The following is a 115,343-nucleotide window of genomic DNA, read 5'->3' on the forward strand; positions in this document are numbered from 1 at the left end:
ACAACTCTCCGATATTTCGCTGGACACACCAAGTGATACATCAATACAGAAACATTGTGGCTTTTATGTATGTACTGACTCATTCCTCATCATATCAGATCGCAGCAGAGCTGCGGGGAATTAGACCCTAAGAGATTAAACGCGCTATGGCAGATTCAATGGAAAAACATTACCGGACGCTATCGCATTGGAAGCTGTTAGCGCTGTCTTACTTTTTCGGAAATAAGCCCTTCATCCCTTCAGTCACAAAATCCAGAGGCACGGCTTCGATTCTGTCGTCCAGCAAATACCGCTTATTCCCTGGATAGACCACAGCTATACGTTCGAGCTTTAAATCATTCAGCGCAGTACGTACAGACGGTGTTATGCGCGGAGCATCCATGCGCTTGCACTCGACGCCGAACATGCGCCCGTCTTTCACCAGCACCAGATCGATCTCAGCGCCGCTGTGTGTCGCCCAGTAATAGACTTCATCGGGCCCTGTTGCCTTAATGATTTCTTCAATCACATATCCTTCCCATGATGCACCGCATTTCGGGTGATTGAGCAATTCCTTCTCAGACCGGATACCCAGCAGATGATGCAGTATGCCTGTATCGCGGAAATATATCTTGGGTGATTTGACCTGTCGTTTCTTCAGGTTGGCATGCCAAGGCAAAAGCTGTCGGATCATAAAGACGCTGGATAAGATATCAAGATATCTCCTGACGGTCGGCTCACTAACGCCGAGTGAGCGTGCAGGCTCTGCCGCGTTCCATATCTGGCCGTGATAATGCGCCAGCATTGTCCAAAAACGCAATAAAGCCGGAGCTGGAACTCCTATGCCCCACTGTGGCAGGTCTCGTTCCAGAAAGGTCTGAACAAAGCTCTTCCGCCACGCCAGGCTGTCCCCTTCTGTCCGGGCAAGAAAGGAAGGCGGAAAACCGCCCCGCATCCAATGACGCGCCTGTACCACGCCGCCAACTTCTGACATGCTGAAGCCGCTCATAGGTACAGCTTCTATTCGCCCTGTCAGAGATTCCGAGGACTGGCGGAGAAGTTCTGGAGATGCGCTGCCGAGGATGAGAAAGCGGGCCTGCAAAGGCATCCGGTCAGACAGGACACGCAGCACCGGGAACAGATCCGGCTTTCTCTGGACTTCATCTATGACCACAAGCCCCTTGAGCCCTCGCAAAGAAGTCATCGGCTCGTCCAGCCGTGAAAGACTGGATGGGTCTTCGAGGTCAAAATAATTCGGAGAATCGACAGCAAGAAGCTGCCGCGCCAGCGTGGTTTTGCCGCATTGTCTCGGGCCGATGAGCATTACTGCCCGGCTCCGCCGCAGAGCCGAGCGCACATGACGAACTAAATCTTCCCGATCAATCATGCTGGTATTATACCATGAAAATCGAACATATGACTTTCGATTTTCAATATTGTCTCCTTAACAGGCAGGCCAAGGGCTACGGCAGATTCAATGGAAAAACATTACCGGACGCTATCGCCTTGGAAAGTCTTTTCGCAAGGTTAGGCATCACCTACAACTCCCACGGATATACCTGAAATTCGTTCTTCCGCTTTCCATCAAGGCCGGCAACCTTGTACTTCTTAAGACTGTATTTCTCATTGAAATAATTGACCGCAGTCGGCCTGAACTGCTCAAAGTTCAGTTTTACCTCAACCGGCAGGAGACTCTTTTTTATCCTGAGAATGAAGTCTATCTCCTTCCCGTCTTTAGTCCTCCAGTAATAGACCGAATCCTTATCATATTTTTTCACAAGTTCGGCAAAGATACCGGTTTCAAAAACACTGCCGATAAGCTCCTTCTGCAATCCTTTCAACCAGAGCATCTGCATGATGCCGGTGTCATAAAAAAATATCTTGGGCAGCTTGAACAGCTCAGAACGTATGTTGCCGCTGTAAGGCCTGAGCAGTTTCAGGATGTAGGTGTTCTCCATAATGAAAAGATACTTCTCTATCGTCTGCTTGGCGATACGGGTTGTATTCGACAGTTCGGCAATGTTCAGAACCTGCCCGCTCTGGCCTGCGAGCGCCTCAAGGAGTTTATTGAACTTCTCAATGTCCTTGATGCTCGCAAGGTCTCTGATATCTTTTTTTACATAGGTGTCGATGATCTGCTGAAGGTACTTCTCCTTCATCCCGGCTTCGGGCGTCAGGACGATCTTCGGATAACCTCCATAGAGTACGTATTGTTTGAAAAGGCCTCTCAACTCATCCACCTTCCCTGCTGTATATGTCTTGCTCTCTTTAAAGGCATAACCCCTGAAGGTCAGAAACTCCCTGAATGAGAGGTTGAAGATATCGAAATCAACCGTCCTGACTACAAGAGAGTCTTTGAATTTGGACTTGATCGCAAAGCTTGATGAGCCCGAGACGATAAGTTTAATGCCTTTGTGATGGTCGGCAATGAGCTTAAGAAACGATGACGGGTTTGCCAGATACTGTATCTCGTCGATAAAGACAAAGACCTTTTTTTTTGGGCGGGCAGCCTTAATACCTTCCTCCTCAAGGTGCTTCAGAAACTCCACAACCCCGGCGTCCAGGATCTTCACATACCGTGAATCCTCAAGGTCAATGAAATAAACCGTTTCTCCTTTCGCCTTAAGCTCCGCCTCAATATACCGAAGAATGGAAGTCTTGCCTACCTGTCTGGCTCCATGCAAAACAATGATGTCTCCAGTCCGGAGGTACTTCCCTATCTCATCAATTACCTCTCTTTTATATATCGTAGATCTCATGTTGTTACTTTACTTTAAGTTCAACTTAAAGTAAAGTGCATATTGCTTTAGTTCAGACTGCCTCAATGGTATTAATTAAATAGGTTATGGCAGATTCAACGGAAAAACATTACCGGATGTTATCGCTTTGGAAAGTCTTTTCGCATATCCGGTCTCTAATTTGAACTGATATTTCTCAGCGAGTTTTATCGCCTTTGAGGCTGTTGCCTCAGCCTTCTTCTTCCTGCCTGACAGATAATCAAGTTCAGAAAATCCGAGCATGCAGTAGATCCTGCCTCTGGGGTCTTTTGTCTCTATGAAAAAGGTGTCGGATTCATCAAAGCTCTTCTTTGCTTTTTCAAAATCACCTAACATGATATTGGACACGCCCACGCTCCAGAGTGTGTAAGCGTAGCTGACCCTGTCGCCTATCTTATTGTATAAGACGCCTGCCTTTTTAAAATACGCGAGAGCCTCTTTGTAATTGCCGTGCATCCTCTGGACATTCCCAAGCCCGCAGTAGGAATACGCCATGCCGAAGCGGTCGTTCATCTCGGTGAAGTTCTTGTTCGCGAGCGTGTAATACTTCCCGGAGTCGCTGAAATTGTTAGAGACCCTTGAAGAGCCGCCAAGCCCGCAGTATGAATACGCTACGCCTGACTTGTCTTTGAGCTTTCTAAAACGGCCAAGCGCTTCATGAAATGTCTCAACAGCCTTTTTGACATCACCTTTAATCCTGTATGTCCCTGCCTTTGCCCATATGGAAAATGCCTCTCCATACCTGTCACCCAAAGTGCCGTACATCCTGTTTGCCTTCTCTATAAGACGCATCGCCTCTTTCCAATCGCCTAACGCCCTTATGGAGAGCCCGAGTCCCGTCATCGCGTCCGCCTCAGATGCCCTGTCATCAAGCGCCTCTGCTATGCCCAGCCCTTCTTCATAAAAAACCTTTGCAAGAGTGAAATCGCCTTTCGCCCTCAGCGTATCGGCGATCGCGATAGTGCAGTTGAGTATGCCTGCGGGGTCTGATGCCTCTTTAAAAATATCAAGGGCGGTTATGTAGGAAGCAACCGCCTTAGCGTATTGAGCTGACCTTCTCTGCTTCTCTGCTGCTTCAAAATATTTCATTGCTGAATCATTCATTTGATTTCTCCTTCTCTTATTTTGTCATTCCGGCGGCTCCGTCCAGCCTACTGTTGGCTTGTCCGGAATCTGCTTTTAAAAAAGATGCTGGACAAGCCAGCACGACAGTCCTCAGCTCTCTTTTCCAAACTCTTTCAAAACATTCTTGACCTCATTATCGGTATTCTTTAATTTCGTCTTGCAGTATTTGATAAGATAGGCGGCACGCTTGACCTTTTCCGCAAGTGCGTCTATGTCTATGCTCTCGTTCTCAATCTCTCTTACAATTGCGTCAATCTCTTCAATTGCTTCCTTATAACTTGGCATATCATCCATGAGCCTTCCTCCTGCTTTGCTTTTCAACTATGCTTGTCAATTCGCCCTTATGCAGAACTGTCCGCAATACGTCTCCTGCCTCTGCGTCAGATGCTGAGCTTATCGCTTTGCCGTTGTGGTATGTAATACTGTATCCCCGTTTAAGCACATTAGCCGGATTGAGATGGCCCACATTGTCCTCTCTGGAGCGGAGCCTTTCCTTTTCAGACTGTATCAACTTGAGTGAATATTTTAAACCTTTCACAAAAAGATCAAGTTTAAACGCGTTATCAAGCTGCTCTTTCCTGACGGCTGCCTCAAGGTTTTTTGAGAGAGTAGATATCCTCTCTCTCTCATCTGATGTAAGCCGCTGAGCGCCGTGAACAAGATTATGCGTCAATGAATCAAGCCTGTCCTCAAAATCTTTCACCCTTGTGATTATCAAGTCTGCTACGGCGGTCGGCGTCTTGGCGCGCATGTTTGAGACCTCGTCAACTACGGTGATGTCACGCTCATGGCCTATGCCTGAGATAACCGGAACAGGAAGAAATGCGATAGATTTTGCGATCTCGTAACTGTCAAAACACTGGAGGTCAGCCTGTCCGCCGCCGCCTCTCACTATGACGACAACATCCAGATGTGAAGCGTCTGAGATGCACTTCTGAAGCGCGGCCACAACCGACTCTTCAGCCCTGTCGCCCTGCATCAGCGCTTCGTATAATCTGCATGTGAATTTATATCCATAAGAGTTGTTGGCCAGGTGCGTCATCAGGTCTTCATAACCCGCTGCTGTTGATGAAGAGACGATGCCTATCTTCTGCGGGACAAGCGGGAATTCAAGCTCTTTGTTCCTGTCTTTTATCCCCTCTTTGACAAGCCTCTCCAATATCTCTTTCCTCTTTACAGCCATCTCGCCGATGGTGTAGGAGGGGTCTATGTTTACTATATTGAGCTTGAGCCCGTATCTTTCATGAAAACCTATCGAGGCTTCAAAGAGTATCTTGATCCCCTTGGTAAGCCCTGCGCCTGTGGCCTGCGTGAATGCCGCGGAGAGCTTCTTGTATTTATCAGCCCAGATGACAGCCTTGATCTCAGCGCGGATTACATCATTCTCTTTATCCACAAGAGAGAGGTAGCAGTGGTTCTTTACATCGCATGAGGCTATCTCGGCAGTGACAAGGAACGTCTCAGGAAATGAACCTTCAAGAACAGACCTGATGAGCTGATTCAGTTCGTATAGAGAAAGTATCTCCACAGCTCACTTGCACCTTTCCCTGACAAGCCTGACTGTCTCAGCGTAGTCCTTTGAATTGTAGAACGCGCTTCCCATGACGACTATATCCGCGCCTGCCTTGTGCACTTCAGCCACATTATCAACAGTGACACCGCCGTCCACCTCTATCTCAGCCTTTGAATCCCTGTCAAGCAGTATGTTCTTCAGCATCTCTATCTTCTGCAAGGACTCGGGTATGAACTTCTGCCCGCCGAACCCGGGGTTGACAGACATGAGAAGCACCATGTCAAGGTAAGGCAGTATGAACTCCAGTTCGTGCAGAGAGGTCGATGGGTTAAAAGAGACGGCTGCCTTCACCTTGCGCTCCTTTATCTTCTGTATCGTCCTGTGCAGGTGCACGCATGACTCCGCATGCACGGTTATGATATCCGCCCCGCTGTCAGCAAAGTCATCAATATATTTATCAGGGTCTTCTATCATGAGATGCACATCAAGCGGCAGGGATGTGCTCTTCCTGGCAGCTTTTACAACAAGCGGGCCTATGGTGATATTAGGGACAAAATGCCCGTCCATTACATCAATGTGAATGAGGTCAGCCCCTGCTTTCTCAGCAGCCTTTATCTCATCTCCAAGCCTTGCAAAATCAGCGGACAATATTGACGGCGCTATCTTTATCATGTTTTTTCTCCTTCCGATTTTTCGTCATTCCGGCTTGTCCGGAATCTTTCTTTATAAGGATTCCGGACAAGCCGGAATGACAGTATATATGTCACCATATTATTTTTAAAACCAAACACCCTCGCGCCGTCCAAGCGTAACCTCAATTGAATCGCCCCTCCTGATAGCGGCTCCTGCCTCAGGTTTCTGGAATATTATGATACTGCCCTCTTCCTGTTCGACAAGATCTATGCCTAACATATCAGCCAGTTTTCCGGCATCATAAAGGGTCATCTTGATAAATGAAGGGCATAAGTAGGAAACCTCGTACGGCCCGAGGCTCACAAGAAAGTTCACCTTGCTGCTCTGCACATTGCCGGGCAAAGGCCTCTGCGCGATTATCATGCCCTTTTCCACAGAGTCAGAATGCACCTTTGTAACCTTGCCGGCATTCATCCCGAGATTTAGAAGCGTCAGCTTCGCGTCTTCAAAAACCTGCCCTTCAAAAGAGGGCATGGAATACATTTCAACCCCTTTGCTTGTGATGGCCTTTATCTCGCTTCCCGCCTTGACCTTTTCTCCGGCAGGAATGTCCTGCCGGATAATATGACCTTTCGGGATGTCGGCATCATATTCCTCGCCCTCGATCATGAGCGACAATCCTCCCGGCTCAAGAAGTTCCCGCGCCTCGGAAATGCTCCTGCCTGTGAGAGACGGGAGAATGACCTTGTTGAAATTCAGAAGCTTATATACCAGAAAGAAGGCCGCTGCCGCAAGGAGGATAAAACCGGTGAAATATGAAAGAAGCCTGATGAAATTTTTAAACATAGATAAGATTAAAATAATTACCTAAACATTGCAAGGCAAACCAAACGGGGAAGAAGCTGAAGCTGCGGGAGCTTTTCAAGCATTGATTACCCGGCGAAAAAAGCTATAGCCTTCCTGACAAGTTCTATATCAACCCGGGTATTAAAACACGGGCCGAAAGGCCTCTCGTTAAGCACACCGAGTGTGGGCAGAGGGTGGATGTCCCGTATCCCGCTTATGAGGTCGCGTTCGCAGGCAACAGCCACCACGGCATCGGGTTTGACATTGTCAACCGTTCTCCTTGCGATGCCGCCGCCGGTTGCGACCGAGAGCTTCAGGCCATGCTTGTCAGCGACATCGATAAGCTCTGACACCGGGCATTTGCCGCACCGTTCGCAGTTGTTGACGTCAAATGTGATCCTTATGCTGCATTCGCTTCTCTGCAGGCAGTGGGGGAGCAGAAGAAGGAGCGTTTTGACAGGCCCTTTCCAGCACTTCCTGACAAGACTATTATTTATCCTTATCAATATCCCCTGCACCCTTCTGCTGTCTATCCTGAAGAGCCATCCCCATATAACTATCACGGGAAACCCTGCCTTAAAGAAGAGCCATCTAAGCAGCCGGTTTGTCATGAAACCTCACCCCTTCCTGAATGCGCCGGCCCTGCAAAAAAGCCATTATATCCATCGGACGTTTGCCCGGAGCCTGAACCTCGATTATGGAGAGCAGCCCTTTTCCCGTTCCTACAAGCATCTCTTTCTTGCTGACCCTGAATATCACCCCTGCCTCTCCTTCGCCGTCGATTCTTTCTGATCCTAATATCTTTATCATATCATCTTCAAGAAAAGTGTAAGCGCATGGCCACGGGTTCATGCCCCTTATAAAATTGTACAGCTCCGCTGCCGGCCTTTCCCATTGAATGATGCCGTCGCTCTTTTTAAGAAGCGGCGCGAAAGAGGCTTCCCCTGTCTGAGGCTGCGGCGCGATGCTGCCTTCCTCCAATTTTTTCAGGGTGAGGATAAGGAGTTCAGCGCCGACAATAGAGAGCCTCTCAGACAGGCTTCCTGCTGTGTCATGCGAAAATATCAGAGTCCTTTTCTGAAGCAGCATATCACCCGTATCCATCCCTTCATCCATCATCATGGTTGTTACGCCTGTCTCTTTGTCGCCATTGATGACAGCCCGGTTGATCGGTGACGCGCCGCGGTATTTCGGAAGCAAAGACGCGTGAACATTGATGCATCCTTTCTCAGGCAGGTGCAGTATTGCAGGAGGCAGTATCTGGCCGTACGCCGCGGTAACTATCACATCAGATCCGACCTTACTCAGTTCTTCAACAAAACCCGGATCACGAACCTTCTCCGGCTGGATAATTATAAGCCCTGCTTCATGAGCCGCAGCCTTCACGGGAGAATGTGCGATATGCCTTCCGCGTCCGCAGGGCCTGTCAGGCTGGGTTACTACGGCGAGCACCTGATGTTTATTATCCAGAAGTGCCTTAAGTGACGGGACTGCGAATTCAGGTGTGCCGAAAAAAACGATATTCAAGAGATCACCTTTAAAGGCCTGCCTTCTCTTTCTTTCTCTCTTTAAGAAAGCGTTTTTTGAAAAAATCCTTCCTGATGCGGCCTATCCTGTCTATGAGCAAGGCGCCGTTCAGATGGTCGATCTCATGCTGAAGCGCCCTGGATAAAAGCCCTGTGCCCTCAACCTCTATCTCATTGCTCTCCCTGTCCAGCGCCTTCACAACCACCCTTTCAGACCTGCGCACAACCGTATAAAATCCCGGCAGGCTTAGGCACCCCTCCTCCATCTCGATCTCTCCCTCGGAAAAGACCAGCACAGGATTAATGAGCGTGATAAGCGGGATATCTTCATCCTCCGTGCTTGCGTCAATTACCAGAACCTGTTTGGAGACCCCGACCTGATTGGCCGCGAGCCCGACTCCGGGAGCGGCATACATCGTCTCTATCATATTATTGATAAGATCCTGCAGCTCATCGTCAAACTTCCTGACAGGAGATGTCTTCTTCATCAATACCTTATCAGGGTATTTTATTATAGGGAGCACAGCCATAATCCTAATTTAAATGATTTATTGTTTAAATAACAAGTTAGACATGATTTAAAGCAAAGCAAGGAATTGGAAAGCCGCAATCAGGTATAATATTTTCGTATGAAATACGGTGAAAAGAATATAGCAAAGGCAAGGTTTCAAAGATGGCCCAATCCCAATCCTGAAAAGGATTACACGATTGAAATAAGTTCGTGCGAATTCACCTGCCTCTGCCCGCGCTCAGGCTATCCTGATTTCGCGGCCATAAGAGTTAACTATGTTCCGGATAAATATATAGTTGAGCTGAAATCATTCAAGCTGTATCTCAACAGGTTCAGGAATGAGGGGATATCACACGAATCTGTTACAAATAAGATATTCGATGACCTGAAGAAACTCCTGAAACCAAGGCAGCTTGAAGTGGTCGGGGACTTTAATCCGAGAGGAAATGTTAAGACAGTGATAAGGGTAGCAAGCGAAAAGAAATAATTATATCCCCAGAATCCTCAGCCCGCCGCCGAATGTCTCAGCGCTCTCAATAGCCTTCAGTGTAAACGCCTTTGCCTTGGCCATGGACTCCTTTACATTGTATCCGAGCGCAAGGCTTGCCGTTATGACAGATGAAAAGACGCATCCGGTGCCGTGAAAATCTCCTTCAACCCTGCCGCCTTCAAGCATGAAAAAATCATCCCCGTCAAAGAGCAGGTCCATAGCCCTTCCCTGAAGATGCCCGCCTGTGATTATCACGTTCTCAGGGCCGAACTGCATGAGTTTGACAGCTGCATCCTTCATTTCATCCTCTTCAATGACCTCCATGCCGGTTAGAAGAGAGACCTCGTATAAATTAGGCGTCACCACCTTTGCAAGAGGAAACAAAATCTCTTTGATCGCTTCAAGCGTGCCTTCTTTAATAAGAGGAACACCGGTCGAAGAGACGGTCACAGGATCGATGACAAGGTTATGCAAAGAGTGTTCTTTGATATTTTGGGCTATCAACCGGACGATCTCAGGAGAATATATCATGCCTGTCTTAAGGGCATCCGGACGGATATCATCGAGAAGATGGCCCATCTGTTTTGAGAAAAAATCAGCAGGCACCTCATGCACATCATGCACCCCTCTTGTGTTCTGCGCCGTAAGCACTGACGGAATACTAAGGCCGTAAACGCCGAGAGACATAAATACCTTCAGGTCAGCCTGTAGTCCCGCGCCGCCTGTAGGGTCAGAGCCAGCTATTGTAAGGGCGGTTTTCATGCAAAGACTATAGCACCTTGTTTATAATAATTCAATCAGTTTTCAAGAAGTGTCATTCCGGCTTGTCCGGAATCTGCTTCCAACTAATAAACATCAAGAAAGAGAGATTCCGGACAAGCCAAAAGTAGGCTGGACAGAACCGCCGAAATGACGAATTTAATAGAGAGAGCCAATAATATGAGCGAAGAGCTTTTAGATGTTGTAGATGAGGATGGAAGGACGATAAAGACACTTGCGAGAACCAGGATACACGGCAACCCTTCGCTGATGCACAAAGTTGTTCACGCGCTTGTCTTTGATAAGGATAACCGGCTCATTCTGCAGAAACGGTCGATGAATAAAGACGTTGCCCCGGGGAGATGGGACACCTCTGTCGGCGGACATGTCAATGCCGGAGAGTCCATAGATGAAGCGCTCAGCCGTGAGATGGAAGAAGAGTTAGGCATAACCTCATGCAGCCCGGAATTCCTTTATACATACATCCACTCAAATCCTTACGAGACAGAGCTTGTATATACATTTTCATGTATCTATGACGGTAAGATAAAGTTTCAACATGACGAGATAGATGAGGTGCGTTCATGGAGCCTTGACGATATCAGAAGCAGTATCGGCAAGGGGATCTTCAGCGATAATTTTGAGCATGAGATAAGGATGTACTTAAAGAATAAACTTTATCTGAAAATCTGATTTGCAGCCGCGAGGATTATTTCTTCTGCTTCTCCTTCTTCTGTTCATACATCAGCTTGTCAGCCTGGACGAGCAGTTCCTCAATGGAATGGCTGCACTTTTCATAATACGCGATCCCTATGCTGATCGAGAGATCATACGGGGCAGCTCTTTTCATATTATAAACTCTGAGATGTTCCCTGAACCTGGCGCTGAGTGTTTCCGTGCTGTAGCCGGTGGTGTGAACGGGAAATACTACAAACTCATCGCCGCCGATACGGGCGATGATATCAGACTCCCTGAATACATCCTTTAGAATATTGGCAGTCTCAAAAATGGCGCCGTCGCCTTCCTGATGCCCGTACCTGTCATTTATGATCTTCAGGTCGTCAAGGTCCGCGTAAAAGATGAGCACCCCTCTCTTCAGGCGGTTCGCCAGCTTAAGCTGCTGGCCGGCAAGCATGAGAAATCCTCTCCTGTTATAAAGGCCTGTAAGTTCATCTGTAATGGAGAGAGTGCGGAGCTCTTCCTCCATCCTCTTCCTGTCAGAAATATTTTTGGAGATCACCGTGACGGCGATGACCTTGCCGTCCTTGTCTTTTACCGGGCTAAGTGTCCTGAGGAAATACATATCATCTCTCGCACTTTTGTGATCCATCTGGATAGAGAGGCCTGTATCAAATACCTCATCAATCAGCTTTATGAACTCCTTTGTCTCTTTGGGAGAGTGAAGTTCAAGATAAGAATGATCTTTGAAATCATAATCCAGAAGCCCCATTCTCGATATATGCTTCTTGTTCATAAAAAGGTATTTGTAATTCTTGTCAACAAGATATATCGAATCCTCCGTGGATTCAACAAGCGACCGGTACCTCTCTTCATTCATCTGAAGCTCGAACTCGAACCGCTTGCGGGCAGTTATGTCCTTTGACAGGACAGTAACTGCGGTAACTTTGCCGTCCTTGTCTTTTACAGGGCTAAGGGTTCTGATAAAGTGTTTATCGCCTTTGATACCTTTATACTTATACTCCTGCTGGGAAGACTCACCGGTCTCGCATACCCTGTCTATCAGCCTGGTAAAAGATTCCGTATCTTCTGCCGAATGAAGATCCCCATAGCCTTTGCCCGCATATCCATCCTCTGACAGCCCCAGCCTGGATAAATGGTGCTTGTTCATAAAGAGATATTTATAGTCTCTGTCAAGAAGATAAATGGAATCCTCTGTCGATTCCACAAGCGAGCGGTACCGCTCCTCGTTGAATATCAGTGCATATTCCGACTTTTTCCGTTCTGTGATATCCCTGAATATCCCATGGGTAGCATTCGGTTTCCCGTCAATGATGCGGCAGCCCACATTGCCTTCAACCTCTATCTTATGCCCGTCTTTGGCAATAAAAACAGCTTCAATATTCTTCTGCGGCTCGCCTGACATCACCTTCCTGAAGAGATCCATGCAGTGGCCCATGCAGGCCGGGTCTATGAGGTCGAACATGGTGATACCCTGAAGTTCCTCCATCGTATAGCCCATCGTCTTGAGCCAGGCGTTATTAACATATATGAACTTCCCGTCAGGGCCGACGCTCTGGATCATATCATGGGCATTATCAAAGAGCTCCCTGTATCGCGCCTCGCTCTCCGCAAGCTTATCATCAGCGCGAACATGGTCAGTGATGTCCCTGACGATCTCAATGCCCGCTATTATGCTGCCGGACGAATCTCTCAGCAGTGATGCCTTGATCTCAACATCTGTGACACTCCTGTCTCCCGGGACTTTTTTGATAAGTGTGTGGACATTGCCATCCTTGAAAGAAGCCTCTACCGGACAACCTTTGCAGACGCTGTCAGAGTGCGCATAAACCCTGTAACAAAATTCTCCTGTGCAATCGCCCCCGACCATATTCTTATGAGCCTGATTCTGGTACAGCACCTTGAAATCAGTATCCTGAACGCTGATGCCGTCACCCATTGCATCAATGATCTGGAGGGCGGAAAGGGACATGATATCGGATTGATCGGTCTGCTTTTTTTCTTTCATCTTATTAAGTTACTGAAATAAATAAACAGGATAAAAAACATCCGGACAGTAATTTAAACATTAAAAGCAGAAAACATTCAAGTGTTTTTTTGCACACAAAAGCCGTGTGTTATCGATCAGTAAAAAGATATTTAAAGATATTCCACAAGATCTTGAAGCCGACCTTGAATATTCCCTTTATATTTCCTGTTAATTTTGATTTTCCCTCGCCTTTACGGTAACTTACAGGAACCTCAAGTATCCTGTATCTTTTCTTGACAGCCTTTATCTGCATCTCGAGTGTCCATCCGAGATTGTCCCTGACGTCAAGGGTAAGGAGTTTATCGAACTTTATGGCTCTGAACGGGCCGAGGTCAGTGTATCTGAAACCGTAAAAGAGCCTCATCAATGTTGTCGCAAGCCAGTTGCCGAAGAGCACAGGCGGCCGGAGCGCGCCCTTTTCGCATTCGCCGAGAACCCTTGACCCGAGCACCAGATCATATCCGTCTTTCTGGATCGGCCTGACAAGTTTTGGTATCTCTGAAGGATGGTCGCTGTAGTTGCCGTCAACAAATACAACAACATCAGGCGGCGCTGTCTTCAGGTATCCGATCGCCCTGAGGCATGGGTAGCCATAGCCTCTTCTTGACTCAAAGAGCACTGTAGCGCCCCAATCTTTTGCTATGGCAGCGGTCCTGTCAGAGCTCCCGTTATCAACAACGATTACCTCGTTCACTATGTCACGAGGTATGTCCGCAAGGACTTTCGGAAGGGTCTCTTCTTCATTCAGCGCCGGAATTATGACAGCGGTCTTCATTGTTTATTTCACTTCTCCATCTTTATCCTGAGTGCTATCAAAATAAGGATCCCTGTTATAAAGAGCAGCCCGCCTGCAAGCGCCCATACAGCGCCCGGGTCTTTGCTTATCTGCAGAAGCGCTGCTTTAGGATAAGGCTGAACATCCTTTGCAATAATATTCAGGCTGTTATGGAGCGACGGTTTATTCGGAGCTATCCTGTCTTCATCAATGACCCTGCCGCCGGATAAATACTCCAGGTCAAGGCTCCAGTCATTTACATATCCCTGAGGGTCAAGCTGTATGTCAATATTTTTTATCCTGAGAAGTTCACCCTCTGATATCTTTACCTGATAACCCTCTGCCACAGCGGCATTATAATGATAGCTGCCGACAGCGCCCAGAAGATGAGCGAGAAGGATAAAGATAAATCCTGTATGAATTATCTGCGGTGAAACAAGAAGCAGCCACTGCGTCACCTTTCTCTTTTTGATGATCGATTCTATGCTGCAAAAAAGCGTATTGACTGAAAGGATCGCAAGCAGCCCGACAGCCCCCCATAACCACCACACTGCCCCTGAAGGCTGCTGCACAAGCCATTTAAAGAGCGGGATGTCAATTGAAGAGAGCTCAGGATAAGAAGGCATGATGACCGCGCCTGCTATGAAAAAGAGCGTTATCAGAAAGAGAAGCCAGAGGCTTGTTCTTAAAGACAGGAGTATTTCATATGTTTTTTTCAAAAGAGCCATTTTTTGTCTTGTCAGGTAAAACACTGTCATTCCGGCTTGTCCGGAATCGTCATTGAAAAAGATTCCGGACAAGCCGGAATGACAAATTCATTTTACTATGTGCCTTGTCTTTAAACTTTTTACCTTATTTTTTTTAAAAACTGTGCGAGCTCTTCATCAAAAGGCTTACCCCGAGATATGTGAACATGACGACTCCAAAACCCGCTATGCCTATGATGGCTGCGGGCTTTCCAATCCACCACTGCCTCAGTCGCGCGTGAAGATAAAAGCTGTAGAATATCCAGAGGATGCTGGTCCATAGCTCCTTTGGAGTCCAGAGCCAGTAAGTCCCCCACGCAAGATAAGCCCATATCCCGCCGAATATCATGGACAATGTGAAGAGGCAATACGCGATAAGTATCGCCCTGTACTGGAGCCCCTCTGTCACGGCTTCATTATCCCTGATATAAACATAACCAAGCGCGGACGCGACTCCGAAAAGGGCGTAGGACATGAAGGCAAGCACAACATGGGTCTCAAACCAGATGGTCTTCAGCACGGGAGGGAGAGGGAAGTTGCGGGGCTCGTAGATAAGCGCAAGCACAGTCAACAATGCCGCTGAACCGGCTATGAGATTATGGAATTTTCTGCTGTTCTTTATCTTTCCGCAGAAGGGCAGCGCAAATGCCGCGATAGACGCGGCTAAAAAAACCATTGTATCATGCGGGCCGACAAGCGGGATCCTTTCAAGCTCAGAGGCCCTGTATAACATATATCCTGACTGAAGCAGTATCCCGAGGAAAAGAAACGGCCTGAAAAATAGCGCGAAGAGATACGCGCCGAAAGATAATATCAAAATCATATGCATAGTAAATATATTCTCTTTATCATTCCCCTCTAAAAAGAGGGGTAAGGGGTGTGTTTTTATCTCAACATCCCCCTGTATCCCCCTTTTCTAAGGGGGAATTTAAGGAACAGATTCCAGCATAAAAACCGAAAGTGTCATATTCTACCCCATTTGGCTCCCTAATAGCAGTAATAACAGCTCTCAAATTGATTTTATTGCGCTGATTCATTTATCTTAAATACAGACGCATAAAATAATAGTTTAAGGAGAAAATATATGTTGACCATTTCAGACATTGCGGTTGAAAAAGCAAAAGAGATACTTTCTGCAGAGGGCAAACCCGATTTCGGGCTGAGGCTGTATATGGCAGGAAGCAGCTGCTGCGGGCCTTCTTTCGGAATAGACGTCGTAGAAAACCCTGAAACAGGAGACGCTGTAGTAGAGAAAGGCGGGCTTAAGGTCTTTGTTGATCAATCAGCTTCAGAAAAGCTCAAGGGCATGGAGCTCGACTTTGTTGATGACGGCGAGAGGCAGGGATTCATGTTCACCGGCAATCCGCCTTCTGCGTCATCATGCGGCACCGGTTCAGGATGCAGCAGCTGCGGGTAACGCTCATTTATCAATAAATAACATGCAACTAAAAATAGTCATTCCGGCTTGTCCGGAATCATTACCACAAAGATTCCGGACAAGCCGGAATGACAGAAATAGTACAAGCTGACTTTTAAATCTCTTCCGGTATTGTGCTTATCAGATTAAGAAAGGTTTCAACGATATCAGGGTCAAAGTGAATGCCTGACTCTGAGCGGATATACTCTATTATCTTTTCCTTCGGCCATGCCTTTCTGTAAGGACGGTCTGATGACAGTGCATCCCAGACATCTATGATCGCGAATATCCTTGCCGCAAGCGGTATCTCATTGCCTTTAAGCCCGTTCGGATAGCCGGAGCCGTCCCATTTCTCATGATGAGAGAACGGGATGTCAAGTGCGGGCCGCAGATATTCGACAGGATAGATCATCCCATGCGCAAGGTTGGGATGGTTCTTCATGATCCTCCATTCCTCATCTGTTAACTTGCCGGGCTTAAGCAGAATATTGTCAGGTATACCCATCTTGCCTATATCATGCAGAAGCGCGCCTCTTTTTATATGGATGATATCTTCTTCCTTTACTCCCAGTTCGCGTGCCAGAGATATGGTTATCTCAGTAACACGCCTTGAATGCCCCTCTGTCTCTTTATCACGAAGATCCAGCGCTCTGGCCCATCCTTCGATCGTGGAATCATATGCAATGGCAAGGTCGACATTGGAACGTTTGAGGTCTTCAAAAAGGGTTGCGTCATCTATGGCTATAGCTCCCTGCGTGGCGACGGTATTGAAAAAATCCAGCCACTCGTCATCAGCATTAAAGAGTGTGCGTTTAAATATCTCCAGGACGCCCTTGACCTGGCCTTTTGCAATAAGCGGAACCGCGAAATATGTTACAAACTCTTCTTTGCTGAAATGTTCCGAAGTTTTAAATGCCGAGGGTTCATCCTTGAGGTTCGGGATAGATATAATATGGCGCTCCTTTGCCGCGCGGCCGGCATAACTCTCGCCCATTCTTACATTTGCATGTTTTAACGCGGCTGAACGAAAACCCTTGGAAGCAAAATACCTCAGCGTCATCGAGGCCTCATCCAGAAGCAGGACAGCGGCAGCGTCCAGGTCAAGCTGTGTGATGACCTGTTCAAGAAATATATTAAGTGTGACACGCAGGTCAATGCTTGATGTGATCGCCATATCAATGGAATGGAGGGCATTTATGCGCTTAAGCTGACGCTGTACCAGTTCCTCAGACCTATTGCGTTCCGTAACATCCCTGAATATACCCTGCACGGCAATGGGCTTTCCGTTAACAAACTTACACCTTATATTTCCTTCAACATCTATCAATCTTCCGTCCCTGCTGACAAAGACAGCTTCAACATTGTCATTTGACTCACAAGACATTACTTTTATGAAAACATCTTTACATTTCTCCAAACAGCTTGGGTGAAGAATATCAAATATAGAGATCTTATCGATCTCCTCCCTGGTGTAACCCAATGTCTTAAGCCATGAGGAGTTAACAAAGATAAATTTACCTTCAGTATCCAGACTCTGGATAAGGTCGCTTGTATTTTCAAAGAGCTCGCGGTAACGCTCCTCACTCTCCCGTATCAACTTCCTGGACCGATTTCTCTCTGTTATGTCCTTAATTATCCCGGTAAAGAAATCTTCGCCTTTGACCTGCCATTTGGCAACGGATATCTCCAGTGGAAATTCCTTTCCGTCTTTTCTGAGCCCTGCCATCTCAACAGTCTTTCCGATCACATGTGATTCGCCGCCCCCTGCAACCCTGTCCAGCCCATTCTGGTGAGCGTCACGAAACCGTTCCGGCATTAGCATCGTAACACACTGCCCCGCAAGCTCATCGGCAGAATAGCCAAAGATATCTTCAGTGGCGGTGTTAAAGAATATGATCTTGCCGCAGCCGTCTATTGAGATTATCGCATCATTTGCAGAGTCAATAATGGTGCGAAGCTTCTCTTCGCTCTCAAAGATCCCGTCCTCCATCTTCTTCCTTTGAGTTATATCCCTCACCACATGGATAAGGCCGATGAGCTTATTCTCTTTATCAAAGCGGGGCATGGATCTTATCTCAATGAATTTATTCAGATGCGGCTCAAAGACCTCAAAGGTGGCAGGCTTGCCTGTCTTCAGGCAATTACAGCTCGGGCATCCCTCAGGCGGGCATGCGGTGCCGTGATAATACTCAAAGCACTTCGCCTTCATATCCTGAAGGACCGGCAGGTGCAGTATCTGCTCTGCCGCTTTATTGGCCCTTATGATATTGAAATCAATATCATGGACCGTTATCATGTCAGTGACCGAGTCAAAGACCTCTTCCCAGTCGCGCTTTGATTCAAAAAGCTCTTTCTCATATCTCTTCCGTTCTGTAATATCCGAGAATGAGAATATAACCCCCATATCAAGATTGTCGGGGTTAGTAGGGGCTACCTGGATATATACATCAATGTAAGTCCCGTCTTTGCGCCTGCACTGTGTATCTACCTCTCCCCTGCCTTTCCGGGCGATGTCATCATAGAGCGCCCTGCCGACACGCTCAAACTCCTCATGCTCGTCGTAAAACATCTCCGTGGAATTGCCGACAAGTTCATCTTCTGAATATCCGACCAGCTCAACGAACCTTTCGCTTACCCATTTCATTTGCCGGTCCTGAAGCAGCCCGATGCCGTTGGGGGAAGCGGTAAGGATGCTCTTGAGGTTTGCCTCGCTCTTCTCCAGCACACTGTCGATAGTTTTGACTATCTTTTCATGCGAGACCTCTTTAAGCACCTTTTTAACCCTGAACGGGAGGATATCCATCAGGTTCTCGTTTTTAACGATGTAATCAGCCGCTCCGAGCTTCATCATCTCAACAGCTATCTTCTCATCGCCGAACCCTGTGACAACAATAAAAGGAATCTCAAAGCCCTCTTTGGCAAGCAACTCAATGACCTGCTTCCCGGACATATCCTGAAGCTTGTAATCAAGCACCATCAGGCTGACCTTGCTGGCCGTCACATTTGTGACAGCCTCCCTGCCTGTAAAGACGCCCACAGTATTATGGCCCGCATCCTGCAGGGTCTTAACAATAAGGTTGTTGACGCCCTTGTCATCCTCAACAACAAGGATTATGCCTTCTGTCTTATTCACTTTTCTGGTTAACATTTAATTGGTTACTCCGGAACTTCCATCATCTGTAAAAAAACGCCCAGCTCTTTAACCGTCTCAACAAACGCGTCATAATCAACCGGCTTCACTATATAGCTCGCGCATCCCAGTTCATAGCATTTTTTAATGGTCGTGTCGTCATCCGTTGTTGTTACCATGATCACCGGTATCCTGCGCAGTTTCTCATCCTTTTTCATCCTGACGAGAACCTCGATCCCGTCAACCCTCGGCATACGGATGTCAAGAAGCAGAATATACGCCGCCCCGTTATGCTTCCTGGGCCCCGGCCCTTGCCCGAATAAAAAATTAAGGGCCTCCTGTCCGTCCTTGAAATGAATGATCTCATTTTCAATGCCCGTACGCTTAAGGTTCTTCATGATCAGGCCGGCATGCCCAAGATCGTCTTCAGCTAAAAGAATCACAATATTGTTTTTCATGGCATATCCTTATTTATTTCCCCTCTAACAAGAGCCAACAGTAGGTGTCTTAAGCAGGGATTAAGGGATGTGTTTATTTTTCATCCTCTGCATTAAATAATATTAGTATTTAAAAATATATGCAAGATGCATTATATTTGACTCTCTTGTTTTATTTATTCCCCGGCAGTTCCACATAAAACCTGCTCCCCTTGCCGACTTCCGACTCCACCCATATTCTGCCATGCAGCCGCTCTAATATCTTGCGCGTTATGGTCAAGCCGAGGCCTTCACCCTCGTATCTGTCCGGCTCAAGCCGGTAGAATATTTCAAATATCTTCTCTTTATGCTCAGGCGCGATGCCTATGCCGTTGTCTTCAACGCAATAGGCCGTCCGTCCGCCTTCCATATGTCCCGAGACTTTTATAAGGCCTTTCCTGCCGGGAGACATATACTTTATGGCATTGCCTATCAGGTTCAGAAAGACATGGCTGAGCTGCTCCCTGTCGCTTTGGCAGGGAGGGATCTCCGATATCTCAACCTTAATGCCGGATTCTTTTATCTTCATGTCAAAAACGCTGATAATGCCGGATACGAATTCGTTCATATCTATCTCTTCAACTTTTAATTCAACCCTCCCCAGCCTGGATACCTTCATAAGCCCGTTGAGGAGCATGTCCATTTTTGATATGTTACTGCGGATAAAATTGAGGTCTTCAGGTATTTCAGCCTGTATGAGAGAAGAGACTTTGCCCTTGATGTCTTCGGGGATATTCCCGTTCTTTATATAAAACAGCAATTCCCCCATAGCCGCTTCCAGTTCGCCGCAATAGCCCTGCACGTTTACCAGAGGTGTCTTGAGGTCATGCGAGCCGGCGTAGAGGATCTGCTCAAGGTCTCTTGTCTTCTGCTTAAGTTCCAGCGTCAGGCTCTCCCGTTCCTGCTCCGCCTTCCTGCGTTCGGTGATGTCACGGACGACATTAACTATGTAAACCCGGTCAAGCTGAACGCGTTTTGCATTGATCTCCACAGGGAATATTGATCCATCTTTACGCCGGTGCCGGCTCTCAAAGAGACTAAAACCGGTTTTCAGCATCTCCCCGCCGCGCCTGTTCCACATCGCCTGATCCAGGTCAGGGTCAATATCGCTTACTTTCATGGACAAAAGTTCTTCGCGGCTGAAGCCGAGATCCTGAAAGGCCCTTTCATTGGCATCAAGGAAATGCTGTGTTTCCGGATCGATCACCTCGATAGCGTCATTGGACTGGTCGATCAATGTACGGAACAGTCTGAGCGAATCCTCCGCAGCGGTTTGCTGAATGACCAGGGCCAGTGTGTTGCTGAGCCCGTCCAGCATGGAATCTTCGGCTGCAGAGATGCGGTGTTTGGCAAAGAGGGCCAGAACCCCTATCCTCCGGCCGTCCGGGACACGGAGCTGGTATCCTGCAAACGAGGCCAGCCCCAGGTCGCGGGCCCATTCATGATTGTGAACGCGAGGGTCATTCTGCACGTCGTTAGTCAGGAATTTGTGCGCCTCTCCCGAGGCGATGCGGCCGATCTTGTAACAGCCGAACGGAACACGGCGGTGGACTTCTCCGTCTATATGGGTGTAACGTCCCGAACTCGCCATCAGATGCAGGCAGCGGTCACGGTAGCGGCAGACGTGCGGCTCTTCCTGCATCCGGGCATGTACGCAGCCCTGTTCACACAGATCCCCTGGACTGATCAGCCAGATGCGGCAGAAATCGGCGTTAAATATCCGGACGATACCGTCGGTAATGCTCTTGAGTTTCTGTTCCTGTCCCGCAGGCATGAGGAGCGACTGTTGCAATAAGTTGACACCCTCCTCCCACCGGAGCATATCATCGCGTTCCTTCTCTGCCTTTTCCCTGTCCATGATATTATCCAAAAGCCTGTCGATCTCTCTGGCTGCCTGTTCCTTCCCCAGAAACTCGTCGGGCGGGACGTAATAGAAGTTTCTGCAGACCACCCCGCCGAATATTATGAGCGGATGGGTGTATATAACGTCTTTGATGATCTCAGGTGAAAAACGGCTGCGGTTATACTGGCATATGGCAAGCACATCGTTCTGAGGCAGGAAATAGTTCAACTTCGCCTCATACTCTATCAGGCGTTCTGTGCCGGGATCGCCGCCCAGCATCCACGTCATCTCGCCGGTAGCCCTTAAGGCGGAAAAACCGGCGGCCTTCGCCTCATCCGTGGCGCGTTTCAGAAAACTGATCATCCAGTCGGGATCAAAGTACCCCTGTTTAAGATATGCGTCCTGCTTTCTCAATATGTCCAGTTTCCCGGATCGAACCGCAGTATCAACGTCTATGCCGGCAGCCTTCATTTCTCTGATGACCATCTCCGCTGTATTGTCGTCAACGATATAAACGCATTTTTCTCCGCGCTCCAGCCCGATCCTCATGAAAGGGATAACGGCGGCAAACTGCTCCTCCCGTGTCTCGTAAATCAGGCACAGATGATTATGCACTACGAGTTGTCCTATGGCTGTTGCCAGGTCAGTCTCACCAATATCTGATACGCCCGTTCTCATATCCATTCTTATCCTCTTTTCCTGCGCCTGGCGTTAAGTCTCTACCCTGCTTCATGCGGCAGCGCCACAAAAAACCTGCTCCCCTTGCCTGCCTCAGACTCAACCCATATCTTACCGCCGTGCCTCTCTACCATCCTCTGCACTATCACAAGTCCCAGTCCTTCTCCTGCTTTTGAAGGGTCGAGCTGATGGAATATGTGGAATATCTGCTTCTGGTGTTCAGAGGCGATCCCGATGCCGTTGTCCTCCACGCAATAGACAGAAAGATTGCCTTCCTTATGCCCGGAGACCTTTATCTTTCCTTTGCGCGCAGTGTCAAGATACTTAACAGCATTTTCAATAAGGTTTGAGAATATCCTGATCACCTGCTCCCTGTCCCCTGTGCATCGCGGCAGGTCTGTTACTTCAAAATCCGCTCCCGCTTCCTTCATTCTGTAATTAAGATTGCTTAATATCCCGCTTATCAGCATATTCATATCAATATCTTCTGTCTTCAGGTCAGCGTTGCCTGAGCGGGAAAACTGCAAGAGCCCGTTCAGGAGCGTATCCATACGTGAAATACTCATGCTTATAAAACCAAACGACTCGGGAAGTTCATTGGCAAGTAATGTTATCTCTTTTCTGATCTCTGCAAATATATCCTCCCGCTCTATCCGGCTGACTATGTCCTCCATGGACTTCTTCAATTCACCGGTGTAACCGTTAATGTTCACAAGAGGGGTCTTCAGGTCATGCGTGGCTGCGTACAATATCTGTTCAAGCTCAAAGTTGCGGCGTTTAAGCTCTGTATTGAGTTTCTCACGCTCCAGTTCAGAAGCCTGAAGGCGCGATATATGACTTTTCAGGTTTTCAGCCATACTGTTATATGATGAGGCAAGCTCAGATATCTCATTTCTGCCCTTGATCTCAACCCTGTAATCATATTCGCCGTCTGCTATGCTGTTGACGCCCTGTTTCAATCTGTCAACCGGCACAGTTACGAGCCGTCTGAAGAGCATTGTTGACAGAAGGAAAGTTATGCAGGCAAGAATCAGCACCGGGATGATCCAGATTATCGTCTTTTGCCATACATCGGAATAACTGACCATGACCGGGATGCCGACCGTGTTGATGGTGAGTTCTCCAACCTTTCTTCCGAACCCGTTTTTATCTCCGTAAGTTTGTAAAAGGGAGGCAGGGGCGTCCCCGGGGTCGCCATGGCATTTAAGGCATTGTTTTTCAAAATAGTACGGGGTCGCCACGGTGAAATAAGGCGCTCCGTTATGATATACGGTTCCGCGCCATTTCCTTTCTTCAGGATTATCCCTGAAGAAACGGATTATCTTCTTCTCTGTTTCATCAGCCATATTTTTAGGGTTTCTCGGATTCTCGGTCGCGAACTTGATGTAGTAATCGGGATATCTCTGGAGGAAACGCTCGGCCTGCCCCCTTGCGATAAAACTTGTTGACATGGCCTCAAGCACAAAATCGTCTTTAACTATCTCATACATCTTCGGCCTGAGGACTTCCCTGACGTACTGCCTTGTCGCCTCCACCTCGGCTAATATCTTTTCGCAGATACTATAGGCCTCCTGCTCAAGGCTGCGCCTGGTCTCTTTATATGCAATGGCAGAGAGAACCGCCAGAGCCAGCAGGAGTACGGATAAGAATGTTATTGTGAACCTTGTCTGAAGTTTCATTTTATTAAATTAACACACCCCTTAATCCCTGCTTAAGACACCTACTGTTGGCTCTTGTCAGAGGGGAAACAAAAGGAAAATCGCATCAAAGTTTCTCCCCTCTATAAAGAGGGGTGCAGGGGTGTGTTTTATATTCATGTCGGCAGCGCCACATAAAACCTGCTGCCTTTCCCCAACTCCGACTCCACCCATACCTTCCCGTTATGCCTCTCAAGTATCTTGCTCACGATGCTGAGGCCGATGCCCTCACCCTTCACTTCTTCAGGATGCAGCCTTTGGAAGACTTCGAATATCTTCCCCTGATCCTCAGGGGCGATGCCGATGCCATTGTCCTCAACACAATATACAGCCTGCCCGTCTTCTTTTCTCCCTGAGATACTGATGGCCCCGGGACGTTCAGGGGAAAGGAACTTGATCGAGTTGCCTATCAGATTGGAGAAGACCTGGTTTATCTGCATATTATCTCCGAAACATGAGGGCAGGTCTGCTATCTCTATCTTAGCCCCTGAATCCCTGACCTGAAAATCAATGGCGCTGACAACATTTGAAACAAGGCTGTTCATGTCTATCTCTTCCTTCCTGATCTCGGCATGCATGGAACGGGAAAACGATAAAAGTCCTGAAAGCATGGAGTCTATTTTGTGAATGCTTAAAAAAATGAAATGCTTAGACTCTGATATATCTTTTTCAATAATTGAAGCGATCTTTTCCTTAACCCCTTGTGAAATGTTTTCTCCCTCCAATGATGAAACCGCTTCCTGAAGCGACTTTGTGAGAAGCTTGCAATAACCCTGTATATTGATCAGCGGCGAGCGAAGGTCGTGTGATATCGTATAAACTATCTGCTGAAGCTCCTTGTTCCTCTCCTTCACCTGCTCGTTCAGATGATCGCGCTCTTTCTCTGCCTGCTTGCGCCCGGTGATATCCTCAAAAATGGCGACAAATTGCTCATGGCGCGGGCTATAGGCCGTGACCATAAAATACTTATCAAGTTCAGCCGAATAATTTGAAAAATGTATCGGCTCGCCGGTCAATGCTACGCGGCCGTAAGTTTCGATCCAGAATGGTTCGGTATCCGGCAGCACCTCAAGCACCGTTCTGCCTATCAGGTCTGCCGCGCGGAGCCCGGTCAGCCGTTCAAAGGCAGGATTGATCTTCAGGAAACGATAGTCAACCGGCCTGCCATTTTCGTCACAAATGATCTTGTGCAAGGCAAAACCTTCAAGCATGCCGTTGAAAAGATCGGCATACAGCTCTTCGCTCTCGCGCAGCGTGTCTTCTATACCTTTGCGCTTAGTGACGTCGCGCGCAACAGCGACCAGATAGCTCCGGTCTAACTGCACAAATTTCAGGCTGACCTCTACAGGAAAAGTTGACCCGTCCTTCCGCAGATGGACACTATCCCATATGCCGGATCCTGTTCTCCGGAGGCTATCCATTATTGTCGTAAAGTCTGACGGCTTGACAACGGGATCAATGTCGAAAACCTTCAGTGACAGGAATTCCTCACGGCTGTAGCCGAGGTCTTCACACGCTTTCCTGTTTACATCGAGGAAATTCCCTGTTTCCGGGTCAACAAGTTCAATTGAGTCATTGGACTGATCGATCAAGGTTTGATAGAGATTGAGATTCTCCCCGCTCTTCGTTAACTCAGCCAATACCTGCTTCCTGCGCCATTCATGCCGCAAAAGCCCGAATGTTGCCGTAGTAATCCCAAAGGCCCAGAGAACCAGCACTCCTATAAATAACTGTCTGTACTCCTCCCATTCTCTCTTTCTATTTACTCCGATAAGATCATCTATCTTCTCCGCATCTTTGATAATTTCCAATACAAGAGCGTTGATCTTCTGATCAACAGCCCAATCAATTCCGGGTTTCTCAGCGGCCTCCACATGCTTAGGGGCTTCAGTTTTTAACATTATAAGGTTCAGCCTGACAGCTTCGGCATAGGCGCGCATTTCAGGATCACTCAGCGGCTCTTTAATAAGGCCATGTTCGGTCTCTCCGCCGTTGAGGATAGAATCTGTGAGATGTATCGCCTCATCTATATGCTCCGTGACCTCCCTGATATCCATATCGGCATTTGCGTCAGAAGCCTCCTCTATCAGGAAATGCGCCAATGAGGTATTGATCTCGATGTCCATGGCAGCGTCGATAAAAAGCGAATCGGTATACTGGAGCCTGGTGAGATGGGCGCCCAGCAGGAAAAGAAAGAATGCGAATATGCCTAAGAATAAAACCGCTGACGGCAGGCCGTACGATTGCAGCGCCTTTTTCCAGACTGTTGAACTCTCTTTCATCTTTTACCTCTCTCTCCCGGCAGTTCCACATAAAACTTACTGCCTTTTCCAAACTCCGACTCCACCCATATTTTCCCGCCGTGTCTTTCAATTATCTTCCTTACTATCGCAAGGCCAAGTCCCTGTCCATGCACATCTTTATTGTGCATCCGGTAGAAGATGTCAAATATCCTGCCCTGCTCATCCAAGGGTATTCCAATGCCGTTGTCCTCAACACAATATACGGTTTGCCCGTCTTCTTTCCGGCCTGAGATGCTGATAGCCCCGGGACGTTCGGGAGAAAGGAACTTTATCGAATTTCCGATAAGATTGGAAAATACCTGATTTATCTGCTGCTCATCTCCGTAACATGAAGGCAGTTCAGACACGTCACATCGGGCTCCTGCTTCCTTCATCTGAAAATCAAATACATTCAGGACTTCACGAATTATGACATTCATATCAAGCCCTGCCTTGTTCAGTTCAATACTTGCCGAACGCGAGAACATAAGCATTGAGGAGAGCAGTGAGTCCATCTTGCTGATGCTCGCGTCTATATATGACACAGCTTCAGGAATATCCTTATCCACGATTGAGACAGCCTCTTCTCTTCCTTCTTTTGCGGCGACATCCTGCGTGAATGCAGAAACAACCTGCTGAACATCATCGGCCAGCATCCTGCTGTATCCCTGAATATTGATGAGCGGGGAACGAAGGTCGTGCGATACCGTGTAAACTATCTGCTGTAATTCCTTGTTTTTAACCTCAAGCTCCCTGCCAAGGCGCTCCTGCTCCACGACCGCCTTCTTCCGCAGAGACAGGTCCAGGCTTGCCGTTCTGAGAAGATACAGAATAACAAGGCCGAAAAATATAGTTATCGCCAGAAAGAGAACACTTATTTTTTTGAGTACCGCTCCTCCGCTGCCGCCTATCACCTTTTCATGGTCATGAAGGTATACTATCTGCCATCCCGGCATATTTCTTAATTCCTTTTGATGAATATGGTATTCCTTGCCGGCAGAATCAACAACCCGATTCTCTTTCGCCCTTATAACTCCCGACCATTCCCACGGCCCTTCTCCAAACTGCTTTGATCCCTTTATCTCCAGCGCCTGCTCAGGCGTGACCTTCCACAATGTCTTATAACGCCAGTCTTCACGGTTAGAGTAGAAGATCACCCCGTTGGGGCCTGTCATCATCATTACGCCTTCATAGGGTTTGACTATAGCCGCCCTCAGATGTTCTATGTTCTCTTTGATCACGATCACGCCTGAAGGGCGTTCATCTTTATTGACATAAACAGGGTAGGCGTAATATAAACCGCGTTTATTTGAGGTCACTCCGAGCGCCGCGTATTCTGCCGGAACGCCGCTGAAAGCCTGCCTGAAGTAAGGCCTGAATGAGTAGTTCTTCCCGACAAAACTGTCCGGAGAGTTGCGGTTGGAAGAGGCTATCGTGTTGCCGTTAACATCCATAAGGTAACAGACATCCATGGCCTCCATGATGGAGCAAAGACGGTCAAGCTGCCTGTTAGCCCCTGAGAGAGTCTCCGCGTTTCCGCTTTTAACAGCCTTTTGGAACTCCTCCTGCCTTGAAACAAAACCGAGAATTCCGGAGTACTCTCTGATATGCAGATTAATATCATCAGCAATATCATTCACAAGTTCTTCTGCCATGAAATTTGCCTCATCATAGGTTTTATCGCGAAGTGAATTGAAAAAGATGACCATACCCAATGATATGGAGAAAAAGGCGAGGAATGCTATTGTTGATATAATTATACGAAGCTTCATAAATTTAGATATGTAATGAAGTTGCAGTTACACTTATTACATATTTAATCATATCACTATTCGGCAGTATCTAAAAGAAGAAAACCTTATCCCGCGCTAATGGACTTCTCGATCTTCTCCCGCTCACCCGGAGTTGCCATAAAGACAAGGCTGTCATCAGTCTTCAGGCTATGGTCATCAGAAGGGTTATAGACCCAGTCCGTCCCGGTCTTTACGGCAAGGAGCAGGGCATCATGGTTCTTCCTCAGGTGCAGCGAGGAGAGCGGCCTTCCGGACAATGAGACGGGAACTTTTATCTCCTCGATCCTGAGGCTCTTGCTCTTGTCCCTCAGCATCGTGTCAAGGAAGGATACGACCGAAGGCCTTATCATCTCTGAAGCCATTCTCAGCCCGCCTATGAAGTTCGGGGAAACGACCGCGTCAGCGCCTGCCTTCTTTATCTTCTCGCTGTGTTTTATATCATTGCAGCGGGCAATGACCTTTATGGAGGGGTTCAGGTCTTTGGCAGTAAGGCTTATCACAAGGTTCTGGTTATCATCCCCTGTAACGGCAAAGAGCCCTTTGGCCCTCTGCACCCCTGCCATGAGGAGCGCGGCATTGTCAGTCGCGTCCTTCTCAATAAATATCTGGTCAGGATATGCCTCAAGGAACATCTCAAGATTCTTCCTGTCTGAATCCACAACCAGAAAAGGCCTCTTCGTCGCCAGCAGCTCACCTGCTATGTGATATCCGACCCTCCCGATTCCGCATAAAATATAATGATCTTTAAAATGCATCGCTTTCTTCTCCATCTTCCTCCTCCTGAAAGACTCCTTGAGTTCTCCCTCAACAACATATGCCGTAACGTTAGTGATTATGTAAGAGAGTACGCCTATGCCTGAAAACGCAATGAACATTGTGAATAACCTTCCGCCGGGGCTTGCCGAAAGATTGACTATCTCGCCGAAACCTATGGTGGTGATGGTGATGAAGGTCATATAAAGGCAGTCGATAAAGGAAGAATTACCGCCACTGATAATGTGGTAACCCGATGTCCCTGTTATCAGGATGACGAGCAGGGCCATGCCCGCGATTATGAATTTTCTGTAGATATGTTTATACATGGAATAAGTCATTCCATGATATCACATCGAATTTATTCTGTCATTTAGAAGGAGGTGCGACTGAGAAATCTTTGCTGTCCGCATACGGCTTGAGATTCCTCACCCCTGCGAAGATTCGGAATGACAAAAGAGGAAATGGGAAAATGGTGCCGAAGGGGGGACTCGAACCCCCATAGGTTGCCCCACACGACCCTCAATCGTGCGTGTCTACCAATTCCACCACTTCGGCTTCATTTTGAGCTTACAATAATATCACCTGAGGCGCTAAGATATCAAGCGGTTACGAAAACCGGCAGCCTGCGGTACTACCCCATGAATGAGGAGATGACAAATTTCAGGAGCAGAGAAGGGAATATTCCCAGAATTATCACCATGATTGACGTAAAGGCAAGTGTAAGCTTTACAGCATTGGGAACGTTAACCACAGCAAACTCCGCAGCAGGTTCCTTCATATACATATAGACAACAATCCTGAGATAAAAGAATGCTGAAACAGCGCTGAATATTACCGCGATTATTATCAGGTTTGTATACCCCGCCTTTATCGCCTCCATGAATATGTAAAATTTGCCGATAAAACCTGCCAGAGGAGGAATGCCTGTCAGGGAGAACATGAATATAAGCATCAAAGCGGATACAAGCGGATTCTTCTTTGCAAGCCCTGCGAAGTCCTGAATGCTGTCGCCTGTGATGCCCTCTCTCCTCATAAGAACAACAACGGTAAACGCGCCGAGGTTCATGAGGGTATAGATCATAAGATAGTTAAGCGTTGCGGCAAATGCTTCCTGTGTTCCAGGAAGAAACCCTATCACAGCGTATCCGGCATGGGCTATCGAGCTGTACGCAAGCATCCTCTTGATGTTTGTCTGTGACAGAGCCAGAATGCTTCCAACAGCTATCGTGACCATCGCAAGCGGCTCAAGGATCATCGACCATTGCAATTGCAAAGCTCCGAATGCGCTGAAGAAGACCCTGCCCATAACGGCAAATGCCGCTGCTTTCGGGCCGGTGGACATGAATGCTGTTATGGATGTCGGCGCGCCTTCATAAACATCAGGAGCCCACATATGAAAAGGCACAAGCGCTATCTTGAAGCCAAAGGCTGTGACAAAGAATATCAGCGCAAGCAATGTGACAGGGCTGTCAACAAGTTTGAGGCCATTGAGCGAGGCTGCTATCTCATACAGGTTAGTGGTGCCTGTAAGCCCGTATGCCAGCGCTATGCCGTAAAGCAGGAATGCCGATGAGAATGCTCCCAGAAAGAAGTATTTTATAGCAGCCTCATTTGAACTGCGCCTGTTCCTGAGTATGCCGGCAAGTATATAAAGAGAGAGAGCCATCAGCTCAAGCCCTAAGTAAAGCACCATCAGATCGATCGCGCCAACCATTATCATCATGCCGGATGTCGCGAAGAAGAGCAGCGCGTAATACTCCCCTAAAGATGCGCCCTCTATATCCATATACTTGAGTGATATCAGGATAGTGATAATGACAGTTATATAAAAGATAAGCTTAAAGAACGAGGCATATCCGTCAAAGATGAACATGCCCTGAAAAACGGTTCCGGACAAGACCGGATCCATAAGGCTGAAATTATAATACGCGGAGAGAAGCGTTCCGAGTATCCCGGCAAACGCTACAGCCTCCTTCTTCTTTATTACAAGGTCAAGAAGCAGCACCGCAAGCCCGGTTCCTATCATTATGAGCTCAGGCGTTAGAATCCTCATGTTCTCCATATTGAACAAATCAGTTGCCTCCTGATAACCATTGCATGTAGTCGAGCATAAACCCTGCCGTGTTATTTATCTCTATCCCTCTTAACATATGCTGTACGGAAGCATGCATATAGCCGAGGAAGAGGTTGGGATACAGCCCTATCCAGAAGACGAGCAATATCAACGGAAGCAGTATAATGACCTCCCTGAAGTCAAGGTCGGAAACAGATATGCCCTCCACCACTTTTCCGAAGAATATCCTCTGATACAGCCACAGCATATATCCCGCGCCGAGAATAATTCCGGTTGCCGCAAGTATTCCGTAGGTATTATTTTCAGTGAACGCCCCCAGTATTATGAGGAATTCTCCTATAAAGCCGTTGGTAGAAGGCAGGCCTATTGATGCGAATGTGAATATCATGAATATGCCTGCGTACCACGGGACGAGCTTTGCAAACCCGCCGTAATCAGATATCTGCCTCGTATGCGTCCTCTCATAGATCATGCCGACCATCAAAAAGAGCGCGCCGGTGATAATTCCGTGATTCAGCATCTGGAGTATCCCGCCCTCAACGCCCTGAGTGTTCAGCGCGAAGAGCCCGAGTGTGACAAAGCCCATGTGACTGACGCTTGAATACGCGATGAGCCGTTTGAGGTCCTTCTGTGCAAAACAGACAAGTGCGCCGTAGATGATAGCAATGACAGATAATATCATAAGGAATGGCGCGAAATATTCGGTAGCCGCAGGGAACATAGGCATGGAGAACCTCAGGAAGCCATATGCTCCCATCTTTATCAGCACCCCTGCAAGTATGACGCTGCCGGCTGTGGGCGCCTCTGTGTGAGCGTCAGGAAGCCACGTATGGAAAGGGAACATCGGAACCTTCACCGCAAAGGCGGCAAAGAAAGCAAGGAAGAGCCAGTATTGAAGGCGGACGGGCATATTCATATCGCTGAGCGCAAGGATGTTCAGTGTCCCGCCGGCGTAAAAATAAAGCACCACAATGCCGACAAGCATAAGCACGCTGCCGACAAGGGTGAAGAGAAAGAACTTGACAGCCGCATATATCCTGTTGCTGCCGCCCCATACACCGATAAGTATGAACATCGGTATAAGCATCATCTCCCAGAAGAGATAAAAGAGGAAGAAGTCAAGAGATACAAAGACCCCGAGCACGGCTGTCTCAAGCAGGAGCAACGCGATATGGAATTCCTTGACCTTTGCCTGGACTGACTTCCAGGATACAAGCACCGAGAGTATGCTCAGCAGGATAGTGAGAAAGACAAATAGTATGCTGATGCCGTCAATTCCGATAAAGTAGCTTATGCCCCACGAAGGTATCCACTCATATCTCTCGCCGAACTGCATAAGGTATGAAGTCTTGTCAAAACCGGTCAGTACCGGGATCGATATGAACATAACGCCTGCTGTGACAATAAGGCTTGTCCACCTCACAGCCCTGGCGTTGCTCATGAAAAGAAGCGCCGCCGCCCCTATCAGAGGGAGGAAGACCATGAAGCTCAAGATAGGATATTCAGATTGAAAGTATATTTCCTGCATCTATCGTCCTTTTAGAAAAAAAACATCATTCCGATTATTATCAGCACTCCGGCTGCCATCATAAACGCGTAAGATGATATAAGGCCTGTCTGCATCTTGCGCAGTCCCCGGCTGAATGACCCGATGAGGCTTGGAACGCCGTTGACTACTCCCTCTATAAGCCTGATGTCAAAGAAACCGAGTATTATTCTGTCAGACGCCTTGATGAGCGGGTTTACAATTGTTTTGGCATAAAGCTCATCCACCCAGTATTTGTTATAGAGCAATGTGTAGACAGGCTTAAATGCCTCTGCGAACTTCTGAGGCAGGCCTGTCTTTGAAATATAAAAAAGTATCGCGGTCACGATCCCGGCGATGCTGATAATTACAGAAGCGCTCATGATCATGATTTCGTCACTATGGGAGCCTTCACCTGCAGGGTGCCCGAGTACCGGCGCAAGGAACTCTCCTATCTTATCCCCGTGCTCAAGCAAAAGCGGAGGAATGCCCACCCATCCGGCTGCGACCGCGCCGGCCGCAAGCAGCATCAGCGGAACGGTCATGACTGCGGGTGATTCATGAAGGTGGTGCTTCTGCTCTTCTGTTCCCCGGAACTCACCGTGGAAGGTGAGGAATATAAGCCTGAATGAATAAAAGGCTGTCATAAAGGCCGCGACGGTTGCGAGTATCCAGAGGAACTTGCCCATATCCCCGCCGGAAATATACGCTCTCCATAATATCTCATCCTTGCTGAAAAATCCCGACAGGCCCGGTATGCCTGATATGCTGAGCGAGGCGATTATAAATGTCCAGTAGGTGACCGGCATATATTTTTTCAGTCCGCCCATCTTCCGCATGTCCATCTCATTGCCCATCGCGTGAATAACGCTGCCTGAACCAAGAAAAAGTAATGCCTTAAAGTAGGCGTGAGTATAAAGGTGGAAGATACCGGCGGTATAAGCCCCGACGCCAAGCGCGAGGAACATATACCCCAACTGGCTGATGGTTGAATACGCGATAACACGCTTTATATCATTCTGGACAAGCCCTATTGATGCAGCGAATATCGCGGTGGCCCCTCCGACAACCGCAACGGTCGTCATCGCTGCGGGCGACAGGCTGAAGAGCGGGTTACAGCGCGCAACGAGATAAACACCTGCTGTGACCATAGTGGCCGCATGTATCAAAGCAGAGACAGGCGTCGGCCCTTCCATAGCGTCAGGCAGCCAGACATGAAGAGGCATCTGCGCGGATTTTCCCATAGCTCCGCAAAACAGGAGAAGACATATAAGCGTAACAGTATCGACCTGATGGCCGAATAGGTTTACCGTCTGTCCGATAACAGAGCCCGCGCCGCTGAAGACCTGCATGTATTCAATGCTTCCAAAGGTGAGAAATATCAGTATCACGCCGAGCCCGAAACCAAAATCGCCGAACCTGTTCACAATGAACGCCTTCTTGCCTGCGTTTGCAGCAGAGCTCTTTTCATACCAGAAGCCTATCAGAAGATATGAGCATAGCCCGACCGCCTCCCATCCGAAATAGAGGAGTATGAAGTTGTTCGCCATAACAAGCATGAGCATTGAAAACACAAAGAGGCATAAATATGCGAAGTATCTTGAGTATCCTTTATCGCCATGCATGTATCCTATGGAATATATAAAGACCAGAGAGCTTATCGAGGTAACGACAAGAAGCATTATGGCTGAGAGCTGGTCTATGAGAAAACCGATAGGAACGCTGAAGCTGCCTGATACGAGCCATTTATATACTTCAATCCTGATAACCTGCCCTGAACTGACATCAAAAAATGCCGATACCGCAAGCAAAAATGATCCAACCACAGCAGGCACAGCTATCCAGTGCGCCTTGTCTCTTATCCTGCCGCCGAAGAGGATATTGATTATAAAAGCAGCCAGCGGAAGTAATGGGATTAAAATATATTTCATATGGTCAGTTTCTAACTCTTATTTTCATCCCTTTAATAAATTTATCTCATCAGAATTGAGCGTCGGGTTGTTCTTGTAAAATACTATCAGTATGGCAAGCCCTATAGCCGCCTCTGCCGCTGCGACGGTAATTACAAAAAATACCATCACCTGTCCTGTCATGGACTGAAGGTAATGGCTGAAAGCCGCAAAACTGATATTAACCGAGTTAAGCATCAGCTCCATGGACAGAAAGATCATTATAAGGTTGCGCCTGACCAGAAAACCGAAGATACCGATACTGAACAGCACAGCGCTCAACATTACATACCAGCTTAAAGGTACCACTGACACCTCCTAATCAAGTTTCCTCTTTGATAAGACAACTGCCCCGATTATAGAGACAAGCAATATCAGCGATGCTATCTCAAACGGCAGCAGGAACTTTGTAAATAAAATATCCCCTATGACCTTTATATGCCCATCCGCCGTGATCTTCTCTATAGAATACTCGCCAAGTTCAGGATATACCGCAAACCCGCTCAGCACAGGCAGCAATAAGACAATAAAGCCAACGGATACAAGCAGGCCGACTATCCAGATGCTCTGAAACTTTCTCTCCTTCTCTATCTTTCTCAGGTTAAGAAGCATGACGACAAAGAGGTATAGCACAAGGATGGCACCCGCATATACTATTATCTGAATGGCGGCAAGAAATTCGGCATTAAGAAAAAGGTAAAGCCCTGCAATATGAATAAAGAGTATGAGCATCCACATAACACCGTGAACCGGGTTCCTTCTTGTAACAACAAGTATGGAAAGGAGTGTAAGCGTTACTGCGAAATATGCGAAGAATATCTGCGGAAGTGTCATACCCCTCCTCCGGCTGCTATCTTTTCAACTGCCTTGTGAGCGATGTCCGCTGACTTCGGCCCCCAGAACTTCTCAAAATAAACTTTGCCCTTGTCTCCAGCCATATATTTATCCCAATTCTCCAGCAGGCGTTCCTTTGTATAGTAGAACTCCTCTCTTGTGTAGCCTGAATACTCAAAGTGGTCTGTAAGCGCGATAGCTCCGAAAGGACATGCCTCAACACAGAAAGCGCAGAAGACGCACCTGAGCACATCTATCTCATACCTGTTAACGACCTTTATATGGTCCTCGCCGTCGCTTGTGTAGATGTGGATACATTTAGACGGACAGACAGCAGCGCAGAGGCCGCAGCCGACGCATTTCGCCTTGCCTGTCACATCGCTTCTGACAAGCGCGTGCAGGGCTCTCGCACCCGGGAAAGGAACCCTCTTCACCTTCGGGTACTGCCTTGTGACCGCAGGCGTAAAAAGCTCCTTCATTGTAAGGGCGAGCCCGCCGAGGATCTCTATGAAGAATACTTTTCGTAACAGTTCTTTAAATGTCATACCCATAACAGTTTAATAAATGCTGTGATCACAATATTTGCAAGGGCTAAAGGTATAAAGAGCTTCCAGCCTAAATTCATGAGCTGGTCATACCTGTATCTCGGAAGCGTAGCCCGTATCCAGAAATAGAAGAATATAAAAGCATATACCTTCAGGAGGAACCATACCGCTTTCGGCACATGCGCGAAGATCCAGAAATCAGGCCCGCTCCATCCGCCTAAGAAACATACGGCAGCTAAAGATGACATTACGAACATACCGGCGTATTCAGCCATAAAGAAGAGGCCGAAACGCATCCCACTGTACTCGGTCGCGTAACCGGCAACCAGCTCTGTCTCTGCCTCAGGCATATCAAACGGCGCCCTGTTCGTCTCAGCAATGGCAGCCATGACAAAAACGAAGAAGGCTATGGGCTGCAGAAAGATAAATGGCAGGCTATGCTGCGCGGTGACGATCTGTTTCAGGTCGGCGCTGCCCGCAAACATCATGACGCCTACGAGGCTGAGCCCCATGGCTATCTCATAGCTTATGACCTGTGCTGAAGACCTCAGACCGCCCAGGAAAGAGTATTTTGAATTAGATGCCCAGCCGGCAAGGATGATGCTGTATGAGCCGACAGATGAAAGCGCAAGTATATAGAGAAGGCCGATATCAAGGTTCACCACGGAGAACTTCTCCCAGAATGGTATCACCGCAAAGGATGCCAGCGCAGCCACAACACCCAGGACAGGCGCAATGTAAAATATCGGCTTATCAGCTTGCGCCGGAATAATATCCTCTTTAAAAAACAGCTTAATGCCGTCGGCTATCGGCTGAAGCAGGCCATGCCACCCTACCCGCATGGGGCCCATGCGAGCCTGCATATGCCCTATGACCTTGCGCTCAAAATAAACGACATAGGCAACATGCAGCAGAACAACACCGATTAACACAGCTATCTTTAAGATAAGTATCGCGAATTCAATCATATAGTCAATGTATTTTTATTCACTTCCCACTACATCATCATCAGTTCCATGAGAAGCCTTCTTGAGTTCTCATCATTGGGGTCAAGGTCAACCGCCTTCTCAAGCGTCTTTATGGCCTTGTCGGTCATCCCGCTCTTTGCGTAAGAGAACCCAAGATGAAAGAAGGTATCGGCATCTGTCGGATTAATGGCTATAACGCTCTCAAACGCCTTGATAGCCTCCTTCATAAGGTTCTTTTTCGTGTACGACCTGCCGAGGTGATAATAAGCAACCGCGTATTTCGGGTCCCTGCGCACGACCTCTTTGAAGTTCTCAATAGCCTTGCCCATTCTTCCTTTATGGTAATAGGTAATGCCGGCAAAATAATAAGCCCCGACATACTCGGGATTGATCTCTATGACCTTCTCAAATGTCTCGATAGCCTTGTCTATGCTGCACATACGGTAATACGCCATGCCCTTGGCAAAATAAGCATCAGCCCACTTCGGCTCTGACTTAAGCGCCTTGTCGTAATATTCTATGGCATCCTCAACAAAGCCGCCGTCATACATGAACTTGCCCATAAAGTAATTCGCTTCGGCGTCCTCAGGGTCAAGCTTAAGCGCCTCGTCCATCTCGATGACAGCGAGGCCGAGAGATGCAGGGCCGCCGCGGCGGCGGTACATGAGCGCGCTTGCTATATAACCTTCGATGGACTTTTCCATACGGCTGCCGCAGTCCTTGCAGAACTTGCTGTCTTCCTGGTTGCCTGTGCCGCACTTTTTACATAACATTTATTTTCATCTCCTTTTAAAGACTCCCCTCAGCAAGCAACGGGGAATCTTAATGTTAATGAATTATTGTTTTTATATTCGCTGCTTGACCCTGTATCGGAACAGGGTCTACGCTCGCTATCCATTTTATTGTTCCTGTTTCCCCCTTAAACCGGAAGAAATTAAATAAATTATCTGTCACATTCACCAAGAACTATATCTATGGAACCGATATTCGCTATAACATCCGCGACAAGGTTGCCCTCGCACAGTTTCGGCAGGACCGATACATGCACAAAGGACGGCGCCCTCACCCTCATCCTGTAAGGCTTCCCTGTCCCGTCGCTTACAATATAAAATCCGAGTTCGCCCTTGGGCGCCTCTGTTGCGACATATATCTCGCCTTTAGGCGCTGTCTGAGGCCCTTTCGTCATAAGAATGAACTGATGGACCATGTGCTCCATATCCTCAAGCACCTTCTCTTTTGCAGGGAGCACGAACTTGGGTTCGTCAGCCAGAATGGGGCCAGCAGGCATCCCGTCGATACACTGTCTTATTATCGAATTGGACTGGCGCAGTTCCTCCATCCTGACACGGTAACGGTCATATATGTCGCCGTTCTTTCCGACAGGCACTTCCCATGTGAGTTTATCATAGACGCCGTAAGGCATAAACTTTCTGACATCATAGGCAACACCGGAACCCCTGAGGGTGGGCCCGCTGAGCCCCCAGTCAACAGCATCTTCAGCAGATATGACGCCTATGCCTTTTGTCCTCTTGAGCCATATCCTGTTCTTATCTATGAGGGTCTCGTACTCCAAAACCCTTGTGGGAAACTCTTCCGTAAATTTATAAAGGTCATCCAGCCACTCGTCATCCACATCGCTCTTGACGCCGCCTATCCTCGGATAGGTAACCGTGAGCCTCGCGCCGCAGAGCCTCTCAAAAAGGTCGACAAGCTTCTCCCTCTCCCTGAAGCAGTAGAGAAAGACGGTCATCGCGCCTATATCAAGGGCATGTGTGGCAAGCCAGAGGAGATGGCTCAATATGCGCGCCATCTCTCCGGTGAGCGTCCTTATATACAGCGCCCTTTCCGGCACCTCTATCTCGAAAAGCCTCTCTACCGCCGTGCAGTACCCAATGTTATTCGCCATGGAAGAGATATAGTCCAAACGGTCAGTAAGCGGCAATACCTGAAGATAAGTCGAATTCTCAGAGAGCTTTTCCACTCCCCTGTGAAGATATCCGATATGCGGCGTGCACTTCACAACGGTCTCACCGTCAAGGTCGAGCACAAGCCTCAGAACGCCGTGGGTTGCAGGATGCTGAGGCCCCATATTGAGCGTAAGCTCTTCTGTTTTTACCCTGCTGTTTCCCTGTCCGCTCTTATTTCCCATAGTATGTTTCACGGCAAAGAGCCGCTATTAAAATATATCTTTAAGAACTGCTGCCGATGTTCCATTCATCGTCACTTGTATGCAGAACCTGCGCTTCCTCGTAATCCTGATATTCCCATGTTTCAGAACCTTTAAGAGGATAATCTTTCCTTAAAGGGTGGCCTTCCCATTCCTCAGGCATAAGAATGCGCCTCAGGTCAGGGTGGTTGTTGAAGATTATGCCGAACATATCATAAGCCTCCCTCTCATGCCAGCCCGCGCCTTTCCATATCCGGATGACGCTCTCTATGGTCGGGGCATCGCTGGGCAGAAGCGCCTTTATCCTGATCTGGTGGCGGTGCGTCAATGAGTAAAGGTTATATACAACCTCAAAACGGAATCTTCTCTCAGGATAGTCGACTCCGCAAAGGTCGGCAAGGTAGTCCATTTTTATATCAGGATCCACCTTTAAAAAATGGCAGATATCAAGTAACCTCTCCCGCTTGACCGTTACAGAGACCTGCCCCCTGAACTCTGATATATCAACGACCTCGCTGATGAATGCCTGCTTTAATTTTTCAGCTATCTCTAATGGTTCCATAATTCAATGTAATCCGCTTATCTCCAGGGGCTCCATCTGAAATGCTCCTTCTCTATCTTCTCCTGAAGCTTTATCAGTCCTTCCATCAGAGCCTCAGGCCTCGGCGGGCATCCCGGAACATATACATCAACAGGCAGGAAGCAATCGCACCCCTGAACAACGGCATAGGTGTTGAATATCCCGCCTGAACATGCGCAGCTTCCCATCGCCATTACATATCTCGGCTCAGGCATCTGGTCATATACCCTTCTGACGACAGGGGCCATCTTCTTTGTTACCGTTCCGGCAACTATCATAAGGTCTGCCTGCCTCGGAGATGCGCGGAAAATGATACCGAAGCGGTCAAGGTCATAATGGCTTGAGCCCGCAGACATCATCTCAATGCCGCAGCAAGCAAGCCCGAATGTCATCGGCCATATGGATGACTTCCTGCCCCAGTTGACCACCTTGTCCAGCGTCAGAATGAATACATTTGAACCGGGGATCACCCTTATGCCTTCCTCAACCTCTATGAGATCAGGCTTGCCGGAAACATCCTCATCAATTATTCCCAAGTAAGAGCTCCTTTCTTCCATGCATATGCGTATCCGACCAATAGAATAAAAATAAATATCATCATCTCGACAAAGCCGAACATTCCGAGATTGTCGTAAGAAACCGCCCACGGGTAGAGAAAGACCGCCTCAACATCAAAGACCACAAAGAGCATTGCGACGATATAGAATTTGACAGAGAACCTGTACCTCGGCTCGCCTACTGGAAGGTTGCCGGATTCATACGGTTCCAGCTTCTGGGCATAAGGCCTCCTGGGCCTCACAAAGAGCCCGGCTATTATTGCTCCCAAGCCCACGAGCACAGAAAAAAGAAGCGTCGCGATTACTGGCAGGTAATGTGATGGGATATAAGTTCCTGGCATAACAGATTGATTAATACATAAAATACAGCACCATGTCAACAATTATTAAGCATGCTTATTAATAGTTTTGAATAACTTATTTATGTATATATGATCCAGCATGCTGGTCTTATAGAGTTAACAACTTGTCCTGATCCGATATCGACCATTTTCTTGACGTCAGGAAAATGGTCAGAGTCACAATAATCAATAGTCTGCAAGCACCATCGAGAGATTTTTAGGGCTGTGAAACTGGCCCCAGTTGCTGGCTTCAGCGAACTTGCGAAGTTTTTGCTGGATATTAGTGGGGGAAGTATATGCTTTAACCTTTTCTCAGCCTCATTAGATGAGAACAAAGGAATTTAACTAAAATTCCGTGTTGCGATAGATGGCTTTGAAAATGCCACCAGCCAGAATCAGTTGCATTAAGAATTTTAGGTTTATATTTGCTTGCAAAAGCGACAGCAACAAATTTTTTATCAGAAGGGTCAAAACCAGTTAATGCCGGATCATTTGGAAATTCTTTAAAATCATATGTATCAGTGTCGCATGGCGTTATCTCAACACTTTCACATCGTTTAGAGTTAGCTTGATTATCCCATAACCATTTTACAAAAACATCCCCTGAAAGAGATTGTCCTGAGCGATTGGCATATCTGAAATATTCATCGAAGAACAACCCGCCAGAATCAATTACAACTTTTTGTTTCTCTCTTGCTTTTTGTAAAGCATCTATACATGCGACGATACAGGCATCATCGGAATGATCCGACCTCTGATTGGCAACCACAATAACATTTGTATCAACCACAACAGCTTTCATTTATGCCTTCTTCATTTTTCTTTCCATAATTGCTTTTTGCATAGCTGCTATCTCGCCGAATTCATCCCCAAAAAATCCTTCCGGCCAATTTTCCATATGACCAAAAAGATCTAATGGGAGATGAGTCAGTTTAGATTTCCCATTTCGCATCTCACAAAAATAAAGGGCACTGTCCTCGTTTGAAATCTGTTGTTCTGCAATTCTTCTTTGTAACCTTCTTAATAAATGTTCACTGTGGCTCTCAAGTATAATTTGCACTTTTCTGTTTTTAATAGCATCAATAAAGACATCAGCTAACCCTGCCTGAACTGCAGGGTGTAGATGAATCTCGGGCTGTTCCAAAAGTATTATCGAGCCTTCCGGCACATAGTAGCATATAGTCAGAACCGGGAGAATCTGAGAAACTCCGAATCCAACATCGGTTATTAAGACCTCTGCACTATCCGAAGTTCTTTTCACTTTAACTCTGTAAAGATTACTTTCTGGAGTAATTGGTTCTACTTTAAAGCTGTGAATCAGATTCAATTCCTTCAACCAATGTGCTACATATTCCTCCAATGTAAATCCTTTTCTCCCATGTCCTCGTGGGATTTTTTTCCCCCCTTGACGAGCTGCTAAAATAGCGTCTATAACTTTCTCGCCACGACGACCCATATCAGCAGGATAAGCGCCTGCCCAGGTGTATTGCCTCTTTGGATATTCACGAAGAGGCCCGAGATAGTAGATATTTGAAAAAAGATCCTCAAACGCAAGCTGAAAATCAGATAAAAAGCCAGCATTCTGATAATAGGCTTTAACTTGATCTGGAAATCCATAGCACTTAATAGGAGGAGGAAGTTTCCAAACCCTTCCGGTAACCCTCCAAAATCTAAATTTTGACTGATCTGAATCCTTTTCAGATAACAAGTCATATTCATCTTTCTTGGCTGTACGTTTCATTGTAAATAAATTTTCGGCAAATCTATACATTAACTTATGAATTGAAAGCCGTCCTCCGCCATGTTCTTCTATCTCAGATTGAAACTCTATTTTATTATCCTCGAACATTATCAGGTTTTTATGTTCTGGATCTTTAACTTGAAGTTGTTCTTTAAGGTTCCAATCCATGCCAAATTTCAAAACTGCTTCTTTGGAATGGTTATATAAAACATCCTTAAATGTTCCGAGTTCTACAAGGCTTCGATCATCACCAAGATTAAGTACTTGAGATCTATCAGACGACTCAGCTGTTTGCTTGAGCATGAGGAGGAGTTGTAGAAGACTGGTTTTGCCTGAACTATTAGTGCCAAATAACCCCGTCAGAGGTGCCAGCCGGAAGTCTCCAGTTTTTTCCCATGATTTAAAATTTTGAAGAAACATTTTAGTTATCATATCCGTACCCTCTGAAGGAAACTTTTAAGAATGCATTTATTCTGTCACAACTTCTATTTTTTGTCACCACTCCCCTCCATAATCGCAATCTCTGATGATGATTAATTATTCTGAATCAATAAACTCTTCCCTTTTAACGATTGCCCTATTATACTCCAGACATACAAAAGTGGGAACAGAATAGATTTTCCAAAATAAAGAGAAAATTGTATAATCAAAAAAACTTTATGATCTCATCTGTCTGCTGAACAGCCTTTTGAAAGGATCACAGCCATGCGTAATATATTCCTTCATCCGAAAAGGTCCATTGCCGCGAAACTCATCATCGCCACAGGCCTGCTTATCGTAATACTGAGCTTTATTTTCTGGTTCGCCATCTTCCTTAAGCAGCAGAAAGATGTCATGTCGATCGCGGTTGAGTACGGGAACTCTTTTACTGATTTTATAAAGAGGAGCACACGCTACAGCATGCTCACTCTTCACAAAGATGCGATCCAGGAGACGCTCGAAGATATAAACACTGCTCAAGGTGTTGAAAGGGTAAGGATATTCGGCCATTCCGGCAACATATCTTATTCCTCCAATAAAAATGATGTCGGCGCTTCAGTCAGCAGGGATTCAATAACCTGCACAGGATGCCATCTGGATACTGCAAAACCATCGATGCTTTTACCAAAGCCTAAAAAATGGGATTTCTACAAAAGTACGGAAGGAGTAACAACATTAAAGCTTGTTGACACGATAAACAATGAACTCTCCTGCTATACCGCTGCCTGCCATGTGCATCCGCAGGAGCAGAAGATATTAGGCTTCATTGAAGCTGACATATCTCTGGCTCTGCTTGACGAAGCGCTTTTTAAACAGGGGCTCGCGCTTACGGCTTATATCCTTATCTTTGTTCTGGCGATATCATTGTTCCTCGGCATAATCAACTATAAAATAGTTACACATCCAGTTAATGAACTTTCAAAAGGCATGGAGCATGTTGCCACGGGCGATCTTGATTATTCGGCGCAGATAAATTCCATTGATGAGATAGGCATGCTGGCAAGCACTTTCAACGCCATGCTCAAGGATCTGAAGGCGGCAAAAGACCAGAGGATCTCATGGACTAAAACGCTTGAGGCGGAGATAGCCAAGAAGACCGAGGCGATACAGAGGGCTCAAGCAGGGCTGATGCAGACTGAAAAACTCGCCTCTCTCGGCAGGATGTCGGCAGGAGTTGCCCATGAGATTGCCGTCCCCCTGACAGAAGTCATAACACAGGCGCGTCTCATGAAAGGCCGCTTCCCTGATGACACCTCCGAGGCGAAAGAACTTGACGTAATGATCGGGCAGGCTGAAAAATGCTCTGAAATAATAAAAAATCTTCAGACATTTGCGCGCGCCACAGCCCCGGGGAAAGAGGCGATAGATGTGAACCGTATTGTGCAGCAGACGCTTTTGATGGTGCGGAATGGAGAGAAGTTTCAACATATTAAATTTAATACAAGTTTTGCAGAAGGGGAACTTATAACACAGGGCGTTACAAGCCAGCTTCAGCAGATATGCCTCAATATGCTCATGAATGCTTCGGATGCGATGTCGGAAAAAGGTGAGATAATTGTTGCGACACGAAAAGTCACAGAAAGCGGCAATCCTTACGCTGAGATAGAATTCACTGACACCGGGACAGGCATTAAGGATGAGGATATGCCTAAGCTCTTTGAACCATTTTTTACGACCAAATCCGATGAGCACGGCACCGGCCTCGGCCTTTCCGTAAGCCACGGCATAGTCAAACACCTTGGCGGACATATTAACGTCTCCAGCACGCCCGGCAAGGGAACAAGTTTTTTTGTCAGGCTGCCTTATTTTGAGAAAGCATGATGCGGAAAATATCTGTTGTTATGAAAGGAAACCTTGAAAGAAGATAAAAAACCTGAAAAGCAATGCCGGGCTGACAAGGCGATCGAGAACTCATGCCAGATAATCGGCGGTGACTTCAGCAGGGCAAGCGAGGTATCCATGCAGCTAAAAAGAGAGCTCATCGCGCTGGAACTGCATGAAGATATTGTGAGCAGGGCATGCACCGCTGCCTTTGAGGCAGAGATGAACGTTATCATCCACGCCGCAGCCGGATGGCTTCGTTACTATATTACTCCTGATAAGCTCAGGATAGTCATTGAAGACATGGGGCCGGGCATAAAGGATATTGAACTGGCAATGAAGGAAGGTTATTCCACAGCCCCTGACTGGGTAAGGAAGATGGGATGGGGGGCGGGCATGGGACTTCCCAATATAAAGAAAAATTCCGATGAGTTTAAAATTGATTCTGTCGCAGGCGAAGGGACAAGCCTTGAAATAATAATAAACCTTGATAAAAACAAAGGAGATAAAAAATGAAACTGGCTGATCTGGCTGAGGAGCTTTCACTGAAAGTTCTGACGTATAACGAGGGCACAAGCAGAGAGGTATCAGGCTGCTACATCAGCGACATGCTCTCTGATGTGATGGCAAACAGCAAAAAAGGAGATATCTGGATAACGATACAGGCCCATACCAATATCCTGGCTGTGGCAAACCTTAAGAACCTTTCTGGCATCATAGTCGTCAACGGAAGGGAGGTTGATGATGAGACGCTGAAAAGGGCCGGGGCAGAGAAGGTCACGATTCTGTCGAGCAGCCTTTCCGCATTCGAGGTCGCAGGCAAAATATACAAGATGATCATGTGACATTCATGCTTAAGCAATTCAAAGCTGACCTGCACATACATACCTGCCTGTCGCCATGCGCTGATATTGAGATGTCTCCTAAGGCGGTTGTAAAAACCGCCCTTGAGAGAGGCATTGATATGATCGCCGTTACTGACCACAACTCCGCCGAAAACGTAGAAGCTGTCATGCACGCCGCGGAAGGAAGCGGGCTGGCTGTGCTTTGCGGCATGGAGGCCTCAACTGTTGAAGAGGTGCATATACTCGCCCTTTTTGAAGGGCACGAAGGCATCATAAAGCTGCAGGAGATGGTTTATAATAAACTCATGCCGGGCAGGAATGATCCTGAAATTTTCGGTGAGCAGGTGATAGCTGACGAAGAGGATGATGTTCTCGGTTTCAATGACAGATTGCTGATATCTGCAACAGGCATTACCGCAAAATCACTCGTAGATACCGTCCACGCCCTCGGCGGCATTGCAATAGCATCTCATATAGACAGAGAGGGCTTCGGAATAATATCCCAATTAGGTTTCATCCCTGATGACTGCTTGCTCGACGCGCTTGAGTTCTCTTCGCGTATATCCTTTGACAAGGCAAAAGAGCTTTACGGCAATTACAGCAACTTCGCATGGCTCTCATCTTCAGACGCACACAGGCTTGAAGATATCGGCAAGAGGACAACCGTCTTTACCATGGAATCGCCGACATTCACAGAGCTTGTATATGCCTTAAAGAATATGAATAGCAGAAAGGCGGTCTGGGAATAAGTGTTGAAAATAAAATCCTATCTTACATTACCTAATGGAGGAAAGAAGTAATGGCAAAGAAAATTATGAAGACATCTGGCACCCATGCGTCGCCTTTCGAGCGAATCAAGCGCATGAACGATGCGGGTATGGAATTTTGGTCCAGCCGCGACTTTTCCGAGATCATTGGTTACGGTGATTACCGCAATTTTGAGGGGGTTATTGAAAAGGCTAAAATGGCCTGTTTCAATAGTGGACATCGCCTCGAAGACCATTTCGTTGACGTCACCGAAATGGTCACCATCGGCAGCGGCGCGGAACGACCTGTTAAAACCATCCTCCTGTCGCGCTATGCCTGCTACCTGGCTATTCAAAACGCCAATCCCAACAAGGAGATTGTAGCGCAAGGACAAACCTACTTCGCCATTCAGACGCGGCGACAGGAATTGGCAGACGAACATATCGAAGAAAATCGGCGCCTGTTATTACGTGAAGAAATGCGCCGCCACAATGCGCAACTGGCCGATGCGGCCAAGGGTGCAGGCGTCATCGAACCAATAGACTACGCCATCTTTCAGAATCACGGGTATATGGGGCTTTATGGCGGGTTGAAGCAGGAAGACATTCACCGCAGTAAGGGCTTGAAAAAGAGTCAGAAGATTTTGGATCACATGGGCAGCACGGAATTGGCGGCAAACCTGTTCCGTGCGACCCAGGCTGAGGAAAAACTGCGCCGGGACGAGGTGAAGGGAAAAGACTCCGCGAACCGGACGCATCGTGAAGTAGGCGCGAAGGTGCGGCAAACCATCCGGGAACTGGGCGGCACGATGCCCGAAGAATTGCCGGTGGCGGGAAGCATCAAGAAGATCGAGACCAAACAGCGCAAGCAACTCGGCAAAGCTGAGACGCCCGCAAAAAAGAAAGGCAAGTAACCGATATGGCGCTGCATAAAGACTCTCCTCTGACATCAAGCTGTTTTTTCATTGACCACACGTTAAAATTTATGCTACCGTTCTGATGATAGCTGGTTTTATGCAAAATTGCCTATGAATACGATTAGCCAAATAACTATAATTCTGATATTGGTAACTGCTATCATTTTTGGATCTGAACAAAAATCAGATACGGAAGAATTAAGTCACAATAACCTCATTAACGCAATACCTGAAAAAGATATTGACTATGGTTGTGGTTGTGCGTATTTTTTGAAATCCGAGGGAACACCTATTGTTTTCATATCAGATATGGAATTTGAAAACGCAATAATGAATATCAATGGCATGACGGTAAATATTATTCCAGAGCATATTGATGACATTCCTAACAATGCAAAAGTAGGAGATAAGTTTTTGCAACGTTATAATTATAAAAACATTAAATTGATTTTTGAAAATATAATTAAATCTGTTTGTACCCCAGATGATGAAGGTTGCGAAGATGTAAAATTTGATTCCAGATTAACCATAGAAGATGGAATTAAAGATGAAGTTTACCAAGTTCAAGGTCATTGCGGTTGTTAATCGAATAAGAGCATGAGAGACCTCTCACTTCATATACTCGACATCGCGGAGAACTCGATCAATGCCGGGGCTGATAATATCCTGATAAAGATCAATGAAGACACACATGAAAATACCATGACTATCGAGGTCAGGGATAACGGCAGAGGCATGGACAAGGAGACTCTGCTGAATGTCTCAGACCCGTTCTTCTCGACAAAGAAGGTGCGCGGCAATATCGGGCTGGGAATCCCGCTCCTGAAGCAGATGGCGGAGGAATGCGGCGGGAAGGTCGAAATCGAGACCGCTGAAGGAATAGGCACTTCCATTACAGCCTCGTTCCGGCATGGCCACATAGACAGAAAACCGCTTGGAGACATTGCCAGCACAATAACGACCCTTATCTACTGCCATCCTGCGATAAATTTCAGGTATGAGCACGGCCGTGACGGAGATATATACAGCCTGAATACCGAAGAACTCCGGGAAGAACTCGGCGATATGCCGCTGAACTCTTCGGAAGTCATTAAATTTATTAAAAACAGTATTAACTCATGGATTAACAACACATAATACTGTTAATATATTTTCCATATAAAGAACAATATTTATCCAACAGCCTTAAAGTTAATAACTCCTTATGGAGATGTCATGACGCATAACGGCAAGATATTGGTAGTTGATGATGAACCGGACGTTCTGAAGAGCTGCGAGAGTATCCTCAGGCAAGAGGGCTACAGTATCGACAGCGCCGGAAGCGGGCCGGAGGCTATCGGCATCCTTCAAAATAATGAATACGATATCGTCTTCACTGACATTGAACTGCCTGAAAACGGCGGAATAGAAGTCATTAACTGGATCAATACTTCAAGTCCCGGCACCGGAGTAATAGCTACCGCAGACAACCCCTCGCAGGAATCTATTATGGAAACCCTCAAACTCGGCATTGTTGATTATCTCCCGAAGCCCTTTTCCCAGCCGGTGCTTATTGATGCCGCGTTCAAGGCGGTAAGCTTTATGAGGGAGAGGAGTTCATCTGAATTAAGCGCTGAAGAAGAAACTATGGCTGCCAGAGAAAAAGAGATAGATGTCAAGTCCGGCGAACTTGAGAAGATAATCTCCTCACATCGTGATACCCCGGGATGCCTTATCCCCGTCCTTCAGCAGGCACAGGAACTCATAGGTTATCTGCCTGCCTCTGTTCAGCGAAAGATAGCAAGAGGGCTTAATATCCCGGTGGCAGAGGTACACGGAGTTGTCTCGTTCTATTCCTTCTTCAGCATGAAGCCTAAGGGCAAACACGTTATAAAGGTCTGCCTTGGAACGGCATGCTATGTCAAAAGGGCTGAAGAGATACTGGAGAAGCTCAAGGAATCATTGGGGATAAATGTCTCTGAGATAACAAAAGACAACCGGTTTTCATTAGAGAGCGTCAGGTGTCTCGGCGCGTGCGGGCTTGCCCCGGTAGTTGTGATCGACCATGATACACACGCTTCGGTCAACCCGGTCAAGACGGCGGAGATGCTTGCCGCATATGAATGAGGCTGAGGCGATAAAAAATAAATAATTTTACAAGGGAATAAGAGGTTAACAATGGCCAAACTGACGATAAGCGACCTGCAGAAGATCAAAGAGAAACACAAGTCTACCTTTACGCTCAGAGAAGGCGGCTACAGGGCAAAAGTTACCGTACATATGGGCACATGCGGTATCGCTGCAGGTGCAAGGGCTATTATTAACACGCTTATGGCGGAAATAGAGAAAAGCGGCACGTCGGACATCATTGTCACAACTTCCGGATGTGCCGGGCTATGCAGCAGCGAGCCGATGGTCACTATAGATATACTCGGACATCCTCCTGTCAAATATAAGGCGCTGAACGAAGAAAAGATGCGGGAGATATTCAGGGAGCATATTCTGGGCGGAAATATCGTTGAGAAATACGCGCTTGTCATAGGAAGCGAAACAAGCTATTGAGTATAATTCGCCATCCCCCTTAATAAAGGGGGATACAGGGGGATGTTAAGATAAAACACACCCCTAACCCCTCTTTATTAGAGGGGAATATCCCCGATAGAGACACTCGGGGATGACAACTTGAATGTAGATGAGAATAATCAGGAGAGCATAGATGCAGAATTACAGGGCCAACATAATGATGTGCGCAGGAACGGGGTGCGTTGCCTGCAATGCCCTAAAGGTCAAAGATGCCCTTGTTAATGAACTCAACAAAAGGGGGCTGGAAAAAGAGATACAGATAGTCCTTACCGGCTGTAACGGCTTCTGCGCCAATGCGCCGATAATGTCTGTTCAGCCTGAGGGCATCTTTTATCAAAAACTCAAGATCGAAGATATCCCCGTGATAGTAGAGGAACACCTGCTTAAAGGCCGGCCTGTTGAGAAGCTCATGTACAAAGAGCCGGAAGCAAAGTCTGCTGTTCCGCTAATGCATGATATCCCCTTCTTCAAGCTCCAGGTGCTCAGGGCGCTTAGGAACAAAGGCATGATAGACCCTGAGAACATTGAAGATTACATTGCAAGGGACGGCTACCAGGGCACGGCAAAGGCGCTTCTCGAACTGACCCCCGAAGAGATAATAAAGATAATGAAAGACTCCGGGCTCAGAGGCAGGGGCGGAGCAGGTTTCCCCACAGGGCTCAAATGGGAGTTCTGTTCAAAGGTAATATCTGACACCAAATACATCCTTTGCAACGGAGATGAAGGCGACCCCGGAGCCTTCATGGACAGGAGCGTCATGGAGGCTGACCCTCATGTTGTGCTTGAGGGAATGATAATAGCCGGAAAAGCGATCGGCGCAACCAAGGGGTACATATATGTGAGAGCAGAATATCCCCTTGCCGTAAAAAGGCTTCAGTTAGCCATAGACCAGGCGAAAGAGGCCGGCCTTCTCGGAGAGAACATTCTCAACAGCGGATTCAGCCTTGACATAGAGATATACCTCGGCGCAGGCGCCTTTGTCTGCGGTGAAGAGACAGCGCTCATGCGTTCGCTTGAAGGCAAGCGCGGAATGCCGCGGCCCAGGCCGCCCTTCCCTGCTTTCAAAGGCCTATGGGATAAACCCACCGTTCTTAATAATGTCGAGACATATGCAAACGTCCCGCAGATAATCATAAACGGAGCCGACTGGTTCAAGCAGCTTGGCACGCCGAAGAGCACAGGCACAAAGGTCTTTGCGCTTACGGGAGCTATCAATAACATAGGGCTTATTGAAGTGCCCATGGGGATACCTTTGAGAACAGTCATATTTGATATAGGCGGCGGCATAAAAAAGGGAAGGAAGTATAAGGCGGTCCAGCTTGGGGGGCCGTCCGGCGGATGCATACCCGAAAGCCTGTTGGACACACCGGTCGACTATGAATCGATAAACGCCACAGGCGCGATAGTAGGCTCGGGCGGAATGGTCGTTATGGACGATACGAACTGCATGGTCAATGTCGCAAAGTTCTTTCTTGAGTTCACTGCTGATGAATCGTGCGGCAAGTGCCCTCCATGCAGGATAGGGACACGAGTGATGCTGGATAAACTGATAGACATCACTGAAGGACGGGGAAAAGAGAGCGACATCGAACTTCTACTTGACCTCTCACATGACATCATCAACACTTCACTCTGCGGGCTCGGGCAGACCGCTCCGAACCCGGTGCTCACGACCATAAAGTATTTCAAACATGAATATGAGTCACATATCATAGACGGCTGGTGCAAGTCAGGCGTCTGCAAAGAACTCTCAACATTTTATATTGATCCGGAGCTCTGCAAGGGCTGCGGCCTGTGCCTCAAGGCATGCCCGAGAGGCGCAATAACAGGCGAGAAGAAACAGCCTCACAAGGTAGATAACGATCTCTGTATAAAGTGCCGCTCATGTTATATGGCGTGCCCGCCAAAGTTCGGAGCGCTTAAGATAGGGCCTGGCAATATGTTTGCTCAAAGCAAAAAATAGAATATCGGCATTGAGGATCAGATGGTAAATATCACGATAAACGGCAAAAAACTTTCAGTGCAGGAAGGCACGACCATACTTGAGGCCGCCCTTCAGAACAAGATAGATATCCCGCATCTCTGCTATGACAAGCGCCTTGTGCCTTATGGCGCGTGCAGGCTCTGTGTCGTTGAGGTTGAGGGACAGATGAAACTTCTTGCCGCGTGCTCAACCCCGGTAACACCCAATATGTCAGTCAAGACCGAGACCCCGAAGCTGCTTAAGGCAAGACGGACGGTGCTTGAACTTTTACTCATACACCATCCCCTTGACTGCCCGGTCTGCGACAAGGCAGGTGAATGCAAGCTTCAGGACCTGGCATTTAAATACGGGGCTGCTGACAGCCGTTTCAAGGCAAAGAAAAAACATGACACGGCAGACACCGGAAGCCCTTTTGTCGAGAGAAACAGCAACAGGTGCGTGCTTTGCGGCAAATGCGTCAGGGTCTGCGGCGAACTTCAGGGAGTCGGCGCCATAAATATCATAGGCCGGGGATTTGAATCGAAGATCAGCCCCGCATTTGAGGAAAGGCTTGACTGTGAGTTCTGCGGCCAATGCATAGACGCATGCCCGGTCGGAGCCCTCGGAAGAAGGTCTTACAGGCACAGCGCCAGGGCATGGTTCCTTGAGTCTCACGATAATATCTGCCCTTACTGCGGCGTCGGGTGCACGGTCACGTACGACCTGAAAGAGGGAAAGATAATGAGGGCGAGGGGGATCGAAGACAAAGGCATCAACAAAGGCAACCTCTGCAGCAGAGGAAGGTTTGGCTACGATTTTATATATTCTGAAAAGCGCCTCGCGGTTCCGCTGATAAAAGAAGGCAGCGGCTTTAAAAAGGCCTCATGGGATGAGGCGCTGAAGTTCATAGCTGAAAGGATCCAGGTGATAAAGCATGCCCACGGAGCTGATTCTATAGGCGCTATCGGCTCTCCCAGATGCACTGTGGAAGACAACTATATGCTGCAGAAGTTCATGAAGAGCGTTAACAGCAGCAATAATATCGACTCTTCCGCAAGGTTCGGCTACGCAAAGATACTCGATGCCGTAGATATGGCATTCGGTTTAAAGAGCCTTCCTGTTGATCATGACTCGCCTCTGGGCAAAGAGGTTATACTTGTTATTGAATCTGACATTACATCCACCCACCCTGTCTGGGGACTTAACTTCCTGAAGGCGGAGCGGGAAGGGACAAATCTTATCGTTGCAGAGACACGGGAGACAAAGCTCACGCGCCACAGCAGCCGCTGGCTGAGGATAAAGCCCGGCACCGGCGTGGCGCTCCTGAACTGTATAATTAAAGTTGCGCTTGATGAAGGGCTTTATGATAAAGAGAGGGTATCAAAAGTTGAAGGCTTCTCTTTCCTTACAGAGACTGTAAATGATTATTCCCCGGCCGCAGTCTCAAGGATAACGGGGATAAGCGAAGATATACTCATCAAAACGGCAAGAGAATTCTTATCCGCTAAATCAAGGCTCATCAGCCTGACCCTTGGTGCATCAGAGAATACCAAAGGAATTGACACCGCGCTTGCCGCCGCAAACCTTATTATCCTGACCGGAGAAAAACCTTCCAGCCTTCAGATGCCTGCTGAATACTGCAATACCTTCGGTATGTGGGAGGCAGGCGTAAGGCCTGAAATACCGGGGAAGGACGCAACATCGATGTTATATAAGGAAGGGGCTGTCAAGGCATTATTTATCATGGGGGAGAACCCTGTTGTAACCTTCCCTGATTCGTCAACCGTTGAAAAGACGCTGACCGGCCTGGACTTTCTGGTAGTTCAAGACATAACGCTTACTGATACAGCTAAACTTGCCGATGTCGTGCTGCCCTCATCCGGCTGGGCTGAAAAAGACGGTACTTTTATCAATGCCGGAGGGATAGCCCAGAATGTAAAAAGGATCGTCAAGCCGTTTGGAAAATCCGTGGCTGACTGGCAGATACTAAAGAACCTTTCAAAGGCGATGGGCGCTGAAATAGGCATAAAAGATATCACAGTGCTTCAGGAAGAGATCAAGAACAGGAAACCTGAGGCAGGCCGATTGAAGCTGACGTTCAACCCTGTTACATATACCCCGGTCGGAGAATATGACACTGAATTCCCTCTCAGGATGATAACAGGCAACCTTATGCAGCATTCAGGCGCTCTCTCGGCAATGTCCAAAAACCAGGGCAACGCGATAGCGTCGGCATTCATTCAGGTCTGCAGGGCTGACGCGGAAAGATACAATATCAGAGACAACGGCTTTGTGAACTTATCATCAAAGAACGGCTCGGTGCTGGTGAAAGCCCAGATCTCAGAAGAAGTCCCTGAGGGCACGGTATTCGCGCCTGTCCACTTTCACCATGCGAGGATAAACAACCTTACATCTCTTTCTCCGGACGGCTCCTCTCCTATCTGCGCGGTAAAGATAAAAGCGGTTAACTGAACCTGCGGCCCATTGCGTGAAAGATATCACTTCTGTTTTTTCTTAAGATGAATTATCCGGTCGCGTTTCTGTTCTGAAAAGAATATATCTTTACCGTCTATCAGAATACCCTGGGGAGCATGCAGCCCTTCAACGATCGTCTCAAGCCTGCCGTTATGATATTTGAGCAGCCGCCCGGGATCGGCATCCTCACTGATCCACAGTGCGCCGTCATTATCTATCGCAAGCTGGTCGGGTTCATTAAGCCCCTGCAGAAGTATCCCCTTTTCACCGCCCTTTAGAAAAAGCACCTTGCCTGTTTTTGTTTCAGCAACATAGATCACTCCCTCATTATCAACTATGACCCCTTCAGGGTTATGCAGCTCCTCCAGCAGAACCGTTTTATCCCCTGAACTTGACAGCCTGATAAGCCTGCCGTCTTTTTTGTCTTCGGCAATGATCATCTCTTCATCGGAAATGACAGCTATGCCTTCAGGATTATCGAATTCGGCTATTGTCCTGTCTTTAAACGACTGAAGGTCATACTCAATGACCCTGCCGCTGCGCGACTCTTCAAGGATATATAACTTAAACCCTCTTGCGCGAAGCCCGTCCGGCCGGTTCAGCCCTTTCATGACAGATACCGCCTTGCCGTTGTTGTCTATCATTACCAGCTCGCCGTCAGGAAACTCCAGCTCAAGTGTGGCAAATAACAAACCGTCGGAAGTCTTTGCAAGATTGTCCACATCCTTCAGTCCTGAAGCATAGACCTCCCAGCTGTATCCTTCAGCAACCTTCATTATTTCATCAGGCGCTTTATTGGAATTCAAAGAACATGACAGAGATGCTCCGCTTAAAAGCAATAACACCTGCATAAATAAAAATATTCTATTCATAATGTTAAATATATTAACCGATTCAACATTTATAAATCAGTCTGCTGTAAATATCCCGTTGCTCGACAAAAGAGCCGGGATGCTTTAATCTCTATTTATAATGACAGGAGGCAATAACTATGGAAGGACTTCGCAGGGTCGATGATACAAAGTTAGAGATACCTCAGGGCTACAAAACAGGCATGAGGACAAAAGGCGTCATCTATGTGGACAGGGAGCTCGAAAAAACCCTTGATAAGGAATCAATCGAACAGGTCGCGAATGTGGCTTCCCTTCCCGGGATCGTCGGCGCGGCGCTTGCGATGCCTGACATACACCGGGGCTACGGCTTCACTATCGGAGGTGTCGCGGCATTCGACCTGAATGAAGGGATAATATCCCCTGGCGGCGTCGGCTACGACATAAATTGAGGCGTCCGGCTCCTTCGGAGTAACCTGCACAAAGACGAGGTTATTCCAAAGGCAAGAGGCCTCGTGGAGGTCTTGTTCAGGGACATACCGACAGGCGTAGGTTCAAAAGGCAAGCTCAAACTTAACTCAAAAGAGCATAGGAAGGTTCTGCTTCAAGGCGCGCAGTGGGTGGTTGAGCAGGGTTTCGGAAGCGGCGAAGACCTTGAGCATACAGAGTCAGGCGGATGTATGGAAGGCGCAGACCCGGATCTTGTAAGTGATAAGGCTTACGAGAGGGGAAGCTCGCAGTTAGGCACACTCGGCTCAGGCAATCACTTTGCAGAGATACAGTATGTTGATGAGATATTTGATGAGAGTGTCGCAAACAGCTTCGGCCTCTATAAAGATCAGATAACGGTCATGATACATACAGGCTCAAGAGGTTTCGGGCATCAGGTATGCACAGACTTTCTTAAGGTGATGCAGAAGGCCGCGCATAAATATAAGATAGACCTGCCTGACATAGAGCTTGCCTGCGCGCCGTACAGCAGCCCCGAGGCGAAAGAGTATCTTGCAGCGATGAAGGCTGCGGCAAACTATGCATGGGCGAACAGGCAGTATATTACGCACTGGGTAAGAGAGTCTTTCATGGAGGTGCTGGGCATCGGGCCGAACAAAGCAGGTATGAGCCTCTTATATGATGTCGCGCATAATATCGCAAAGGTCGAAGAGCATATCATTGACGGCAGAAAGATGAAGGTTGTCGTTCACCGCAAGGGCGCCACAAGGGCGTTTCCTCCGGGGCATTCTGAACTTCCTGACGCTTACAAAGAGACCGGCCAACCTGTTATAATTCCCGGTGACATGGGCAGGGCGTCATATGTCCTCATCGGAACTGAAACAGGCATGAGAGAATCATTCGGCTCCACATGTCACGGCGCAGGCAGAGTGCTATCGAGGCATCAGGCATTAAAGCAGGCAAGAGGCAGGTCTATAAGACAAGAGATGGAAGATGCAGGCGTGACCGTAAGATACACAGGCAGAGGCACACTCGCGGAAGAGATGCCTGAGGCGTATAAAGATATTTCCAATGTCGTTGATGTCGTGCATAGAGCAGGGCTTTCAAGAAAAGTCGCAAAGCTCAGGCCGCTCGGCGTGATAAAAGGATAAGATATTTTGAATAGTAATAATCTCAGAATCGGCAAGATCCCTTTCACCAACCTCTTTCCTGTCTTCTATTATCTGGAGAACGAATGCAGACGGCCTGAGTTCACATTCACCGAAGGCGTGCCTTCACAGCTCAATAAGATGCTCCGTGACGGAAAGATAGATGTAAGCCCTTCATCATCAATAGAGTATCTGAGGCATAAAGACACTTACTCAATAATCCCCTGGACATCAATAAGCGCGACAGGTTCTGTCGGAAGCATATTCCTTTTTTCACATTATGCATTGGAATCCCTTGAAGGGAAGAAGATATCCGTCTCCTCACACTCTGAGACCTCGGTCGTACTTTTAAAGATAATCATGAAGAAATTTTTATCACTGAACTGCACTTACACGGTCACTGAAGGCGTTTCTGCTGAAGAGAATCTTGAGAATGCTGATGCGACACTGCTTATCGGTGATGAGGCGATGAGAGAGGCGCAGGAGTTCACAGGAAATATATTCGATCTCGGAGGTTTATGGCACAAACATACAGGACTGCCGTTTGTATTCGCACTCTGGATAGCAAGGAAAGATTCGCTTATTGAGAAGAAAGAGCTTGTCAAAAAACTCTCCGAAGACCTTATCGCCGCAAAAAAGTATATTCCAAAGAACCTTTCCCTGCTTGCTGAAAAAGCGCCCATGAAAAAACTGCTGAGCGAAAAAGAACTGATAACCTACTGGAACGGGATATCATACGATTTTACAGACGAGCATCTTGAAGGGTTGATGCTCTTTGATAAGTACGCAAAGCAGTTATAACTCTTTCTGTCATTCCGGCTTGTCAGGAATCATTTCTTTTCTTCCCCACTTTGACAAAGGGGGGCAACGGGGGGATTTTATAATCATGCTCTTCTTTCCCGTCATTCCCGACTCCGATCGGGAATCCAGTCCTTAACTACATCACTAAATTTTATGATTGTATTTTTATTGTCACACTGATAAATTATCTTATTCTAGAAAATACGGCTGGCTGTATTTATTGTTAGGCATGAAAAAGAAATGACGGATATCACAAAAGAACACATTATAGAAAAAGTCAAGGAAATTGCCACTCGCCTCGGTGTTGAGGTTCTCAGGGTTCCAGATTTCGTGAGGGAATCAGGCATTCCAAAGTATCTCATTTACAGCATGTTTCCAGAGGGTGGATGGAGCACTGTTTTGGCAAAAGCGGGACTCAAGAGTGGTGGATCGGGATTTACATTAGAAGACGATGACCTTCTCAATGAATTCCATCGTGTTGTGACGGAGCTTGGCAAGATTCCTACGTGGCATCTCTTTCAAAGTCGAAGCAAGATTTCGGGCGATAATATTCGCAAACGTTTTGGGGGCACACAAGGAACTCTCAAAAGATATCGTTCTTGGTTAGAAGAAAACTGGCCTGACTCCCCCTTCCTTGAGCTGATGAGTACTATGTCAAGCAATGAACTCCCTGATCTTGCAGAAGAAACAACAAAGAAAACAGGAATAGCCCAAGTGTGGAACAAAACCACGGGGCCAGAATTCGGTGCACCAATTAGTTTTCGGGGTTTGACACATGCCCCAATTAATGAACAAGGTGTTGTGTACCTATTCGGGATGGTGAGTTATGAACTTGGATTTATTGTAGAAGCGATCCACCCTGCATTTCCAGATTGTGAGGCAAAGCGATGCGTAGACTCCAAAAAGAAGCGGTGGCAACGGGTGCGAATTGAATTTGAGTATGTGAGCAGCAATTTCCGACAGCATGGGCATGATCCCCAGCAATGCGACCTTATTGTGTGCTGGGAACATAATTGGCAAGAGTGTCCACTTGAAGTCCTTGAGCTTCGTACTATTTTGAAGACTTTGAGAAATGATGAAAATACCCAACACAGCTCTGAACCATACCGTTGATTCGCAGCGGATCAACGTCCAGTTAGAGCAATCGTTAGCAATAAGATGGAACAGTCATGAAAATCACCCATTGAAAGCCACTCTCTCAAAAGCCAATATTAATCCATAGCGCAAAAGAGAGTTTTTTTTGTACTTCCATGTCTTCAGTAATATTTGATCGCCACACACAGAGTAGAAAGAGATTGATTATATGGCATCGCAATATGCGATACCATCACATAAACATCTTGGCTGATCCCGTATAAAGAAAAACCAATTTAGTTTTTATTTTGTGCTTGTAACATTTACAGCTAATTAATATAATTATTTACATTCAGAAAATCACACTCAGAAATATATTAACTATTAGAACTCAATGATATGAAAACAATTCAATTAATACTTTATTTCTTTCTCGCCGTTATTTTCATTGTCTCATTGATTATGAGTGACATTAAGTCAGACTATATGTGGTTTGCACGTTGTGGCGCATTGATAACAGTTATACCGATACTAATATCTATAATGGATTTTTATTCGGATAGGGCTGCTATTTATTATGCTAAACATAACTATGCCGTGTTTGCACCAGCCAATGTGGAAGAGTTAGCTAACAAATATTGGCCAATCAAAGTTATCATTAACGCTATAATCACTATTATTGGCACCATCATTTGGGGTTTTGGTGATCTTCTGGGTAAATGGCTCTAACAGACCTTTCACCAAGACGCAGAAAGAAAACAAAATGAATATCGCAATAACAAAAACCATAATCTTCCTTGTAATATCAAACGCATTCATGACGTTTGCCTGGTACGCGCATCTCAGGAATCTCAGCGACAGAACATGGATCATTGCCGCGCTTGCAAGCTGGGGCATCGCTTTTTTTGAATACATGTTCCAGGTCCCTGCCAACCGGATCGGCTACACAGTGATGTCCCTGCCGCAGTTGAAGATCATGCAGGAGGTCATCACCCTTGCTGTCTTCGTCCCTTTCTCACTGATCTACATGAGGCAGGCATTGTCATGGAATTATCTATGGGCATCTCTCTGCATGGCAGGCGCGATATTCTTCATCTTTAGAGGGCAGGGAAGTTAGACTTAGGCTGGTTGTTGCACTGCAATTATCTAAAACGCATAAGTAAGATTCAGCATCCCGACCCAGATCTCTGTCGTGCTTCCGGGGAAAGAGACCAGTGCTGAACCGAACTGCTTTGAGTCGCTCTCATCAAGTTCTATAAGTGAACCGCTGATCCCGGCATAGAAGCTCATCCTGTCGGTTATGCTCGTTGCCAGCCCGACTCCTCCGTCAATGCATGTTCCCTTTGTATCAAAATCAATCCCTGGGTAAGCGCTGTATTCAACTCTGCCTGAGGGATGAAGCGAATATGCTATCCTGCTGTCCAAAGCCCATTTGCCTATTCTTCTTCCGAAACCGGCTCCAAGGCTTGTGCGCCAGAGGTTCAGCTTCTCAGTGCCGCTTGCCTGCAACGGTGTGCCTGTAAAAACAAAATCATCCCTCTTGAACCTGAGGATGTCCATTCCTTGAGCAGCAAACGCCCTGTAATAATAATCGCCAAAGTCATTCTTGTATCCTAACCTGGCCTCATAGAACTGGCCGAAGAACCTTATGTCATTGCTCTGTGACTGCGCGCCCTTGTCCTCCCATCTCTCATCATTATAAAAACCTGTCCCCCAGTCGATGACAAAACCCGTGAATAAGTGCGGATTGCTTTTTAATGTGTACTCTCCTGATACGCCGTAAAATAGTACATTCTCATTCGATTCCGACATGCCCTCTTCCTTGTGGCTGAGAGCGCCGTAACCGGCGTGTGTGCCAACGCCGAAATTGCCGGCGTATGAAGATGTTGAGAAGATCAAGAAAAGTGAGAAAGACAAAAACAGTAACAGATATTTATTTCTTGCCGATGACAGACTCATGTATAATTCTCCCCTGATAAGTATTTAACGCGCTCTTTAATGCTGCATCCTCTGTAATGGCTCTCTCTATCCCCATGTCCGCAAGCAGCTTCACATATTCGATCGTCTTGCTTGTGAGCGCCTGAGTGGATGTCCTCGGATACGCGCCCGGCATGTTGGCAACGGCATAATGTATGACCCCGTCAATAGTATAAACCGGATCGGTATGAGTTGTGGGCCTTGTCGTCTCAGCGCAACCGCCCTGATCAACCGCCACATCTACAATGACAGAACCCTTCTTCATTTTTGAAACAAGTTCTTTTGATATCAATTTAGGCGCCTTTGCTCCTGTGACAAGGACAGCGCCGATAACTACGTCAGCTTCCATGACTTCGGCTCTTATATTTTCGTCAGTAGAAAGAAGTGTTCTTACCCTGCCCCCAAATATTTTTTTGATCTCATCAAGTTTAGCAGAGCTTTTATTGATAATCGTAATCTCCGCGCCCATGCCGTATGCGACCTTTAGCGCGCTCATGCCAACATTGCCTGCGCCAAGTATAAGCACCTTTGCAGACTGCGCGCCTTCGACACTCGACATAAGAACGCCCTCTCCGCCGTGTACCTTCTGCAGAAAGTTGGCAGCCATGACAGGCGCCATCTTGCCTGCTATCTCACTCATAGGTTTTAACAAGGGCAATCCGCCGTCAGCCTCGAGCGTTTCATATGCCAATCCGGTTATCTTGCTGCTCAGGAGAAAATCTATCAGGCCGGGGTTCGGGGCGAGATGAAGGTATGTAAAGAGAGCCTGCCCTTGGCGAAAGAGGTCATATTCCGAAGCCAGAGGTTCCTTTACCTTCAGGATAAGGTCCGCATCATTAAAGAGTTCCGGCTTGCCGGCCATCACAGCCCCAGCCTTCTCATATTCAATATCAGAGAAACCGCTGCCCTCTCCGGCAGACCTCTCGATGAGTATATGATGCCCGCTATTTTTCAGCCCGCTGACGCCTGAGGGTGTTATCGCCACCCTGTGCTCTTCTTCCTTTATCTCTTTTGGAACGCCTATTATCATGGAGAAATAATATCTGAAACTTCTGGTGTTATCAACTATTGGCTCTAATACCATACCTTGTCATTCCGGCGGCTCCGTCCAGCCTAATGTTGGCTTGTCCGGAATCATCTTGCTTGCAGACTCCCGATACCCAAAGGGCACAGGCAAGCGGGAGTGACAGTCATGGTGTATGATATTAATTCTTTCCGAAAATATAATCAGCCTGCTCAGGAGTGAGCGCGCCGCTCAGGTCATTGACAAGTTTACGGGCAAGGGCAAGTCCCTGCTCAATATCATCTCCGGCTATCGGGATATCAAGACGGACAAGCAGCCCTGTGTTCTTCTTATCAAAGAGAGAGAAGAAAAGCTGCTTCATCTTCTGCTCCGCCCAGTTGGTTACAACCTTCTTGTCTATTGAGATCCAGTAAATGATCAGGGTCTTCTCTCCTTTGCTGCGGTGCTCTGCAAAAAAAGTGTTTGCGTTGATCATTCGGCATGAGGCATTTAATTCGGTATCATCCATTTCTTTGACCTTGTAGCCGGAACTTCTGAAACATCCGTTAGGATAGTGAAAGTCCCTTGCATTAATGATCATAAAAAGAAGATCCTTTTTCTCCTTGTCAGTATACCTGTATGCAAGAGCCTCACTTATAAATTCATATCCCGCACCCTGCAGGTTTATCCTGAACTTCTCAGACAGATCAACTCCTTTCCAGCCTGCAAATGCATCCGGCATTACAAGGCCTGGGATAAATCTTGAGCCTTTGTATTCGGCCTGCTTAGGCACGGCAAAGCTGTAGACAGCTGCTGCTGATAACAGAACTGCCGCTATAAGGATCTTCGCATTCTTATTCATCATCAGCCTTTTCAGGCTTACACCTGTTGAGCATCATCTCAACATATATGAGCCCTAATATAGTGATCATGAATATAATGACACCGCTGAAAATATGAAAAAAGCCCCGGCCTGCTTCTTCACCGAAATAAAAGGTTATAAGGCAAAGTGTGATGACACGGATAAGGTTGCCGGTCAGCGCGAGAGGAGTAATTATCGCGGCAAGTATTATTTTCTTGAATAACCCCGCCCTTATTAAATATATATAGACAAATGAAAGAGAGAGCATGGCGATGAGAGAGCGGAAACCGCTGCATGCAGAAGCCATATACAAATCCTTATACCCGATCGAAAGTAGCAGCCCTTCCCTTTTTATCGGATAATTGAAGAAGCCCAGAATACCTTCAACAGCAAATGATACTCCGTATCTCATGGGAAGCGTGATGCTGTCAAGGATGCCAGCGGGCGGCGGTACGAGAAACAGGAGGTACAATATGGGAAATGATAAAGCTTTGGCAATCTTGCTTCCGTAAAGATAACCTGTCAAACCGAATAGAACAGGAACAAGCGAGAAGATGAAGATGAGGTCATAGCCCCTTCGCCACCCGAAGATAAAAATCATTACCCCGACAAGAAGCAGAAAAAAACTTACGAATATTCCGGCAGCGCTCTCTTTCTCTTCTTGAAGCAGTTTGTTAAGGGCTTCTCGTTTTTGCCAGGCAAGATAAAGGGATATTGGAAGAATGAAATAGATATGGGAGTAATCCTCTAACGCCCAGTTGGTCTTGCCAAAATACAGGTTATGAAATACAGGGGCATACAGGACGGCTGCTAAAATCCAAATTAAAGAGTTAATCATTTCTTATTCTCGCCTCCTCTGTAAAAAGGCAAGAATAAAAAAACTAATCGAAATCAGGAAATATTTTTACGCTTACCTCTTTGCCGTCATCAAGTTTCTGAACCGCTGAAAGAATGCCTCCCTCAATATACGAAAGGTTAAAGCTCCCGAACCCGTCGATTACAAGGCTCTTCGCGTCAGAAGGGCATCCATTTTCACAGCCTGCAACACCCCTGATCATCCTCGGGATGAGCTGCTCAATATCAAGCGCGGAGAGGTCCACCCCGTGCTTCGAGCCGAAATCAATAATATCTTTGGCATCTTTAACCGCATTGAACTTAAACGGATTCTCTACATCTACAGAAAAAGACTGCTTCCCGATACTTACATCTATCTCCATATGAGACCTCCGGTTTATTTATCTTTTCGTTTTTTTGCTGTTTTCTCTTCCAGATAATTCTGGAGTTCCCTGAGCGCCAGCGCCCTGTGGCTGATAACATTCTTTTCATCATCAGCCATCTCTGCGAATGTCCGGTCATGGCCTTCAGGAAAGAAGAGAGGATCATATCCGAAACCATTGTGACCCCTATTCTCTCTGCCGAGCCTGCCTTTGATGTATCCGGTGAATGTATGAACCTCTCCATTGTGAGCAAGTGCGATACAGCAGACAAACCTGGCGCCGCGCTTTTCGTCGGGAATATCTTTAAGCTCATCAAGAAGCTTTCTGTTATTGGCTGTGTCATCCGCCGGCTCCCCTGCGTAGCGTGCTGAATAAACACCCGGCGCGCCGCCGAGCGCGTCAACCTCAAGCCCTGAATCATCGGCTATGGCAGCCATCCCTGTTTTTGCGGCTATGAACTCCGCTTTTTTCAGAGCATTCGCCTCAAATGTGTCGCCGTCTTCAACTACATCTCCATACTCGGGGAAATCATCAAGCGTATATATCCGCGAATCCGGATCCGCCCGGTTCAGGATATTCTTCATCTCACGGATCTTCTTCCTGTTTTTTGTGGCTAAGACAAAATCCATAACGCTTAATTCTTGCCTTTTAACTTTATTTTAGATGCAAGTTTTATCGCCTCGATCATACTCGAGGGGTTTGCTTTATTCTGCCATGCTATATCAAAAGCCGTCCCGTGATCAGGCGAGGTTCTGATGAACGGCAGACCTAATGTAACATTTACACCGGTATCAAACGCAAGCATCTTAAAAGGTATTAATCCCTGGTCATGATACATGCTTACAACCAGATCAAACTCGCCTTCATAAGCCTTGTGAAAGATAACATCAGGAGGGTACGGGCCTGAGACATACATATCATCCGCGGATGCGTCTTCGATCGCAGGGATTATGGAGTCTCTCTCCTCATTGCCAAACAGTCCTGATTCACCTGCATGAGGGTTCAGGCCTGCTACGCCGATCACAGGTTTATCGATGCCGAGGATGGAGGCAGCCTTTACAGCATGCCTGATGGTTCTGTAGACCAGATCCTTGTTTATCGTATCAGGGACATCCCTTAATGGAATATGAATTGTGCACAGTACGATCTTAAGCTTCTCCGACACGAACATCATTGCAAAATCATCTGTTCCCGTAAGTTCAGCCAGAAGCTCAGTGTGCCCCGGCCATTTATAACCGGCCATCCTCAGGGATTCTTTGGATATCGGAGCGGTAACAATCGCAGAGACTTCATTCTTAAGCGCAAGCTCAACAGCCTTTTTTATGGATCCTACAGCCGCCCGCCCTCCCTCTGAAGAAGAGAATCCCTTTATGAAGTCCTCGCCGGAGTTGATATCAATGACCTCTATCTTCCCTTTGGAAGGAGATGAATCAGTAGGGCCTGAAATATTTACGACCTCAAAAGAGGAATTCGTAAGCCTCACGGCTTCCTTGATTATCTTTGCCGACCCTATTACAAGAGGATTACAGTTTTGACTTATCTCCCCGCAGGAGATCGCCTTTACGATTATCTCAGGCCCGATACCTCCCTGGTCCCCCATTGTTATGGCGATATTATTCATAAAATTATCGAAAGAAAAGTGGATGCGGCTGGAAAAGCTTTATAGCGATACCTTAGAAAATTGCAAAAAAGCATAACTGTTTTTTTTGAGCTTTCTTAATCGTTACTTCTCCCCTCAGGCATAATTAAAATATCCCATCGCTTTGTAAAGTTTTTCCAGCCGCATCCACTGTATTACTAAGGTTTATCCGGCAATGCGACAATCGCGTCTATCTCTACAGTTACATCCATAGGAAGCCTGCCCGCCTGGATGGTGCTCCTTGCCGGAGGCTCATCACTAAAGTACTCTCTGTATACGCTATTAAACCTCTGGAAGTCATCCATATCTGCAAGATAGCATGTGACCTTCAGCACATCCTTCATTTCTGCGCCGGCATCTTCCACAATGACTTTCATGTTCTGGAGAACCGCATGGGTCTCATCCTCAATAGTCCCCCTGACCATCAAACCTGTTTCAAGGTCTATCGGGATCTGTCCTGAGAGATACATCAAATCATTATGGATGACCGCCTGTGAATACGGCCCTTTCGGTTTCGGCGCCCTGTCTGATGAAAAGATCTTCTTATGAGACATCTCATGCTCCTTATGCAATAGTAGAAAAATATAAAGGCCTTGACCTGTAAAAGAATTTACAATTCCTTTATCAAAGCAAGGCCTTTTTATTTTAAGCTTATTTCTTGGTCTTCTCAGTCTTTTTTGTCTTTACTGTCTTCTTCTCTTTCTTAGGCCCGCATGAGCCTGAACCGCATCCGCATCCCATATTATTATCCTCCTTTTGTAAACTGCGTCTTATGCTTTATTTTAAGCGCTGCCAAAAATAAAATCCACTACCTACCCTGCCGCAGACCTTCCTGCTAACCAGCCTGTTGAAAACGCAGCCTGAAGATTATAGCCGCCTGTATCTGCATTTATATCCAAGACCTCGCCGGCAAAATAAAGATCCTTCACCAGCTTCGAGCACATCGTCCGGGGGTCAACTTCTTTTATATCAACACCGCCCGCGGTGACAATAGCCTCTTCAACAGGCCGATAGCCATTTATCTCAAGGCGGAGATCCTTCAGCCATAACTTCAGCCTTTTGCGTTCATCCGCCGTTATCTGATGGCACGCCTTGTCAGGGGATATCTTTGTCATATCAGTACAGACAGGGATCATTTTAGCAGGCAGAAGTTCTTTGAGCATCGTCTTATATTTCTGTTTCCCGTGCTCATTAAGGTCACGCAGCAGGCGGGCATCCAGCTTCTCATCATCAAGCGCAGGCTTCAGGTCAATTGATAAGGAGACCTTCTCCTTATTAAGAATAGCATCCACCACTCTGCCGCTCATGGATAATATCATAGGGCCTGAAAGACCGAAATGCGTGAATAGCATCTCGCCGAAATCCTCAACCGCCTTCTTTCCGTTAATGAAGGCACGCACTGAAACGTTCTTAAGGCTAAGTCCCTGCATCCTTTGAGCGATATCGCCTGATGTCTGAAGAGGGACAAGCGCAGGCCGAAGCGGTATTATTTTATGCCCTGCTGCTTCCGCAAACCTGTAGCCGTCTCCGGTTGAACCTGTGCCCGGATATGATATGCCTCCTGTTGCGATTATCACCGCGTCTGAAAGATAGACTTTGTTTTTTGAAACCTTGCCGTCAGATTGCGGCACACCGGCTATTTCCACGCCTTTGAGATTTCCGTCTTCAATAATTAGTCTCATGACAGGTGAAGAGTTGATTATCTTAACCCCGCATCCGACTGCCCAGCGTGTAAGCGCGTCCACAACATCCTGCGCCTGTCCGCTTGCAGGGAATACACGTCCTCCGCGCTCTATCACTGTTTCAATACCAAGCTCATCAAAGAAAGCCAAGAGCTCGGTTGAGAAGAATTTTGAAAAAGCCTGCCGGAGAAAACGGCCGTTCCTGTTGAAATGAGATATGAACTCAGACTGTGAAGCGGTATTCGTCAGGTTGCAGCGCCCCTTCCCGCTTATTCGCAGCTTTCTGCCGGGGCTTCTCATGCTCTCAAAAAGCAGCGTCTCAGCACCGGCAATTGCAGCCTGTCCCGCAGCCATCAGTCCGGCAGCGCCTGCGCCGATAACTATCACTCTGTGTTTGGATTGATTCTTCAAGGCTTCTCCTCTTTCACGTTCATTATAATTAGTATAAACTACAAAATATCCTGATGGGAGAGAATAATGAAAAAAATAGATGCCCATAAAGAAAATCATGGCCATGGCCACGGCCACAACCACGCACATGGCTCACACAATCATGTGCATGGTGTAGTTGACCCGTCTATCTTTACTACCCAGCGTGGTATATGGGCTGTAAAATGGTCGTTCGCTGCGTTATCCGCTACGGCATTATTACAGGTTTTTGTTTCCATAATGACGGGCAGCGTAGCTCTTCTTGCTGACACAATCCATAACATCGGCGACGCGGCAACTGCAATACCTCTTTGGTTTGCCTTTACGCTTGCAAGAAGAAAACCGTCAAAGCGGTTTACATACGGCTACGGACGCGTTGAAGACCTTGCCGGAGTTGCGGTTGTGCTGACCATCCTGTTCAGCGCTGTTGTCGCTGGTTATCAATCCATTGACCGCCTGTTCCATCCGCAAAAAGTGGAATATCTGTGGGCTGTAGCCGTCGCCTCAATTATTGGATTCCTCGGCAATGAGGCAGTTGCAATTTTCCGTATAAAGGTCGGCAAAGAGATCGGGAGCATCGCCCTTATCGCAGACGGCCATCACGCGCGTGTTGACGGTTTGACCAGCCTGGCTGTCCTCTTTGGCGCGATAGGAGTTTGGCTTGGTTATCCCCTTGCAGATCCGATTGTGGGGTTTTTAATCAGCGCGGCTATCCTCCGCATTGTATGGGATTCCGGAAAGGCTGTCTTCACACGAATGCTCGACGGAGTGGATCCGGAGATCATTGACGAGATCAGGCATTCTGTAAAACATGCGCCCGGAGTTCAGGACGTTACGGAAGCGCGCGTGAGATGGATAGGCCACAGGCTTCATGCTGAAGTAAATGTAGCGGTAACTCCCGGCATCACGGTTGAAAAGGGGCATGACATTGCAATGGAAGCGCGCCATCAGCTTTTGCATTCACTGAAATATTTATCTAATGTTACCATTCACATAGACACATTAAATGCTTCAGGAGAAGGCCATCATAATATTTCTGAACATGCCCACGGCAATCTGCCTCCGCATGCGCATTAGAAACTGCCGGGGTTGCACTCATTTCTATCCTTATTGACAGCATGCATCTTTCCTATGAGTGGTTAAAAGCAAAATATAAAATAAAAAAGCAGAGATGCCAAGAACAAATGCTGCTCCAATAAAAGACTTTGAATATCCGAAATGCATCGCAATAATCCCGGAAAGCAAAGGGCCTGTCGTATGCCCGATGTCCATGATCGAGCCGAGCAGCCCCATTGCCGAACCCCTTGCCTCCCTGCTGCTCAAGTCGGCTATATATGCTGATGTGGCCGATGTGACTATCGAAAGGCTCATGCCGAAAGCTACGCTCAAAATGAGTAAAGGGATAAATGATCTGAACAGCGAAAAGCAACCGATACAGACAGCCCCGATCAACGCACCTGTAAATATCTGCGGCTTTCTGCCGTGCCTGTCCGAGAACCTGCCCATAACCGGTTTTGACAAAGCAAGTGTAATAACCTGCGCCGAAAGAAATATCCCTAACTCAAAGGGGCTGATGCCTGAGCTGACAGCATAAAGCGGGAGAAATGTCTCAAACGTCCCGTATGCAAATAGTATTGCAGCCTCTACCATGCACGTGACAAGTATTATCTTGTCGGACAGAACAGATCTGAATATTTTTAACGTATCTTCCCACGGTTGGTTCCGGTGCTGAGGTTCCGCCGTCTGCGGAAGGAAGAGTGAAAGGAGAAGGGTGACTGCTCCCGCAAGAGCGCACACGATATAGACGGCTTTGTAACTTTGTGCCGGATTGAAGGCCAATGCTCCGATAATGCCTCCGCCGATAAGAGGCGCCATGAACCTGCCGACAAGCGTTGCAGTCGAAAACCAGCCCATTTTTTCGCCCCGCTCTTTGTGAAATAGCTCCGAGACAAGCGCCATAGCGACAGGTATAAAAATAGCAGTGGCAAAGCCGTGAAAAAACCGCACCATCGCAAGCTGCCATATCCGGGTTATGAAAAGGTACATGAACGGGGCAGTTGAAAAAATAAAAGAAGAGAATATCAGCATCTTCCGCTTGCCGAGCCTGTCAGAAAGAAGCCCGGCAGGAATACTGAATAGCACTCCGGTAAATGCCGATATAGATGCGACAAAACCAACCTTAGAGGGGTCTGCGCCAAGATGTGCGGCAAAGAGGGGAAGCACAGGGCTTTTGGAGATCGTTGAACTGAAGATCGCAAAGAGTCCGGTAGCGCAGAGAAGCCTGAAAGGACTGAACTTCATTTTTTCATTAGTCTCTGTATCTCACTGTGATAACCTAAATATCTTTCCAGCGTTATCTCATTCTTGCCATATTTGGGTATAGTTTTAAGTATATTTTCAAATTTGGTTTCTGCCTCCAGTTCATCATTTATCATTATGATACCGTCGGTGATGATATCAACGAGCCTGTCAGCATAGATAACTATCCGCTCTTCAAGCCTGTTCAGTGTATAGTCCTTAACCGGCAACCCGAGTTCTACAGCCTCGGATGCTGTCAGCCCGCCACGGATATGCTTTTCCATTATGTCCGTAATCGCCTGCGAAAGTCCCAATTGTTTTCCAAGTTCAGCGCCTATCTTGCCATGCTCCATTTCATGGGTCTTTGCCTTACCAAGGTCATGAAACAACGCGCCTCTTCCGACCAACTCCATGTCCATCTTTGCGCCTGTACGCTCTGCAAGCTCCAGCGCTTTTGCAGCAACCTTTCTACAGTGTTTAATATCGTCTTCGGAAACACCGGCATCTCTCAACATCTCAATGTCAGCGTTACTGATCGTGTACCCCATGTTCTGCCTCCTTATTTATCGACCTTTACCGTAATAATAAATATCGGCACTGCAAGTAAAAGCGCAGTTGCCATAACGCCGAATGTGAAGAGATAACCATGGTGCGCCAGAAGAAGGCCCGCAAGTATCGGACCCGACGCATGGCCGATATCGAATATCGAGCCGAACACGCCCATAGCCGTGCCAAAGTGTTTCTCCTTGCACACATCCGCTATTAATGCAGCCGAGGAAGATGTGACAAATGCCTCGCCAAACCCGAACAGCGTCGCGGTGATAAGCAGGTTATAAAATCCGGTCATCAGTGGTATCATGCCAAAGGATACGGCGCACAAAACCATCCCGATCGAGATTAGGGGCTTTCTGCCATACCTGTCGGATATCATTCCCATAAGAGGCTTGGAGAGTGATGTCACAACGACCTGAATCCCCCAGAGAAGCCCTGCCTGAAATTCATTGAGTCCCGCGACCGTCACCGCGTAGATCGGCAGGAATGCCTCCATAGCCCCAAGCGTCATATTCTGAAGCCCCTCCATGTTTGAGGTAATCAGAATCCTCTTGTCGCTGGCTACCTCTTTAATCCCTGACTTGAGCCGGCTCAGGGATTCCCTTAAACCTGATTTCTGCACCTGCTCATCCTTGCCGTGCCTGAACAGCAGTAGCGCGAGAATGAGCGAGAGTATACCGGCTATCCCGCTGAGGATGAATGCCGTATGAAATTCTCCAATAGTAACCTCTTTGCTCTTCGACAGCCCGTGCAGTATAAATCCGCCGACAGGCGCGCCCATAAGGGTTCCCTTCATCGTGATGGATGAGAACCACGACAGCATCTCGCCCTTTTTCGCTCCGGCGTAATCGGCGACAACAGACATGGAAACAGGGCCGTAAATAGCAGTGGCGAACCCATGTATAAATCGTATTGCCATGAGAGCGCCCTGCCCGTGAACAAACAAATAGGCAAAGGGAACCACAGCGAAAAACACAAGCCCGATAAGCATCGTCCTTTTCCGCCCGATAATATCCGAGAGCGCGCCGGATGGGAGCTTGAAAAATATCCCCGTTACCGTCGAGATGCCTACAATGAACCCTATGGACTCAGGCCCGGCTCCCAAATAAAGAGCAAAAAGCGGAAGCACCGGGCTTCTTGCAAGCGAATAGGAGAACCTCGCAAACAAACCCACTGTGCATAGGGTGACAAATGGCGTCAGGAATCTTTTCATCTAATGTTTCGCCGGTGTCTGCCGGTCAAAATAGATGCTCTTCCCTGTTATACTTACCGGGATTCCCATAGCGACTTCAGCCTTTATTAATCCTATAGCCTTTGCTGCTGCGCCCACGCGCTGCTGCACACGGCAATCAACATTCAGCAGGCTTGCAGTCTTGGCAGCAGATGAAAGAGCGACCCCGATATCCATCATCCTCATAACGCAATGAGGCCCGGTGTATCCCATTTCCTTGTCCTTCATCTGCCTGTTCTTTGCAAACTCGGCGCAAGTCGGATGGCCGCAGGCGCCACAGTCATACCCTGCTGTCACAGGCTTGCCCAAACCCACGAGAAGTAGTGACTGGGAATTCTCGATATTGGATGCGTCCCTCAGCCAGAATGCCTCGTTCGTGCTCTTTGGCGCGTACTCTTTCATAGCATCAGCTATCTTCTTCAGATCCTCGTCTTTAGTGACTACAACGATCTCAAGGAAATCTTTTCCGCCTGCCTTCGGCGCAGTCCTTGCCGATGCTGCCATAAACTTTACCGCCATCTCAGTTACTTCTTTCATTTGAATACCTCCTTAAGTTACAGGTTATATAAATATCTTCCATATAAATCCGGCAGCAGCCGAACAGATGATCACAGGTATCATTCCCCATTTAAACCTCAGCATACCTATAAAGGCAGCTACTGCAACTGTCAGCGCATACCAGTCAAAGCCTTTACCCTCGGGCAGCAAAGTATGATAAGTAAAGATCACTGAAAGATTTAAGACAACCCCGACAACCGCAGCGGTTATGGCTGAAAGGGCTGCACCAAGTTTCACATTTCTTCTGACTTTTTCAATATAAGGCGCGCCGACAAATATCCACATAAAACATGGAGTGAACGTCATCCATGTAGTAAGCAGTCCGCCAATCGCTCCTGCAGCTGCCGGCTGAAGTCCCTCTGCATGAACATACGCCGCAAGATATCCCACAAACTGCGTCACCATGATCAGCGGCCCCGGTGTTGTCTCGGCCAGTCCAAGCCCGTCTATCATCTGTTCCGGCTGGAGCCAGGCGTAATGCCCTACTGCCTGCTGGCTGATATAGGCGAGCACTGCATATGCGCCGCCGAATGTTACCATGGCTGCCTTGCTGAAGAGGACGCCGATATCTACAAAAATGTCATTCCATCCCCTCCATAAACCGAGAAGGATCAGAGGAAGAAACCAGAGCGGCAGGCATATTGCAATCACTTTTAGAGAATGCCTCCAGTTTGCCTGAGTACCCTTTACCGGATCTGAATCCATAATGGCATACTCCTGGAGATTGGATGACTTGTTATTTCCAGTAACAACAAACTTTGAAGGCAGAAATCTACCGCCTGCATAACCTATGAACCCGGCAATAAGAATTATGGCAGGAAAAGGGATATGTAAAAAATAGATTCCAACAAATGACAGAGCAGCCATAGAAACAAGCACCTCGTTCTTCAGTGACTTTTTCCCGATGCGAATGACAGCTTCTGCAACAATGGCTGCAACCGCCGGTTTTAATCCATAGAAAATAGCTGCTACTGCCGGGACATTTCCTAATGACACATAAATCCATGAAAGTCCCCACAGAATGAATACGGATGGAAGGACAAATAGTACGCCCGCGACGATCCCGCCCCATGTCCTGTGCAGTAACCATCCGATGTAGATCGCAAGCTGCTGCGCCTCCGGGCCCGGCAGAAGCATGCAGAAGTTAAGCGCCTGCAGGAAATGATCTTCAGATATCCATCTCTTTTCTTCGACCAGATCTTTATGCATGATCGCTATCTGGCCTGTCGGGCCTCCAAAGCTGATGAACCCAAGCTTTAACCAGTAGCGCAATGCTTCTTTGAATGAGATAGCATGTGACATTTAATCAGTCCTTTGATGCATAAAACATCTCAAAAACCGTCATTCCCTTTTCAAGGATGTCTGCATCATTCTTCACAGTCTTTCTTATGCCGGATAAAATATCTTCGATCCCCTTTGCCTCAGGAACATTGTATTTCCCATCCTTCATATCAAGCTCATGTACCAGTTCGGCGATCTTTTTTACTGTTTTATCCTTTATGCCGAATGTCCTGACAAGCATTTCAAATGTGCACATATCGCCGGAATGAGTAAATTCTCCGCCTCTCATATCAAAGGCAATGGCATCTTTACCCAAGATTGCCATATCTTTTTCATCAATGAATTTAAAGGCGGCCTTTTTATCAATGAATTTTTGGATCAGCCATGCGGACGCCATCCTGTCCACAAAAGGTTTCTTCCTTGTGGCCCATAACCTCTTTTGATAGTCCTCTATGCGCCGGGTAGATACTACTGAAACTTGCCTGTTATTGGATACGGCCATGCCTTTTATCTCTTTCAGCGTGGCATCAAATCTCTTCTTCAGCGCGATGCCGTTTTTTGATCCGAAGAAATCTGTCTTTCTTATCTCTTCAAATTCCCTCAGATGCTTGTTAAGCTGTTCCGTCAGGCTCTTGCCGCCCTGCATTCCCGCGCCCTTTCTGACGCTGCTTGCCTTTCTCTCAATATCATCCAGCGACTTCCCGATAAGCTTGTAATCCTGCTCCCTCTGGCTATTAAAGATAGCAATAATATCCTCATCCTTCATCGTCTCAATGTTTTTCACGCTGACAAAAGAGCCGTCGCCCTTCACGGATGCAACTTCAGACACGAGCCACTGGCACAGTTCATAATTCTCTTCGTTATAAGGAAGTATGTATACGGCGCTTTTAAGCTGAACCGCGCCGGCCTTCGCAAGCCTCCGCCATATCTTCATCCTCGCGTTTACAGGCTTCGAGGGCACGCTGTAGAAAAATAGGAGCCAGCCTTGGTACGCCTTGTTGCCCTTATGTGATGACTTTTGTATCATTTGATATTAATGTATCACACGTTACATTGGTTGTCAAGGAATGTAGAACTGGCGGCAGAAAATATTTATGCAGGGGGTATTGAAGGCATTAAGGCAGATTCAGCCTCATTTTCCGCCGATAATGCCATATTTGACATTAAGACTTATAAAAGCCTCTTCTTTATTCTCCCACATCATGCAGAACGACTCCTGGTCCTCAGTGTAATATTTCTGTTCATCGCATACCAATGTGCCCTTGCGCGACCTTATATTCCGTTCTTTAACAGGATAATGAAGCCCGTCCATCGCGTGATAGTGGATATTAAAATCAAGCGGCCTGGAGGATGTGAAGGAATACTCCAGCGTCTCTCCCCTTTTGAGTTCAAAGCACTCTTCATAAGAACGATACGGCTGTATCATCTCTTCAAGTTCGCTCCTTTCCCCGGTGGTGGCGCATGATACGGCAATGAACAAAAAAGCCAGGAAACAGATCATCATCTTGCGCGCATCAGTTATTGTCATATCATTAGTATCTGATTAAGGCTGGATAAATGCAACCCCTGTGATGCTGACCATAATTACCGCGATAAAAGCTATAATGAAAGCCTGAGTAAATTGTCTGTCAGTCATTGAATTGACTGTATGTTTATGATAGGTTAGTAATTAAAAATAAGTTAAGCGCCGTTCCGGGAGGATATGCCATATGTCTGTTATCAATTTATCAAAGCTCAATGAAACAGCCGCGGAAAGAATAAAGCCGTTCTTCAATGAGATACTTGCCGGCCATCAGGACATGATACATTCCATCTATGTGACAGGCACCGCGATCACTGATGATTTTGACAAAAAGAGATCGGATGTCAACTCTATCTTCGTGCTGAAGGAGATGGATCTGGATTTTCTTGAACTTATCGCGCCGCTTGGGAAGAAATACGGAAAGAACAAGGTTGCCGCGCCTCTTGTTATGACTCCATATTATATAAACACATCCCTGGACGTCTTCCCTGTCGAGTTTCTGAATTTTAAACTCATTCACCAGACTGTCTTTGGCATAGATCTATTAAAAGGCCTGGAGATCAACCTGAGCGACCTAAGGCATCAATGTGAAAGAGAGATCAAGTCAAAGCTCATCTGGCTGAGGCAGGGATATATATCATCTCAGGGAGACAGGAAGCTTCTGGCAGAAGGGCTTGCCGGCTCTATCACAGGCTACATCCCGCTCTTCCGTGGGATTATAGTCCTGCTCGGAAAAGAAACGCCTGTAAAACAGAGCGCTGTGATCAGGTCACTTTCAGCTGCATCCGGGATCAATACTGATATATTTGCAAAGGTCCTTTCTGAGAAGCATGAGAAGGCCAAACATTCGTCTGAGGAATTAAATGCAATATTTAAAGACTACTACAAAGCCACTGAAGAGCTGGGAAGGATAATTGATGCGGCCATTGTTTAAGTCTTTCTTAATACTTCTATCCGTCCTGTTCTGTTTCTCTCCGATAACTGCACGCGCAGAAGTTAATATCCCTGACACCCCTGCAAATTATGTGGTGGATCTCGCTGCCATAATTGATGATAATGCCGAGACAAGCCTTAACATTTACCTTAAAGAACTTGAGCAGAAGACAACAGCCCAGATGGTTGTGCTTACGATAAACAGCCTTGAGGGAGCTTCGCTTGAGGATTTCTCTCTTAATATCGCGCATAACAAGTGGAAGCTCGGACAGAAGGATAAAGATAACGGCGTGCTTTTTTTGATCGCGCTTCAGGACAGGAAATACAGGATAGAGGTCGGCTACGGCCTTGAAGGCGTTCTCCCTGACAGCCTTGTCGGCTCTGTCGGAAGAGAGTACCTGGTGCCTTACTTTAAAAAAGGTGATTATTCAACAGGGATACTTACAGCAGCGCTTGCGGTGATAAGCGAGATATCCAGAGATGCAAAAGTTGAGATCACAGGCATGCCGGGCATCCAGTCCCCGGTGGCCAACAAAAATGGCAGAGTGCGTAAGCCTTCACTTGCAAACTCTATCTTTGGAATTCTCTTCCTGATCTTTCTTGTATATATGTTCATAAAACATCCGAGACTGATGCTGCTCTTTATCATGATGAACATGATGGGCGGGGGAAGAAGGAGCGGAGGCTTCGGCGGAGGAGGCGGATTTGGCGGAGGAGGCGGTGGCGGTTTCGGCGGAGGAGGCGCATCAGGGGGATGGTAAGGGTTACAAGTTGACAGTTAGCAGTTATTTCATATAATAATCACTAAAGGAGGTTTATCATGTCAAAAGGATTAAAGATCACACTTATTGTTGTCGGCGTAATTCTTGTTATAGGCATCATGATGGCAAAGTGGATCATCGGCGGATATAACAACGCAATCGCAATGGATGAAAATGTTAAGGGCAGCTGGGCGCAGGTCGAGAATCAGCTGAAGAGAAGGTACGATCTCATCCCGAACCTTGTCGAAACCGTCAAGGGATACGCGGCTCATGAAAAAGAGCTCTTTGAACATATCGCTGACGCAAGGACAAAGTATTTCAGCGCCGGCTCGGTTAAAGAAAAGATCAACGCATCCAACCAGCTTGAGGGTATGCTCTCAAGGCTTCTGCTGCTGAACGAGCAGTATCCGCAGCTTAAGGCAAATGAAAACTTCATGAAACTTCAGGACAGCCTTGAGGGAACAGAGAACAGGATAGCAGTTGAGAGGATGAGATATAACGAATCGGTACAGCTGCTGAATACATATATCAGAACCTTCTTCGGCAGGTTCTTTGCAGGGCTTGCGGGTGTAACAAACGCGGAGTACTATGAGCTTCCTGAAGGCGAATCAGCTGTGCCAAAGGTTACGTTTTAATTTGAGACAAACCTCCCCGCCCCAAAAGGGCGGGGAATCTTTTCCGCGGGATCAATGATGATGGTGAGTGAATTTCTCGCGGGACTTCTCAAGCTGTTCCATGAGCTGTCCCGCTTCAAAAAAGCCTATCTTCCTGTATATCTCATCGCCTTTTGAATCAAGAACTATAAATGCAGGCGTTCCCTTAACATCAAAACTGAGAAACTGCTCAGCGTCAATTCCCGTCTCAAACTTTACCGGAATAAAGTTCTTCTCTAAATAATCCTGAAGCGCTTTGTCTGGAAACGTACCTGTCTCCATTCTCTGGCAGGCGCCTCACGTTGGGCTGAAAAAATCAATGAATATCAGCTTCCCTTCTTTCTCAGCCGACTCAACAGCAACGCTTATGTTTTTCCCCCATGCGATCCCTTCAGACACTTAACGCACCTCCTGAAACCTGTGTATTGTTTTCTATCCAGATCATGTTTTTATGATTGCCGATATTGAGATACAAGTCAAGCGCTATGGTTGTATTTTCCTATTCATACAACTATGATATTCTTATTCCAGCAAATACGGCTGGCTGTATATTAATTGAAATAAATCATAATGATGAAATACATACTATCACTACTGATATTACTATGTTGGGGAAGCGGATCATACGCTATGTTTTCTCAATCATATGGAATAACAGACTTAGTACTATTTGTTTTATTAATCATATTAAGTATTTTCTGTTCGAGATACCTTTACAGAAAAGCAAATAGAAACAAAATCGAATGGGCACTCTTTGGACTTTTGGGTAATGTAAGCGCATTATCATATCATTGGCTTTATAGACTTTTCACAGATCATTGGGAAAAAGGAAAAACTGTAACAGGGAATAACTAAAAGAAATAAAAAGGAAAAGGAGGAGTATCAATCCCATGAAGAATAAAATACCTAAATTCAAAAACGAAGATGAAGAGAGAAAATTTTGGGCAACTCATGATTCTACTGAGTATGTCAATTGGGGGGAAGGCAAACGAGTCATTTTGTCAAATCTCAAGCCATCTATAAAAACAATATCTTTGCGACTGCCTGAGTCAATGATAGAGGAGCTTAAACTCCTTGCGCATAAAAAGGATGTGCCATATCAATCTTTGCTTAAGATATTCTTAGCAGAGCGAATTGATAAAGAATTAAAAACAGCTTAGGTCAAAAGAGAACAGCCTTCTACCCTTCCAGCCCGCTTAAATACTGAAAGACACAATCCGCAAGCTCTTTGCTGTAGCCGCCTTCAAGGATAGAGAAAGTCGGTTTATCCAAACCTGCTATCATCTCACCTATTGTTCTGTATGTCTCTTTCTCAAGAGAGAGATTGGTTATGGGATCAAGCCTGTAAGAGTCAAATCCGGCAGAGACTGCAAGCATATCAGGAGCAAATCTGCTGACCTCATTAAGCCCTTCTTTGAAAGCAGATAAGTATTCTTCAGGGCTGATATCCGCAGGCAGAGGAATGTTGATGCAGTTGTCCCTGCTCTGAAGTCCTGTGCCGGGATAAAGCGGGCTCTGATGGAGTGAGAGATACAGAAAATCTTTTTTGCCTAAAAAGATATCCTCAGTGCCATTTCCGTGATGACAGTCAAAATCAATTATCGCGACCTTATTCACCTTCTCCCTGGCTCTTAATGAAGCGATGGCTATGTTGTTGAAGTAGCAGAAACCGCCGAGATTATCTTTTGTCGCATGATGGCCGGGAGGCCGCATGAGAGAGAAAGCCTTCTCACCGCTGAGACAGTGCATCGCCGCCGCTATCGCGCTTCCTGCAGATAATCTTGCGTGCTCAAAGATATTCGGCAGTGAAGGAGTGTCAAGGTCAAAAAAACCGCCGGTCTTAACTCTTGCGAGAAGTTCAGGAGAGTGGGCAAGAAGTATATCATCATCAGAAGATGGCGAAGGTTCGGTAAAGCTGTATCCTCTATCCGCGAGAAACCGGTGCGCGGAGTTGACGCGCGCAGGCGACTCAGGATGGCCGGGAGAGGAATACTTCAGGCATTTGGGTGAATAGAATATCTTCATGGATTATATGTTAAAGATTTTTTGTCAATTCTTCAAATTATGGAAGTCGGACTTCCATAATTTACCTCAGATCTCGATCTCCTTCAAATCCTCGGCAAGTTCAACATGGCTGTCAAAGACCTCCTGCGCCTCTTCAACTCTTTTATCATCTGAAACATCGGATGGATAAATATGGGACAGGATAAGACGCTTCACTCCGGCAGCCTGCGCGACAAGCCCGCATTCTTTTGCAGAGAGATGCCCTTTCATCTTGAGTGAATGAGGAAAGGAGCAGTCAGCTATCAAGAGGTCGGCATCTTTTGAAAGATCTATCAGCCCCTGATCATAGTCGGCGTCACCCGTGAAGACAACAGACCTTCCGCCTGCTTCAATTCTATATGCAAGGCTGCTGCCGAAATGTACGGTCTTGGCTGAGGATATTTTGAACGGCTCAAGCACGATATCATCCTCCATTTTTATGAGCTTGATAAACTCACGCCTCTTCACAATCGGGATGAATGCGTTTTCATAATATTCAATGAAACCTACAGTGCCTGCGATGAGAAGTTCCTTCTCCCTCTTGAATCCCGGAGTTGCGATAAGCGCGTGTATCAAAGGCATGAGATCAGCGAAGTGATCAGGATGAAGGTGCGTGACACATACCGCATCAATATCTTTATAACTCTTTCCCACCCTTTCAAGTTGCAAGAGCGTTCCGCTTCCGCAGTCAATTAATATCTGTCTGCCTTCAGACTCAAGAAAATAACCCGGCGCGTTCCTCTTAAGCGAAGGAACGCATGTGCCGCTGCCAAGAATTATCAATTTCATATTAAAGGTTATACCCCAACTGCATTACCCTATCTCCTTCAAAATCTCCCTAACGAGCTTGAGGTTTCTTATGTCATCATCTTCCTCTTTCTTTGGCGTCTCTAAAACCAGCGGGACATCCTTTAAAAGCGGGAGCGATAGAAACCGCCTGAAACCATCAATGCCTATCGCACCCCGGCCGATATGTTCATGCCTGTCTATATTTGAAGAGAGCCCCTGCTTCGCGTCATTGAGATGAATAAGCTCAACCTTCATAGGAGAGAGATATTTAAGTATCTCATCCTCAAGCCGGAGAAGCCCATCGTCATTAGTTATATCATAGCCCGCTGCAAAGCCGTGGCATGTGTCAAAGCATATCCCATTTATCAGTCCTGAAGGAGCGCCTTCAATGATATCCGCGATCATCGCTATGGAAGAAGAGATATCACCCTTCTGTCCTGCAGTGTTCTCAATCAGTATCCCTGATCTGTACTCTGCCTTCTCATACACCTTTAAAAGAGCGTCTTTTGTTTTTTCCAAGGCAATATTCAATTCCTGCCCGACCGTCTTGCCGGGATGAAGCACTACATGATCTATGCCAAGCAGGTCTGCCATGCGCAGTTCATAAGAAAGCAGGTCAATTGACTTGCGCCTTGTTTCATCGTCAGGTGAGGCAAGGTTTATGAGATAAGACGAGTGGATGAATGAGCTGATATCTGACTCTTGAGAAAGCTTAATGAATTGTGATGCTTCTTCCTTATCAATATCCTTAAACGCCCATCCCCTTGGATTGTGTGAAAATATCTGCATCGTGCCGCAGTTAAGTTCTTTCGCCCTCTCAACTGAAAGGTGAATCCCGCCTGCTATGGAGACATGTACGCCGATCCTTCTCATGGTTATTATCCTGTCTCTCCTGTAATAGACATTGTCATGTCTATATATTATTCTAAATAGGCTTCTTAATCCAAAAATGAAAATGTCTAATCGAAAAACGAGAAGAATATACCTTGACCATAACGCAACCACGCCGCTTGCGCCTGAGGTGCGTGACGCAATGATTGATGTGATGAAAAATTATCCCGGAAATCCTTCAAACACATACATGGAAGGGACGACAGCCAGGCAGATCGTTGATAACGCCAGAAATAGCGTTGCCAAACTCCTGAATTGTGAAGCCGGATGCATTATATTTGAAGGCAGCGGCTCAGAGGCTAACAACCATGTCTTGAAAAATATTGCGTCTGCAAATATCAAAAATAAAAACCATATAATAACCTCTTCTATCGAACATCCTTCCGTTCTCAATGTATGCAAATGGCTGGAGAAGAACGGCATAAAGATAACATACATGCAAGTGGACAGGTCCGGCAGGGTTGATCCCGATGATCTCGCTTCAGCGATCACAAAGAGAACATGCCTTGTGTCTGTAATGACAGCCAATAATGAGACAGGCGTCATTCAGCCAATCAAAGAACTGTCTGCAATTGCCAAAGAAAATGGCGCGCTTTTTCATGCTGACGCGACACAGGCTATAGGCAAGATACCTGTTGATGTAAAAAAACTCGGCGTTGACTTTCTCTCGCTCTCAGGACATAAATTTTACGGGCCGAAAGGTATCGGCGCGTTATATATCAGAAAAGGGATCGCCATCGAACCGTTGATACTTGGCGGAGGACAGGAGAACGGATTGCGGGCAGGCACGGAAAATGTGATACATATCGCCGGGCTTGGCAAGGCCTCAGAACTTGCATATCAGAACCTTTCTGAAATGAAACTGGTCAAAGCCCTGCGGGACAGGCTTGAGAAAGATATTATTAAACTCTTCCCCGGTGCAAAACTGAACGGCAATAAAAAGTTCAGGCTGCCGAACACCATCAGTATAATTCTGCCGGGCATGCCCGGTGCTTCAGTTGTCATGGCACTTGACCGTAAAGGCATAGCGATATCAGCAGGATCAGCCTGCCACTCAGGTTCATCAAAACCTTCCGGCATACTTCTGGCAATGGGGCTGACTGAAGAAGAGGCGCACTCCACTATCAGGATATCGCCCGGCATTGGCAATAGTGCGGAAGATATAGAGAGCGCGGTTAAAGCATTCACAGAAATTATTAACGGCAGAAAAAACGCTGCCCGTGTATAAGACAATCGTTATCGCTTCCTGCTATATTAGACCATGAAGAAAAAATACATCCACCTTTTTATAAGCCTCGTCATCATTGTTCTCTCTCTTGCGTACGCATTTCAGGGCGTTAAGTTTTCCATGCTCCTTGAGGAATTATCAAAGGCAAATTATCTGTACCTTATCCCCGCAGTCATACTTATCATGATAACGTACCTCTTCAGGGCGATGAGGTGGCATTATCTGTTACGGCCTGTCAAGGAAGTGCCGGTAAAAAATATCCTCTCACCGCTCTTTGTAGGCTTCATGGCAAATATGCTCCCTGCGCGCGCAGGAGAGCTGATACGGGCTTACCTGCTTGGTAAAAGAGAGGACATAAGCTTCAGCACCGCCTTTGCTACAATATTCGTTGAGCGGTTATTTGACATGTCTATGGTTCTCCTCATGCTCTTTTCTATCACTTTTTTCTACGCTGATGTGCTGTCGCTGAGCAGCCCGGATGCCGGCAATATAATCAGCAACATTGTTACGATCGGCTGGATAAGCCTGATCTTGTCACTGATCATGTTTGTATTTATATTATTCCTTCTGCATAAAAATGAACTTGCCATGAAAGCGGTGCGTTTATTCATCAGGCCGCTCCCTGACAACTGGGGATTAAAGATAATTGAAATGGTGAATTCATTTACCCAGGGGCTCAATATTTTAAAAGACATAAAGGGATTTCTTATGTCTCTCGGACTCTCTTTTCTTGTATGGGTCTGCCTTACAGTCACGCAATACCCGGTCTACCATGCTTTCGGATTTGCCGATATGCTCCCTGTATTATCCTCTCTTTTGATACTTAACCTTTTCGTAGCTTTTTCCACTCTCTTCCCGGCTCCCGGATTTCTCGGCCCTTTTCAGGCAGCCTGTGTCTTTGTGCTGCATGAGATATTCAGGATCCCCAAAGCTACTGCCGCCAGCTACGGGATTGTGCTGTGGGTGGTTTCGATGGGGTTTACGATCATTGTCGGAGTGATCTATGCAATGAAGGATCATGTCTCAATAAAAGAATTATCAGAAAAAACCGAAGCGAAGTAACTACTTGCCTTTATATCCCGGGCACTCCTGCGACCCCTCACAACCTGCCCTCCTGATCTTGCAGTCCTTGTTGAGGCAGATAGGGCGGCGTTTTTCTCCCTGACGGTTTTTTCCTGCAGGCTGGCCGGCTGTTTTATTTTTTTTCATATGGATATTTTAACAGGAGAGATGGTCTAAATAAAAAAGGGCTTCCGCATTTCTGCGAAAGCCCTTTCATTATATTCTGGCTCCCGAGGAGGGATTCGGACCCCCGACAAGGTGATTAACAGTCACCTGCTCTGCCAGCTGAGCTACTCGGGAATAATCTTTATTTTTCTTCTCCGCCTGAGAAAACAGCCTCTTTCTGGAGACGCTCCCACTGCGCGTCAACAGATTCCTGCGCCTGTTTGAGCATCCACTCGTTGCCGGGGGCAAACATATGTTTAAACCTGCCCTGAGGCTTGAGGAAATCTACAAGCGGTCTTTTCTCTTTCGGTTTAGCTGTTATTCTGGTGACGCCGTTCTCGATCTCAAACAGAGGCCAGTAACAAGTTTCAAAAGCCAGCTTGCTCAACATAATTGCATCATCCGTCCTTGAGCGCCAGCCCCGGTTACACGGTGAAATAACATTCATGAACTTGGGACCTTTTATCTCAAACGCCTTCTGCACCTTCTTCATAAGGTCCATCCAGTTTGCGGGCGATGCCTGCGCCACATAAGGAATGCCGTGCGCAGCCATTATCCTTGTAAGGTCTTTTCTCTGCTGCAGCTTGCCGGGGATCACATCACCGGCAGGGCATGTAGTTGTGTCAGCTCCAAAAGGTGTCGCACTTGAACGCTGAATGCCTGTATTCATGTATGCGCCGTTGTCATAACATATGTACATCATGTCATGGCCGCGCTCCATCGCGCCTGAAAGCGCCTGAAACCCGATATCATAGGTTCCGCCGTCGCCGCCAAATGCTATGAATTTTACATTCTTATCTTCAAGCTTATTCTGCTTGACCAGCGACCTGTACATCGCCTCAATTCCTGATATGGTTGCTGCCGCATTTTCAAAGGCGCTGTGCATCCAGGGGATATTCCATGCCGTGAATTGCTGGATGCATGAGGAGACCTCAAGGCATCCTGTGGCATTTGCGGCGATAATGGGATAATCGGTTGCCATAAGCACCTGCTTTACAACTATCGGCGCTCCGCAGCCTGCGCACATCCTGTGGCCGTGAGCGAACCTGTCCTCTCCCTTCGCAAGTTCTTTTAGTTTGAGTGCTTTAGTTGTCATCTTATTCCCTCACCCCGATATATTCTTTAATAGCTCCGACTTTTCCGGTTTCAGCGATCTTGATAAGCTCATCTATGACCTGCTCTGCCTGATCCGGCAGATAGTCTCTTCCGCCAAGCCCGAAGATCTTGTTGATCATGGCGGGTTTTGTATCCATCGACATTACCGCTCCGGCTATCTCTGAAAATAACGGCCCGTATCCGCCGAATGAATCCGCCCTGTCAAGGACTGCTATAGCCTTCACATGCTTGAGCGCCTCTGCTATCTGCGTGAAGGGAAACGGCCTGAACATCCTCGGCTTCAGAAGCCCTACCTTTACGCCCTTATCCCTGTACTGATCGATAATGTCTTTGGTCGTTCCTGCCGCAGAGCTCATAACGACGATAGCTATCTCAGCATCTTCAAGCCTGTATGATTCAAAGAGACCGTATTTTCTGCCGGTCATCTTTTCAAATTCAGCCGCAACCTCAAGCACAACACCCGAAACCTTTGTCATGACCTCATGCTGTGCCCGCTTGTATTCATGATACAGATCGGTGAGGATCAGCGGCCCGTAGCTCTTCGGATGCTCCAGATCAAGCAGCGGATGCACCGCCTGAAATTTCCCTACAAACTTCTTCACATCCGCGTCATCAATATATTCGACCCTCTCAATAGAGTGGCTGACGATAAAACCATCCATGCAGACCATCGCAGGCGTTCTGATCTCAAGATGCTCTGCGATCCTGAAAGACTGGATCAGATTGTCATATGCTTCCTGGGCATTCTCGGAATATATCTGGATCCAGCCCGTGTCCCTGGCTCCCATGCCGTCAGAATGGTCGCCGTGAATATTCAGCGGAGCTGAAAGCGCCCTGTTTACCAGAGGCATGACTATCGGAAGCCTTGTTCCTGCTGCTATATAAAGCATCTCCCACATAAGCGCGAGGCCCTGTGATGATGTGGCTGTTGCAACTCTTCCGCCTGCTGCTGCCGCGCCTATACATGCGCTCATTGCGCTATGCTCACTCTCTACGAGCACCAATTCTGTATCCACCTGGCCGTTCGAGACATAGCCTGAAAACCTCTGCATAAGGTCAGTGGCAGGTGTGATAGGGTATGCTGCGCATACATCAGGGTTGATCTGCTTAAGGGCATACGCGCATGCTTCATTTCCGGTAACTGCAACTATCTTGCCCATTTATTTGCCCTCCTCTTCCATAACTATTGCTTTGTTGCCCTTTTTACCGGGGCATTCGAGGGCACATATCCCGCAGCCCTTGCAGTAATCATAATCGAATTCCGCTCTCTTGCCTTCTGCCGTGACCTTGATGGACATGTCAGGGCAGTATATCCAGCAGAACATGCACTGAATGCAGTTCTCTTCTATCCACTTCGGCCTCATCGACCGCCATGTGCCTGTCTTGAACTTAGCTGAACTCCCGGCCTCCAGAACTACAGAGCCCTGCGGAAGTGTTTCCCAGAATTTCTTGCTCATCCTTCCCTTACCTCCTCATATCCGCGCCTTGTGGCATTGAGGTTGCCGTCAATGATCTTCTGGGCAAACTTCTTGCCGAAACTCTTTTTGACATTGTCCAGAAGCACATCCATGCCTACAACTTCCGTTATCCTGCATATCGCGCCTAACATGGATGAATTCGGGAGCGGCCTTCCAAAGCTGTCAACAGCTATCTTTGTCGCGTCTACTGTATATACCTTCTGCGAGTCTTTCACCTTCAGCTTCGCCCTGACCTCTTTCGGATCCCTCGATGTGTTCACGAGAAATACCGCGTCATCAGGAGCGCCTTCAGTCACATTCACAGCGTCTATTAATGTTGCGTCTGCAATGCTGATAACCTTCGGGTGAAGAACAGGGCCGTACATCCTTATCGCATTGTCGCTTATCCTGTTAAACGCCCTGATAGGGGCTCCGGCTCTCTCGGGGCCGTATTCAGGGAATGCCTGAACATATCCTCCGCCGCTGAGGCAGGCGTCTGCAAGGACCTTGGCAGCAGTGACTGTGCCCTGTCCGCCGCGGCCGTGCCAGCGAATTTCAATTGCTTTTGCCATTTTTATTCCTCCGGACATTATTATTGGTTATAAACACATATCCAAAATAAAAAGAAGATTATATTAGCTTATAATAAGCATTCTTTTCAAGGGACAGCTCAGACTATCTTAAAGTGCCAAGCAACGATTGAGATTAATCCATTACCTTGCATCTTTTAGCAAAAGATGTTAAAAAATCCTATGTCCAAAAAGATCGTAGTTGACATTGAGACCATCGGCTGTGACTTTGACGCGATGGATGAGATGTCGCAGGAATATATCATTAAATACGCCGATACCGAAGAGGCGATACAAGAGGCGAAAGAGGGCCTCGCCTTCTCCCCTCTCACCGGTGAGATAGTAGCCATCGGGATGCTCAACCCCGACACGAATAACGGCGCTGTATATTTTCAGTCTCCCGGCGCTGCGCATGAACCGCTGAAAGAGGACGGGATAGAGTATACAGCCGATGACGAGGCAGGTATCCTTAATAAATTCTGGGAGACTGTCAGGCACTACGACAGCATAATCACATTCAACGGAAGGGGTTTTGACGCCCCCTATCTGATGATACGTTCAGCTATCCACAAGATTACACCGACAAAAGATCTTATGCCCAACCGTTACAGCGCTGCTTCACATATTGACCTCCTTGACCAGCTCACCTTTTACGGCTCGGTCAGAAGGAAATTCAGCCTCCATATGTGGTGTACGGCATTCGGAATCAAGAGCCCGAAAGAGGAAGGCGTCACAGGGCACGAGGTCGCAGGCCTATTTAAAGAGGGCAGGCATCTTGATATCGCAAGATACTGCGTCGGCGACCTCTACGCAACAAAAGAGCTCTTTGAATACTGGGACAAGTACATAAGATTCTCTCCCCGTAAATAGGTTCTTAATTTACCTGCCTCAAATCGATGCAAGATTTTTGCATGAGTCTCAGTTATAATATTTCAGCTTTTTGAAAAAATAATAAATGGCTATTAACTACAGTAAAGAAAGATTATTGGAACTGATCGATGTAGGGGTCGAGATATCCCTGCTCAAGGATATTGACCTGCTGCTTGAAAAGGTCCTGTCAGTATCAAGACAGATAGTCAATGCTGAAGCAGGCTCGATATATATTATTGAGAACAACAGATTGAAGTTCAGCCATACTCAGAACACGATCCTTCAAAGCAGGCTTGCCCCCGGCAAAAAGCTCATCTTCTCCACCTTCTCTATCCCTATCAATAATGATTCCATTGCAGGATATGTGGCAAACACAGGAGAGATGATTAATATTGCAGATGTATATAATCTTTCCCAAAAAGCTCCGTATTCTTTTGACAAAGAGTATGACAAGATATCCGATTACCGCACGCAGTCCATGCTTACCATTCCTCTTGTGACGGCACATGAGAAGATAATCGGCGTACTTCAGCTCATCAATTCCAGGGATAATAATGGCAATACCATCGGCTTCACCGAGGACGATGAGCCTTTGATAAAGAATTTTGCGAATATCGCAGCAGCAGCCATTGAACGAGCGCAGCTTACAAGAGCTATCATTCTTAGAGTTATAAAGATGGCTGAGATGCGCGATCCGAAAGAGACCGGAGCTCATGTAAACCGTGTCGCATCCTACTCTGTAGAAATCTATGAAGAATGGGCCGCAAAAAAAGGCGTTCCAATAAAAGATATCGAGAAGAACAAGGACATCCTCAGAATGGGCGCCATGCTGCATGACGTAGGCAAAGTTGCTATCTCAGACACTATACTCAAGAAACCCGCAAAACTCAGCCCTGAGGAATTTGAAACGATGAAAGGGCATACCTATCTTGGGGCAAGACTCTTTTCTGAAATGTATTCCGACTTTGATGAAGCAGCCTCGATCATCGCTTTGAACCATCATGAACGATGGGACGGGAACGGGTATCCCGGACATGTCAACAGCATGACAGGGAAACCGATTCCGGGCTGTGAAACAAGTGAAGGAAAGGCAAGAGGAAAAAAGGGAGAAGAGATCCCGCCGTTCGGCAGAGTGGTTGCCATAGCCGATGTATTTGATGCCCTCAGCTCTCCGAGGGTATATAAAGAGCCGTGGGATGAATCCAGAGTACTGGAAAACCTTCAATCTGAAGCAGGGAAACAGTTTGACCCTGAAATGATAGACGCCTTCTTCTCCTGTCTTGACGTTATCAGAAGCCTATCAAAGAATTATCCCGATTAAACCACTCGCTTTTTCACATATTTTAACCTTGATAAATACGCTGTTTTTGAGGTAGCATAGACTCATTAACAAGGAGGAGTAAATATGAAAATTATCATCAGGATGTTTTTGATCTCAGCCTTTTTGCTCAGCATTATTTCAGCCCCTTCTTTTGCCGATGAAACCATAAATGAACCTTTGCTTGCGAAACAGGACAGCGCCGTATTATTGGCTGATGCTGAAGAAGATGATGATGATTATCTCGATGACGGGGAGGATTCCGGCGATGACAACGGGTTAGAGAAGATATCCGACCCGCTTGAACCTGTGAACCGCGTATTCTTTCATTTCAACGACAAGCTGTACTTCTGGGTCTTAAAGCCGGTTGCTAAAGGCTACTCAAAGGTAGTTCCTGAACCGGCCAGAATATCAGTGCGCAATTTCTTTAATAACCTTACCACTCCGGTAAGGCTTGTCAATAATGTACTGCAGTTAAAATTTGATTCCGCCGGCACTGAGATGAAACGTTTCGGCATTAATACCACTGTAGGCGTTTTAGGCCTTTTTGACCCTGCGAAGAAAAATTTAAATCTTAAGATGCAGGATGAAGACCTGGGACAGACCTTCGGGGTCTGGTGGGATGCAGGCCCTGGTTTTTATATAGTCTGGCCGATCCTCGGGCCTTCAAGCCTTCGTGACACAGTAGGCCTTGCCGGAGACACTTTTCTTGATCCGGTAACTTATGTCACGCCATTTGCTTATGACGGGCTCGCCGTCAGAACCGGCGATAAGGTCAACAGGGTATCGCTTGTGATAGGTGATTACGAAGAGATCAAGAAAGACGCCATTGACCCTTATTCTGCGATAAAAGATATCTATCATCAGTACAGAGAGAACAAGATAGACAAATAAAAGCTGAGATATTTAATATATATAAAGTTTCTTCAGCAATTTTGCACTTTCTTTGCTATCTGGTCTGCAAGATCTGACAGGGTCTCATCACGAGCGCCGAATATGACATATGCGCTGTAACCATCAATCCTCTTTAAAATCTCATCCCTGTCTTTAATGACCTCAACAGACCTGCCGGCCTCGCTGATGCCGTCGGCAAGGTCTCTGCTTGAGATGTCCCTTACGATACTGCCGCCGGCATAATAAATGGGAAGAAGAATAAGATGGTCTGTATCTCGAAGATTCCTGTTAAAGGCCTCAATATATTCATCCTTCATGAGCTTTGTGGGCCCGAATCCGTGAGGTTGAAATATATAGCATATCCGCAGATGCAGCCGCGTCACAGTCTCCATAAGGGCTGATATTTTATGAGGATTATGCGCGTAGTCATCAATTACAAGCTTCTTCCCGTCATTGAAATGTATATCAAACCTTCTCACTATCCCCTGAAATTCCGGGAGCGCTGCTGCAATAAGGACCGGGGATATCCCTATTTCTGAAAGAAGCGCAATGCATGAAACAGCATTGTACAGATTATACTTGCCCGGGAGAGAAAGTCTGTACCTCGTCCCTCTTAATGAAAAATCAGTGCCAAGCGGCATGAACTGAACTGCTTCAGCCCTGTAGTCAGAAGGACTGTCTATGGAAAAGGTTGTCACACACTCAGACCTTAACTCTGCCAGGTTCTCATCATCAGCATTGACTACTACTTTCTGCCATGTATGCTTTATGAGCTCCTTAAACATATTGGCAGTTTTTGCAACAGTATGGTGATCAAGTGAAAGGTTCAGGATTATGGAATATCCCGGTCTGTAATTGACAATCGTCCCGTCAGACTCGCATGCCTCTATGACAAGATAATCGGAACTTCCCGAGAGAAAATTGCCGGGATTGGTTTCAGACCTGAATTGCCTTGCCCTTCCACCGCCTATGTAATTTGGATCAAGCCCGAGCCTCTCCATGAGAAAAGCAAGCATAGCAGCTGTTGTGGACTTACCGCTGGTTCCTGCGACAGCAATAGTTTGATGCGAGTTGGTTATCTCAGTAAGAAATTCAGGCCTTGTCTCGACATGGACTCCAAGTTTTTTTGCCTTGAGGAGTTCCGGGCTGTCATCCTCAACCGCTGTGCTGAAGACCACAAGATCAAAAGCAGCATCTATTCCGCTTCCATCATGGCTGAAGACCTGAATACCTGAAGACTGAAGCGTTTTTTTGAGCGGGCTGCCGGGATTTTCATCAAAAGCCCTGTCAGAACCGGCAACATTATGGCCCTTTTCTGCCATAAAGCCGGCAATGGCTGAAACCCCGCTTCCCCCTATCCCTGAAAAAAATATCTTTAGCTGCCTGGAATCTATTGTCATCCGGGATATTTTAACGTATATTATAGGATAAAACATAACCGGTAACTATGAATAAAAATATTATTATTTGCTGGACTATATAAAAAAGCTGGGTTATAATCATAACTATTATTGTATAAGCAGCGCTGACAAACAGACAGACAAATTTAATCAGCCTATATATATTTAGATAAACCATTAAAAACCAGGAGGGATTGACATGAGACACAAAGTATCAAAAATGGTATTTTCAACTTTATTGCTCCTATCTTTTGCATTTATCATAGGATGTGCAGGCATGGACATTGAGACCGCTGAAAAGTCCCAGTACTACTATGTTCCTGAAAGGCTTCAGGAAGCGAACAGGCTTTTGAATCTGGCCAGGGAAGATGGAAAAGACAAGGCATGCAAGAAAGAGTTTAAGGCAGCTGAAGCAGATGTCAACCGGGCCTTTGCAACATATGACGAGTGTAAGGCTGATGAAGCTGCGGCAATGATTGAAAAGGCTATCGAGAAGATAAATGCTCTCTGTCCGTACATACCGCCGCCGCCGGTCATTATTCCTGTTCCTGAGGTAGTGGTTCCGCCTATTCCTGAGGTAATAGTTGTTCCTGAAGAAAAGGTTGTTCCTGTTGAAAAGGTCATAGACAAGCTGACATTGCATATTAATTTTGACTTTGATAAGGCCATTATCAGAAAGGTTGAATATCCAAAGCTTGAAAAGGCGCTTGAGTTTATCAGCAAGTACCCGGATGCAGCTTTGGTTATTGAGGGGCACACAGACAGTGTAGGCACTGAAGCTTACAATGAGAGGCTTTCTTCCCAGCGCGCCAATGCTGTAAAAGAGTATTTCGTTACAAAAGGCAAGATCAATGATGCCAGAATAAAAAGGGTCACCGGTTTTGGTGAATTGAAGCCCATCGCATCAAACAAGACTAAAGAGGGAAGATTTGAGAACAGGCGGGTCGAGATACTTATAGTTTCTGAATAAAGATTTACTACATTAAAATTCAACAAAGAAGGGACAGTTTGTTTTAAACTGTCCCTTCTTTGTTATCTGCCCTTTTCAAGGTGTTATGATATAAATCATAAACTCTATCCAGCAGGATCAGGTAACATATTATATGAACGCAGTTACAGGATATTTCAGCAAAATGAGAGGTACGGGGGAATGCCCGCCAAGAGCCAGCCTTTCAGAGATCGGATGGTCATGGATAGGGGCGTTCCTCGGAATTGCCGCTGTCACTTACATCGATTACCATATCCTTGAAAAGACAGACCTTGTCATGGTCATCGCTTCTTTCGGAGCTTCGGCTGTTCTTATTTATGGAGCGATAAAAAGCCCTCTTGCGCAGCCGAGAAATTTATTGGGAGGGCATATTTTTTCAGCTGTCATAGGAGTCGCTTCTTATCAGATGTTAAGCCAGCACATCTGGCTTGCAGGGGCAGTGGCTGTTGCAACCTCCATCGCATTCATGCATGCTACCAAAACTCTCCACCCCCCGGGCGGCGCAACAGCGCTTATTGCCGTCATAGGGAGTGAAAAGATACATAACCTTGGTTTCCTGTATGCTTTCATGCCTGCCGGGCTTGGAGCGGTAATCCTGCTCATTGTCGCGCTTCTCATAAATAATATCCCGAAGTCCCGCAGATACCCTGAATTCTGGCTCTGATGGACCTTCATCCTACTGCATGACTGATAGACAAAACCTCCCGCAGGTTGAATTCTCTGAACTTTATATGTTAAAAAAGTAAGCACGGCATTGCCAATAAGATATATCATTGTTCTGCCGTTCTCTGTCTTTTTTCCTTCTACATCATATACCATTTTGTTTTGCAGGAAATCGGGCATATGAAGAAGCTGAAAAAACTGTAACGTATTATCGCGTTAAGGAGATCTTATGAAGAAACTGTCTGCCGCAGCCATTTTTCTGATAGCTGCAACATTAATACTTTTTCAGCTCCGGGATGTCAGGAATATCAAAGAAGAAGTTAATAAAGAACCGCTGAAAACAGAAACATTAAGGAAGATAAGCGGTACGATAAAAAAGGGAGAGACTTTTTTCGAGGTATTTAAGCGCTGCGGCCTTAATATTGCCGAGTTGTTTGCTATCCGGGAGGCTGCCGCAGATGTTCACCATTTAAGAGAGGTGAAACCCGGACAGCAATATAATATTTCAGTTGATGCAGACAACCGTGTTAATTCTCTGTCGTATTGGATCGGTGACGACGGCGTACTTGAAGTCACACGAAAAGATCAGATATTTAAAGCTAAAAGGATTCCTATCGAATATGAAAAGAAGATTGAGAGCATCGGCGGCGCAATAAAAGACAATCTCATTTCGTCCATAGGAGAAGGCAGGGAAAACCTCATACTGGCGCTTCAGCTTTCTGACATCTTTGCATGGGACATAGATTTCACCTCCGACCTCAGAGAAGATGACAAATATAAAATTATTGTTGAAGGGCTTTACCTTGACGGGAAGTTCAAGAAGTTCGGGAAGATACTCTCTGCGGAATTCAGCAATAACGATAAAATATACCATGCCTACCGTTTTGAAAATAACGGAAAGGCCGGCTACTACGACGCTGACGGCAAATCATTGGCAAAGGCCTTCCTGAAAGCTCCGCTGGACTTCAGGCGGATAAGTTCATATTATTCAGGAAACAGGCTTCATCCCATATTGAAGGTCTATAAGCCCCATCACGGGCTTGATTATTCTGCACCGGCAGGAACCCCGGTCTCTGCTCTCGGAGACGGGAAGGTCGTTTTTGCGGGATATAACGGAGGATACGGCAACCTTGTAATAATAAGGCACAATAACGGATATGAAACATATTACGGCCATCTGCAGGAGATCAACAATAATATCAGAACAGGGAAAACTGCAGAGCAGGGCCAGGTTATCGGGAAAGTCGGCAGTACGGGAATTTCAACCGGGCCGCACCTGCATTTCGAATTACGGATCAATAACGAACCGGTCAATCCACTCAGTGTAAAGCTGCCAAGCGGAGAATCCATGCCCCAGCAGTTAATGGCCGGATTCAGACTATTCAGGGATCAGATGAACACACAGTTAGCTTCAATCACCACGCCTGTTTATGCATTCAAGGAACAATCTCTGCGGTAAACCAGTAAAGCTCTGCGTCCTTCCATGCATCAGGAGGAAGCCCGGCCTTCTTTGAAACTTGTTGCAGGAATGTCTCCCTGTCCCAGCCGAACTCAAGCGGGACCTGCGGAAGAAGAATGCCGCTCCTGCCGTCCTTTTTAATATAAAGCCCGTGCCTGCCTACTTCTATGGCATTCGTGTCCTTTACAAGCTCAAGCGGTGAGAGTATCGTCACCTCAACCTCTATCTTATCAAGCTCCTGTTCACTTAGAGGCGGAAACCGGGGGTCTCTGGCTGCCGCGTTAACCGCATTCCTGATAACAGAATCATAAAGCGGAATGTCAGGCATTATATTGCCTATACATCCTCTAAGTATGCCGTGCTCCCTTATGGTGACAAACGTAGCGCCGTTGCTCTTTAATCTCTTAATCCCTGTGACTGATGACGGCTGTTTGCCGTCTTTCACATAAACATTGATAGTCTCTTTGGCAAGCTGCAGCAGAGTCTCTTTTTCCTTATCTGAAAGATAGCTCTTGTAAAAGCCCATCGCGGCATAACCTACCACACGGCTTTTGTCGCCTGTGACATCGCCTGAGTTCGCATACTTGTAAAGCTCCGCATTTGTCGCTCCGAGATTTTGCGCCACAGCCATTGTGTACAGAACAGGATAGCCGCCGCACATCTCACCTTCACGGCTCATCAATAACCTTTCCGTCTCATCGATAGATACCCTTTCAATCGCGTCAATCATCTTCATATCCATCTTTACGGCGGTCTCATAATCGTGATAGTGCGACAGGTCTGTGCTCGCTATAATTATCACATCTTCATCATCCCTAATGATCTCAGTCAGTTTTTTTGTGAGAAACTTATAAGACTCCCTCGTAGGAGAACCAATTACTATCGGGACGACCTTAAAGTCTTTAAGAGTGCGCTGAAGAAAAGGAAGCTGAACTTCCAGAGAGTGTTCCTTCTCAAATGCTTCCGGAAAAAATGTCACATCAGCTTCCTTGTTGATAAGAGAAGCTGCAATTTTGCTGTCGATCTTCACAACCCCGAGCGGCGTCTTCATTCCGTCTCCGGTATAAACAGATACGCCTGTGAATGACTTATGATGACTGGGGCCTATCAGAATTACAGTCTTTATATTCCGCTCTTTCAGATGATTATAAGAATATGCAGCGATGCCGCCGGAGAATTGATATCCTGCATGCGGTGATATAAGTGCTATAAGCCTCCCTCTGCCTGCCTTGTCCTTTGCGCCTGATAGAAGGCTGTCAACGGTCTTGGCAAGAACCTTCCCATCTTTTGGATAAAACGCGCCGGCAACCGCAGGCTCCTTCACATCGGCAGAACATGCAAGCGGTGAGAATATTAATACAGCCAACAGAAAGTTAAGAAACCTTTTCAATATCAATTGACCTTTCTCCAGAACTTTGCCTTCTTTGTGCTGCTCGTCAGTTTCAGTTTTTTAGTCAGCGAGCTGATAAGCCCGCCAAGAGCCATGAACTTCAAGAACGTTCTCCTGTTCATCTCAAACCTCCCATAATCCGGCTATCACGGCATTACAAAATATGCATTTGCCGTCAATCATATTGACATGCTTCACCTGATAGCCGACTCTCTCTATTATAATCTTTCTGCATGCCGGGCAGTAGGTGTTTTCAGCATTTGACCTTACATTGCCCAGATACACATATTTCAGCCCCGCATTGCGCGCGGTCTCCCATGCGATCTTAAGTGTTTCAAAAGGAGTTGGCGGCAAGTTCTTAAGCTTGTAATAAGGAAAGAACCTTGAGAAATGTATGGGCGTATCCTCGCCGAGGTTCTTGACTATCCACCTGCACATAGCATCTATCTGCTTCGGATCATCATTATGCGTAGGTATCACAAGGTTCACTATCTCCGTCCAGACGCCTTCCTCCTTCAGTACCACAAGAGCGTCAAGCACAGGCTTCAGCCTGCCGCCGCAGATCTTTGCATAGAAGTCCTCTGTGAACGCCTTGAGGTCAACGCAGGCAGCATCCATGTACTTTGATAATTCCCTTAACGGCTCCTTATTTATATACCCGCAGGTATGCATCGTATTGAGCATTCCGTAGTTCTTCGATATCTGAGAGGTGTCGTACATGTATTCATAAAAGACCGCAGGCTCTGTGTAGGTGTATGCTATGCTTTTGCAGTTATACGCCAGCGCCTTGCTCACAAGTTCATCAGGCTGTAAGTCTTTGTTGTCAGACTCCTCAGGCCTTCCCTGTGATATCTGCCAGTTCTGGCAGAACTTGCAGCTGAGCACGCATCCGACAGTTGCTACAGAGAACGCGGCGCTGCCGGGAAGGACATGAAAAAAAGGTTTTTTCTCTATCGGATCAACAGCAACAGAACAGGGGTTGCCGTACACAAGGCTGTAAAGAGCCCCATCCTTGTTTATCCTCACCCTGCACCCGCCAATTTCAAAGTTCGAAAGCTCGCATTCCGTGGGGCAAAGTTCGCATTTTATCTTTGTGCCCATATTCATATTTTATCAGTTTCTTTTAGTTACTCCTTGATCTCTTTCCAGTATTTTGCCGGATGCATAGGGAGCTTCTTTGTCGAGATCACCTCTTCAAAATATACTTTTCTCTTCATGTATCCGCCGATCTCAGTCCTGAAGAACTCCTGCGTGACATTGTATGACAAGATAACGACAACGAATATAGTGACTATAATGATAAATGTCCTGAACTTTTTATCATCTTTCATAACGCTATAATATCACATTGACGAATACAGATATGTGAATGCCCTGCTGTGCAGAAAGGTACTGAAATCGGAGAAAGCACGCGGTGATACGCCGCGCTTTATGGTAGAAGTGTTACAAAGCTGTCAAACTCAGCTTCATCTTAAAAAAGGTCTCAACAACTTCAGGGTCGAAATGCCTGCCTGACTCTGAACTAATAAATTCCAGCGCCTTATCATCAGGCCACGCAGGTCTGTACGGGCGATCCGAGGTTAAAGCGTCCCAAACATCAACAACTGCAAAGATGCGCGCCGGAAGAGGGATCTCTTCAGCTCTGAGCCCACGGGGATACCCTGTTCCATCCCACTTCTCATGGTGGCAATAAGGTATGAATAAAGCAGCCTGCAGATAAGGGATTGGAGAGAGTATTTCATAAGCTATTACCGTATGACGTTTCATCACCGCCCATTCTTCATCATTCAGTTTCCCGGGTTTTAAAAGAATGCCGTCAGGAACACCGAGTTTTCCTATATCGTGAAGGAGCGCGCCCCGGTACACATGCACAAGTTCGGCATTGATAATGCCCATCTCTTTTGCTATTTTCACTGTCATATCTGTTACACGCCTGCTATGCCCTTCTGTCTCCTTGTCTCTGTGATCAAGAGCTTTTGCCCACCCTTCAATAGTACGGTCATAAGCAACAATCAGTTCATCGCGGGAATGCTGAAGCTCATGAAAAAGAGTGGAATTATCTATCGCTATTGCAGCCTGCCGTCCCAAAGTATCAAGGAAATCCAGCCAGTTCTGATCAGGTTCGAGAAGCGCACGGTGGAATATTTCAATTACACCCTCCACATACCCTTTGGCTATCAGAGGCACGGCATAATAGGTGACAAAACCTTCATCAGCAAGTAACGGAGACTGAATAAAATCCTGTCCCGCTTCCCCCATGTTACGTATGGTAATTATACGTTTTTCCATGGCCGCCCTGCCCGCATTTCCCTCACCGATGCGCAGCCTGGTCTGCCTTAGAGCCTGTGTTCTGAAACCCCTTCCTGACGCGTACTCAAGCACCTGTTCATGAGGGTTTCTCAGAAGAATGTCGGCCGCGTCAACATTCAGCAGGGTTACAACCTGCTCAAGCAGGATGCTGAGTGTGACACGAAGGTCAAGACTTGAAGTTATGGCCATATCGATTGTTCTGAGCGCTTCTACCTGTTTAAGATGAGCTTCAATCTTTTTCTCAGACAGCTTCTGCTCAGTGACATCATGAACTATGCCTGTAGAACATATTATCCTTCCTGCATCATCAAAAGTATGCTCGCATTTTTCATGAACGATCCTGACCTCACCGTCAGGCCTTAACACCCTGTGAAAGATATCATAGCGTGTCCTGTTCGCTACCGAATCGTTATAAGACCTGTTGACAAAGTCCCTGTCTTCAGGATGAACAGAATTTAAAAATGCTTCATAAGTTGTGCCGAACTCATTTGGCGTAAAACCAAATATTCTGAAGACCTCGTCCGACCACTCCAGTTTATTTTCCGTGAGGTCAAGTTTCCAACTGCCTAATTTGGCTATTTGCTGGGCCTCGCTGAGCCTGGATTCACTCTTTTTTAATTTCTCCTCCGCCTGTTTTTTTTCTGTTATGTCTCTGACAATATGAATAAGCCCGACAAGTTCATTGCTGCCGTTAAATCTCGGCATTGCCCTCACCTCGATGAACTTTCCCAGGTGCGGCTCAAAAATTTCAAAACTTACCGACTCAGCCGATTTGAGGCAGTTGCAACTGGGACATCCTTCAGGGGGACTATCTGCCCCGTGATAAAACTTAAAGCACTTTGCCTTTTCTGATTGTAAAAATGGCAGGCCAAGTATCTTTTCCGCCGCCTTGTTGGCTCTTATGATATTGTAATTTCTGTCATGTATAGTGACCATGTCAGTGATATTATTGAACGTCTCTTCCCATTGCAGCTTTGACTCAAATATCAGCCCCTCTGCGTCCCTGCGTTTTACTTCATTTTTATAGGCTCCCATTATATTCTTGCAAGTGGATATAAACGGCTTCAGATAATCCAGCAGGCTCTCATCATAACCTCCCTCACAGTTGGCAACCCCGACCATCCCCAAGAGCTTTCCGTTGTTGCCGAACGGTATGGCAAGAAAGGCATTAAGCGGAGGGTGCCCTTCAGGCAGTCCGCCACTTCTCGGATCATTCGGCGGGTCATTTGAGATGACGGGTTCACCTGACGTTAAGGCAGCCCCGAAAAGCGTATCAAGGTTCCTGAACTCCATTCCGGCTGAAATATTTTCTTTATAAAAATCTTTGGTGGCATTGTCCCATGCTATGTTTGTGATCGCGTATGCCTTCAGATACGGCGCTCCGTCTTCCGAATAAAGGACTTCTCCGACAAAACCATACTCACTACGGGTCAATGCAAGAAGGCTGTCCAGTATCCTGTTAAAGAGAGCCTCAGGTTTTATTTCAGAGATAAACCCTGACTGAATGGTATTAATGGAATCCAGTAGTTCGTAACTCTGCCGGATCGTTTCATCACTCTGCTTCTGCATGGCTCTGATAGGCATTGAAATAAACCTTGACACAAATATCGCTATCAACAAGATACAAAATGCGGCTGCAATTCCAACAAACATCGCCCAGTTCCTGAGCCCGGCAACTGATGCAAAGGACTCTTTGGTGTCTATCTTTACAACCATGCCCCATCTTAATTCAGGCAAATATCTCCATACAGCCAGTACCTCCTCACCCCTGTAATCAACGGAAAAACCGGCGCCTTCACGCCCCTGAACAGCCTCCTGTACAGGCCATTCCTCCCCCGATCCGATAGCGACCTTCCTGTTAAATGCGGCGTGAAGATCATGCCTGACCGGCGTTATGAATACCGCTTCATTCCCTTTTCTCGCGGCCAGAACGATCTCGCCCGTCCTGCCAAAACTGGCGTATTCATTCACAATGCCACGAAATTCCTCAATGCTTAACTGCATGGCAACAACTCCGATTGATTTCCCTTCTTTCATGACAGGAGCCGCGATAAATGCAACCGGCTCACCAGAAGGCAAATAATATTCAAAATCGGAGATCTCTGTCTTTGACAGAGACGCCGCATTTGCGACAACTTTTGCCAGATCTGTATCCTTATAAGGCCCTGTCATTAAATTTGTTGCAATATCGGATTCTCTCTTTACGCTAAAAATAACCTCTCCACTGGGACAAATCAGAAAGAGGTCAAAATATCCGATCTTCTCCTGAAAGAACGTGAAATACGGCCTGAATCTCTTCTCAACAGCATGGTATTCAGGAGAGTTTATGCCCTGTTTCATGTAAACGGAGTCAATTTCCTCCATCGCATTGATGAGGTCAGGACTTTGCGCCAGCACAGTCACTCCCCTTATCTTTCCAGCGATATAGGAATTGATATGAATAGATTCCCGGTTGGCAATAGAAATGAGATTATTTATCACTTCTTTCTTTACGATATTGCCGGCATTTCGATAGCTGAAATAAACAAGTAATGCCAGCGGCACCAATGCTACCAGTAGAAACCCGGCAAGGAACCGGCTGTCTATATTGAATTTGCTGTTAATTCTCTGCTTCAGCATATATCAAACTCCCTTTTAGCAAAAAGAAATCCCGGATGTATTGGTAAATCTGTTATAGAATATCTTACAAGGGGTATTTAAAAATTATAAGAAGAAAATAACGGTAACTAAACGGGTATGGTTACTACCCGTTTAGCAAAAAAGACAGGCAGTTAAAATTTTTGCAGGAAAGAAAAAAGGCTCGTCTTCCTGTTTGAAAGCCCAACCTTTTTCCTTATGTTTTTACGGTGTTTCTCCACAGTCTCAAAAGAGATATTCAGGAGTTTACATATTTCCTTGCTCCTCATGCCTCCCTTTATCATATTGCATATCTCTATCTCTCTCGCGGTCAGATTGAAGTCCTCTTTTGCTATCTCACGACCGAATGAAGAAACCAGTTTTCCGAGATGAAATTTCAAAAGGTCATAATATCTGCCTGACCCGTCACATATCTGAATCCTGGATAGAATGGGCAACAAGGTATTCTTTATATTGACCTCTATATCATATCTCAGCTTATTCTTCTCTATGTCAATCTGCTTTATAATTTCCCTGAGAGCAATGTTCTTATTCTCTAACTCGCTCTTTTGTTTTTGCAGCTTCGACTCTGATGTACGCAGTTCCTGCTCGATCTTTTTGCGCTCGATCACTTCGTTATGGAAAAATTGAGCGACAGATTCCAATTCAGCGGTGCGCTCCTCGACTATCTTCCCGATCTCGTCCTTTGCTCTCCTAAGTTCCTCTTCCGTCTTTTTAAATTCTGTAATGTCTCTAATGATCTCGACGCCGGCCACGATTTCTCCCGCTGAATTTTTTATCGGTGATGCTGTGACTTCAACAATCAGTGCCCGGCCGCCGGCCGCCGTCTCCTGCTCCACCTTGTGGATTTTGCCGTCCCTGAAACATTCTGCCAGAGCGCAGCCTTCACAAACACTCTCATTCTGCGCATATGCTTTATAACAAAACTCGCCGGCATGCTCACCGTTAAGTTCTTTCAGCGCCTGATTCTGATACATAATCTTAAAATCCGTGCCCTGAATGCTGACAGCAACACCGACGGCTTCCATCAATCCACATTCCTCCAGCTTAGCTATAAGCTCTTCTTTTATCCCACCCTTATCGGTCACTTCTGCCCCTGTCATATCCCATTGATTTTGATTGGTTACAATTTATAACATCTGTTGCATCTGATGCATTCTGAGATCAAAGGCTTCGGTTTATTAGCCATCGGACAGTCTTTATTGCTGACATATCTATCGTCACGTATTGAAAATAAACCGCTCAGCGCTGCTACAGGGCACAGATACCTGCACCAGAACCTTCTTACCCTTACATTTATAATGAGCATGAATGCTACAAGTGTCCATGTGAAATAGTCACCATGAATAGAGAATAGAGTGACGTATGTCTCAAAGTTGCCGTATTCAGGCCTTCTGCTTATCAGGACAACCGCGATGCAAAGAGCCAGAATTATGTACTTGAGATTGCGCCATCTGTCATCAGTCTCACATGATATCTCCCATTTGCTTAAAGGTATCTTTCCTATATATTCGCTGAGAGCGCCAAAAGGGCAAAGCCACCCGCAGTAAAACCTTCCGGCAATTAAGATTGACAGGAACGTACTTATGACAACCGCATACCATAGATATGAAGAAGATATCCTTAAAAGGACCATGTTAAAGATATGAAGCATTGAAAACGGAGTTACAAGGTAAATACCGATTACAGCTATCCCAAGCAGAAGCGAGATATCTCTTACACTTAGAAGCCGTCTTGACCTCCTTGTGAATAGATAGAGAACAAACGCTGCAAAAAAGAGAGCGAGATAGATCAGCCAGCCTGTTCCTGCCTCGCTCCTGCGCTCAACTCCCTTAACATCAATGCCGTAAACCTGAGAAGCTATCATACGGGAAGATGTCTTAATTGTATCCGCAAGCGCCTCAACACTGATCGTTGCCCTGCTTACCGCGTCAATATCATTATCAGGCTCAAAAGGGTCATTTACATTCTTGCCGACAAAACGATTGAGATAATCAGGGCTCATCAGATAATGGACATAATTTGGGGTCTCCTTATGCTCAAGAAGCTTGATACCCGCAATCTCTCCTTTGTCATTTATGGCAAGCAGAACCTTTATCGGGCCTGCGTATCCCTTGATCGCGGGAACGACGTCATATGAGTTGAAAGCAGCGATGTCCCTGTCAGATCTATAATGAAGCGGGGTGCCGGCCTTTGCTGAAAAGAGAGCCTCAGGCGCGACATCAGAAAGGTATCTCCCCTCATCAACCCTCGTCTCCCTGAATAAGCTGAAGCCGATGATAAACGATGCCGCTGTTATAAAGAGTAAGTTTATCCGGATATTCTTCATGCCTTTTTATATACAGATAAATAAATTAAAGATGTTATCTTCATAACTATCAAAGAAAAGACAGCCTTCTGCATCCCGATCAGCGGGATCAGAAATATCGCTGTCAGCAATGCGCCAAGAAATGAACCGGCAAGGTCAACTGCGTAAAGCCTCCCGGCAAGCCCTTCGTTCGCAGATTCAAAAGTTGAACGTGAAGCAACGGCAAACTGCCCTCCGCCGATAAATCCCGCGGTAAATAACATCATATAAAATACAGCCTCATTTTTCAAAATAAAAATTGATAAGAGCAATAGAATTAAAGCAGATGAATCATATGCCTTCAGCCAATCCTCAGGCCTGTCAACATTTCTCATAACATAGGCACCTGCCGCGCCACCAAGCATGAACGTCCCGGTGAGCATGCCTATCATTTCATAAATATATCCGAAGAACGACTGGAACGTAAGCATTATAATAATAGAAAAGGCCATAGTGAAGTACCCTGTTGTGAAAATGGCGTATGATACAGGCTGACGCCTGACGATAAAAACCGATGTTAACAGGGCCATGACCACACTGACAAATAGGGATAACTGCTTCTCGCTCATATTCAGAAAGAGGTTAATCCATTTGCCTTTGTGCACATCTGCCCAGAGCATCATGTTGTAAAGACAGGAGACAGGGCGGCTGTCGCTGTTTATCTCATACACCTTGCCGAGCCTTTCTTTTACCATATCAACCTGAAGTGGAGAAAAGGCATCCTGCAGGATATACTGTCTGAAATGCTCAGTGCTGATATCTGCTCCCTCAAACCTTTTAATGAGCAGGCCGGGATCAACATCGACCTGGCTCATGGAAGCTATGATGATCCCGTACTCTTCAGATGACGCCTCAACATGAGGGAAAACCTCATTAAGAGACTTATAGACCGAGCCGTTAGCCATCTGCATTTTATTGCTGATGTAGCCGAAAGATGCAGGCAGGCTGAGATATAGCAGCCCTTCTTTTTTCAGAGCAGCCTTCGCCTCTTTGAAAAATTCAACCGTGTAAAACCTGTTGAGGTTAGCGGTAGCAGGCTCAGGGATGTTGAGCATTATCATGTCATATTGATTCCTTTCAGCGCTTTTGATAAAAAGGCGGGCATCCATATTAAATAAATTTACCTTTTCATCCTTTAAATACATAAGGTCATCATCGCTGAGAAACCTTTTTGAGACATCGATGACAACCGGATCGATCTCAACAAAATCAATTTTTGTGACAGGATATTTTAGAAATTCCCTTATCACAGCAGGAGAGCCGCCGACTATCAGCACATCTCTTGCAGCAGGATGAACCGACATGGGAATATGCGCCTTCATTTCCTCTGTCTGCGCATCAGGATAGGAGAACTGGAACTTCTCTGAAGAATAAAGGTTGAACTGGCCTTTTGTCTTTAAGACCGTGACCTCCCCATACCTTGATTCAGTCTTGCTTACAAGTTCAAAACCCTTGTACTGGAGCGGCTTCAGCGCCTGCCCGCCGACATAATAGAAGAGTAACGGCAATATCAGCAATGGAAGAAGGATAGCTTTTCTTAAAAGAAAGACCGAGATGAAGATATTGATTATCGCCGTTAATAATACGATCTTATAAGCGTCAATATGGCCTGCCAACAAAAAAGTAAAAATTACTGCGCCGATAAAAGCTCCTATCGCTTCAAAGCTGTAGGCCTCAGGCGCCTTATCTTTCAGATAAGAAACGGCAAGCGGGAACTGAGCGCCGATGGCTATACATAGCAAAGATAATGAAAGAGCAATGCACGCGATCGCAGCAGGCAGCGGAATAACTTCACCAAGGCCATAGCCAAGTATAGGCCTTATTATCTCAATGAAAAACAGAGCCGGCTGGGCTATGGATGCGATGAGTATAAAAGATAGAACAAAAGCATATTTTGACTTAACGTTGGAGCCGATATAGCTGCCTAAGCTTACAAGGATAAGCCATGCGGCGAGGGTAATTCCTATGATAAGTTCATTGCCTGAGAAGACGGAAAGAAGCTGCCTGATGCATACGATCTGCAGGAGAATTGAGTTCGTCCCTATTAATATGACAGGAAGTTTCCGCATCATCATACATTATAAAAGATACAGAAAATAGAAATTTTATTTATTTAATATTTCCTCTATACTCTGGATCCCGATCAGCTTCACAACCTTGTTCTTTGATGTCTCGCCCGACATTATCTCAACATCCTTTTTTTTGACGCCGAGTTCTTTGGCAAGAAGCTCTATGAGCTCCTTATTTGCCTTGCCGTCAACCGGTGCTGAGGTAAGTTTAACCTTTAATGCATCACCATATATGCCTATGATAGAGGAACGGGAAGAGCGGGGTTCTACCTTTATCTTGAGGATAAGCTCATGCTCTGCGCCCTGCTTTGATTTTTTCATTCAGCAAACACCACATCCATCTTTATAATGTTTCTCCCATCGTCATATCTGCCTATTGCTAACAGTTCATTATTGGGTGATAGTATCCTGATCCCCTGAGCTGTTTTAATATCATCGGAAAGCTCTGACCCCTGCCTGATATTGATCGCATTCCCATGGCTTACAGAAAGCACCATATCCTCTGTTATCTTAAATTCCGGCATATGTTTCAATGCGCTGTTTAAAGTATGGACCGCTTTGTTGTCTGAACTGGCAAGGTCCAGATCCTTAAGTTCATCTATCTTTAGGGCATCTTTCAGATTGAACTCCCCTATGGCGGTGCGCTGAAGTTCTGTCATGTGGGCGCCAACTCCGAGCTTCTGTCCGATATCATGACAAAGGGTCCTGATATATGTGCCCTTTGAACAGGCAACCTTTAACTTAACAAACGGCATATGAAAGTCCAGAAGTTCGATGCTCTTTATATTGACCTCTCTTGACGTTCGCGCAATATCAATCCCTTTTCTGGCATATTCATAGAGAGGCTTGCCTTTATGTTTTAACGCGGAGAACATCGGCGGGAGCTGTGATATTTGACCTGTGAATAAAGACAGCACAGCTTTAATATCCGCCTCACTTACATCGACCCTGTCGGCTTTGGAAATCACCTCTCCGTATGCGTCCTGCGTATCGGTTGATTCCCCGAGTTTCATGACAGCAACATACTCTTTGTCAGAGCCGGAGAGATATGTTGCAAGCCTCGTTGCCTTGTTAATGCAGATGAGAAGCAGGCCGGTTGCCATGGGGTCAAGAGTGCCGCAATGGCCCGCCTTCCTGAGCTTCAGTATCTTTTTTACTCTGGTAACGGCGTCCTGGGATGTAATGTCTTTTGGCTTGTTAATGCTAAGAACGAGGTTCATTTTTTAAGGCTTCCCTGACAGCATTCAGGATTGTACCCTTCACTTCATGTAGCGGGGCTTTTATACTGCATCCGGCAGCAGGGGCATGGCCTCCTCCTCCAAAACGTGCAACTATCTTCTGGACATCAACACGGCCTTTTGACCTGAGACTTACTTTGATCAAATCTTTTGTGTCTTCTCTGAAGAAGACGGCAACCTCAACACCCTTTATCTTGCGAGGCTGATCAACAAAGTTTTCAGTGTCCTCTGACGTTGTTCCTGTCTCTTTCAGCATCTCCTGAGTGACCGTGATCCAGGCTATGCCTCCCTCTTTCTCGATTGTTGCGTAAGCTGACGCAAGAAGCTGCATGGCGTTATACGGGACACTCTCATAGAGTTCCCTGCTTATCCACCATGGTTCAGCACCTGCGGCAACAAGCCTGGAAGCTATATGTAATGCCTCTGGAGTCGTGTTGGAATACCTGAAGCCTCCGGTATCAAAAAGAAGGGTCGTGTAAAGATTTGTGGCTATATCTTTATCTATCGCTACGCCAAGTTCAGTCAATATCATGAATATAAGCTCGCCTGTTGCAGCAGCCTTAGTTTCAACCATGCTATGAAGCATAGTTTCACTATCCCATATCTCCTGGACATTATCAGGCAGTATATGATGATCGATAATGATGACTGATTTTGCCTTGAGATCTTTGAGGCCTGTCCTCTCAATAGTATTGCAATCCACTATGAAGAGAACATCAAACTCTTTGTCAGTAACTTGTTGGGTGAGCAGGCCTGAAGAAGGAAGGAATTTGAGGTCAGCCGGTACAGTGTCCCTGTTAATGACCTGCACAGCTTTCCCCATCCTCTTTAAAGCTATCGCAAGCGCGATGCTTGCGCCTAAAGCGTCGCCATCAGGATTCAGATGGCTTGCTATAAGGAAATCATTACTCTTCTTTATCAGGCTTATTAATTCCGGCGCTATCTTCATTATTCTCTGTTAATATCTCTTCGGTCTTTATCTCGCTCAGTATCTTGTCTATCTTTTTGCCGTATTCAACTCCGGAGTCTATCTTGAAGTGTATTTTAGGAAGTATCCTCATCCTGATATTCCTCGCAAGCTCGCTTCTTATAAAAGGTGTGGAGTGAGCGAGTATCTCAAGAACGGTACCGCGTTTTGAGTCATCAAGGACGCTTATGAATATTGTCGCGTGCCTGAGGTCATCAGTGACCTTTGCGCCTGTCACTGTTAAGAAACCGAGTTTAGGGTTATCGAGTTTATGTGTAATAATGTTGGCAGTCTCTTCCTTTATCAGGTCGCTTACCCTTGCTGAACGTTTAAATGGATGCATAATGATAAATCAAGAAGCCTGAATCGGGGTTCAATATTAATCAGAAAGTTTTGTGGCGACCTTCTCTATCAGATAATTTTCAAGAATATCGCCGACCTTAATATCGTTAAAGTTATCCACCAGAATACCGCATTCAAACCCTGTCTGAACCTCCCTGACATCTTCTTTAAATCTCTTTAAGGAGGCTATCTTACTTTCATAAACAACGACACTATCCCTTATAACCCTTACGCCGGAACTTGCCCTGCTCATCATCCCGTCAATCACATAACAGCCGGCAATAGATCCTACCTTTGAAGCTTTAAAAACACCTCTGACCTCGGCGCGGCCTAATACTTTTTCATTAAACGTAGGAGCAAGAAGGCCTTCAAGCGCCTTTCTTACGTCATTGATAGCTTCATAGATAACATTATAAAGTTCAATATCTACGCCTTCCCTTTCTGCAAGTGCGGCAGCCTTGGCATCAGGACGGACATTAAAGCCGACAATTATGGCGTTAGATGCTGAAGCAAGCATGATATCAGACTCATTTATGCCTCCGGCCCCGGTATGGATGACCTTGACCTGGACATCTGAAGTGCTCAGGTTTTCAAGAGAATCCTTGACCGCTTCTACAGAACCCTGTACGTCAGCCTTGATAATTATGTTAAGGTCTCTTATCTCTCCTTCCTTAACCTTTTCAAAGAACTCATCAAGGGTCACCTTCTTCATAGGAGCCGCAACCGTTCTCTGCTTCTGAAGCCTGGTAACAGCTATCTGCCTTGCCCTCCTCTCATCCTCAAGAACAACAAATACATCACCCGTCTGTGGAATGTCCGGAAGGCCGATAACTTCAACCGGAGTTGAAGGCCCTGCAGTATCGATCTTCTTGCCGTTGTCATCCAGGAGAGCCCTGACCCTTCCGGCTATCGTGCCTACAAGGTATGAATCTCCTGTCTTCAGGGTTCCGGATTCAATTAAAACAGTGGCAATAGGCCCTCTTCCCTTATCAAGCTTTGCCTCAATGACCGTGCCTCGTGCCGCTCTGTTATAATCAGCTTTCAGCTCAAGCACCTCAGCCTGAAGAAGGATCATCTCAAGGAGGCTTTCTATGCCTGTCCCTTTCTTTGCCGATACTTCCACAAAGATATTTTCTCCGCCCCATGCTTCGGAAACCACATTGTATTGAGACAGTTCATTCCTGACCCTTGAGACATCTGCTTCAGGTTTGTCTATCTTATTGACTGCAACTATAATAGGGACATTAGCTGCCTTGGCATGATTAATGGCCTCGATCGTCTGAGGCATAACGCCATCATCAGCAGCCACTACAAGGACGACTATATCAGTGACTTTAGCGCCCCTTGCCCTCATCATTGTGAATGCCTCATGCCCCGGAGTATCGAGAAATACGATCTCCTTTTCCTTAACTTTTATCTTGTAAGCGCCTATATGCTGTGTTATGCCTCCTGATTCCGACTCTGTGACCTTTGTCTTTCTTATGGTGTCAAGCAATGTGGTTTTGCCATGGTCAACATGCCCCATGATTGTAACTATCGGGGGACGATGCATCAACGCTGCCTCATCTACATCCGCAAGCTGAAGCAGTTCTTCCTCGCTTTCAACCTTGGTGGGCTCTATCTTGATATCATATGTCTCTGCAACTATTTGAGCGGCATCAGCATCAAGAGGCTGGTTTATAGTGGCCATGTATCCAAGCTCCATAAACTTCTTGATGACATCCGGAAGCTTCTGGCCTATCAACTCTGCAAACTCTTTTACAGTGGTGCCTTCCCTGAACTTGAGAATACGCTTGCGCGGTTGTGTAGACAATGGGGGAGCGATCGTATCAACACTCTTTAACTGGGGCTTCTTTTCAGCCTTCTTGTGATGGGCCTGAAAGGCAAACCCTTTATTGCCGGCTTCAACTCTTCGGATAGAGTCAAATGCCTTCATCATACCGGGCTTATTCTTGAACTTGGACTTGTTATCGCGGGCTTTTTCAATTTTAGCTGTTTCTTCAGCAGAAACAGATTTGTTAGAAATCCCTTCCGTTTCCTCAGCCTTTTTCACAAAAGAAGGTTTTGCAGTTTCTTCTCTCTTTGCTCCCTCTTTATCTTTAGGCTTCTCTTCTGCTTTCTTTATTTTTGCAGGTGCAACTGACTTATTTTCTTTGTTTACCTTATCATCCGGCTTGGAAGGCTTCTGCTTTGCAGCCGTAGTCTTTTTTTGAACCTTTGATACAGTTTGCTCTTCAGTCTTTTCCCCGCCTTTTTTATTAAAGAACTGGATTATCTTAAAGGCTATATCTTCGTCTATGCTTGAAGCATGGGATTTGGCCTCAATTCCAAGCTCATTAAGTTTGGCAAGTATCTCCTTATTGCTGACACCTACCTCTTTTGAAAGTTCATGAACCCTTTTTTTTGCCATTATTCTCCCTTGCCGGATACCTTAAATGCCGTCTGGATAAAAAAGACTTTTTTACACTGAACTGCTATAATTTAGTTCTTGTAACAAAAGAACACATAATGTTATCATAAGTGCTCTTTTAATTCAATCTTCTCAAGGAGGAAGTACAAATGGCAGTATGCTCAGTTTGTGAAAAGCAGAGAGTAGTAGGCAACAATGTCAGTCACGCCAATAACAAGACAAAACGTGTCTTCAGGCCTAATCTGCAGAAGATGCGGGTACAGACCGAACACGGGACAAAAAAGCTTCATGTATGCTCAAGATGCCTGCGTTCAGGAAAGATCAAAAAGGCAGTATAATAATTATCAGTTACCAATGATTAATTGTTATTCCCATGCACTCTCTTAATGGCCTCCTGAAAAAATACTTTAAAGAGTCAGGCATTGAGAGCGGGCTTCTGGTCAACAAGCTGCAGAAACATTGGCCAAAGATCGTTGGCAAAACCATTGCAGCACACACGTCACCTGAAGCGATCAAAGACAAACAGCTTACCATAGCTGTTGACACTCCACAGTGGATGCATCATCTCGGCTTCTTTAAGGAAGAGATATCTGAAAAGCTTAAGACGTATGACATGACAGAGATCAGATTCAAACTGGGCAGGCTCTCAAAAGTTGACGACAGAAGCCAGGCACTAAATAAACCTGACCTCTCCAAAGATGACCTTGCTTACATTGAAGACATATTGAAAGGTTGTAATGATCCTGAATTAAAAGAGAAGCTGAAAAACCTTATCACCCACGGGCTGACAGAAGGAAGAAGGAAGACTTAGACAGTCTACGCAGACTCTGCCTTTTCTTCAAAAAGCAGAACCGGTTTCCCATTATTATTGACCACCACGTCTGTAATCAGGCACTCCTTGATCCCCTTTTGTGAAGGGATCTCGTACATAATATCAAGCATGACGTTCTCAAGTATCGCCCTCAATCCCCTGGCGCCTGTCTTGCGCTTCACTGCCTCTCTTGCTATAGAAATAATAGCCTCTTCAGTAAACCTGAGCTTTATACTATCAAAAGAAAACAGCTTCTGATACTGCTTGATTATCGAATTCTTCGGCTCAGTAAGTATCCTTACCAGTGCATGTTCCTTTAACTCATCAAGGGTTGCAAATACAGGAAGCCTTCCGACAAATTCAGGAATTAGCCCGTACTTTATAAGGTCCTGTGGCTCTACCATTGTGAGAACCTCGCCTATCGGCTTCTTATGGCTGCTCCTCAACTCCGCGCCAAATCCTACAGTAGTTTTAGAAGTTCTCTTCTCAATTATATCCTCGATCCCGACAAATGCCCCGCCGCATATAAAGAGTATGTTGGAGGTATTTACCTGGACAAACTCCTGCTGGGGGTGTTTTCTTCCGCCCTGCGGAGGAATATTGGCGATCGTGCCTTCAATTATTTTAAGAAGGGCCTGCTGAACCCCTTCACCGGAAACATCCCTGGTTATCGAGACATTCTCTGTCTTCCGGCCTATTTTATCAATCTCATCAATATATATTATGCCCCTCTGCGCCCTCTCAACATCATAGTCAGCAGCCTGAAGAAGCTTGAGTATTATATTCTCTACATCTTCCCCTACATATCCTGCTTCTGTAAGTGTTGTAGCATCAGCTATGGTAAAAGGCACATTAAGCATCTTTGCAAGGGTCTGCGCAAGAATTGTCTTGCCTGTGCCGGTCGGGCCTATAAGCAGTATATTGCTCTTCTCAAGGTCAATATCAGAATCGTCCGGATTATTGATCCTCTTATAGTGATTATGCACAGCAACAGAGAGGATTTTCTTAGCCTTATCCTGCTCAATGACATAATCATCAAGAAAGCCCTTGATATCTTTTGGAGTAGGAATGTTCTGAGCGACACCTATATCTACCGATGAGTCAAACTCCTCAGCCATTATCTCGTTGCACAGATTCACACAGTCATCACAGATATATACTGTAGGGCCTGCGATCAGCTTTCTGACATCCTTCTGTCCTTTTCCGCAGAAGGAACATTTCAGCATATCATCCTTGGCCCCTGTCTTTTTATTGTCTTCCATTATTTATCCCGTTACTTTTTTAGTGATACTATCACGTCATCTACAATGCCGTATTTCTTTGCCTCTTCGCCGGACATGAAATAATCCCTCTCTGTATCTTCCCGAACCTTGGCTACATCCTGTCCTGTATGTTTTGCGAGTATTTTGTTAAGTGAATCCTTTATCTTCAGTATCTCCTTAGCGTGTATCTCAATATCAGATGCCTGGCCGTAAGCGCCGCCCGTAGGCTGGTGTATCATCACTCGTGAATGAGGAAGCGAAAAACGCTTGCCTTTTGTGCCTGCGGATAAAAGCAGGGCGCCCATGCTGGCAGCCTGTCCTATACAATAAGTGGCGATATCAGGCTTTATATACTGCATTGTATCATATATGGCAAGGCCCGAAGAGACAGCGCCTCCAGGGGAATTAACATAAAGATGAATATCCTTGTCCGGGTCTTCTGTCTGAAGAAACAAGAGCTGTGCAATTACCGTATTAGCGACATTATCATCAACAGGACTCCCTAAAAATACAATCCTGTCCTTAAGCAGCCTGGAATAAATGTCATAAGCCCTTTCCGACCTTTCAGACCGCTCCACTACTATAGGTATTAAATTCAATTCTCTCTCCTGTAATAAATGTTATTGGATCACTGCTTTTTCTAATAAATATTCTAACACGTTATCCGCGAATAGTCTGCTCTTCATCGCATCCATAGAGCCTTCTCTAACGCTGTAAAGCTTGGTCAACTCCTCAAGCCCCAGGTTATGGCGTGCAGCTATCTCCTCCATAGCCTTTTTAATGTCATCATCATTCACAGCAATATTCTCTTTCTTGCCGATAGCCTCGATTATAATTACACTCTTCACATTCTCCCTGGCGGTAGCCTCGTAATCCTTGCTCAACTCCTCATCAGATTTAACAGCCACGCCCCTTCTGGAAGCATTTTCCTGCATCTGCTGGATAAAGCTCTCGATCTCGCTCTTCACCATTGAAGCAGGGACTTCAATATCATTGTCCTTAATGATCTTATTGATGATATCTTTTTTATAGGCGAGGTTCATTTCACTCTTTTTTCTATCGCTTATATCATCTCTGATCTTCTGTTTAAGTTCATCTAATGTGTCACATTCAAACTCATTGGCAAGAATTTCATTCAGCGGCGGAATCTCTCTCTTCTTGGTCTCGGCAACCGTGACCTTGAACAAGACCTCTTTGCCTGCAACGGCAGTGTTTGGATGGTCTTTTTCAAAGTTTATCTTCACCTCAAATGCATCCCCCTTCTTCTTGCCGAGCATAGCCTCGCTGAACTCTTTCGGCGTCTCGTCAGCGCCCTGCAGGAGAGTGAGATCCTTTTGAGACATTTCTTCACTCTTTTTGCCGTCTATGAATGCATCCGCATCGATTACAGCGATGTCGCCCTTTTCAACCCCGGTCTCAGAAACAGTAAAGAGCACTTTGCTCTCCCGAAGGATCTCAAGCGCCTTATTTATCTCTTCGTCCTCAACTGTAAACGTCTTCTTCTCTAAAACAATGCCGTCATATTTTATACCGCTTACGTCAGGCTTGACCTCAACAGTAAGTGAGAATACAAGAGGCTGATCTGCCTTGATATCCAGCCGGCCTTCAATATTGGGGTAATCAACAGGCTCAATCTTGGCCTCGTCTATCGCCCTTGAATAATATTCAGGGATTATCTTCTCTATGACCTCGCCTTCTATGCTCTTGCCGTATTTTTTTTCAAGGATGGCGCGGGGCGCTTTACCCGGCCTGAAGCCCGGCACCCTTACGCTCGCATTAAGCCTGCTGTATGCGCTTGAAAGTTCATTGGCAATCACTTCTGAAGGGATACTGATGCTGAGTTTTCTCGTTGTTGGATTTATTTCCTGAACTTCCTGGAGCATATCACCTCACATGGTTTTTTTACTTTGAAAAGGCTGTTAGTAGGGAACTACAATGTCGTAATCCACAAGCATCTTTGCTATCTCTTCAGTGCTCTTCTGCTCATAAGGATTTTCCGGATTGTTGGTAAATATCTTAACGTCAAGATCCTGCATGGTTTCGAGGTTAAGCTCATTGTCAGGATTCATCTCAACCTTCTTATCCATAATAAATACATGGATCTGATCATCAGCCAGCGTAGCTCCGACTCCCATCCTGAGCGCCTCGTCCACTCTGTCTTTTACGATTATTGCAATTTTTTTAGCCATATCGCCCTCCTATTAAATAAGTTGGCATATATTATAATAATAAAACAAATAAAATGCCAAGCATCTCAATAGTTATCCCAAATTACAATATGGCCGGAACCATAGGAATCTGTCTTGAGGCAGCTTTTGCTTCCCAATGCGATGATTTTGAAGTAATAGTCGTTGATGACAATTCTTCAGACAACTCTGTTGATATTATTAAAAAATTCCCGTGCAGGATCATTTGTCTTAATGAAAACGCAGGAGCCTCAAAAGCAAGAAATATCGGCGCACAAAACAGCCTCGGCGATATCATCTTCTTTACTGATGCTGACTGCCTTCTTCAAAAAATGACTCTTTCCGCAGCAAGCAGGGCATTATCAAAAGAAGGAGATGTCGTACTCGGCGGAACTTATACTGTTGAACCATTTGATAAAGACTTTTTCAGCCGCTTTCAGTCAGTATTCATTAACTATTCCGAGACTAAAAATACTGTTGCCCCGGATTATATAGCAACACACGCGATGGCAATGCATTCGCAAACATTTAGAGAAAGCGGCGGCTTTCCTGAAGATTTCCTGCCGATGCTGGAGGATGTCGAATTCAGCCACCGTATGAAGAGGTCAGGAAAGAGGCTTGTAATGGATCCCGATATTAAGGTACAGCATGTATTCAACTTTTCCTTCTATCGTTCAGTTAAAAACGCATTCAAAAAATCCAGATACTGGATAATGTACTCGCTTGCAAATAAAGACTTGGCCGCTGATTCAGGGTGTGCATCATCTGAACTGAAATTCAATGTATTATCTTTTTTTGCCGTTCTCCTTCTTCTTGCATCATGGGCGGCCTTTCAGACTCAGCTCTCTTTATCACTTATTCCATTCATATTAATTTTAAATATCATATCAAGCAGAAGACTGATCCTGGCTTTCTATAAAGCAGGCGGCGCTAAGTTCGCAATCCTTTCGCTGCTCTACTGGATGACGATCTATCCTGTACCTGTAAGCGCCGGGGGAATGTACGGCATAATAAGCTCCTTATTAAAAAAATGAACTATTCTCCCTTCCACCATATAGGATCAGTTCTTAAGAAGAGCGATCCGATACAGTTGACACTATTCCTCACAAAGAGATGTAACTCGAGATGTCCCTTCTGCTTCTATCTTTCAAAAGAGAGCGAAATAGCAAAAGATGAGCTCACACTTGATGAGATAAAGAAGATATCTTCCTCAATGGGCGATCTGTTATGGCTTGCCTTTTCAGGAGGCGAGATATTTCTCAGGGATGATATCGTTGAGATAACAGAGGTGTTTTATAAAAACAACAAACCCTCCATAATCCTCTTTCCTACAAACGGGCTGCTTACGGATACTATCGTTAAAAAGACCGGGGCCATCCTTGAAAAGTGCCCCAAGAGCAGTATAGCTGTAAAACTTTCTGTAGAGGGCACTGAAAAGCTCCATGACTCCATCAGAGGCAAGGGAAGCTTCAGAAAAACCATGAAGACATTCACAGAACTCGGCAGGCTCCTTGACAGTCACCCCAACTTCGATCTCGGCATCAATACTGTCTTCTGCTCGGCAAACCAGGACAGCATGGAGAGGGTGATAGATTTTGTAAGCGAACTTGATAGTGTCAGGACGCATACGGTCTCGCTTATACGCGGGGATGCCGCTGACAAAAAACTGAAGGATGTTGACATTGATAAGTATCTCAACGCCATAAAAAAACTCGAATCAAACCTTAAGGACAAGACCTCAAAAATATACCGCTTCAGAGGCGCAAGGCTGAAGGCTGCGCAGGACATCCTCCAGCGCAGGCTCATATATGACACCTTCATGCAGAAGGAACAATTGATCCCCTGCTATGCCGGAAAGCTCAACCTCGTGATAACAGAGACCGGGGATGTCTACCCATGTGAATCGTTTGATAAGAAAATGGGAAACGTCAGGCAGGATGGATATGATATGAGGAAGATTTTAGATTCTGAGCAGGCCCGGAAAGTTATCG

General features: G+C 46.4%; 115 protein-coding genes, 2 tRNA genes and 1 pseudogene (1 of these 118 running past the window's edge). 36 read left to right on the top strand and 82 right to left on the bottom strand.

Translation table 11 applies throughout. The features are described 5' to 3' along the window. From HY807_02905 to def, 11 genes are all read right to left on the bottom strand, one after another. Window positions 1-83, bottom strand: an 83-nt coding sequence (locus tag HY807_02905; GenBank protein ID MBI4825357.1) for an IS200/IS605 family transposase, incomplete at its 3' end; no start/stop codon positions are given. Between the two features lie 125 nt (window positions 84-208). After that, entirely contained in the window at window positions 209-1,366 is a 1,158-nt protein-coding gene (locus HY807_02910) for an ATP-binding protein (GenBank protein ID MBI4825358.1), read from the bottom strand. Between the two features lie 151 nt (window positions 1,367-1,517). Beyond that, window positions 1,518-2,738 carry an ATP-binding protein gene (locus HY807_02915; protein MBI4825359.1) on the bottom strand — a complete coding sequence of 407 codons (1,221 nt, stop codon included), beginning with the start codon at window positions 2,736-2,738 and terminating at the stop codon, window positions 1,518-1,520. Window positions 2,739-2,822: 84 nt separating this feature from the next. Further along, entirely contained in the window at window positions 2,823-3,860 is a 1,038-nt protein-coding gene (locus HY807_02920; protein ID MBI4825360.1) for a tetratricopeptide repeat protein, read from the bottom strand. Between the two features lie 111 nt (window positions 3,861-3,971). After that, window positions 3,972-4,175: an exodeoxyribonuclease VII small subunit gene (gene xseB / locus HY807_02925; GenBank protein MBI4825361.1), complete on the bottom strand. Its 204-nt coding sequence runs from the start codon at window positions 4,173-4,175 to the stop codon at window positions 3,972-3,974. Further along, window positions 4,168-5,409, bottom strand: a complete 1,242-nt coding sequence (xseA, locus tag HY807_02930) for an exodeoxyribonuclease VII large subunit (GenBank protein MBI4825362.1) — start codon at window positions 5,407-5,409, stop codon at window positions 4,168-4,170. Before xseA ends, xseB begins: the two co-directional genes overlap by 8 nt. Window positions 5,410-5,412: 3 nt before the next feature. Further along, window positions 5,413-6,066: a ribulose-phosphate 3-epimerase gene (locus HY807_02935; protein ID MBI4825363.1), complete on the bottom strand. Its 654-nt coding sequence runs from the start codon at window positions 6,064-6,066 to the stop codon at window positions 5,413-5,415. 105 nt (window positions 6,067-6,171) lie between these two features. Continuing rightward, entirely contained in the window at window positions 6,172-6,873 is a 702-nt protein-coding gene (locus tag HY807_02940) for a PASTA domain-containing protein (GenBank protein MBI4825364.1), read from the bottom strand. Window positions 6,874-6,959: 86 nt separating this feature from the next. Then, window positions 6,960-7,484, bottom strand: coding sequence for a DUF116 domain-containing protein (locus HY807_02945; GenBank protein MBI4825365.1), 525 nt, complete (start codon window positions 7,482-7,484; stop codon window positions 6,960-6,962). Further along, window positions 7,465-8,400, bottom strand: a complete 936-nt coding sequence (locus HY807_02950) for a methionyl-tRNA formyltransferase (GenBank protein ID MBI4825366.1) — start codon at window positions 8,398-8,400, stop codon at window positions 7,465-7,467. Before HY807_02950 ends, HY807_02945 begins: the two co-directional genes overlap by 20 nt. A gap of 10 nt (window positions 8,401-8,410) precedes the next feature. Next, window positions 8,411-8,929, bottom strand: a complete 519-nt coding sequence (gene def / locus HY807_02955; protein ID MBI4825367.1) for a peptide deformylase — start codon at window positions 8,927-8,929, stop codon at window positions 8,411-8,413. A gap of 99 nt (window positions 8,930-9,028) precedes the next feature. Between def and queF the strand changes: the two genes are divergently transcribed. Further along, window positions 9,029-9,397: an NADPH-dependent 7-cyano-7-deazaguanine reductase QueF gene (gene queF / locus HY807_02960; protein MBI4825368.1), complete on the top strand. Its 369-nt coding sequence runs from the start codon at window positions 9,029-9,031 to the stop codon at window positions 9,395-9,397. On the opposite strand, the gene thiD is transcribed toward queF, so the two are convergent. Further along, window positions 9,398-10,162: a bifunctional hydroxymethylpyrimidine kinase/phosphomethylpyrimidine kinase gene (gene thiD / locus HY807_02965; GenBank protein MBI4825369.1), complete on the bottom strand. Its 765-nt coding sequence runs from the start codon at window positions 10,160-10,162 to the stop codon at window positions 9,398-9,400. 177 nt (window positions 10,163-10,339) lie between these two features. On the opposite strand from thiD, the gene HY807_02970 reads away from it, so the two are divergent. After that, window positions 10,340-10,852, top strand: coding sequence for an NUDIX domain-containing protein (locus tag HY807_02970; GenBank protein ID MBI4825370.1), 513 nt, complete (start codon window positions 10,340-10,342; stop codon window positions 10,850-10,852). 16 nt (window positions 10,853-10,868) lie between these two features. Here HY807_02970 and HY807_02975 read toward each other — a convergent pair whose 3' ends face one another. From HY807_02975 to ccsA, 4 genes are all read right to left on the bottom strand, one after another. Then, window positions 10,869-12,866, bottom strand: coding sequence for an MEKHLA domain-containing protein (locus tag HY807_02975; GenBank protein ID MBI4825371.1), 1,998 nt, complete (start codon window positions 12,864-12,866; stop codon window positions 10,869-10,871). A gap of 109 nt (window positions 12,867-12,975) precedes the next feature. After that, complete coding sequence (locus HY807_02980; GenBank protein ID MBI4825372.1) at window positions 12,976-13,662, bottom strand: glycosyltransferase family 2 protein; 687 nt, start codon at window positions 13,660-13,662, stop codon at window positions 12,976-12,978. 8 nt (window positions 13,663-13,670) lie between these two features. Beyond that, a complete protein-coding gene (locus tag HY807_02985; GenBank protein ID MBI4825373.1) occupies window positions 13,671-14,381 on the bottom strand; it encodes a hypothetical protein in 711 nt (236 codons plus the stop codon). 142 nt (window positions 14,382-14,523) lie between these two features. Continuing rightward, window positions 14,524-15,237 (bottom strand): cytochrome c biogenesis protein CcsA, encoded by a 714-nt coding sequence (ccsA, locus tag HY807_02990; protein MBI4825374.1) that lies wholly within the window; start codon window positions 15,235-15,237, stop codon window positions 14,524-14,526. Window positions 15,238-15,492: 255 nt separating this feature from the next. On the opposite strand from ccsA, the gene HY807_02995 reads away from it, so the two are divergent. Further along, on the top strand, window positions 15,493-15,825 hold the full coding sequence (locus tag HY807_02995) for an iron-sulfur cluster assembly accessory protein (protein MBI4825375.1): 333 nt from the start codon (window positions 15,493-15,495) through the stop codon (window positions 15,823-15,825). 115 nt (window positions 15,826-15,940) lie between these two features. On the opposite strand, the gene HY807_03000 is transcribed toward HY807_02995, so the two are convergent. The 22 genes from HY807_03000 to HY807_03105 form a co-directional block, all read right to left on the bottom strand. Then, a complete protein-coding gene (locus tag HY807_03000) occupies window positions 15,941-18,973 on the bottom strand; it encodes a PAS domain S-box protein (GenBank protein MBI4825376.1) in 3,033 nt (1,010 codons plus the stop codon). 8 nt (window positions 18,974-18,981) lie between these two features. Further along, window positions 18,982-19,413 carry a response regulator gene (locus HY807_03005; GenBank protein ID MBI4825377.1) on the bottom strand — a complete coding sequence of 144 codons (432 nt, stop codon included), beginning with the start codon at window positions 19,411-19,413 and terminating at the stop codon, window positions 18,982-18,984. 151 nt (window positions 19,414-19,564) lie between these two features. Further along, window positions 19,565-21,958, bottom strand: coding sequence for an MEDS domain-containing protein (locus HY807_03010; protein ID MBI4825378.1), 2,394 nt, complete (start codon window positions 21,956-21,958; stop codon window positions 19,565-19,567). 35 nt (window positions 21,959-21,993) lie between these two features. Continuing rightward, complete coding sequence (locus HY807_03015; GenBank protein MBI4825379.1) at window positions 21,994-23,631, bottom strand: DUF3365 domain-containing protein; 1,638 nt, start codon at window positions 23,629-23,631, stop codon at window positions 21,994-21,996. A gap of 134 nt (window positions 23,632-23,765) precedes the next feature. Next, window positions 23,766-25,931, bottom strand: coding sequence for a PAS domain S-box protein (locus HY807_03020; GenBank protein ID MBI4825380.1), 2,166 nt, complete (start codon window positions 25,929-25,931; stop codon window positions 23,766-23,768). Further along, window positions 25,928-27,703, bottom strand: coding sequence for a hypothetical protein (locus HY807_03025; protein ID MBI4825381.1), 1,776 nt, complete (start codon window positions 27,701-27,703; stop codon window positions 25,928-25,930). Before HY807_03025 ends, HY807_03020 begins: the two co-directional genes overlap by 4 nt. Before the next feature lie 86 nt (window positions 27,704-27,789). After that, a complete protein-coding gene (locus HY807_03030) occupies window positions 27,790-28,818 on the bottom strand; it encodes a potassium channel protein (protein MBI4825382.1) in 1,029 nt (342 codons plus the stop codon). 132 nt (window positions 28,819-28,950) lie between these two features. Then, window positions 28,951-29,035, bottom strand: a tRNA-Leu gene (locus HY807_03035). A 76-nt stretch (window positions 29,036-29,111) separates the two neighbouring features. Then, complete coding sequence (locus HY807_03040) at window positions 29,112-30,533, bottom strand: NADH-quinone oxidoreductase subunit N (protein ID MBI4825383.1); 1,422 nt, start codon at window positions 30,531-30,533, stop codon at window positions 29,112-29,114. 19 nt (window positions 30,534-30,552) lie between these two features. Then, the gene (locus HY807_03045) at window positions 30,553-32,082 is read right to left on the bottom strand and encodes an NADH-quinone oxidoreductase subunit M (GenBank protein MBI4825384.1); all 1,530 of its coding nucleotides are present in this window, start codon (window positions 32,080-32,082) and stop codon (window positions 30,553-30,555) included. A gap of 11 nt (window positions 32,083-32,093) precedes the next feature. Further along, window positions 32,094-34,010: an NADH-quinone oxidoreductase subunit L gene (gene nuoL, locus HY807_03050; GenBank protein MBI4825385.1), complete on the bottom strand. Its 1,917-nt coding sequence runs from the start codon at window positions 34,008-34,010 to the stop codon at window positions 32,094-32,096. Between the two features lie 24 nt (window positions 34,011-34,034). Then, a complete protein-coding gene (gene nuoK / locus HY807_03055) occupies window positions 34,035-34,337 on the bottom strand; it encodes an NADH-quinone oxidoreductase subunit NuoK (GenBank protein MBI4825386.1) in 303 nt (100 codons plus the stop codon). Window positions 34,338-34,346: 9 nt separating this feature from the next. Continuing rightward, window positions 34,347-34,862: an NADH-quinone oxidoreductase subunit J gene (locus tag HY807_03060; GenBank protein MBI4825387.1), complete on the bottom strand. Its 516-nt coding sequence runs from the start codon at window positions 34,860-34,862 to the stop codon at window positions 34,347-34,349. Continuing rightward, window positions 34,859-35,407 (bottom strand): NADH-quinone oxidoreductase subunit I, encoded by a 549-nt coding sequence (locus HY807_03065; protein MBI4825388.1) that lies wholly within the window; start codon window positions 35,405-35,407, stop codon window positions 34,859-34,861. Before HY807_03065 ends, HY807_03060 begins: the two co-directional genes overlap by 4 nt. Continuing rightward, window positions 35,404-36,375 carry an NADH-quinone oxidoreductase subunit NuoH gene (gene nuoH / locus HY807_03070; GenBank protein ID MBI4825389.1) on the bottom strand — a complete coding sequence of 324 codons (972 nt, stop codon included), beginning with the start codon at window positions 36,373-36,375 and terminating at the stop codon, window positions 35,404-35,406. Before nuoH ends, HY807_03065 begins: the two co-directional genes overlap by 4 nt. 29 nt (window positions 36,376-36,404) lie before the next feature. After that, window positions 36,405-37,148: a tetratricopeptide repeat protein gene (locus HY807_03075; GenBank protein MBI4825390.1), complete on the bottom strand. Its 744-nt coding sequence runs from the start codon at window positions 37,146-37,148 to the stop codon at window positions 36,405-36,407. A 170-nt stretch (window positions 37,149-37,318) separates the two neighbouring features. Continuing rightward, window positions 37,319-38,524: an NADH-quinone oxidoreductase subunit D gene (locus tag HY807_03080; protein ID MBI4825391.1), complete on the bottom strand. Its 1,206-nt coding sequence runs from the start codon at window positions 38,522-38,524 to the stop codon at window positions 37,319-37,321. A 40-nt stretch (window positions 38,525-38,564) separates the two neighbouring features. Beyond that, complete coding sequence (locus HY807_03085; protein ID MBI4825392.1) at window positions 38,565-39,104, bottom strand: NADH-quinone oxidoreductase subunit C; 540 nt, start codon at window positions 39,102-39,104, stop codon at window positions 38,565-38,567. A 17-nt stretch (window positions 39,105-39,121) separates the two neighbouring features. Next, window positions 39,122-39,679 (bottom strand): NADH-quinone oxidoreductase subunit B, encoded by a 558-nt coding sequence (locus HY807_03090; GenBank protein ID MBI4825393.1) that lies wholly within the window; start codon window positions 39,677-39,679, stop codon window positions 39,122-39,124. Beyond that, complete coding sequence (gene ndhC, locus HY807_03095; GenBank protein ID MBI4825394.1) at window positions 39,649-40,020, bottom strand: NADH-quinone oxidoreductase subunit A; 372 nt, start codon at window positions 40,018-40,020, stop codon at window positions 39,649-39,651. The genes HY807_03090 and ndhC overlap by 31 nt, the downstream gene beginning before the upstream one ends. A gap of 301 nt (window positions 40,021-40,321) precedes the next feature. Then, a complete protein-coding gene (locus tag HY807_03100; protein ID MBI4825395.1) occupies window positions 40,322-40,822 on the bottom strand; it encodes a hypothetical protein in 501 nt (166 codons plus the stop codon). Further along, window positions 40,823-42,193: a DUF3696 domain-containing protein gene (locus HY807_03105; protein MBI4825396.1), complete on the bottom strand. Its 1,371-nt coding sequence runs from the start codon at window positions 42,191-42,193 to the stop codon at window positions 40,823-40,825. Window positions 42,194-42,466: 273 nt separating this feature from the next. Between HY807_03105 and HY807_03110 the strand changes: the two genes are divergently transcribed. The 11 genes from HY807_03110 to nuoG all read left to right on the top strand — a co-directional run bounded on the left by HY807_03110 (window position 42,467) and on the right by nuoG (window position 53,567). Beyond that, on the top strand, window positions 42,467-44,062 hold the full coding sequence (locus HY807_03110) for a HAMP domain-containing protein (protein MBI4825397.1): 1,596 nt from the start codon (window positions 42,467-42,469) through the stop codon (window positions 44,060-44,062). Window positions 44,063-44,143: 81 nt separating this feature from the next. Next, on the top strand, window positions 44,144-44,578 hold the full coding sequence (locus tag HY807_03115; protein ID MBI4825398.1) for an anti-sigma regulatory factor: 435 nt from the start codon (window positions 44,144-44,146) through the stop codon (window positions 44,576-44,578). Then, on the top strand, window positions 44,575-44,907 hold the full coding sequence (locus HY807_03120; GenBank protein ID MBI4825399.1) for a serine kinase: 333 nt from the start codon (window positions 44,575-44,577) through the stop codon (window positions 44,905-44,907). Before HY807_03115 ends, HY807_03120 begins: the two co-directional genes overlap by 4 nt. Window positions 44,908-44,912: 5 nt before the next feature. Further along, the gene (locus tag HY807_03125) at window positions 44,913-45,656 is read left to right on the top strand and encodes a PHP domain-containing protein (GenBank protein MBI4825400.1); all 744 of its coding nucleotides are present in this window, start codon (window positions 44,913-44,915) and stop codon (window positions 45,654-45,656) included. A 65-nt stretch (window positions 45,657-45,721) separates the two neighbouring features. Beyond that, entirely contained in the window at window positions 45,722-46,567 is an 846-nt protein-coding gene (gene dinD, locus HY807_03130) for a DNA damage-inducible protein D (protein ID MBI4825401.1), read from the top strand. Between the two features lie 114 nt (window positions 46,568-46,681). Next, complete coding sequence (locus tag HY807_03135; GenBank protein MBI4825402.1) at window positions 46,682-47,155, top strand: hypothetical protein; 474 nt, start codon at window positions 46,682-46,684, stop codon at window positions 47,153-47,155. A 12-nt stretch (window positions 47,156-47,167) separates the two neighbouring features. Beyond that, window positions 47,168-47,707: an ATP-binding protein gene (locus HY807_03140; protein MBI4825403.1), complete on the top strand. Its 540-nt coding sequence runs from the start codon at window positions 47,168-47,170 to the stop codon at window positions 47,705-47,707. A 78-nt stretch (window positions 47,708-47,785) separates the two neighbouring features. After that, window positions 47,786-48,676 (top strand): NAD(P)H-dependent oxidoreductase subunit E, encoded by an 891-nt coding sequence (locus tag HY807_03145; GenBank protein MBI4825404.1) that lies wholly within the window; start codon window positions 47,786-47,788, stop codon window positions 48,674-48,676. 51 nt (window positions 48,677-48,727) lie between these two features. Next, window positions 48,728-49,111: a (2Fe-2S) ferredoxin domain-containing protein gene (locus HY807_03150; GenBank protein MBI4825405.1), complete on the top strand. Its 384-nt coding sequence runs from the start codon at window positions 48,728-48,730 to the stop codon at window positions 49,109-49,111. Between the two features lie 154 nt (window positions 49,112-49,265). Then, window positions 49,266-51,095 (top strand): NADH-quinone oxidoreductase subunit NuoF, encoded by a 1,830-nt coding sequence (gene nuoF, locus HY807_03155; protein ID MBI4825406.1) that lies wholly within the window; start codon window positions 49,266-49,268, stop codon window positions 51,093-51,095. A 21-nt stretch (window positions 51,096-51,116) separates the two neighbouring features. Continuing rightward, entirely contained in the window at window positions 51,117-53,567 is a 2,451-nt protein-coding gene (gene nuoG, locus HY807_03160) for an NADH-quinone oxidoreductase subunit NuoG (GenBank protein MBI4825407.1), read from the top strand. A 26-nt stretch (window positions 53,568-53,593) separates the two neighbouring features. Here nuoG and HY807_03165 read toward each other — a convergent pair whose 3' ends face one another. Then, the gene (locus HY807_03165; GenBank protein MBI4825408.1) at window positions 53,594-54,409 is read right to left on the bottom strand and encodes a hypothetical protein; all 816 of its coding nucleotides are present in this window, start codon (window positions 54,407-54,409) and stop codon (window positions 53,594-53,596) included. 152 nt (window positions 54,410-54,561) lie between these two features. Here HY807_03165 and HY807_03170 point away from each other — a divergent pair. The 5 genes and pseudogenes from HY807_03170 to HY807_03190 all read left to right on the top strand — a co-directional run bounded on the left by HY807_03170 (window position 54,562) and on the right by HY807_03190 (window position 58,990). After that, window positions 54,562-56,001, top strand: a pseudogene (locus HY807_03170) (RtcB family protein). A gap of 6 nt (window positions 56,002-56,007) precedes the next feature. Next, window positions 56,008-56,799, top strand: a complete 792-nt coding sequence (locus HY807_03175; protein MBI4825409.1) for a menaquinone biosynthesis protein — start codon at window positions 56,008-56,010, stop codon at window positions 56,797-56,799. Between the two features lie 240 nt (window positions 56,800-57,039). Further along, a complete protein-coding gene (locus HY807_03180) occupies window positions 57,040-57,912 on the top strand; it encodes a hypothetical protein (GenBank protein MBI4825410.1) in 873 nt (290 codons plus the stop codon). 360 nt (window positions 57,913-58,272) lie between these two features. Then, complete coding sequence (locus HY807_03185) at window positions 58,273-58,602, top strand: hypothetical protein (protein ID MBI4825411.1); 330 nt, start codon at window positions 58,273-58,275, stop codon at window positions 58,600-58,602. Between the two features lie 34 nt (window positions 58,603-58,636). Continuing rightward, a complete protein-coding gene (locus tag HY807_03190; GenBank protein MBI4825412.1) occupies window positions 58,637-58,990 on the top strand; it encodes a DMT family protein in 354 nt (117 codons plus the stop codon). Window positions 58,991-59,019: 29 nt separating this feature from the next. Here HY807_03190 and HY807_03195 read toward each other — a convergent pair whose 3' ends face one another. From HY807_03195 to HY807_03235, 9 genes are all read right to left on the bottom strand, one after another. Further along, complete coding sequence (locus HY807_03195) at window positions 59,020-59,832, bottom strand: hypothetical protein (protein MBI4825413.1); 813 nt, start codon at window positions 59,830-59,832, stop codon at window positions 59,020-59,022. After that, window positions 59,807-60,880 carry an alanine dehydrogenase gene (gene ald / locus HY807_03200; protein ID MBI4825414.1) on the bottom strand — a complete coding sequence of 358 codons (1,074 nt, stop codon included), beginning with the start codon at window positions 60,878-60,880 and terminating at the stop codon, window positions 59,807-59,809. Before ald ends, HY807_03195 begins: the two co-directional genes overlap by 26 nt. Before the next feature lie 175 nt (window positions 60,881-61,055). Further along, window positions 61,056-61,718 (bottom strand): EpsI family protein, encoded by a 663-nt coding sequence (epsI, locus tag HY807_03205; GenBank protein ID MBI4825415.1) that lies wholly within the window; start codon window positions 61,716-61,718, stop codon window positions 61,056-61,058. Next, on the bottom strand, window positions 61,708-62,553 hold the full coding sequence (gene xrt / locus HY807_03210) for an exosortase (protein MBI4825416.1): 846 nt from the start codon (window positions 62,551-62,553) through the stop codon (window positions 61,708-61,710). Before xrt ends, epsI begins: the two co-directional genes overlap by 11 nt. A 43-nt stretch (window positions 62,554-62,596) precedes the next feature. Continuing rightward, entirely contained in the window at window positions 62,597-62,932 is a 336-nt protein-coding gene (locus tag HY807_03215; GenBank protein MBI4825417.1) for a hypothetical protein, read from the bottom strand. A 14-nt stretch (window positions 62,933-62,946) separates the two neighbouring features. Then, window positions 62,947-63,561, bottom strand: a complete 615-nt coding sequence (locus HY807_03220; GenBank protein ID MBI4825418.1) for an XTP/dITP diphosphatase — start codon at window positions 63,559-63,561, stop codon at window positions 62,947-62,949. A gap of 5 nt (window positions 63,562-63,566) precedes the next feature. After that, on the bottom strand, window positions 63,567-64,553 hold the full coding sequence (gene pdxA, locus HY807_03225; protein MBI4825419.1) for a 4-hydroxythreonine-4-phosphate dehydrogenase PdxA: 987 nt from the start codon (window positions 64,551-64,553) through the stop codon (window positions 63,567-63,569). A 176-nt stretch (window positions 64,554-64,729) separates the two neighbouring features. Further along, window positions 64,730-65,125 carry a RidA family protein gene (locus tag HY807_03230; GenBank protein ID MBI4825420.1) on the bottom strand — a complete coding sequence of 132 codons (396 nt, stop codon included), beginning with the start codon at window positions 65,123-65,125 and terminating at the stop codon, window positions 64,730-64,732. A gap of 258 nt (window positions 65,126-65,383) precedes the next feature. After that, a complete protein-coding gene (locus HY807_03235) occupies window positions 65,384-66,751 on the bottom strand; it encodes an NAD(P)/FAD-dependent oxidoreductase (GenBank protein ID MBI4825421.1) in 1,368 nt (455 codons plus the stop codon). Between HY807_03235 and HY807_03240 the strand changes: the two genes are divergently transcribed. Then, a complete protein-coding gene (locus HY807_03240; protein MBI4825422.1) occupies window positions 66,731-67,759 on the top strand; it encodes a cation transporter in 1,029 nt (342 codons plus the stop codon). The two genes, HY807_03235 and HY807_03240, sit on opposite strands and share 21 nt — an antisense overlap. Before the next feature lie 30 nt (window positions 67,760-67,789). Here the strand turns inward: HY807_03240 and HY807_03245 are convergent, their stop codons facing one another. The 7 genes from HY807_03245 to HY807_03275 form a co-directional block, all read right to left on the bottom strand. Further along, window positions 67,790-68,983 (bottom strand): MFS transporter, encoded by a 1,194-nt coding sequence (locus HY807_03245; protein ID MBI4825423.1) that lies wholly within the window; start codon window positions 68,981-68,983, stop codon window positions 67,790-67,792. Beyond that, on the bottom strand, window positions 68,980-69,528 hold the full coding sequence (locus tag HY807_03250) for an HDIG domain-containing protein (protein MBI4825424.1): 549 nt from the start codon (window positions 69,526-69,528) through the stop codon (window positions 68,980-68,982). Before HY807_03250 ends, HY807_03245 begins: the two co-directional genes overlap by 4 nt. Before the next feature lie 11 nt (window positions 69,529-69,539). Continuing rightward, on the bottom strand, window positions 69,540-70,745 hold the full coding sequence (locus HY807_03255; protein ID MBI4825425.1) for an MFS transporter: 1,206 nt from the start codon (window positions 70,743-70,745) through the stop codon (window positions 69,540-69,542). Continuing rightward, a complete protein-coding gene (locus tag HY807_03260) occupies window positions 70,746-71,300 on the bottom strand; it encodes a hypothetical protein (GenBank protein ID MBI4825426.1) in 555 nt (184 codons plus the stop codon). It abuts the gene before it with no gap. A 24-nt stretch (window positions 71,301-71,324) separates the two neighbouring features. Next, a complete protein-coding gene (gene chrA, locus HY807_03265; GenBank protein MBI4825427.1) occupies window positions 71,325-72,623 on the bottom strand; it encodes a chromate efflux transporter in 1,299 nt (432 codons plus the stop codon). Between the two features lie 4 nt (window positions 72,624-72,627). Further along, entirely contained in the window at window positions 72,628-73,629 is a 1,002-nt protein-coding gene (locus tag HY807_03270) for a chromate resistance protein (protein MBI4825428.1), read from the bottom strand. A 105-nt stretch (window positions 73,630-73,734) separates the two neighbouring features. Beyond that, window positions 73,735-74,130, bottom strand: coding sequence for a hypothetical protein (locus HY807_03275; protein ID MBI4825429.1), 396 nt, complete (start codon window positions 74,128-74,130; stop codon window positions 73,735-73,737). Between the two features lie 181 nt (window positions 74,131-74,311). On the opposite strand from HY807_03275, the gene HY807_03280 reads away from it, so the two are divergent. The 3 genes from HY807_03280 to HY807_03290 are packed head-to-tail and all read left to right on the top strand — an operon-like array spanning window position 74,312 to window position 76,453. After that, on the top strand, window positions 74,312-75,058 hold the full coding sequence (locus HY807_03280) for a hypothetical protein (protein ID MBI4825430.1): 747 nt from the start codon (window positions 74,312-74,314) through the stop codon (window positions 75,056-75,058). Beyond that, window positions 75,042-75,818 (top strand): TPM domain-containing protein, encoded by a 777-nt coding sequence (locus HY807_03285; GenBank protein MBI4825431.1) that lies wholly within the window; start codon window positions 75,042-75,044, stop codon window positions 75,816-75,818. Before HY807_03280 ends, HY807_03285 begins: the two co-directional genes overlap by 17 nt. 59 nt (window positions 75,819-75,877) lie before the next feature. Beyond that, window positions 75,878-76,453, top strand: a complete 576-nt coding sequence (locus HY807_03290; protein ID MBI4825432.1) for a LemA family protein — start codon at window positions 75,878-75,880, stop codon at window positions 76,451-76,453. Window positions 76,454-76,504: 51 nt separating this feature from the next. Here HY807_03290 and HY807_03295 read toward each other — a convergent pair whose 3' ends face one another. Next, the gene (locus tag HY807_03295) at window positions 76,505-76,753 is read right to left on the bottom strand and encodes a hypothetical protein (protein ID MBI4825433.1); all 249 of its coding nucleotides are present in this window, start codon (window positions 76,751-76,753) and stop codon (window positions 76,505-76,507) included. A 608-nt stretch (window positions 76,754-77,361) separates the two neighbouring features. Here HY807_03295 and HY807_03300 point away from each other — a divergent pair. After that, window positions 77,362-77,631, top strand: a complete 270-nt coding sequence (locus tag HY807_03300) for a BrnA antitoxin family protein (protein ID MBI4825434.1) — start codon at window positions 77,362-77,364, stop codon at window positions 77,629-77,631. A 19-nt stretch (window positions 77,632-77,650) separates the two neighbouring features. Here HY807_03300 and HY807_03305 read toward each other — a convergent pair whose 3' ends face one another. The 3 genes from HY807_03305 to HY807_03315 form a co-directional block, all read right to left on the bottom strand. Next, window positions 77,651-78,496 (bottom strand): histone deacetylase, encoded by an 846-nt coding sequence (locus HY807_03305; protein MBI4825435.1) that lies wholly within the window; start codon window positions 78,494-78,496, stop codon window positions 77,651-77,653. Between the two features lie 66 nt (window positions 78,497-78,562). Beyond that, window positions 78,563-79,303: an MBL fold metallo-hydrolase gene (locus HY807_03310; protein MBI4825436.1), complete on the bottom strand. Its 741-nt coding sequence runs from the start codon at window positions 79,301-79,303 to the stop codon at window positions 78,563-78,565. 24 nt (window positions 79,304-79,327) lie between these two features. After that, the gene (locus HY807_03315) at window positions 79,328-80,176 is read right to left on the bottom strand and encodes a deoxyribonuclease IV (protein ID MBI4825437.1); all 849 of its coding nucleotides are present in this window, start codon (window positions 80,174-80,176) and stop codon (window positions 79,328-79,330) included. Window positions 80,177-80,252: 76 nt separating this feature from the next. Here HY807_03315 and HY807_03320 point away from each other — a divergent pair, with 76 nt between their 5' ends. Together HY807_03320 and HY807_03325 are read left to right on the top strand one after the other, a co-directional pair. After that, window positions 80,253-81,422 (top strand): cysteine desulfurase, encoded by a 1,170-nt coding sequence (locus tag HY807_03320; GenBank protein ID MBI4825438.1) that lies wholly within the window; start codon window positions 80,253-80,255, stop codon window positions 81,420-81,422. 33 nt (window positions 81,423-81,455) lie between these two features. Beyond that, on the top strand, window positions 81,456-82,484 hold the full coding sequence (locus tag HY807_03325; protein MBI4825439.1) for a flippase-like domain-containing protein: 1,029 nt from the start codon (window positions 81,456-81,458) through the stop codon (window positions 82,482-82,484). On the opposite strand, the gene HY807_03330 is transcribed toward HY807_03325, so the two are convergent. The 6 genes from HY807_03330 to HY807_03355 form a co-directional block, all read right to left on the bottom strand. Continuing rightward, entirely contained in the window at window positions 82,485-82,631 is a 147-nt protein-coding gene (locus HY807_03330) for a hypothetical protein (protein ID MBI4825440.1), read from the bottom strand. A gap of 77 nt (window positions 82,632-82,708) precedes the next feature. Then, window positions 82,709-82,784: transfer RNA gene (locus tag HY807_03335), tRNA-Asn, on the bottom strand. 7 nt (window positions 82,785-82,791) lie between these two features. Continuing rightward, window positions 82,792-83,745, bottom strand: a complete 954-nt coding sequence (locus tag HY807_03340) for a pyruvate ferredoxin oxidoreductase (GenBank protein ID MBI4825441.1) — start codon at window positions 83,743-83,745, stop codon at window positions 82,792-82,794. A gap of 1 nt (window position 83,746) precedes the next feature. Continuing rightward, entirely contained in the window at window positions 83,747-84,925 is a 1,179-nt protein-coding gene (gene porA, locus HY807_03345; protein MBI4825442.1) for a pyruvate ferredoxin oxidoreductase, read from the bottom strand. Continuing rightward, on the bottom strand, window positions 84,926-85,222 hold the full coding sequence (locus HY807_03350) for a 4Fe-4S binding protein (protein ID MBI4825443.1): 297 nt from the start codon (window positions 85,220-85,222) through the stop codon (window positions 84,926-84,928). Continuing rightward, window positions 85,219-85,794 carry a 2-oxoacid:acceptor oxidoreductase family protein gene (locus tag HY807_03355; protein MBI4825444.1) on the bottom strand — a complete coding sequence of 192 codons (576 nt, stop codon included), beginning with the start codon at window positions 85,792-85,794 and terminating at the stop codon, window positions 85,219-85,221. The genes HY807_03350 and HY807_03355 overlap by 4 nt, the downstream gene beginning before the upstream one ends. Window positions 85,795-85,974: 180 nt before the next feature. On the opposite strand from HY807_03355, the gene HY807_03360 reads away from it, so the two are divergent. The 3 genes from HY807_03360 to HY807_03370 all read left to right on the top strand — a co-directional run bounded on the left by HY807_03360 (window position 85,975) and on the right by HY807_03370 (window position 88,873). Then, window positions 85,975-86,661, top strand: a complete 687-nt coding sequence (locus HY807_03360; protein MBI4825445.1) for a ribonuclease H-like domain-containing protein — start codon at window positions 85,975-85,977, stop codon at window positions 86,659-86,661. An 85-nt stretch (window positions 86,662-86,746) separates the two neighbouring features. After that, a complete protein-coding gene (locus tag HY807_03365; protein MBI4825446.1) occupies window positions 86,747-87,982 on the top strand; it encodes an HD domain-containing protein in 1,236 nt (411 codons plus the stop codon). A gap of 84 nt (window positions 87,983-88,066) precedes the next feature. Continuing rightward, on the top strand, window positions 88,067-88,873 hold the full coding sequence (locus HY807_03370) for a VacJ family lipoprotein (GenBank protein MBI4825447.1): 807 nt from the start codon (window positions 88,067-88,069) through the stop codon (window positions 88,871-88,873). 32 nt (window positions 88,874-88,905) lie between these two features. Here the strand turns inward: HY807_03370 and HY807_03375 are convergent, their stop codons facing one another. Beyond that, window positions 88,906-90,273, bottom strand: coding sequence for a hypothetical protein (locus HY807_03375; protein ID MBI4825448.1), 1,368 nt, complete (start codon window positions 90,271-90,273; stop codon window positions 88,906-88,908). A gap of 199 nt (window positions 90,274-90,472) precedes the next feature. Between HY807_03375 and HY807_03380 the strand changes: the two genes are divergently transcribed. From HY807_03380 to HY807_03390, 3 genes are all read left to right on the top strand, one after another. Next, entirely contained in the window at window positions 90,473-91,243 is a 771-nt protein-coding gene (locus HY807_03380; protein ID MBI4825449.1) for an OmpA family protein, read from the top strand. 133 nt (window positions 91,244-91,376) lie between these two features. Continuing rightward, entirely contained in the window at window positions 91,377-91,925 is a 549-nt protein-coding gene (locus tag HY807_03385) for an HPP family protein (GenBank protein ID MBI4825450.1), read from the top strand. Between the two features lie 228 nt (window positions 91,926-92,153). Next, window positions 92,154-93,383 carry a peptidoglycan DD-metalloendopeptidase family protein gene (locus HY807_03390; protein MBI4825451.1) on the top strand — a complete coding sequence of 410 codons (1,230 nt, stop codon included), beginning with the start codon at window positions 92,154-92,156 and terminating at the stop codon, window positions 93,381-93,383. On the opposite strand, the gene amrB is transcribed toward HY807_03390, so the two are convergent. The 12 genes from amrB to infB form a co-directional block, all read right to left on the bottom strand. Next, a complete protein-coding gene (gene amrB / locus HY807_03395; GenBank protein ID MBI4825452.1) occupies window positions 93,361-94,773 on the bottom strand; it encodes an AmmeMemoRadiSam system protein B in 1,413 nt (470 codons plus the stop codon). The genes HY807_03390 and amrB overlap by 23 nt on opposite strands. Window positions 94,774-94,896: 123 nt before the next feature. Continuing rightward, window positions 94,897-95,880, bottom strand: coding sequence for an AmmeMemoRadiSam system radical SAM enzyme (gene amrS, locus HY807_03400; GenBank protein MBI4825453.1), 984 nt, complete (start codon window positions 95,878-95,880; stop codon window positions 94,897-94,899). 20 nt (window positions 95,881-95,900) lie between these two features. Further along, window positions 95,901-96,104, bottom strand: a complete 204-nt coding sequence (locus HY807_03405) for a hypothetical protein (protein ID MBI4825454.1) — start codon at window positions 96,102-96,104, stop codon at window positions 95,901-95,903. 112 nt (window positions 96,105-96,216) lie between these two features. Then, entirely contained in the window at window positions 96,217-99,702 is a 3,486-nt protein-coding gene (locus HY807_03410; GenBank protein ID MBI4825455.1) for a GAF domain-containing protein, read from the bottom strand. A 152-nt stretch (window positions 99,703-99,854) separates the two neighbouring features. Further along, a complete protein-coding gene (locus HY807_03415; GenBank protein ID MBI4825456.1) occupies window positions 99,855-100,808 on the bottom strand; it encodes a PAS domain-containing protein in 954 nt (317 codons plus the stop codon). Window positions 100,809-100,843: 35 nt separating this feature from the next. Next, window positions 100,844-102,049, bottom strand: a complete 1,206-nt coding sequence (locus HY807_03420; protein MBI4825457.1) for an FMN-binding protein — start codon at window positions 102,047-102,049, stop codon at window positions 100,844-100,846. Further along, window positions 102,046-104,142 (bottom strand): hypothetical protein, encoded by a 2,097-nt coding sequence (locus tag HY807_03425; protein ID MBI4825458.1) that lies wholly within the window; start codon window positions 104,140-104,142, stop codon window positions 102,046-102,048. The genes HY807_03420 and HY807_03425 overlap by 4 nt, the downstream gene beginning before the upstream one ends. Window positions 104,143-104,172: 30 nt before the next feature. After that, entirely contained in the window at window positions 104,173-104,457 is a 285-nt protein-coding gene (locus HY807_03430) for a YggU family protein (protein MBI4825459.1), read from the bottom strand. Continuing rightward, window positions 104,454-105,356 carry a tRNA pseudouridine(55) synthase TruB gene (truB, locus tag HY807_03435; protein ID MBI4825460.1) on the bottom strand — a complete coding sequence of 301 codons (903 nt, stop codon included), beginning with the start codon at window positions 105,354-105,356 and terminating at the stop codon, window positions 104,454-104,456. The genes HY807_03430 and truB overlap by 4 nt, the downstream gene beginning before the upstream one ends. Beyond that, window positions 105,340-106,323, bottom strand: a complete 984-nt coding sequence (locus HY807_03440) for a bifunctional oligoribonuclease/PAP phosphatase NrnA (protein MBI4825461.1) — start codon at window positions 106,321-106,323, stop codon at window positions 105,340-105,342. The genes truB and HY807_03440 overlap by 17 nt, the downstream gene beginning before the upstream one ends. Then, window positions 106,280-106,684 carry a 30S ribosome-binding factor RbfA gene (gene rbfA, locus HY807_03445; protein MBI4825462.1) on the bottom strand — a complete coding sequence of 135 codons (405 nt, stop codon included), beginning with the start codon at window positions 106,682-106,684 and terminating at the stop codon, window positions 106,280-106,282. The genes HY807_03440 and rbfA overlap by 44 nt, the downstream gene beginning before the upstream one ends. Before the next feature lie 36 nt (window positions 106,685-106,720). Beyond that, window positions 106,721-109,093 (bottom strand): translation initiation factor IF-2, encoded by a 2,373-nt coding sequence (gene infB, locus HY807_03450; protein MBI4825463.1) that lies wholly within the window; start codon window positions 109,091-109,093, stop codon window positions 106,721-106,723. A 149-nt stretch (window positions 109,094-109,242) separates the two neighbouring features. Here infB and HY807_03455 point away from each other — a divergent pair, with 149 nt between their 5' ends. Beyond that, on the top strand, window positions 109,243-109,431 hold the full coding sequence (locus HY807_03455) for a 50S ribosomal protein L28 (protein ID MBI4825464.1): 189 nt from the start codon (window positions 109,243-109,245) through the stop codon (window positions 109,429-109,431). 35 nt (window positions 109,432-109,466) lie between these two features. Further along, complete coding sequence (locus HY807_03460) at window positions 109,467-109,904, top strand: DUF721 domain-containing protein (protein ID MBI4825465.1); 438 nt, start codon at window positions 109,467-109,469, stop codon at window positions 109,902-109,904. A gap of 5 nt (window positions 109,905-109,909) precedes the next feature. On the opposite strand, the gene clpX is transcribed toward HY807_03460, so the two are convergent. The 4 genes from clpX to HY807_03480 are packed head-to-tail and all read right to left on the bottom strand — an operon-like array spanning window position 109,910 to window position 113,355. After that, the gene (gene clpX, locus HY807_03465) at window positions 109,910-111,130 is read right to left on the bottom strand and encodes an ATP-dependent Clp protease ATP-binding subunit ClpX (GenBank protein MBI4825466.1); all 1,221 of its coding nucleotides are present in this window, start codon (window positions 111,128-111,130) and stop codon (window positions 109,910-109,912) included. A 47-nt stretch (window positions 111,131-111,177) separates the two neighbouring features. Continuing rightward, window positions 111,178-111,765 carry an ATP-dependent Clp endopeptidase proteolytic subunit ClpP gene (clpP, locus tag HY807_03470; GenBank protein ID MBI4825467.1) on the bottom strand — a complete coding sequence of 196 codons (588 nt, stop codon included), beginning with the start codon at window positions 111,763-111,765 and terminating at the stop codon, window positions 111,178-111,180. Window positions 111,766-111,786: 21 nt separating this feature from the next. Next, window positions 111,787-113,049, bottom strand: coding sequence for a trigger factor (tig, locus tag HY807_03475; GenBank protein ID MBI4825468.1), 1,263 nt, complete (start codon window positions 113,047-113,049; stop codon window positions 111,787-111,789). A 36-nt stretch (window positions 113,050-113,085) separates the two neighbouring features. Continuing rightward, window positions 113,086-113,355: a hypothetical protein gene (locus tag HY807_03480; protein ID MBI4825469.1), complete on the bottom strand. Its 270-nt coding sequence runs from the start codon at window positions 113,353-113,355 to the stop codon at window positions 113,086-113,088. A gap of 53 nt (window positions 113,356-113,408) precedes the next feature. Between HY807_03480 and HY807_03485 the strand changes: the two genes are divergently transcribed. Both HY807_03485 and HY807_03490 read left to right on the top strand, forming a co-directional pair. Continuing rightward, the gene (locus tag HY807_03485; protein MBI4825470.1) at window positions 113,409-114,386 is read left to right on the top strand and encodes a glycosyltransferase; all 978 of its coding nucleotides are present in this window, start codon (window positions 113,409-113,411) and stop codon (window positions 114,384-114,386) included. Continuing rightward, a protein-coding gene (locus HY807_03490; protein ID MBI4825471.1) for a radical SAM protein crosses the window boundary here: on the top strand, window positions 114,383-115,343 show its 5' portion. It continues 113 nt past the right edge of the window; only the first 961 of its 1,074 coding nucleotides appear in the window; the start codon lies at window positions 114,383-114,385; its stop codon lies beyond the right edge, outside the window. Before HY807_03485 ends, HY807_03490 begins: the two co-directional genes overlap by 4 nt.

The sequence above is a fragment of the Nitrospirota bacterium genome, assembly GCA_016207885.1.
Lineage (GTDB): Bacteria > Nitrospirota > Thermodesulfovibrionia > UBA6902 > UBA6902 > JACQZG01.

Coding starts and splice junctions, on each gene's coding strand:
- HY807_02910 (MBI4825358.1), bottom strand. CDS start 1,366: ATGATTGATCGGGAAGATTTAGTTCGTCATGTGCGCTCGGCTCTGCGG.
- HY807_02915 (MBI4825359.1), bottom strand. CDS start 2,738: ATGAGATCTACGATATATAAAAGAGAGGTAATTGATGAGATAGGGAAG.
- HY807_02920 (MBI4825360.1), bottom strand. CDS start 3,860: ATGAATGATTCAGCAATGAAATATTTTGAAGCAGCAGAGAAGCAGAGA.
- xseB (MBI4825361.1), bottom strand. CDS start 4,175: ATGGATGATATGCCAAGTTATAAGGAAGCAATTGAAGAGATTGACGCA.
- HY807_02935 (MBI4825363.1), bottom strand. CDS start 6,066: ATGATAAAGATAGCGCCGTCAATATTGTCCGCTGATTTTGCAAGGCTT.
- HY807_02940 (MBI4825364.1), bottom strand. CDS start 6,873: ATGTTTAAAAATTTCATCAGGCTTCTTTCATATTTCACCGGTTTTATC.
- HY807_02945 (MBI4825365.1), bottom strand. CDS start 7,484: ATGACAAACCGGCTGCTTAGATGGCTCTTCTTTAAGGCAGGGTTTCCC.
- def (MBI4825367.1), bottom strand. CDS start 8,929: ATGGCTGTGCTCCCTATAATAAAATACCCTGATAAGGTATTGATGAAG.
- queF (MBI4825368.1), top strand. CDS start 9,029: ATGAAATACGGTGAAAAGAATATAGCAAAGGCAAGGTTTCAAAGATGG.
- thiD (MBI4825369.1), bottom strand. CDS start 10,162: ATGAAAACCGCCCTTACAATAGCTGGCTCTGACCCTACAGGCGGCGCG.
- HY807_02970 (MBI4825370.1), top strand. CDS start 10,340: ATGAGCGAAGAGCTTTTAGATGTTGTAGATGAGGATGGAAGGACGATA.
- HY807_02975 (MBI4825371.1), bottom strand. CDS start 12,866: ATGAAAGAAAAAAAGCAGACCGATCAATCCGATATCATGTCCCTTTCC.
- HY807_02980 (MBI4825372.1), bottom strand. CDS start 13,662: ATGAAGACCGCTGTCATAATTCCGGCGCTGAATGAAGAAGAGACCCTT.
- ccsA (MBI4825374.1), bottom strand. CDS start 15,237: ATGCATATGATTTTGATATTATCTTTCGGCGCGTATCTCTTCGCGCTA.
- HY807_02995 (MBI4825375.1), top strand. CDS start 15,493: ATGTTGACCATTTCAGACATTGCGGTTGAAAAAGCAAAAGAGATACTT.
- HY807_03000 (MBI4825376.1), bottom strand. CDS start 18,973: ATGTTAACCAGAAAAGTGAATAAGACAGAAGGCATAATCCTTGTTGTT.
- HY807_03005 (MBI4825377.1), bottom strand. CDS start 19,413: ATGAAAAACAATATTGTGATTCTTTTAGCTGAAGACGATCTTGGGCAT.
- HY807_03010 (MBI4825378.1), bottom strand. CDS start 21,958: ATGGATATGAGAACGGGCGTATCAGATATTGGTGAGACTGACCTGGCA.
- HY807_03015 (MBI4825379.1), bottom strand. CDS start 23,631: ATGAAACTTCAGACAAGGTTCACAATAACATTCTTATCCGTACTCCTG.
- HY807_03020 (MBI4825380.1), bottom strand. CDS start 25,931: ATGAAAGAGAGTTCAACAGTCTGGAAAAAGGCGCTGCAATCGTACGGC.
- HY807_03025 (MBI4825381.1), bottom strand. CDS start 27,703: ATGAAGCTTCGTATAATTATATCAACAATAGCATTCCTCGCCTTTTTC.
- HY807_03030 (MBI4825382.1), bottom strand. CDS start 28,818: ATGACTTATTCCATGTATAAACATATCTACAGAAAATTCATAATCGCG.
- HY807_03040 (MBI4825383.1), bottom strand. CDS start 30,533: ATGAGGATTCTAACGCCTGAGCTCATAATGATAGGAACCGGGCTTGCG.
- HY807_03045 (MBI4825384.1), bottom strand. CDS start 32,082: ATGCAGGAAATATACTTTCAATCTGAATATCCTATCTTGAGCTTCATG.
- nuoL (MBI4825385.1), bottom strand. CDS start 34,010: ATGAAATATATTTTAATCCCATTACTTCCGCTGGCTGCTTTTATAATC.
- HY807_03060 (MBI4825387.1), bottom strand. CDS start 34,862: ATGACACTTCCGCAGATATTCTTCGCATATTTCGCAGTAACGCTTACA.
- HY807_03065 (MBI4825388.1), bottom strand. CDS start 35,407: ATGACATTTAAAGAACTGTTACGAAAAGTATTCTTCATAGAGATCCTC.
- nuoH (MBI4825389.1), bottom strand. CDS start 36,375: ATGATTGAATTCGCGATACTTATCTTAAAGATAGCTGTGTTAATCGGT.
- HY807_03075 (MBI4825390.1), bottom strand. CDS start 37,148: ATGTTATGTAAAAAGTGCGGCACAGGCAACCAGGAAGACAGCAAGTTC.
- HY807_03080 (MBI4825391.1), bottom strand. CDS start 38,524: ATGGGAAATAAGAGCGGACAGGGAAACAGCAGGGTAAAAACAGAAGAG.
- HY807_03085 (MBI4825392.1), bottom strand. CDS start 39,104: ATGGAACCATTAGAGATAGCTGAAAAATTAAAGCAGGCATTCATCAGC.
- HY807_03090 (MBI4825393.1), bottom strand. CDS start 39,679: ATGGAAGAAAGGAGCTCTTACTTGGGAATAATTGATGAGGATGTTTCC.
- ndhC (MBI4825394.1), bottom strand. CDS start 40,020: ATGCCAGGAACTTATATCCCATCACATTACCTGCCAGTAATCGCGACG.
- HY807_03100 (MBI4825395.1), bottom strand. CDS start 40,822: ATGAAAGCTGTTGTGGTTGATACAAATGTTATTGTGGTTGCCAATCAG.
- HY807_03105 (MBI4825396.1), bottom strand. CDS start 42,193: ATGATAACTAAAATGTTTCTTCAAAATTTTAAATCATGGGAAAAAACT.
- HY807_03110 (MBI4825397.1), top strand. CDS start 42,467: ATGCGTAATATATTCCTTCATCCGAAAAGGTCCATTGCCGCGAAACTC.
- HY807_03120 (MBI4825399.1), top strand. CDS start 44,575: ATGAAACTGGCTGATCTGGCTGAGGAGCTTTCACTGAAAGTTCTGACG.
- HY807_03125 (MBI4825400.1), top strand. CDS start 44,913: ATGCTTAAGCAATTCAAAGCTGACCTGCACATACATACCTGCCTGTCG.
- dinD (MBI4825401.1), top strand. CDS start 45,722: ATGAAGACATCTGGCACCCATGCGTCGCCTTTCGAGCGAATCAAGCGC.
- HY807_03135 (MBI4825402.1), top strand. CDS start 46,682: ATGAATACGATTAGCCAAATAACTATAATTCTGATATTGGTAACTGCT.
- HY807_03140 (MBI4825403.1), top strand. CDS start 47,168: ATGAGAGACCTCTCACTTCATATACTCGACATCGCGGAGAACTCGATC.
- HY807_03145 (MBI4825404.1), top strand. CDS start 47,786: ATGACGCATAACGGCAAGATATTGGTAGTTGATGATGAACCGGACGTT.
- HY807_03150 (MBI4825405.1), top strand. CDS start 48,728: ATGGCCAAACTGACGATAAGCGACCTGCAGAAGATCAAAGAGAAACAC.
- nuoF (MBI4825406.1), top strand. CDS start 49,266: ATGCAGAATTACAGGGCCAACATAATGATGTGCGCAGGAACGGGGTGC.
- nuoG (MBI4825407.1), top strand. CDS start 51,117: ATGGTAAATATCACGATAAACGGCAAAAAACTTTCAGTGCAGGAAGGC.
- HY807_03180 (MBI4825410.1), top strand. CDS start 57,040: ATGACGGATATCACAAAAGAACACATTATAGAAAAAGTCAAGGAAATT.
- HY807_03185 (MBI4825411.1), top strand. CDS start 58,273: ATGAAAACAATTCAATTAATACTTTATTTCTTTCTCGCCGTTATTTTC.
- HY807_03190 (MBI4825412.1), top strand. CDS start 58,637: ATGAATATCGCAATAACAAAAACCATAATCTTCCTTGTAATATCAAAC.
- HY807_03195 (MBI4825413.1), bottom strand. CDS start 59,832: ATGAGTCTGTCATCGGCAAGAAATAAATATCTGTTACTGTTTTTGTCT.
- ald (MBI4825414.1), bottom strand. CDS start 60,880: ATGATAATAGGCGTTCCAAAAGAGATAAAGGAAGAAGAGCACAGGGTG.
- epsI (MBI4825415.1), bottom strand. CDS start 61,718: ATGATGAATAAGAATGCGAAGATCCTTATAGCGGCAGTTCTGTTATCA.
- xrt (MBI4825416.1), bottom strand. CDS start 62,553: ATGATTAACTCTTTAATTTGGATTTTAGCAGCCGTCCTGTATGCCCCT.
- HY807_03215 (MBI4825417.1), bottom strand. CDS start 62,932: ATGGAGATAGATGTAAGTATCGGGAAGCAGTCTTTTTCTGTAGATGTA.
- HY807_03220 (MBI4825418.1), bottom strand. CDS start 63,561: ATGGATTTTGTCTTAGCCACAAAAAACAGGAAGAAGATCCGTGAGATG.
- pdxA (MBI4825419.1), bottom strand. CDS start 64,553: ATGAATAATATCGCCATAACAATGGGGGACCAGGGAGGTATCGGGCCT.
- HY807_03230 (MBI4825420.1), bottom strand. CDS start 65,125: ATGTCTCATAAGAAGATCTTTTCATCAGACAGGGCGCCGAAACCGAAA.
- HY807_03240 (MBI4825422.1), top strand. CDS start 66,731: ATGAAAAAAATAGATGCCCATAAAGAAAATCATGGCCATGGCCACGGC.
- HY807_03235 (MBI4825421.1), bottom strand. CDS start 66,751: ATGGGCATCTATTTTTTTCATTATTCTCTCCCATCAGGATATTTTGTA.
- HY807_03245 (MBI4825423.1), bottom strand. CDS start 68,983: ATGAAGTTCAGTCCTTTCAGGCTTCTCTGCGCTACCGGACTCTTTGCG.
- HY807_03250 (MBI4825424.1), bottom strand. CDS start 69,528: ATGGGGTACACGATCAGTAACGCTGACATTGAGATGTTGAGAGATGCC.
- HY807_03255 (MBI4825425.1), bottom strand. CDS start 70,745: ATGAAAAGATTCCTGACGCCATTTGTCACCCTATGCACAGTGGGTTTG.
- HY807_03260 (MBI4825426.1), bottom strand. CDS start 71,300: ATGAAAGAAGTAACTGAGATGGCGGTAAAGTTTATGGCAGCATCGGCA.
- chrA (MBI4825427.1), bottom strand. CDS start 72,623: ATGTCACATGCTATCTCATTCAAAGAAGCATTGCGCTACTGGTTAAAG.
- HY807_03270 (MBI4825428.1), bottom strand. CDS start 73,629: ATGATACAAAAGTCATCACATAAGGGCAACAAGGCGTACCAAGGCTGG.
- HY807_03275 (MBI4825429.1), bottom strand. CDS start 74,130: ATGACAATAACTGATGCGCGCAAGATGATGATCTGTTTCCTGGCTTTT.
- HY807_03280 (MBI4825430.1), top strand. CDS start 74,312: ATGTCTGTTATCAATTTATCAAAGCTCAATGAAACAGCCGCGGAAAGA.
- HY807_03285 (MBI4825431.1), top strand. CDS start 75,042: ATGCGGCCATTGTTTAAGTCTTTCTTAATACTTCTATCCGTCCTGTTC.
- HY807_03290 (MBI4825432.1), top strand. CDS start 75,878: ATGTCAAAAGGATTAAAGATCACACTTATTGTTGTCGGCGTAATTCTT.
- HY807_03295 (MBI4825433.1), bottom strand. CDS start 76,753: ATGGAGACAGGTACGTTTCCAGACAAAGCGCTTCAGGATTATTTAGAG.
- HY807_03300 (MBI4825434.1), top strand. CDS start 77,362: ATGAAGAATAAAATACCTAAATTCAAAAACGAAGATGAAGAGAGAAAA.
- HY807_03305 (MBI4825435.1), bottom strand. CDS start 78,496: ATGAAGATATTCTATTCACCCAAATGCCTGAAGTATTCCTCTCCCGGC.
- HY807_03310 (MBI4825436.1), bottom strand. CDS start 79,303: ATGAAATTGATAATTCTTGGCAGCGGCACATGCGTTCCTTCGCTTAAG.
- HY807_03315 (MBI4825437.1), bottom strand. CDS start 80,176: ATGAGAAGGATCGGCGTACATGTCTCCATAGCAGGCGGGATTCACCTT.
- HY807_03320 (MBI4825438.1), top strand. CDS start 80,253: ATGAAAATGTCTAATCGAAAAACGAGAAGAATATACCTTGACCATAAC.
- HY807_03325 (MBI4825439.1), top strand. CDS start 81,456: ATGAAGAAAAAATACATCCACCTTTTTATAAGCCTCGTCATCATTGTT.
- HY807_03330 (MBI4825440.1), bottom strand. CDS start 82,631: ATGAAAAAAAATAAAACAGCCGGCCAGCCTGCAGGAAAAAACCGTCAG.
- HY807_03340 (MBI4825441.1), bottom strand. CDS start 83,745: ATGACAACTAAAGCACTCAAACTAAAAGAACTTGCGAAGGGAGAGGAC.
- porA (MBI4825442.1), bottom strand. CDS start 84,925: ATGGGCAAGATAGTTGCAGTTACCGGAAATGAAGCATGCGCGTATGCC.
- HY807_03350 (MBI4825443.1), bottom strand. CDS start 85,222: ATGAGCAAGAAATTCTGGGAAACACTTCCGCAGGGCTCTGTAGTTCTG.
- HY807_03355 (MBI4825444.1), bottom strand. CDS start 85,794: ATGGCAAAAGCAATTGAAATTCGCTGGCACGGCCGCGGCGGACAGGGC.
- HY807_03360 (MBI4825445.1), top strand. CDS start 85,975: ATGTCCAAAAAGATCGTAGTTGACATTGAGACCATCGGCTGTGACTTT.
- HY807_03365 (MBI4825446.1), top strand. CDS start 86,747: ATGGCTATTAACTACAGTAAAGAAAGATTATTGGAACTGATCGATGTA.
- HY807_03370 (MBI4825447.1), top strand. CDS start 88,067: ATGAAAATTATCATCAGGATGTTTTTGATCTCAGCCTTTTTGCTCAGC.
- HY807_03375 (MBI4825448.1), bottom strand. CDS start 90,273: ATGACAATAGATTCCAGGCAGCTAAAGATATTTTTTTCAGGGATAGGG.
- HY807_03380 (MBI4825449.1), top strand. CDS start 90,473: ATGAGACACAAAGTATCAAAAATGGTATTTTCAACTTTATTGCTCCTA.
- HY807_03385 (MBI4825450.1), top strand. CDS start 91,377: ATGAACGCAGTTACAGGATATTTCAGCAAAATGAGAGGTACGGGGGAA.
- HY807_03390 (MBI4825451.1), top strand. CDS start 92,154: ATGAAGAAACTGTCTGCCGCAGCCATTTTTCTGATAGCTGCAACATTA.
- amrS (MBI4825453.1), bottom strand. CDS start 95,880: ATGAATATGGGCACAAAGATAAAATGCGAACTTTGCCCCACGGAATGC.
- HY807_03405 (MBI4825454.1), bottom strand. CDS start 96,104: ATGAAAGATGATAAAAAGTTCAGGACATTTATCATTATAGTCACTATA.
- HY807_03410 (MBI4825455.1), bottom strand. CDS start 99,702: ATGCTGAAGCAGAGAATTAACAGCAAATTCAATATAGACAGCCGGTTC.
- HY807_03420 (MBI4825457.1), bottom strand. CDS start 102,049: ATGAAGAATATCCGGATAAACTTACTCTTTATAACAGCGGCATCGTTT.
- HY807_03425 (MBI4825458.1), bottom strand. CDS start 104,142: ATGATGATGCGGAAACTTCCTGTCATATTAATAGGGACGAACTCAATT.
- HY807_03430 (MBI4825459.1), bottom strand. CDS start 104,457: ATGAAAAAATCAAAGCAGGGCGCAGAGCATGAGCTTATCCTCAAGATA.
- truB (MBI4825460.1), bottom strand. CDS start 105,356: ATGAACCTCGTTCTTAGCATTAACAAGCCAAAAGACATTACATCCCAG.
- HY807_03440 (MBI4825461.1), bottom strand. CDS start 106,323: ATGAAGATAGCGCCGGAATTAATAAGCCTGATAAAGAAGAGTAATGAT.
- rbfA (MBI4825462.1), bottom strand. CDS start 106,684: ATGCATCCATTTAAACGTTCAGCAAGGGTAAGCGACCTGATAAAGGAA.
- infB (MBI4825463.1), bottom strand. CDS start 109,093: ATGGCAAAAAAAAGGGTTCATGAACTTTCAAAAGAGGTAGGTGTCAGC.
- HY807_03455 (MBI4825464.1), top strand. CDS start 109,243: ATGGCAGTATGCTCAGTTTGTGAAAAGCAGAGAGTAGTAGGCAACAAT.
- HY807_03460 (MBI4825465.1), top strand. CDS start 109,467: ATGCACTCTCTTAATGGCCTCCTGAAAAAATACTTTAAAGAGTCAGGC.
- clpX (MBI4825466.1), bottom strand. CDS start 111,130: ATGCTGAAATGTTCCTTCTGCGGAAAAGGACAGAAGGATGTCAGAAAG.
- tig (MBI4825468.1), bottom strand. CDS start 113,049: ATGCTCCAGGAAGTTCAGGAAATAAATCCAACAACGAGAAAACTCAGC.
- HY807_03480 (MBI4825469.1), bottom strand. CDS start 113,355: ATGGCTAAAAAAATTGCAATAATCGTAAAAGACAGAGTGGACGAGGCG.
- HY807_03485 (MBI4825470.1), top strand. CDS start 113,409: ATGCCAAGCATCTCAATAGTTATCCCAAATTACAATATGGCCGGAACC.